A 111,749-nucleotide genomic window follows, 5' to 3' on the forward strand; every position below is an offset into this window, starting at 1 on the left:
CGACCCGCGCAACCACGCCTCGGCCGGGGTGCTGCGGCGAATCGGCATGACGCACGAGGGACGGCACCGGCACACCCTGCTGACCCGGGACGGCTGGCGGGACTCGGACGTGTACAGCATCCTCGAAGGCGACTGGCCCGGACCGGGCGGGTCCTGACGGTCCGGCGGCAGCTCCGTTCGTCCTGGCGGCAGCTCCGTTCGCCCTGGGGGCAGCGTCGGTGACCGAGGATCCTGGCAGGCATCATGGGACTCCACCTTCGAAGGAGTCACGTCCGTGGAACTCGTTTCCGACCCCACCTGCGGTGAAGTGGATCTCAGCGCGTCGGCGGAAGAACTGAGCCGCCTGGCAAGCGCGGTGGCCAGCGGCGACGGGCTGCTCAGCTCCACGCTGCCGCCGGGCGGCAACGTCCTGGCAGGAGTCGAAGTCAGGGACACCTCCGGCCCCGGAGTCCTCCTGCACCTCGACTCCGAGCGGCACGTCCTCGTGATCAGCGGTGACCCGGCCGGCAGGGCGGTGCTCGCGCGCAACCTGCGGGCCATGGCCGCCGCGGAGAACGGCGGTCACCTCCACATCGACTACTTCCCCGGGCACTTCTACCTCGCCGAAGGATCCCTGCCGTTGGTGGTCAACAGTCCGCACGGAGGCATGCCGTCCCGGTGAGCGGCCCCCACCGCAGCCGCCGGTCACCCCACCGCCGGCGCCGGACGGGTGCTCACCGGACGGGTGGTCAGCTGACGGACCAGCACCACGGCGGCGAGCGCGGCGACCAGTGCACAGACGCCGAGCCAGCCGAACGCGCCGGAGGCCCGCGCGCCCACCCAGGAGCCGGCGCTGCCGCCGAGGAAGGCGCAGGTCATGTAGGCGCTGTTGAGGCGGCTGCGGATCTCCGGACGCAGGCCGAAGATCCGGGCCTGGTTGGCGACCTGGTTGCTCTGCACCGCGACGTCGAGCAGCAGCAGGCCCGCTCCCAGCGCGATCAGGCCCCAGGCGCCACCGGATCGGCCGCCGCAGAGCACGAGGGCCGCAAGGATCGCGCCGACCGAGCAGAGGCGGTTGACCCGGTCCGGGCCGCTCCGGTCGGCCAGGCGGCCGACCACCGGGCTGGCGAACATGCTGCCGGCGCCGACCAGCGCGAGCACGCCGACGGCGGACGGCCCGAGGTGGTAGACCGGGCCGGTGACCAGCAGCGCGAGGCTGGTCCAGGCGGCGCTGAACCCGCCGAACAGGCCGATCTGGTAGAGGCAGGAGCGGCGCAGCAGCGGCTCGGCGCGCAGCAACTGGACGCTCTGGCCGAGCATCGCGAGGTAGCGGGGAGCCGGAGCCGGGACCAGCGCCGGAGCGCTGGTGACCCCGGGCAGGACCCGGAACAGCACCGCGGCGAGGACGGCGATCAGGGCGGCGGCGACCAGGTAGGGCGCGCGCCAGCCGAACCACTGGCCGAGCACGCCGCTGAACGTGCGGGCGAGCAGGATGCCGCCGAGCAGTCCGCTGAGCAGGGTGCCGGTGACGGCGCCGCGCCGCTCGGGGGCGGTGCGGCCCGCGGCGAGCGGAATGATGATCTGCGGGCTGACGGTGGTCAGGCCGACCATGGCGCTGGCCGCGAGGAGCGGAGCGACCGAAGGCGCGAGGCCTGCGGCCAGCAGACCGACGCAGCTGATCGCGAGCAGCGTGGTGATCAGCGGGCGGGGCGGGAGCCGGTCACCGAGCGGCACGAAGAGGAAGACGCCGGCCGCGTAACCGAGTTGGGCGGCCGTGACAACCAGGGTGGCGGCCCCCGGGGTGAGGCCGAGGTCGTGGGCGATCAGCGGGCTGACGGCCTGCGGGAAGTAGATCGTGGAGACGGCGACGCCGCAGGTGAGGGCGAGTAAGAGGATCAGTGGACGGCTCAGGCCGGGGGCGGCAGCACCTGAGTCGGCGTCCGGCGTCGTGGCGTGGAGCCGGGTTGACGACATGTCGGGACCTCGCGTTCAGCTCTTCGTATTCACGGAACCTGTTTAACCGGTTCCCGACGGTACCAGTCAAACCGGTTCCCGGGGTACGGGTGCTTGGTACGGTGCTGGCATGACCGGCATCACCCAGGTGTTCCGCGAGGGCGCGGGGCGGCTCTCGCTCGACTTCATCCGCACACTGCGCCGCCGCGGCACCCCCGCAGCCGAGGAGGAACTGCCCACACCTGCGGCACTCGCCGCCTGGGTACACCAGTTGGGACCGTGCCGGACGCCGACCACCGAGCCCCCCTCACCCCGGACACTGGCCCGGGCCCACGAGCTGCGCGAGGCGGTGACGGTGCTGCTGCACGCCGCCTGCTCGGCGCAGGGGGTGACGGGGTGTCCGGCCGACGTCCGGGAGGCGGTCAACCTGGCGGCCGCCGAGGGAGCGGCGCCCGTGCCGGTGCTGGACGCCGCGGGCCTGCTCTCCTGGCAGGCGGCCGACCCGGTCGCCGCCACGCTCACCCTGATCGCCCGGGACGCCCTGGAACTGGCAGCCTCCCCCCTGGCGCACCGCCTGCGCGAATGCCGGGGCGACGAGTGCGCCTGCCTCTTCCTCGACAACTCCCGCCCGGGCAGCCGCCGCTGGTGCTCCATGTCCTCCTGCGGCAACCAGGCGAAGAAGGCCGCCTTCCGAGAGCGCGAACGCACGGGAGGCGGGGCGTAGCCTCAGGGCCGGGGCCGCCCCGGGCGGCGCCCCGGCCCCAGGCCGTCTCAGCAGCCGACCGGCCTCAGGAGCCGGCGCCGGTGGGGCACAGGGCGCGACCCATCAGGCCGAAGACCGTCGGGTTGAGCTCGGCGGACTTGGCCGGATCGTACGGAGTGACCGAAATGGCGACCTGGCGGGTGCCGCTGCGGTCACCGAAGACGTAGGTCGTGTAGTTGTAGATGCCGCCCGGGTGGCCCCAGAAGTCGCCGCACGGCAGCGAGATGCGCATCAGGCCCAGGCCGTACCGGGTGGGCGGGTCGACGTCGGCGGCGACCGTGGTCGTCATCTCGGCGAGCTGGGCGGGCGCGAGCAGCCGACCGCCGAGCAGGGCCGCGTTGAACCTGGCCAGGTCGTCGGTGGTGGAGATGAGCTCGCCCGCGGGACCGGCCTGCGAGGCGTTGAGGTCGGTGACGTCGGCCGGGCCCGCCGTCAGCGGCAGGTAGGCGTGGGCGTGCGGGCCGGGGATCGTGGTCGCGGTGCCCGGCAGCGAGGTGTGGCGCAGGCCGAGCGGGCGCAGGATCCGGTCACGCACCTCGGTGCGCCAGGAGTGGCCGGTGACCTTGTCGATCACCTCGGCGATCAGCTGGTAGTCGGTGTTGGAGTAGTGCCAGCCCTGTCCCGGCGCGAAGTAGGGCGGGTGGCTGGTGGCGATGGCGACCAACTGCTGCGGGGTGTAGGTCTTCCACCGGTCGGTGGCGACGAACTGCTCCTGCTCGGCCTCGGTGTCCCCGGCGAACTGCGGGTCCTCCAGGTAGTCGAAGATGCCGGCCGTGTGGTTCAGCACCTCGCGCACGGTGATCGCCCCGCCATTCGGGACGGCCCCGGGCAGGTAGTGCTCGATCGGGTCGTCCAGGCCGATCCTGCCCTCCGCGGAGAGCTGGAGGGCCACGGTGGCCACGAAGGTCTTGGTCACGCTGCCGGCCCGGAACCGCCCGTCGACCGGCGCCGGCGCCTTGGTCGCGAGGTCCCCCACACCGGTACTGCCGCGCCACGTGACCTTGCCGTTCTCGCGCACCTCGGCGATGGCGCTCAGTGCGCCCGCCTGACTGGTGATGGCATCCAGCGCCTGCTGGAGACCGGCACTGTCGGTACGGCCCGCACCGGCGGGTCCCTGACCTGACGGTGCGGCGGCTCCGGCCCCCGGTGCGAACGCGAGCACGGTGGCGCCCGCAAGCAGCCCAGCGGCCAGGGATCGCCCGAGTCGCGGCGTGGTTCTGCTGTTCATCGTGTCTCTCTCCCTTGACGGTTACCGGAGTAACGGGGCGCTCCGGCCGCACGGTTCGATCACCGTGTGCACATCAAGCGGTGACGGGAGGTACGAGGGGGAACCGGGCCTGGCTTGTTGACTTGACGTTCCGTCAATTTCGCTCGCCGGGACGCGACAAGCCGGATCAGACACCGTAGAACTGGGGCTCTTTGCAGTAGTGGAAGGTGATCGAGAGGACCACGACCAGCAGCCAGATCAGGGCCAACGCGAACTGCCAGCAAGGCCCGGGCTCAATCGAGGCCAAGAGCACCAGGATGCCCAGGATGACCAGATCCACCGCGGCCTCCCGGACGCTGAACACTGCGGCCACGTCCTCGCGGAGCTCCACTTCCTTCCCTCTCCGCCAATCGGCCCGCTGCGCTCGCATAGGGCTCCGCAACTTCCACGGGCTGCCCCACAGTGGCTCGCTCCGCCGGCGAGCGGCCAACGCGGGAAACACCAGGCTCCAGCCGAGGTAGGCGAGCGAGGCAGTGAGGAAGGCAGTCGTCCCGCGCGTCACGGCCGCACCGAGGACCGCCAGGATGACCACCATCAGAATGCCGCCCCAATAGGTCCGCGCTGCCGTCCCGTAAAGGTCCGTATCCTGGCGGGTGTCGGTCCGCTCGATCGAGACCGCCAGGTCGTGCAACCAGACCGCCGCCTGCACCAGCACGGTGATCGTGAGCAGGCGGTGCATCCAGTCCACGAAGCCGCAGCCCTGCGGCGCGCGGGCGACGTGCTTTGCGAAGTCCGTCAGCGGAGGGGTCAGCGCCAGCGCGGTCAGCACCCCGTAGAAGACCAGCGCGGTGTCATAGAGGGTGCGGTGCCGCGCCATCTGCACGAATTGTCTGCCGTCAGTCGGCAGACCCTCCACAGCAGGAGGTCGGTGAGGCGTCACGGGCACTCCGCATCCGGGGCGGGCGGCAGGACTGGCGGATGTGACACAGTGTCACTACTCCAGGCAACCCCGGCAACCCGCCGCGCCGGAGGCAGTGCCTTGTGGGCGCGCGAATCGGCTTGCCTCGTTCCGGGCCCGCCGCCAGGCCAGGGCAGCGAGTGGTGAGCTCGCGTATTCAGGTGGCGCGCCTTCATCCCCGAGGTTTGATGGGTGTCGCGCTCGGTAGTCAGGCGAGCCTGGTCGGAGCCGCGCGGTGGGATTACTGCTGCACGGTTTCTGCGTCGTGCGAAGGGACCCAGACCGGTGCGGTCGAGGTCGCGAGGCCGAGATCGTCCAGGGCCGCGTCCTCACCTGACAACGCTAGGAGGAGGAACCTGGCCATACCCATGTCGTAGCGGTGCCAGCCGTCAGGGAACTCGCCTCGCAGCCACACCACGACGGGCCAGCGGTCCGGGTCGGCCCCTTCGGTGAGCCAGAAGCAGTAGTCCCCGTTGTAGTTGCCCGCCCAGTACAGAAGGCCGCCCGGCTCGGGGTAGACGGGGTACGGGCACAGGTCGGGCAAGTCCTCCCGCATCTGCTTGAACGCGGCCCCGATGTCGTTGATCAGCTCGTTGACCTTGCGGGAGAGGGCACCGGCGCCGATGGGTTGGCCGGGCAGCGGCCGTGGGGTCACGATGCCGAGTTCCCCGCGAAGCTCGCCGGGGCCGAAGAGATCGACGAAGGCTCGGTAGTCGGCAGGGAGCTGGATTCCGGCGACGTCCTGGGCCAGGTCCCACGGAAGCAGCGGCTCAACAGTCGCCGGGGCCAGGCCGGCGAGGTGCGCGAGCCCGGCGACGTCCGGCCGCGGCGCGGTACGGCGCCCTGCCCGTCCTCGGAAGTCACGTCGGGCGATCCACAGGACGAGGTCTCGCGCGATCTTCTCTACGCTGGTCTCCGTGGTCACGGCGTGTTCCCGACACGACGGATCACGCAGGACGATCTCGTAGCCGCCGCCGTCCTCCGAGGCGACCGAGGCGTACCAGGACGACTCGTCCTCGCCTGCTTGAAAGATGACGAACGTGTTCTCCGTGTTGTCGAGACCACTGAGTAGCGTGCGTATGGCGGCTTCAGACGGGTCGTCGACACGTGCGCCGTTCTCGTTCTCGGCGTGATAGAAGTCGGCGGCCACGCGCCCCTCCCCGGCTGGTGTTTCGGCGGATCTGTCGGACGCAGCCTGACATGGCCAGCCGACAGTGCCGCCGTCGAGGCCCTGGTTCATTTGGTCGTCCAGGTTGTCAGTCGGGGAAGAGCCAGGCCGTACTGCGACTGCTGGCGCGGGCGAGACGGGGCTGTTCCGCCAGGTAGGCGAGCACGAGATCGGCGACGGGTGCGGGCAGCGGCGACGGACGGTCGCCAAGCCTGACTGAGCCGCGTTCCAGTCCCCGCATGCATGCGTAGCCGCTGCTCGGTTACTCAATTCTGAAGCGGCCATTGCGAGGTTGTCTGGCATACGAACACCCTTGACAAATGTTCAGGACCACGCCGAATGAACCAACCGTTCCGAGGCTGCCCTGCACGACGTGTCCGACTTCCAGCGACAGCATTGGCTACTCCCGCTGCTGCGCGCCTTCACCGAATCGGACCAGCCTCTCGATGGATCGGCCCCACCGGCGCCTCAGCTCCGGTCGGCGGTACGGGCCACGGCCCTCGATGGCGACAGCACCATCCCCGCATGTCAACGGACCTGATCACCAGGTACGTTGCCGATCTCCGGGCGCAGTGCGCCCGTGGCCGGGTCCGCGGCCAACCCACCGTCAGCTCGCTCGGCAACATCCGGGCCGCTCGCAAGGTGCTCCCCAAGCCCAAGAAATCGATCACCTCGATCGCCGAGGACCTCGGTGTCAGCCCCCGGCACCCTCAACAAACACGATCCCAAGCCCTGCTCCCAGGTGGGGCTGCCATGGGGTCACGGCCGCTCCATCTGCCCGCTCTCCCAGGCCCAGGCGGCGATCTCGACCCGGTTGCGGACCTGGAGCTTGGCCTGGATGGTCGCCAGGTGGCTCTTCACCGTGCTGAGCGAGATGAACAGGCTTGCCGCCAACTCCTGGTTGGTGCGGCCACGGGCGATGGCGCGGACCACCTCCAGTTCACGGTCGGTGAGCGGCTGGACCGGCGGGCTCGGGGCACGGTGGCGGGTCGGAGCGAGCTGGCGCAGTAGGCGCAGGGTGATCGAGGGGGAGATCAGTGCATCACCCACTCGGGCTGCCCGCACCGCCTCGGCGAGCAGCGCGGGCCCGGCGTCCTTGAGGACGAACCCGACCGCGCCGGCGTGCAGCGCCCCGTGCACGTACTCGTCGAGGTCGAAGGTGGTGACGATGACCACCTTCAGCGGATCGGCCACCCCGGGGCCGGCCAGCGCGCGGGTCACCTCGATCCCGTCCATGCCCGGCATCCGGACGTCCACCAGGCAGACGTCCGGTCGCAGGCGCCGGGCGAGCTCGACCGCGGTGGTCCCGTCAGCCGCCTCGGCGACCACGGTGATGTCGTCGTGGGACTCCAGGATCATTCGCAGCCCGCCGCGGACCATCGCCTGGTCATCGGCGAGGAGGACTCGGATCGGCTCCGAGGCCGTCTCGATCGCCGCCGTCGGTACATCGTGCGTCGTCTGCGGAAGGTGCGGGATCTGCGTCGTCATCGACGCACCTCCTCCGCCGCGACCGGCATCGTGGCCCGGACCGACCAGCCCTCGCCGGTCTGCGGGCCGGCGGCGAAGGTACCGCCCAGGGCCTCGACCCGTTCCCGCATGCCGACGAGGCCGAACCCGCCGGGGTGCGGACGGGACGGGGTGGATGAGGCGTCGTTGGTGACCGTGACGCTCACCTCGTCGAAGGTGTCGATCACCGCGACCACGGCCTCGCGGGCGTGCGGGGCGTGGCGGGCGATGTTGGTCAGCGACTCCTGGACCACCCGGAAGACGGTGCCCGCGACCTCGGGCGGCCAGGGGCGGCTCGGCTCCGGGAGGGCGAGGCGGACCTCGGGGTGGCCGTGACCGGTGAAGCCGGCGACCAGCTCGACGAGTTGCTCGGGGCCGGCGGCCGGCGGCGCGGTACTGACCACGTCTTCGGTGTCCCGGAGCAGGCCGACCACCTGACGCATCGCCGTCAGGGCCTGGCCGCTGGCCTTCTCGATGCCCGCGAGGCTCTCGTCGAGCAGCTCGGGTTTACGGCGGCCGACGAGCCGGGTGGCTTGGGCCTGGACCAGGATGCCGGTGATGTGATGCGCCACGACGTCGTGCAACTCCCGGGCGAGCGCCAGCCGTTCCTCGCGCCGCACCGCCTCGGTGGCGGCCCGCAGCCACTGGTCGCGCAGCCGCAGGGCGAGCCCCGCACCGAGCGCGAGCAACCAGGCCTGACCGCCGACCCGGAAGGGCGTGCTCATCGGACCCGCGATCAGCAGGCCCGCCAGCATCATGACCAGCCCGGCCGCCGCGACCAACCCCGCCTGCCCGGGCGGCAGCCGCCGGACCGCGGAGCCGCCGAGCACCAGCAGACCGAGCACCGCCGCACCACCCGGCTCGCCCGGCAACGCGGCCAGCCCAGCGACGAGCGCGCCGACCGCGGCCAGCGCCAGCCCCGCGGCCGCCGCGAGCCCCGGACGCCGACCGCGAAGCAGCGCCGCTCCGCAGACCGCCGCGCCGACGGCCACGTCCAGCACCCACGGCCGGCCCTGCTGCGCGTACAGCAGAGCAGCGGCGGCCAGCGCGGCGGCGAAGAGCAGCCCCAGCACGCCGTTGACCACGTGTGGCCGGATACCGGCCGTTCGATACTGCCTGATCATGCGTCATACGCTACGCGCCACCGGACCGCCCCGGACCAGCCGAAAGTATGACGCCTCGTCCGGCTTTTCGGCCGATGCCCGGACCGTGCCGCTCGCCGCAGGCTTGAGCCATGTCCGAACAACTGCCGCTGGCCCGGGAGCTGGCCGAGAAGACCGTCCGCAGTCCCCTGCTCTACGCCTGGCTGACCTTCCAGGTGCTGGTCCTGCTGGGCCTGCTCTACGCGGTCTTCGCCGGAGTCAGGTACTGGCGCCGTGGAAGAGCGCGGGCCCGCCCGCGCCGCTGACACAGCCCGCGTCCACCCGTCCCACCACGAGGAACCGACCGAGGAAGCACCATGACCCCACCCGTCCTGGAAGCCGTCCGGCTGACCCACCGGTACGGCCGCCACACCGCCCTGGCCGACTGCGAGCTGAGCCTGCCGCCCGGCCGGATCGTCGGACTGGTCGGCCCCAACGGCGCCGGCAAGTCCACCTTGCTGAACCTCGCCTGCGGGCTGGCCCGGCCCACCTCCGGCACCATCCGGGTGCTCGGCGCGGTGCCCGCCGCCGACCCGGCCCACCTGGCCCGGGTCGGGTTCGTCGCCCAGGACACCCCGGTCTACCGGGAGTTGTCGGTCGCCGAGCACCTGCACCTGGGCGAGCGGCTCAACCCGCGCTGGGACGGCGACCTGGCCCGCCGGCGGGTCGACCGGGCCGGGCTGGATCCGCGGCAGCGGGCCGGCCGCCTCTCCGGCGGCCAGCGGGCTCAGCTGGCCCTCGCGCTGGCCGCCGGGAAGCGGCCCGAGCTGCTGATCCTGGACGAGCCGGCTGCCGCGCTCGATCCCGTGGCCCGGGCCACCTTCCTGGAGCACCTGGTGGAGTCGGTCGAAGAGCTGGGCGCCACCGCGCTGCTCTCCTCCCACGCGCTAGCCGATGTCGAGCAGGTCTGCGACCACCTGGTGGTGCTGGCCGACGGCCAGGTCCAGCTCGCCGGGGACACGGCCGAACTGCTGGCCCGTCACCGCCGGATCCTGCTGCCCGTCCCAGCGCTCGCCCAACTGCCGGACGGGGTCCGGGTGATCCACTCCGACGCTGACGAGGCGATCGTGCGCGCCGACCCCTCGCTGCTCGTCGATGGGCCCTGGCAGCCGGTCGCCGCCGACCTCCCCGAGGTGGTGCTCGCCTACCTCACAGCAGCCGCGTCTGACGACGGGACAGCTGCCGGGTCCGCCTACGGGCGGGCCACGACAGCCGCCGCCATCACCACCACCGCCACCGGGGCCACGGCCCGGACCACTACCTCGAAGGGGGCCACCCGATGATCTGGCTGACGTGGCGTCAGTTCCGCGCACAGGCACTGATCGGCCTGGCCGCCCTGCTGCTGGTCGCCGGCTACCTGGCTTGGCTGGGGATCCAGGTGCACGACGACTACCGGGACACCTTGGCCCACTGCGCCGACCGGGCCTCCTGCGCCGGCCCACTCGGCGCCCTCGCCAACCGCTACGGCACGGCGGTGGACCTGCTCGGCTACCTGCTGCTGCTCGTGCCGGGCCTGTTGGGGGTGTTCTGGGGCGCACCGCTGGTACCCCGCGAACTGGAGGCCGGGACCCAGCGGCTGGTCTGGAACCAGAGCGTCACCCGGCGGCGCTGGCTGGCCGTCAAGCTCGCCGTGCCGGGTGCCCTGGCGGTGGCCGTCACCGGCGCCTACAGCCTGCTGCTGAGCTGGGCCACCGGGCCGGTCACCGGGATCCTCAGCGACCGTTTCGAACCGGTGCTGTTCGCCTCCCGGAACCTCGCACCACTGGGCTACGCGGCGTTCGCCTTCGTCCTCGGGACTGCCTGCGGTCTCCTGCTGCGGCGCACCGTGCCGGCGATGGCGGCCACCCTGGTGGCCTTCGCGGTGCTCCAGGTGCTGGTTCCGACCGTGCTGCGCCCGCACTACCAGGCCCCGGTGCGCGCCTCGGTGCCGCTGACCGCACCGCTGATCGGTGGCCTGTCGATGATCGGCACCTACGGCGACATCGCCGGCCTGCGGGTGCCCGGCGGCCCCTGGGTGGTGAGCACCAGCGCGATCCTCGGACCGGACGGCCACGAGGTGGGCCACACCAGCTGGTTCCAGAACTGCATGAACAACAGCTCGATGGCTGACCTGCCCGCCTGCCTGGCCCAGGGCAACGTGCACGTGGACATCACCGAGCAGCCCGCCGACCGCTACTGGGGCTTCCAATGGACCGAGACATCGATCTTCACCGCGCTCGCCGCGCTGCTGGCGCTGGCCTCGTTCCGGTTGATCGGGAGGAGGAGCATCTGACGCGGCGCCGCCGATGCCACACGCCGCACGTCGCACGTCGCACGGCCACCCAGGCCGCTGGCGGAGGGAGTTCGGGGACAGCCTGCCGACCAGCCCGGCCACCAGCCTGGCGACCAGCTACCGGATCGCTCGGCGAGCAGTCCGATAGCCGGCCGTGCCGTCACGGGGCAGAGCAGGAGCCACCGACCGAACCTCCGCCAGCGATAGTGCTCCACCCGCTGTCGCCTACTGAAGGGACTCAGAACGTGATGTGCCAGCTGATCTGGGTCTTCTGGGCAGTCTCGCCCTGCTCCAGCTTGCGGATGAGCACCTTGCCGGTCGCCTTGTCCATGCCTGTCACCTCCCTCCCCTCCGGTTTGCCGCACCGTGCGCGGGCCCGGGTGGCCGTCGCGCCGGCGAGTCCGAAGCTCGTAGCACTGCGCCGTGCCGTACCGCGCCGCGCCGTGTCGGCGAACGGCCGGCCCATGGCCAGCCCCCAGCCAACTCCCCGCCGCGTCAGGCCCGGGCGCCGCACAGCGGGCAGTCAGGGTGCCGCTCCCCGGCCAGGTACAGCTGCTGCTCGGGCGCCATGAGATTGATGCCGAACTGGAAGCCGTGGGCGCCGAAGTCCGGTGCCCCGGTGAGGTGGGCCAGCACCGCGTGGGCGACCATCAGGCCTCCCAACCCGGCCGACACCGCGGTGCTCGCGGCCACCTCGTCGTTCCCGAGCAGCGGCGGTTCGCCCTCGCCGGCGACCACGGCGGGTGCGTCGCCCGACAGTTCACCGTTGCGCCGGTGGAGGCACTCGACGCAGGCGCCGTCACCCCGACCAAAGCTCTGGGCCACGGTCACCGGCCCGACGTACCCGCCCGTCACCCACGGGACACCCGCCTCGCGGCAGGCGGCGTCGGCCCAGTGCCTGATCCGCTGCGGCCGGTCGGCGCACAGCGCGAGCACGTCGCAGCGGGCCGCGAGCCGCCGCAGGTCCGCGACCGACTCGATCTTCGTCTCCTCGCCGGTGATGTCGATCGTCGAGTTGACCGCCCTCAGTCGCGCCATGGCCGCTTCCACCTTGGTGCGCCCGATGTCGGCCTCGGCGTAGAGGAACTGCCGCGTGAGATTCGAGAGTTCAACTCGGTCATGGTCGACCAGATGCAGGTTGCCCACGCCCGACGCGGCCAGGGCCAGGGCCACGCTGGAGCCGCCCCCGCCGAGACCGACCACCACGACCGTCGCGGCCTTGATCCGCTCCTGCACGGTCCACGCCGAAGACCGCGGTGTCAGGTCGATCCAGCGGTAGAACGCCTGGTTTCGCGAATACCGCTCCCGCTCCGCCGCGCTGAGCACCGCGGAGTCCTGGGCCGCCGCATCCTCCAGGAACCCGCCGCCGTGGAGCGCTTCGAGCACCGCCGCCACGGTCTCCCCCGGCTGCCCGGACTCGGCGTGCAGCTGCGGGACCGACCGGGTGCCGTCGATCAGCCGGACGATCCGCCAGAGCGAGCCGTCCGGGTCGTCGATCGCGGAGGCGATGCCGTAGATGTCACCACCGATCTGGATCGTCCCGTCCTCCCGGTGGATCGCCTGGTGCTCGCGCTTGATCCGGGGAAGGCGGTACGGCGGCTGCGATGGTTCGGCCGGTGCCATGGGGGCTCCACTCGTGCGCTGATGACGAATCACATGCGAACTGCGAGCGGGCTGGTCCCGAATCTCCGGTCCCTGGTCAGAGCCCCGCCGCACGGGCCTTGAAGGCATGAACTGATATGAACGACCTTGCCAAGAACGGTACATAGCAGTTTGTTCGCCAGTCAACGCTTCCGCCGCACCCGGAACGGCAGTTGAAAGGTGCGATCCAACCGAACCCGGGCCGCTCATGCGAAACGGCTGTTGGAGCCCCTCTGCGCGAGGGGCTCCAACAGCCGTAAGGACGGGCCATAGGGCCGCGAGGGGTTGCAGGCGTCAGCCGCCGGTGCCGTTCCACTCGGCCGACTGGACTGCGGAACCGGTCGAGCTCCACTCGGCGGGCGCCACGTCCGAGGTGGTGCTGTTCCAGCCCTCCGGCCCGACGGCCGCACCCGTGTTGTTCCACCCGGACGGCGAGACGCCCGCGCCCGTGTTGTTCCACTCCGACGGCGTCGGGTTCGCGATGGACTGGGCCGAGGCGGTGCCCGTCGCCACCGCGCCCGCGGCGGCGGCCAGCAGGGCCACCAGGCCCAACTTGGCTGCCGTCGAACGCAGCTGTCCGGCGCGGTCCCGGTGCGCGGCCTTGGTCACTCGTGCGCTGTTCATGATGTCGATCCCCCGGTTTCTCGCTCACGCGCCCGGCGTGAGCCCCAAGCTCGGCCGACCATCGACCGTGCGAACACGATTCTTCCAGTCCAAGATCATGAACGGCCAGCCATTAATCGGCCCGCCAACCTCGCCAACCCCGCCGACCTGGTGCAGCGTCAATCCGCGCACGAGCAGGGAGAAGAACGAGCAGAAACGGAATGCGACCCTTGTCCGCACGTCGCCGTCACGACCAGAATCCAATTCACACCGAGGCTCCACAGATCCTCGACGTCGACGCTCCTCGGGACGAGGAGCTGCCATCCCCAGAAGGGCCTCACTATGACCGTGCTCAAGCGCGTACTCGGAACCACCATTGCCGCCGGTGCGCTCCTGCTGACCGTCGGCGCCCTGCCGGCCAGCGCCCAGACCGTCGCCCCCGCCCAGGCTGCCGCCGCGCGGCCCGCCGTGACCGGGCAGGCCGTCTTCACCGGCATCTCCTTCAGCTCCAACCCCGTCGTCGCCAACATCGGCGCCTACAACAGCGCCTTCGTCCGGGGCGAGGCCGCGGGCTACACCGCGGCCCAGTGCAAGCTGACCCGGGTTCCGATCGCCTTCCGGATCAACCTGAGCCTCTACGAGTCCACCGCGCAGGTCACCTGCAACGCCTGACGCTTCGACGAAGGGGTGGCCGCGATCCGGCCACCCCTTCGTCGCGCTCACCCGCCCCGCCCTCAGCTCAGCAGCCCCGCCAGCGCCCGCGCCGTCTCCGGGTGCCGCGCCAGCAGCGCCACTCCGCCCGGCGCCACCCCACCCGGCACCGCGGCGCCCGGTTGCCGCCACTCCCCCTGGTACCCGAGGAGCGCCGCCAACGCATCGGTGGTGGCCGGGTGGGCCGCCAGCAAGGGCAGGCCACCGGCGGCCGACTGCTGCCCGGCGGCCGAGCCGGCGAACGGAGTCACCGGCTGCTGCTGCCACGGCGGGACCCAGCTGTCCAGGGCGGGCAGCCGGCCGGGGAAGATCCGGCCTGCCTCGCGGATCAGCAGCGGCGCGAGCTCGGCGCCGCCCGAGCGCAGGGTGCTGATCAGGGTGGGCAGCCAGGGCAGCAGCACCGGGTCGGGCAGCCGGCCGAAGGCGTTGGAGACCGCCTCCACCACGAAGTCGGTGAGCGCAGGCACCGGCTCCAGGGCGTGCAGCAGACCGCTGAGGTAGCGCGGGTAGGCGGGCAGCGCCAGCGGGTTGGCCAGCAGCGCGTCGCAGCGCTCCCGCAGCTCGGCCCGGCTCATCGTGCCGAGCTGCACCCGGGCCGCCCAGTGCAGGGCGGTCTTCGCCGGGTCCTGCGGGTGCGACTGGGCGACGGCCAGCTCCAGTTGCGTGCGGTCGCTGCCGAGGGAGAGCGCCAGGTTCTCCATCGAGAAGAGGAAGCCCAGGGTCGCGCCGACCTGACGGACCGTCGCCTCCTCGTCGGCGAAGGCGGTCGGCAGCAGGGTGCAGTAGTGCGCGTAGCCGGTCTTGGCGAAGGCCTCGATCCAGGCCGGCAGCACCGGCTCGCTGGTGCGGTAGTGCGCGAGCAGTCGGCGCACCCGGCGCAGCACCTCGGGCGCGCCGTCCACGCTGCGCTCGCCGGCGAGCAACTCCAGGGCGCGCGCGCCCAGTTCCTCGGCAAGGCGGCGGCTGCGCAGGAAGCGGTGGGCGTCCTCGACCGCGGCCAGCGCCTGGGCGGTGGTGGCCTGCGGCGCGTACGCCGTCCGGCGCAGCCGCTGCTCCATCACCTGCTCGATGCTGACGCCCTCGTAGCCGAGCTCGATCAGCGCCCGCTGGTGGGTGCCGATCGCCAGGTCCCAGGACTCCTGCAGGGAGGTCTCGCCGAGGGTGCGCTCGCCCATGATCGGGCGGGCGGCGCCGTCCGGCAGGAGCTGGCGCAGCATCCACAACACGTCGGAGCAGCGCTGGAGTTCGGGTTGGCCGACGATGTCCAGCAGGGCGCGTTTGACGCCGCGCTGGTCGAGCTTGAGCCCGAGCGGGGCGAGCCGGTCGTGCACGTCGCGGGCCAGCGGCGGCAGCGCGTCGTAGCCGACCTGCCCGGTCCGGTCCCCGCCCATCATGGTCTCGACCAGCCGGCGCACGTCCCGCCGCCCCGGCACGCGGTCCTTCTCGATGCAGGTGACGGCCGCGTCCTGGAAGTCGTACGGGGTGGGCTTGGCCCGGTCGCGCATCCCGGCGAGCAGGATCGAGGTCTCGAAGACGGCGATCGCGTCGGCGGTGGAGGCCAGGTAGCCGTTGCGACGGGCGGCGCGCACGATGTCGACCGACCAGCCGAGCAGTTCGGCCTCGTCCAGCCGGTCGATCGCCGGCGGCCGCTGCAGGAAGCCGGAGAGCTTGTCCGCCGGAGCCGTCGCGGCCGGCGCCGCGGAGGCGGTCGCCTTGGCCTTACGTCCCCCCTTCCTCCCGCTCCCCCCGGTCTGCCCGGCCAGCTGGTACGGCTCCACCCTGGTGCGCTTCAGGTTCTTCGCCCACTGGGCGCCCGCGATCGACACCGACCCGGCCGCCAGGCCGAACTGCGCCTCCACCGCGGCGTGGCTGGACGGGATCAGGCCGTACTGCCAGGCCGTCCCGGTGCGCGGGGAGATTCGGTAGTCCGCCGTCCCGTCGACCCCGAACTCCGCGACCCGGCTGGCGGCGTGGAAGGCGCCGCAGACGTAGAGGCAGTCGGCCGGGTCGGCGCCGGTGGCGGCCAGGTGCTCGCGCATCCTGGTCCACATGTACCGCTCGCGCTCCTCGTCCACCCGCACCCGGCCCGGGTCACCCGGGGCCAGTCGGCGGAACAGGCTGCCGATCAGCAGCATCACCTGCCGGTAGGTGTCGTGGTCGCTGTCGCCGAGCGGCAGTTCGACGTACTGGTGCCACCACTCGGACCAGTGCCGCACCTTGCCGTGCCGCAGCAGGTGTTCCTCCAACTCGGCGAAGCGCGGGCGCAGGTCGCCGATCTCCACGCCGACCGCGTCACCGTGCAGCGCGGCCTCCTCCTCGCCGTCCGCAGCTCGGGGTGACGGGCCGTCAGTTCGCGGCTCCCACTGGAAGACATGGTCGGCCGAGCGGTCCACCAGGACGAGTTCGACGCCCGGGGTGTCCAACGCGTAGGCGATCGCCTGGTACTCGGCGGAGGCCTCGGTGATCGGCGCGACCACCGACAGCGGCGCCCATTCGGCGGGGAACCCGTCGGTCTCCCCCGCGAACGCCTGAACCGCCACCGGGAGTCGGCAGTTGCGCAGTTCGGTGAGGAGCGGGGCGAGGTCCTCGCAGAGCTCCAGGTAGACCACCTTGGGCTGCTTCTCGCGCAGCCGGCGGGCCATCGCGACGGCGGAGGCGGGCGAGTGGTGGCAGACCGGGAAGATCTCCAACGGCTCGCGCACCGCCCGGTCCACGTCGTCCACCAGGCCGAGCAGGATGGACTGCAGGGCGTCCGGCCCGTCGGCGAACGCGGCTGCCGCCTCCTGGAGTTGGGCGCGCAGCGGGTCGAAGGTCGGCTCGGTGCTCATGGGTGGGGCCTCCTCGGGCGCGGGGCTGCGGCTGCTCAGGACAGGGTGGCGATCGCGTCCCGACCGCCCTCCAGGAACTCCGGCCAGGCGCCGCCCTCCTCCTTGCCGCGCGGCTCGACCACGCCGTGCAGGTACTTGTTGAGGATCGCCAGGTCCTCCGGCTCGCGCCGGGCCAGCGAGCCGACCAGCGAGGAGGCCAGGGTGCGCGCGGTGAGCGCCTTCTCGCCGAAGAACTCGCTGTGCAGGATGGCGTCCTCCAGCACGCCGATCTGCTCGGCGGTGGAGAGCGCCGACTCCAGCTTCTCGTCCTCGCTGCCGGCCGCCGCGGCGGAGGCGCGCAGGTCGGCGAAGCTCTGCAGCAGGACGTCGAGCAGGGTGGGCGGCACGTCCAGGTCGATCTGGTGGCGGCGCAGCAGCTCCTCGGTGCGGAACCGGACGATCTCGGCCTCGCTGCGCTTGTTGGTCACCACCGGGATCCGGACGAAGTTGAACCGCCGCTTGAGCGCGGAGGAGAGGTCGTTGACGCCGCGGTCGCGGCTGTTCGCGGTGGCGATGATGGAGAAGCCGGGCTTGGCGAAGACGATGTTCTCGCCGCCGTCGCTGTCCAACTCCGGTACGGAGATGTACTTCTCGGAGAGGATCGAGATCAGCGCGTCCTGCACGTCGCTGGTGGAGCGGGTCAGCTCCTCGAAGCGGCCGATCGCGCCGGCCTCCATCGCGGTCATGATCGGCGAGGGGATCATCGACTCCCGCGACTGGCCCTTGGCGATCACCATCGACACGTTCCAGGAGTACTTGATGTGGTCCTCGGTGGTGCCGGCCGTGCCCTGCACCACCAGGGTGGAGTTGCGGGAGATCGCGGCGGAGAGCAGCTCGGCCAGCCAGCTCTTGCCGGTGCCTGGGTCGCCGATCAGCAGCAGGCCGCGGTCCGAGGCGAGCGTGACGATCGCCCGCTCGACGAAGCTGCGGTCGCCGAACCACTTCTGCGCGATCTGGCGGTCCAGGCCGTCGGCGCGCTCGGAGCCGAGGATGAAGAGCCGGACCATCTTCGGCGAGAGCCGCCAGGCGAACGGCTTGGGGCCGTCGTCGACCGACTCCAGCCAGTCCAGCTCCTCGGCATACTTGATCTCGGCGGGGGCGCGCAGCAAGTCGGACATCGGAGTGCCTTTCATGTCGTCAAATCAATTCGATGGAACGGTGGCTGACTGACCGTCAGACCAGGAAGTTCTTGAGCTCGTGCACCAGCTTGCGGATGTGACCGGAGATCACCGGGGTGCCGAGGTCCTTGAAGCGCTCGCGGAACCAGGGGTTCACCACGCCGCGGCCGGAACTGGTCACCGAGCCGACGGGGATGAACTTGGCGCCGGAGCGGTGGACGGCGGCCATCTGCTCGAAGAGCTGCTCGCCGCGCCACTCGTAGAAGTCGGAGATCCAGACCACCACGGTGTTGCGCGGCTCGGCGACCTTCGGCGCCGCCAGCGCCATCGCCACCGTGCCGTCGGTGCCGCCGCCCAGGTTGGTGCGCAGCAGCGTCTCGAACGGGTCGTGCACCCAGGGGGTGAGGTCGATCGCCTGGGTGTCGTAGGCGATCAGGTGGACGTCCACCTTGGGCAGGCCGGCGAAGATCGAGGCCAGGATGGTGCAGTTGACCATCGAGTCGACCATCGAGCCGGACTGGTCCACCACCACGATCAGCCGGGCCGGCGTGGTGCGGCGCGCGGTGTGCCGGTAGTAGAGGCGGTCGACGTACAACCGCTCCTCCTCCGGGCTCCAGTTGGTGAGGTTCTTCCAGACCGTCCGGTCGAGGTCCAGGTTGCGGAAGACGCGCTTGGGCGGCACCGAGCGGTCCAGCGTGCCGGCGGTGGCCTTGGCGACCTGGGTGCGCAGCACCTCGGCGACCTCGTCCACGAAGCGGCGGATCAGCGCCTTGGCGTTGGCCAGCGCGATGCCGGACAGGTTGTCCTTGTCGCGCAGCAGTTGCTCGATCAGCGACATGCTCGGGGTGAGTCCGGCGGCCAGCTTGGGGTCGGCCAGCACCTCGCGCAGCCGCATCCGGCTGACCAGCTCGGCCTCGATGGCGGCCAGGTCCGGCCCGATCTGCGGGATCAGGGTGGACAGGTCGGGGGTGGGGCGCGGCCCGCCCGTCCCGGTGCCGGCGCTGGGCGGCGAGCCGGGTGTGCGGCCCGCCCGCACCTCGCCGGGCCGACAGCCGAGGGCGCGCTCCAGCCAGCCCGCGTCGGACTGCCAGCGGGAGAGCTGCCCGGCGCTGACCGCTCCGCTGCCGGTGGCGAAGACGTTGAGCAGCACCTTCGAGACCAGTGCGGCCCGGCGGACCTCGGCGGCGCGGTCCCGCTCGTCGTCCGGCGACTCCTCGGCCTGCTGAGGGACCATCAGATCCTGGAACTCGTCGGCCAGTTCCGGGTGGCGCTGGACGACGGAGTCGACCGAGGCGCCGGGGTCGAGGAGCGCGGCCGGCAGGCCGACGTCCTCCAGCACGGCCAGGCTCGCGGTCTCCAGCGCGGGCTGCTCCTCGGGGTCGAAGAGGCGGGCGAGCAGGCGCCAGTAGAGCACCTGACGGCGGCTCTCCTCAGCGCTCTGCGGGGTCGGAGCGGCCACCGGCGGGGTCGTCGGCGAAGTCACCGGCGAGGCGGTGGGCAAAGTCACCGGCGGGGCAGTCGGCGAAGTCACCGGCGGGGTCGTCGAATCGGTCACTTCCGCAGCAGCCTTCCCGCTCGCTCGCGCAGCACCGCGACCGCCTCGGTGGCCGCCTTCTCCGCCCTGGCGCCCGCCTTGTCGGTGGTGCCGCCCGCCCAGGCGCCCGCGTGCAGCGCGACCGGCTTGCGCCGCACCAGCGCCTCGACCGCGAGCGGCTGCACGCCGAACTCCTCGGCGTCCCACCGCAGCAGGGCGATGCAGGCGGCGGAGCCGGCCACCGCCTCGGGCGTGACCGGGCCGGCGGTCGGCAGTCGGTCGGCGAGCAGCCTCAACTGGCCACCAGCGGTCGTGAGTTCGCCGTCCTTGACCGCGTAGTCCGCGAGCAGCACCGGCACCGCGATCCGGGCCGGGTGGCGGTCGAGCGGCGCGACGGCCGGCGCGGTGGCGGCGGCCAGCGCGACCCGGGCGGTGGCGAGGGCGTCGGCGGGCTCGCCGGGGCGGGCCAGCGCGTCGTCCCAGAGCAGGTCGCCCTCGGCGGTGATCGGCATGCCGGTCAGCTCCATCGCCCGCCCCTCGCCGACGGCGGCGAGCAGCCCGAAGCCGGGGCGGAGCAGCTGCCAGACGCCCGCGCCGACCACGGTGTCCGGCTTGGGCGCGGCGGCGCTCGCCCGGACCAGCCGGGGCGCCGAGCCGTCGGACGGCTCGAAGACGGCGTGCACCTGGGCCTGGGCGGCGGTCGCGTGCTCGTGCAGGTCCACGCCGAGCGGGAGCAGGCGGCCGGTCGCGGTGCCGGTGGGCACGGCGGTGTCGGCGCCGGGCACGGTCAGCAGCAGCGCCCTGGACCACAGGTCGGCCCAGCGGCGCAGCGGTATCCGCTCCAGGGTGGCGCCGGGGCAGCTGGCGGCCAGCTCGGCGGCGAAGCCGTCCAGCAGCAGTGCCAGGCGGCGCAGCGCCGGATCGGGCAGCATCGCGGAGACCACCGGGCCGGCACCGGCGACCAGTTCGTGGTCCAGGCCCTGCCAGCCGGCCCGGGCCAGGTCGCAGAGCCAGGAGCGGGCGGCGCTCAGCAGGTTGGCCGGGCGCGGCGCGCCGGGCACCGACTCCGGCGCGGGCTCGCGGGTGCGGCCGGTGGCCTCGTCCACCCGGGCCAGCACCGCGTCGTGCACGGCGCCGAGCAGCGCGGTGCGGGCGGCGGCCAGCGCGGTGAACTCGTCGTCCGCCGCGGTGCCGGCGGCGGCCTTCTCGGCAGCCGCGGCCACCGCCTCGGCCAGCGGCGATCCCCCTACTGCGGTGGTGAGTTCGGCGAGCCCGGCCGCCTGGGCGGGCCCGGGGCGCACCAGTCCGGCGGCCAGCACCCGGTCGAAGGCCGTGACGGCGGCGAGCGCCTCGGCCACGCCGTCGATCGGCTCGGTCAGCAGGTCGGTGCGCATCACGCCATCCCGTCGTTCGGCTCGGTCAACAGGTCGGTGCGCATCACGCCACCGCCCGGGTCGGCGGGAACCAGTGCAGCTCGGGCAGCGGAGCGTTGCTCGGGGCCAGCTCCAGGTAGGCCAGGTGGCGCAGGAAGCGGCTGAACACCTGCGGCCGCACCGCCTTGCCGTCCGCCGCCGGCGGGCGGGCGGCGCGCATCGCGGCGCCCAACTGCTGGGCAGTCGGCTCCTGTTCCCCGGTGTCCACGCGCAGGTAGCGGGCCACCCGCTCGCCGCCGTACTGCAGCACCGCCTCGCCCAGCAGGGCGAGGATGTGGTTGCAGAACGAGCCGCGGGCGCCGCCGCACGGACGGTTGTTGTTGGTGCCGCAGGCGAACGCGTAGTCGCCGGCGGCGATCGCGGAGACGTACACGCGCTCCACGTCCGAGCCGCTCGACACGACGCCCTGCAGTCGCCCGTCCGCCAACTCGACGAACGGCACCTTGGCGAGCTTCCGGGGCCGGGCCGGCGGCAACACCCGCGCCGTGCTCGACTCCTCCCACTGCGTCAACACACCATCTCCTCCACGCCAGGGCCCTGATCCGGTGAACCAGCGACGCCACGAAGAACCGGCGGACCGGGGCCACCCCGGGCCCGCCGCACCCCGCCTGAACGGCGGCTACGTGGAAGAAGGTAGGGGCCGGCACTGACAGCGCGAGGCCGGACGGCGGCGGTTGAGGGAGCGTCACGAGGCATGGAACTGCCGAGCCCCGACCGTCGTCCTACAGCGGGGTGAGGACGTCCTCGTGCGCCGCGTCGAGCACGAAGCCGTTGTCCCACCGCACCCGGACGGTCACCCGGCCGCCCCGCTCGTGGTGCGCGGCCCACTCCGGCTCCAGCTCGGCGAGCTCCGCCTCCAGCCGCTCCCGGCTCGCCGCCGGCATGGTGTGCCCGTAGTCCTCGTGCAGCGCCTTGAGCCGCCGGTACTCGCGGACCTCCTGGCTCTCCGGGAGCTCCCCGTCCACCCGCTCGACGGTGCCCTCGATGCCGGCCCCCAGCGCGAGGAGCCCGACGACGGCCCCGGGCTCCCCGGTGACCGCCTCGCCGATCACCAGGTCCTGCGCCAACCGGACGCGCCGGCCTTCCTCCAGGGTCATCCGTCCGCTACCTTTCGTCGACGGGTGCCCGCAGACCCGGGCTGGCCTGCGGCAACGCCCATTATCGACCAAGCCCGCAGGGCCCTGGGGACGTGCGCGGCTGCGCAGCGGTGGCGCCCGCCCCGGCGACGGCGCGAACCGGTCGCGAGGATCCCGGCCAGCAGCACCGCCACCAACCCAGCCCGACGTACCGTCAGGCCGCCGCCGCGTACAGCACGTCGCGCAGCCCCGGCACCGACTCGCGGTCCGGGCGCCAGACCAGCCGCAGCCGGAGTACCGGTGGTGCGGCGACCGCGAGCGGCAACCGGACCAGCGTTCCGGCGGCCAGCTCGTCGCGCACGGCGAACTCCGGGAGCAGCGCCAGCCCCAGGCCTTGGGCGGCGCAGGCGCGGGTGACGGCGATCCCGCCGGTGCGGACCCGCCGCACGCTGTCCCCGAGCAGCCGCTGTCCGGCCAGGTGGAAGGAGCACGCGGGCGTGTTCACCAGGAGCCGTTCCCCGTGGAGAAGTTCGGGCGGCACGGAGTCGAGCGCGGCGAGCGAGTGCCCGGGCGCGGCGACCAGTGCGAGCGGTACGTCCTCCAGGTCCAGGTGCTCCAGTCGCGCGGGCGGCAGGGCGAACCCCAGCTCACCGAGCGGCCCTTCGGTGTCCAGCACCATCGCCGCCTCCAACTCCCCTGCCGCGACGGCGCCCAGCAGCACGTCGCGGGCGCCCTCGGTGTGCAGTGAGACGCCCAGTTCGGGCCGCCGCTCGGCGAGCCGGGCGAGGATGGCCGGCGCGTGGCTGGCGGCGATCGTCTCCAGCGCGCCGAGCCGCAGTTCGGGGTGGGCCTCGCGGACCTCGCGCCGCGCCTGCTCGGCCTGGTCGAGCAGGCGCCGGGCCCAGGGCAGCAGCCGCTGACCGGCCGGGGTGAGGGTCATGCCGCGCGGGGCCCGGTCGAAGAGCGTGACGTCGAGGTCGCGTTCCAGGGCGCGGACCTGCTCGGAGACCGAGGAGGGCGCGAGTCCGAGGGCGACGGCCGCGTCGGTCACCGTACGGTGGGTCACCACCGCCTCGAAGGTGCGCAGCTGACGCAGTTCCATCGGCCATCCCCCAGAGCGTTCGGTTTTTCCGAATGCTACCTCCGGCGCAGGCGGTGGAGACGCGGCGGCGGTCCGGCGAAGGTGAGGGAGTCACTTCGAAACCTCGAAATCCCGCTCCCCGTAGGAGTTGCCCCGATGTCCACCGCCGTACGCCCCGACCCCTCCCCCGCCACCGCCCGCCCCGCGCCCCCACCACCCGCCGGCCGAACCCGCGCGCTCATCGGCATCGCGCTCGGCTACTTCATGGTGCTGCTCGACACCACCGTGCTCGCCGTCGCCGAACCCGACCTGGCCCGCTCGCTCGGCGCCTCCACCGCCGGCCTCCAGTGGGCCGTCACCGGCTACAGCGTGGCCTTCGGCGCGCTGCTGCTCTCCGCCGGCGCGGTCGCCGACCGGTACGGCGCGCACCGCTCCTTCCGTTACGGGGTCGCGCTGTTCGGCCTCGGCTCGGCGCTCAGCGCGCTGGCCCCGGACCTGACCGTCCTGGTGGTGCTGCGCGCGCTGCTCGGGGTGGCCGCCGCGGCCTGCGTGCCGGCCAGCATGGCGCTGATCAGCCACCTCTACCCGGTGCCGGCCGAGCGGGCCCGGGCGATCGCGGTCTGGGCCGCCGTCAGCGGCTGCGCGATGGCGTTCGGGCCGGCGGTGGGCGGCGTGCTGGTCGGGCTGGCCGGCTGGCGCTCGGTGTTCTGGGTGAACGTGCCGCTGGCCGTGCTGGTGCTGGCCCTGGTGGCCGGTCCGGCGGTGCGGGTGCCCGCCGGCCGGCGGCGGATCGACTGGTGGGGCCAGCTGGCCGCCTGCGCGGTGCTGGCCCTGGTGACCGACGTGCTGATCGCACTCGGCTCGGGCGACTGGACGCACGCGGGGTACTCGGCCGCCGCCGCGGCCGTGGTCGCCCTGCTCTTCGCCGCCCGCGAACGCCGCAGCCCCGCACCGGTGTTGGCCGGCCCGGTGCTGCGCGCGCCGGGGATGCGGCCGGTGCTGCTGGCCGGTGCTGCGGTCAACTTCACCATGCTGGGCGTGCTCTTCGTGCTGCCGCTGCTGCTGCAGCGCACCCTGCACCTGTCCCCCGCGCTGGCCGGCGCCGCCTTCCTCCCGATGACCCTGCCACCCGGCTTCAACCCGCTGCTGACGGGCCGTCTGGTGGCCAAGGTGGGCCCCTGGCGCCCGGCCCTCGCCGGGCTCGCCCTGCTCACCCTGGGCTGCCTGGTCTTCGCCCTGGCCGTGCTGGTCGGCACCCCCTATCCGCTGCTGGCCGTGGGCCTGCTGGCCGCCGGCTTCGGGGTCTCGTTCGCCCTGCCCGCGCTGATCACCGCCGTGATGAGCACGGCCCCCACCGGCACGGCCGGCGCGGCGGGCGGCCTGCTGAACGCCGCCCGCCAGGTCGGCGCGACACTCGGCGTCGCGGTGATGGGCGCCTTCGCGGGCAGCACGGGCGGCACGGCCGTCGCGCTCCTGCTCCCGGCGCTCGCCTGCGCGGCGGCGGGAGCGGTACTGCTGCCGCGCCTGACGCTCCGTCAGGACGGCTGAGGCGAAGGGATGCCAGGCTGGACGGTGATCGTGCAGAGCCGCTTGGTGGCCCGGGTCAGGGCCACGTACAAGTCCCTCTCCCCACCGGGGCGGGCTGCAATGATCCCCTCCGGGTCCAGTACGAGGACCCCGTCGAACTCCAGGCCGCGCGCTTCGGACGCCGGCACGATGCGTGCGTGGTCGGCGACGCCCTGGGCCGTCAGCTCGCTCACCCGGCTGTCCGCGCAGACCACGCCCAGCAACTCGCCCGGGTGCGCGGTGGTCTGGGCGCGCAGCTCCTGGAGGACGGCGGCGACCAAGTCGTCCGCGGCCGTGCTCAGGGTGCGCGGGCTCTCACCGCTGCGCAGTGACCGGGTGGGCTGCTGGTCCGGGGCGATCCGCGCGAGCAGGTCCCGGACACTCTCCAGGATCTCCTGCGTGGTGCGGTAACTGACGGTCAGCTCGTGCAGTTTGAACCGGGGTCCGACGTGGGGGCTCAGCGCCTCCTTCCAGTCGCGTGCCGTCGCGACCGGGCCGGCCTGGGCGAAGTCGCCCACCAGCGTCATCGCCCGTCCCGGGCAGCGGCGGACGATCATCCGCCACTGCATGGCCGTCAGTTCCTGCGCCTCGTCGACGACGACGTGCCCGTACGTCCGCTCGGGAGGCCCGTCGACCAGGCTCGCCGCCTCGTCCAGCAACGGCACGTCGGCACCGGTCCACGGGTCGCCCGGGCCGCGCAGCAGGAGGGCCCGCTCCTGCGCGGTCAGGCCGGGCAGGTGCTCGGCGAGCGCGTCGGCGTCCGTCAGCAGCGCCGTCACGAGGTCACCGGGCACCAGCCGCGGCCACAACACCTCGACCGCCCGGTCGAAGCCGGCGTCTTCGAGGAGGTCGGCCCGGATGGCGTCCAGATCCAACTCGTGGACCGCACCCGGGTCGGCCGCACCCTCGGTACGGCGGTGGGCGGCTCCCGTGAACCGGTCGAGGTCCAGGCCCGTCATCCTGACGGTATCGGCGTCGATCTGCTCCAGGACGTCGCCCATGTCCCGTTGCATCGCATCGGTGACGGCGTCGACCAGGAGCTCCCTGAACACCTGGCGCGCGGGGTTGTGCCCCGGAGCGGCTGCCACGGCGGCGTCGCGTGCCGCGGCGACCTCCTCGCCGGGCAGGTGGACCAGTTCCTGGCCGACCCGCACGGTGAAGTCACCGGCGGGGGCTTGGTGGACGCGCAGCAGACCGGCCAGCGCGTCGGCGAGGTCCGAACCGCCCTTGAGGCGCGCCGTGTCGAACGGGTCCATCGCGTCCGTGGACACGCCGGCCAGTTCCGGGCAGGTCGCCAGCACGACGTCGTTCTCGCCGAGCGAGGGCAGGACCTGGGAGATGTAGTCGAGGAACCGGGCGTTCGGACCCACCACCAGGACCCCCTCCTCAGCGGCGCGCGGGAACGCGTACAGCACGTACGCCGCCCGGTGCAGGGCCACCACCGTCTTCCCGGTGCCGGGCCCGCCCTGAACCACCGTCACCCCGCGGTGCGCGGAGCGGACGACCGCGTCCTGCTCCGCCTGCAGCGTCGCGACGGCCGCGTGCATCCTGCCCGTACGCCGTGCCGACAGCGCCTCCGTCAACGGGCCGTCGCCCACGACGTCCTCGTCGGTCGGGGCCGTCCCGTCCAACAGCTCGTCGCTCACCGAAACGACCGTGCGCTCCTCCAGCCCCAGGTGCCGGCGCCGCCGCAGACCCATCGGGTGCACCGGAGTCGCCTCGTAGAACGGCCGCGCCGCGTTCGCCCGCCAGTCCACCAGCAGCGGCAGCTCGTCCTCCTCCCGGTGCAGCCCGATCCGTCCGATCCGCAGGGCCATGCCGTCCGCCCAGTCGATCCGCCCGAAGACCAGCCCCTTCTCGGCCCCCTCCAGCCGCCCGATCTCCCTGGCCAGCCGCTCGACGGCGATTTCCCTCTCGTGCGCCTCACCGGCACTTCCCGCCGGGGCCTTCAGCACACTCGCCCGATTCACTCGCGCCTCGGAAAGGCGCTCGGCGAGCAACTCGTACAAGGAGGACACATAATCCCGCTCGGAGTCAACCTGACGCACGGCGGGGTCATTCAGCTTCGACAAGAGCGCTCCTTCGATTCGATCCACACCATACGGTCGGAGTTCCCCGAAAGGTAAGTCTTGACTTACTTGATGAAATGCGGCCTCGTGTCGGGCTCCTGACGATGCGCCTGGCAGGAGCGCGGCAGCGGCAAGGCCGCGGGCGGGGTGACGGCCCCACGGCCCTGCGACTGAATTCCGCGACGGCGGACTTCACGACGCCTCAGGAATTCCGCCTTCCGCAAATCGCCGGGGAACGAATAGCGATACTCCGCAGCGGCTCGTTTTCCGTCGTGCCAATGAACTTGAATGGGTGATGTCGGGGTCGCGGCCTGGAGACCCATCGCGAACTGCCACGCCCCGCCGACCTCACCAAACAGGTCGCTGGTGAAGCCTGCGTCCTGCAGTGGCGCGCCCTCGAACCTCCACAGCGACACGGTGACGATCGCGAGCGCCCTGTCGATGGAGCAGTCGCTCGGGATCACCAGCAGATCGTCGAAGCGAACCTCCCTTCGCGTCGCCTCGACCGATCACAGTGATCCAGATCACTCGTTCCGTTGTCACGTTCGCTGCCGCTCGCCTGTCCCATGAGCGACTCCGAAACACGGAGCCGAACACGACTACGGGGAAGCGAGAGTGTCATGAAGGTTCTGCTGGCGGGGGCGAGCGGTCTGCTGGGTCAGAAGATCACCCGGGAGCTGCGTGCGGAGGGGCACGAGGTCGCCGGGCTCGGCCGCGGGGCGGGCAACGCCGTCCGGGCGGACCTGCTGGACCGTCAGGCCGTGCTGCGTGCGGTGGACGGGCTCGGCTTCGACGTGGTCGTGCACGCGGCGACCGCCCTGCAGGGCAAGTCGATGATGCGTCACCAGGACATGGCCGCCACCAACCTGCTGCGCACCGACGGGACCGCGAACCTGATCGCCGCCGCCCGGGAGACCGGGGCCCGCCGCATCGTCGTGGAGTCGATGATGTTCGGGTACGGCTACGGCGACCACGGCACCCGCCCGCTCACCGAGGACCGGGACGCCTTCGGCCCCGCCCAGCTGAACCCGTGGCTGGAGCGGCACGTCGGTGCGATGAGCGCCAAGGAGGAGCTGGCGTTCACCGCCGACGGCCTGGAGGCGGTCAGCCTGCGCTTCGGCCTGTTCTACGGCGCGGGCGTCACCGAGACCACGGTGCTGCCGATGCTGCGCAAGCGGGCCCTGCCCGTCGTCGCGGACCAGGGCCGCGCCCTGTCCTGGGTGGACGCGGACGATGCCGCCCGCGCCGTGGCCGCCGCGGTCGGGGCCGGCCGGGCCGGCCAGGCGTACAACATCGCCGACGACACCCCGCTCGGCTTCGGCGCCCACGTGCGCGCGGTCGCTGACGCCTTCGGCGCCCCCGCCCCGATGACCATCCCGCTGTGGCTGCTGCGCCCGGCGCCGCTGGCACACACCATCATGTCGACCCACCTGCGGCTGGCCAACGCCAAGGCCAGGGCCGAGCTCGGCTGGGCGCCGACCCACCCGAGCAGCGTGGACGGGCTCAAGGCTCTTGCCGCGACCGGCCAGGAGGTGGCAGCCTGACCCTCCATGATCAACACGCCCGCGCCCGTCGAGCTCCTGGACGACTTCACCGAGCACCGCCGGCTCCTGTTCGCCACCGCCTACCGGCTGCTCGGCAGCGTCGCCGACGCCGAGGACGTCCTGCAGGACGCCTGGCTCAAGTGGTCCCAGACCGAGCGGGAGAGCGTGGCCAACCCCCGCGCCTACCTGGTGCGCACGGTCTCCAACCTCTCGCTCAACCGCCTCACCTCGGCCCGGGCCACCCGCGAGTCCTACGTCGGGCCGTGGCTGCCCGAGCCCCTGATCACCAGCCCCGACGTCGCCGAGGAGGCGGAGTTGGCCGACACCGTCTCCACCGCGATGCTCGTCGTGCTGGAGAGCCTCAGCCCCGTCGAGCGGGCCGTCTTCGTCCTGCGCGAGGCCTTCGGGTACTCGTACGCCGAGATCGCCACGATCCTCGACCGCACCGAGACGACGGTCCGTCAGACCGCGCACCGCGCCCGCGGGCACGTCCAGGCCCGGCGCCCGCGCTTCGACGCCGACCCGGTGCAGCGCCGCGACATCACCGACCGGTTCCTCGCCGCCTGCACCGGCGGCGACCTGAACTCGATGATGGAACTGCTCGCCCCGGACGTGACCGCCTGGTCCGACGGCGGCGGCAAGGTCACCGCGGCCCGCCGCCCCCTGCACGGCACCGACCCCGTCGCCCGCTGGATGCTCGGCGTCCTCGCCAAGCCCGAACTTCAGGGCATGGCATGGCAACCGGCCACCATCAACGGCGAGCAGGGCGTGCTGTTCACCATGGGCGGCCACCCGGTCGGCGCGCTCACCTACGACATCGCCGACGGCCGCATCCAGAACCTGCGTTTCCAGGTCAACCCGGACAAGCTCCGCGGCCTGGCCTGACCGGCAGCCCGGGAGCGGTCCGCGGGCGGGGCCGTCAGCTCTGCCCGGGAGCAGCCTTGTCCGGGCAGTCCGCCTCCACCCACACGGCCGTCAGGTCGCGGCAGGTCACGGTGAGCGTGCCCGGGCGGAAGGCGATCTCGTGGGTGCAGCCGTGGGCGTGGGGCAGGAGTTCGTCGAGGATCACGGTGTCGAGGTGGGTCCAGTCCGGGCCGGCCGGGGTGTCCACGTCGAAGGCGGAGACGCCCAGGTAGTGGATGACCAGGTCCTCCTCGTGCTTCCAGCAGTTGTGCCGGAACCGGGCCACGATCTCGTCGCCGTCGCCGTCCGGCTCGGTGAACTGGACGAGTTCGAGGGTCAGGTCCTTGACGCACCGGCCACTGTAGAAGTCGTAGTGGGCCTTGTCGGTCGCGAACGAGCGGGCGCCGGGCGGGAGGGCGTCGGCGAAGGAGGGGAGCTGGTGCAGGTAGTCGGTCGGGCTGATGATTCCGGTCAGCGCGCCTGACGTCGCGTTGAGGTTGACGTAGCGCATCTCTCGTTCCTTCTCGGTGGACGGAGCCGGCCGGGGCGACGGTTCCCCCGGCTGCCGGACCGTCAGGCAGCAGCCCCGCTCGTGGCACCTCACCGTAGCGTTCGACGAGAAGGGCCAGGCCGACCGGGGCCTCGGCGCCTACTGGGACGAGGCCGCGAAGCTCTTGCCCGGGCCCGTCGCTATCGTGCTGCGGTGACCGGCTCCGCGCAGTGCCCGCTGCTCTTCCTCGATGTCGACGGACCACTCATCCCGTTCGGCGCGCCGCCGGACCAGTACCCGACCCACCCGGTGGCTCCCGAACTGGCCGGTGCCGATGCCAACCCGCTGCTGGCCAGGGTCGATCCCGCGCACGGGGCCCGGCTGGCCGCGCTGCGTTGCGAGCTGGTCTGGGCCACCACGTGGATGGCCGAGGCGAACGAGTGCATCGCTCCGCTGATCGGCCTGCCGCAACTGGCCGTGGTGGACTGGCCGGAGCCGTCCGATGACAACCAAGCCCAGGACGAACGCGACGGACTGCACTGGAAGACCCGCGCACTCGTCGCGCGGGCCGCCGGGCGCCCGTTCGCCTGGGTCGACGACGAGATCAGCGAGGCCGACCGGGCCTGGGTCGCCACCCACCACCGGGGGCGGGCGCTGCTCCACCGGGTCGACCCGCGTGTCGGGCTGACCGACGGCGACTACGCGGTCCTCGACTCGTGGCTGCGGCAGGCGGGTTCTGGTGCCGGGGGCGACGCCACGGGATGATCACCGCATGGTGGATGTGATCTTCTTCGATCTGGACGGCACCCTGGTCGATCACCGCGGCGCGGTCTTCGAGGCGATCGACCGGATCGTCCGGGCCGCGCCGAACGCGACGGCGCCGCCCGAGGAGTTGGCCGAGTCGTGGTGGAGCCTGGAGGCGCGCCACATGCGGGAGTACCTGGCGGGCCGGTGCGACTTCGCCGAGCACCACCGGCGCAGGGTGCGCGGCTTCCTGCCGCTGCTCGGCGAGCCGGTCCCGGCCGACTCCGGCGTGCTGGACGCCTGGATCGACGAGCGCTACCTCCCCGCGTTCGCGGACGCCTGGCGGTGCTACCCCGATGTCCGGCCGTGCCTGGAGGCGCTGAAGCGGCTTCCCCGCGCGCCCCGGCTGGCCGTCCTCACCAACGGCGATCCCGGGCAGCAGCGCGCCAAGCTCGCCCGCTTCGACCTCCCGGAGTACTTCGAGGCCGTCCTGACGCCGACCGAGCTCGGCGCGGCCAAGCCCGACGCCTACCCGGCCGCCTGCCGGTGGATGCGGACGGAACCGGCGCGGGCGGTGAACGTGGGCGACATGCTGGGCAGCGACGTCACCGCGGCCGCCGCGGCCGGGCTGACCGGCGTCTGGCTCGACCGCGGCGTCGACTTCGTCACCGGCGCACCCTCGCCGACGGTGGACGGGACGGCGGACGGAACGGTGCTGCGGATCGAGCGGCTCACCGACCCGTGGTTGCCCGCGCGGTGACTGACGGACCGCCACCGTCCGGACGACGTCGGTACCGGGCGCCCATCGCGTGGAAGACCGCCTTCGGCTCCCACCGCACCTCGTCGAGCAGGCGCACGACGCCGTAGGAGGCGATGTCGCGGTCGCGCGGCTTGTCGTAGTTGGCGAAGGAGAACCACAGCGCGGTGTCCACGCCTTCGTCCTCGAAGACGTCGAGCAGTTCTTCGAGGTAGCGCACCTGCTCCTGCTCGTCCGGGACTGCTCCCGGCGGCGGCTGCCAGGCCATGCCGCCCAGGTCGCCCGCGCCCCGGTAGGCGCACGTGCCGTACTCGGTGACGGCGACCGGCTTGCCGGTGGAACGGGCCTCGCGCAGCTGGGTGCGGAAGTCGTCGGCGTTCTGCGCGGACCGGTAGGCGTCGATGCCCACCAAGTCGAACGGCGCCCAGTCGACGGGCTCCCAGGGCCCGGAGGCGTAGGTGATCCGGCCGTCGAAGTGGGCGCGCACGGTCGTCGCGGCCTGGGCGAGGAAGGCGTTGAGGAGGTCGGGCACCGGCCCGAGCGAGGTCCACCAGCTCAGGTCTGCGGTGGCCATGGCGGTGAGGCGGTCGCGGTGGGTGTCGCCGGGCAGGAACCCGTGGGCGAAGGCGCTGAGTTCGCAGCCCGCGACGAACACCACCCGCGCGCCGCCCTCGTGCAGGGCCTGTGCGCGCTTCGCGCAGTCGGCGAAGAACGCCAGGATGTCGTCCGCCGGGAGGTCGACGGGGAACGGTGAGAACCACACTTCGAGGCCCGCCTCGGCCGCGAACCGGGCTGCGGTGCCGAGCCGTTCGGCGTCGCGGCCCGAGATGCGCACGGCGTCGCAGTGCAGCTCGCCGGCGATCACCGCCATCTCGCGGCGGACCTGCTCGGGGTCGAAGGCCTTGCGGGTGAACAGGTCACCGGGGAAGGTCCCGGTGTCGTAGGTGATGCCTCGTGCGCGCACGTCAGTGCCCCTCCGCATGCTTGAGCAGTCCGTGTTCCAGCAGGTCGAAGGCCAGCTCGACGTCCCGGGCCAGTTCCTGCCCGGCCTCCTCGGCGCCGGCGCCGCCCGACAGGCGCTGGAAGTACGCCTCCTGGAGCGTGAGCAACGACGCCGCGACCTGGGCCGCCATCAGCGCGGCCGCCGTGGGCCCGTACTGGTCGGCCAGCACCTGCGCCAACGCCTGGCGCTGCTGGTAGAGCAGCGCGTTCGCGGAGTCCCGCAGCGCGGGGCTGTCCTGGATCACCCGCACCCGGACGAGCACCGCGTCGAGGTCGGCCGCCGACAGCCGGCCGGCCGCGAAGGCGCGGAAGTGCGCGCGCAGGGCCGCCAGGAACGTCTGGCCGGCCGCCTGTCCCGTGACCACGACCCCGGCCAGGTCGTCGTCGCCCGCACCGTGCAGGACGAGCGATTCCTTGGTCGGGAAGTAGGCGAACAGCGTCGCCTTGGCCACCTCGGCCGCCTCGGCGATCTCGTTGACCGTCACCGCGTCGAACCCGCGCTCGGCGAACAGCCGCAACGCCACGGCGGCGATGCGCTGCCTGGTCTGTTCCTTCTTGCGCTGCCGAAGACCTGTCATACGAGCACGATAGCCGTACCGGGTTCAAAACTGAACCCAGTCTGGCTAGTGGCTCGACAGGTCGGGGCTGACGGCCGGTCAGGCTCGGGTTCCACGCGCGGGGTGTCGCGACCGGATCAGGCTGACGCTGGATTACATTTCCGCAGGAGTTCCGCGAGAGTTCCGCGAACGATCTTTCTGCGACGGCGCCTTGCCCGAGTCGGCGAAGGGTTTGTGTGATGACCATCATTTCATCGTCGGCACGCTGTCTCGGAGCAGCCGCACTGGCGCTGGGACTGACCACACCGGCCGCAGCAGCACCGCCCGCACCGCTCACACCGGAGCGAGCGAGCGAACTCGGCCACTCGGGCCGCTGGCTGACCGACGATCAGGGCCGGGTGGTCACGCTGCACGGCGTGAACCTGGTCTACAAGTACCCGCCGTTCTTCCCCGCGGCGGGCGGCTTCGGCGAGCAGGACGCGCAGTACCTGGCGGACCACGGCTTCAACGCGGTGCGGCTCGGCTTCGCCTGGAGCGCGGTCGAGCCGCAGCCCGGCGTGTACGACGACAGCTACGTCGAGCAGATCGCGCAGACCCAGCGGCTGCTCGCCAAGTACCACATCTACAGCCTCGTCGACTCCCACCAGGACGCGTTCAACGAGTCGGTGGGCGCGAGCTGGAACGCGTTCCCCGACTGGGCGACGTTCACCGACGGGTTCCCGCTGAAGCCGGACCCCGGATTTCCGCAGGTCTACTTCACCAGCCCCGCGCAGAACCAGACCTGGACCAATTTCTGGCACGACCACGCCGCCTCCGACGGCGTCGGGCTGCAGGAGCACTACGCGGCCATGTGGCAGCACGTCGCGCAGCACTTCGCGGGCCGGCCGTACGTGCTGGGCTACGACCTGATCAACGAGCCGTGGCCGGGCTGGGCGTACCCGAGCTGCCTCCCGAAGGGCTGCGAGCAGTTCGAGACCGGCGTGCTCGCCCCGTTCCAGGGGAAGCCGATGAAGGCCATCCGCCAGGTCGACCCGACGCACCTGCTGTTCTTCGAGCCGCCCATGCTCAACGACTTCGGCATCCCGAACTGGATGCCGAACCCGACCGGTGATCCCAACGCCGGGATGAGCTTCCACGACTACTGCTTCGGCAAGGTGGACACCTGCCTGAGCAACGGACTGGACCGCGCCACCGCCGACTCCGTCGCCGGGGTGGTCACGGAGTTCGGCGCGACCACGAACGCGACGAAGCTGACCACCCTCACCGACCGGTTCGACGCCGACATGGCCTCCTGGATGTTCTGGTCCCGACCGCAGGACCAGACGCCCAAGCACCCCCAGGAGCCGCCGACCGGCCCCAACCTGATGGACCCGGCGATCGTCCGGCCGTACCCGCGCGCGGTCGCGGGCACCCCGCAGCAGTGGGGCTTCGACGGCACGACCGGGACGTTCACCCTCCGCTACGGCACCGGCCGGATCGGCTCCGGCCAACCGTTCGCCGCCGGGGCCCGCACGGAGGTGGAGCTGCCGCCGAGCACCTACCCCAACGGCTACCGGGTCGTCAGCCAGGGCGCCACCGTCGTGTCGCCGCCCGGGGCCCGGGTGCTCCAACTCGTCGCCTGCCCCGGGCAGGACACCGTGCAGGTGACCGTGACGCCCGGCTGAGGCCCGGCTGAGGCCGGCACCTCGTCAGGGCGACGACAGTTCCGACAGCTCCGACAGCACCCAGTGGACGTCCGCCAGGTACTTCCGGTCGTCCCCGCGCGCCAGGTGCGCCGCGAAGGCGGGGTGCCCGGCGGCGGCCTGCTCGCGCATGAAGGCGACCAGGGCGTGCAGCCGCTCGGCCACCGCCTCCGGGAGCCGCGCCGCCTCCTGCTCCGACAGGCCGTACGCCTCGGCGAAGAGCGCGAGCCGGCGCCGGGCCTGCGCCACCGGTACTCCCCCGGACTCGTACAGCGGGACGAACCGGTAGGCGGTGTAGGCGGCGTCCCACAGGCGCGGGCCCGGGTGGGCCGTGTCGAAGTCGATGAACGCGACCGGGAGGCCGTCGCGGAACACGGTGTTGTAGGTGGCCGCGTCGCCGTGGCAGATCACCTCGGCGGGTTCGCGCGGCGGCAGCAGCCACACGTCCTGCTCACTGCGGACGAAGGAGGCGCCGGCGTCGTGCAGTCCGCGCAGCAGGCGGGCGGCGGCGACCAGCACCTCGTCCTCGTATAGCCACGGTGCGGCCAGGTCGGTGCCGGCCTCGCCGGGCAGGTACTCGACCAGCTCCTGATCGCCTGTCAGCCCGCGCGGCCCTGGTGCGCCGGTGAACCCCGCCTCGGCGAGGTGGCCGAGCAGCCGCTGCACGGTGGCGCTCCACGGGCCGGCCGGTCGGTGCACCACGTCGCCCCTGCGCACGACCTGGTTGACGCCGCCCTGGAACTCCTCGTCCGGGATCTCTTTGTTCAGCGGATCCTCGCTCAGCGGATCCTCCCGACCGCGCCGTACACCGAGACGTGCGCCGGGTCCGGCAGCTCGCCCGCCGACCCCTCCGGGCGCCAGCGGGAAACCAGCTCGATGCCGGGCTGGACCAGGTCCGTCCCCTCGAAGAACTCGGCGAACTCCGCGCGGCTGCGGGCCGTGAGCGGCACGCCCGAGTCGCGGTAGCTCTGCACCAGGCGACCGGTCTCGACCGGGTCCAGATCGCCCGTCAGGTGGGTCATCGCCAGGTAGCTGCCGGAGGGCAGCGCCTGGGTCAGCTTGCGGACGATGCCGTACGGATCGTCCGAGTCCGGGACGAAGTGCAGGATGGCGACCAGCATCAGCGCGATCGGCTGCCCGAGGTCGAACACCTCGGCGAGGGCCGGGGCGCCGAGAATGGCGTCCGGGTCGCGCAGGTCCGCGTCGATGTAGCGGGTGCGACCCTCGGCGGAGCTGACCAGCAGGGCGCGGGCGTGGGCCAGCACGATCGGGTCGTTGTCCACGTAGACCACCCGGGCCTGCGGGTCTACCGACTGGGCGACCTCATGGGTGTTGCCGGCGGTCGGGATGCCGGTCCCGACGTCCAGGAACTGACGCACCCCCAGCTCCTCGACCAGCGTGCGCACCGCCCGACCGAGGAACCGGCGGTTCTCCCGGGTTGCGGTCCGCACGGTGGGCCACCCCTGCTCCGCCCGGTCGGCGGCGGCCCGGTCGGCCGGGAAGTGGTCCTTGCCACCCAGGAAGTCCCCCAATTCGCACAGTCGTGCGAGATAGGTGGGCATCATGTCTGATGTGATCACAACCGAGTATGACGGATGTGGGATGTGCTTCGTTGCGTCGCGCAGGTTGAGCCGTTCGACGGACAGCACGAGCAGCCCGGAACGGCAAGCAAATCAGATCATCGACGCCGTCAGCCGGGTGGGCGGGCACATCATCGCGTGGGCCGACGACTGGGAGGTGTCGGGCGCGACCGACCCCATGACCCGCAAGGGGCTTGGCCCCTGGTTGCAGGGGAAGATGGGCCCCTATGACGGGCTTGCCGCAGCGTCCGTGGACCGCGCAGGGCGCAACGTGCGGGATGTGCTCAACACACAGGACATGCTGACCAAGCAGGGCCGGAAGATCGTCACCGCCGACCACGAAGGCGTGTGGGACTTCAGCAACGTCAACGACGAGAACGAGTGGATGTTGAAGGCGTGGGGCTCACAGTTGGAGCTGAGGGCGATTCAGAAGCGGAATCGTGACGAGACGCTGCGTGCCCGTGAAGCGGGACAGCCCAAGCAGCGTCCCTCCTACGGCTACATGTACGTGCGGTTGTTCGCCGGCTCAAAGGTTGATCACGTGGAGATCGACCCGGTTGGTGCGGAGATCATCCGCACGGTGGCCGAACGCATCCTCGCCGACGAGACCGGGAAGATCACGTGCGCCACCGAAGCCGCCCGACTCAACCGTGAGGGCGTGCCCAGCCCGGGAGACCGCCGCGCCCAGCTCTACGGCCGTGAGCAGAAGGGCTCCCTGTGGACGCTGAAGACGGTCAAGCTGATCTTGACCAGTGAGGCCGCGCTCGGCTACCTCATGCACGACGGAGCCCCGGTAGTCGGCCAGGAAGGGCAGCCCGTACGAATCGCAGACCCCCTGTGGGATCACGCGACCAGGGAGGCGCTGATCAAGGCGACCGCCATCAAGCGCGTTCCCAGCCGAGCCCCCAAGGGCACGAGGTTGCTGTCCGGCATCGCATTCTGCGGAACGTGCGGGATGCGCCTTTACGTCGCGGGCCGCAAGGGGCCGGTCATGGCCTACGGCTGCACAGCCCGAGTGCGCGGGATCGCCACCTCGCAGCACTGCAAGCCAGCCCCGGGCATGTACATCAACGTGCTCGACGAAGCCGTCACACAATGGTTCCTGGGTCGATTCGGTCAGGCCGAAGTCATGCGCAAGGTCTACGACCCCGGTACCGGCTATGCCGCCCGCATTGCCGAGCTTGGGAAGAACCGCACGCGTCTGCGCGCCGACCGACAGGCCGGACTCTACGACTCGCCGGCCGACACCGAGTGGTACCAGGCGAGTTACACCCGCCTCGGCCAGGAGATCACCGAGCTTCAGGCCCTGCCCGAGCGCGCGCCGGGGATGCGGATGATGCCCACTGGGATCACGGTCACCCAGCAGTGGGAGCAGGCCGCAGACCACGCGGCCCGGCGCGAGATCCTCAACCAGTACGACGTGCGCGTGGTTCTGCACCCCCGGCGCAGGGGCGAGGGGGCATCCCGCTACGAGATCACCGGGATCAACAGCGAGGAATGGTTCCCGGTCGAGCCGTGACCGCGTGCAGCCAGCAGCCGCACGGGCAACTGTCCGTGCGGCTGCTGCCGTTCAGGCCTGAACTGATCTCAGGTTGGACAGCGCGGGGGCCAGGTGTCGCACGAACCCGCCGCCCCGATGCTTGACGATCACCACTCGCGCCCCCAGCCAGCCGAGCGACCAGTCCACCAACCTCGCCGCAGCGTCCGGGCCGAAGACCTCTGCCACTGTCCACGGAGCCAGGTCGAGCCCGATTACACCTCCGGGAGCCTCCAGCAGCCGAAAGCCCAGTGCCGACCCCGATGCCCACGTGATCCACACCCGCAACGCCGACGCACTGGTGGTGACGGCCCAGCCACCAGAACCGTCGTGCGCCACCGAGCCGCCCAGTAGACGGGCCCACCGTCCCGCCCGCTCCTGACTGACCGTTAGCAGTCGCCACACCGCGACCATGTCCCCGCCGGGCACCCGTACACCATGCACCATCGCCCAGCCCACCACGTCAGCCCCCACGACGCCCACCCCCCTGATCATCCGTACGTGCCCACCTGTCGTCAGCCCGCCCTGGTCCCCGCCGTGCCCCACCCACCCACCCACCCAAGGACTCGGTAATCCCGGGCAAGCTCGCGGGCCCGCTGACCCTCCCACGCGATCTGCGCTGCCACCTGAGCCTCACCCGGCGAGTGACCCGCCCTGACGAACCGCCACTCACCGATGATCAGCTCACCCGGGCCCAACCTCCGGGTACCGCCGTACGCGGCCCGATCCGCCCTCAGCCGCTTGAACGTCACCGAGTAGGCCCTCGTCTTGGTCAGGCAGTGCCCCCGGAAGCCGAGCGCGTGTGCCCACAACCGCAGCCGCAGGTGCGCCAGCTCCGCCAGGCCGCCGAGCCGCCATGCCATCCCGACCAGCGCCCGCACATGCCCCGATACCGGCAGGAACTGCACCTGACGCCCGCTCGTGATCCGGTGATCCAGCGCTCCGGACCCGTCGGTGCTCTTGGTGGTGTACTTCGCCAGGTAGGCGGCCACCCGCTCATCGGTCGCCACACCGGCACCGGCGATCGGGTGCACCTCCACCTGGTCCCCGAACTTCAGGGCCGGCACCGCGTACGCGTCCGAGGACACCACCCGCACCCGAGCCGCGACCGCCGCCGACCGCACCGCCGCAAGCAGAACACCTATGGACGCCCATTCGGGCGGCTCATTTTCCAAGGACGCCGGGCCGGTCGTGCCACCGTCCGCAGCAGCCGGGCCAACCGCCTCGGGGCCCTGCGGCCCGTCGAGGCGCACGACCGCGTGGAAGTGCACCGCCCCGCGCTTTTGGAACTCGGCCACCTTCACCGCCGAGACCCGAAGCGCCCGCCGCACCGCCGACTTACCCAACCCGCCGGCCACGCCGAGCCGGTAGTAGAGGGCATCCACGAACAGGGACCACAGCCGTCCGGCGTGCGCGTGCCACAGCACGTGACCCGTGTAGTCGTAGCACCCGGCACAGAGCGGCTGACCCACCAGGCCCGAGTCCTCCCGGTGACGCCGGCCGCAGCCCAACGGCGCCCCGTGCTCGCATGATCCTTCGCGGACTCGCACGCACCGGCCCGCCCGGTGCACCTCACCGAAGCTCGGGGCCGTCAGCGTCAGGAAGACCGCCGGATGCTCCCGCACCGAGGGGGCCACACCCTTACCGCCGACCAGGCCCGCCTTTACGACCTGCCAGGCGTCGCCCTGATACAGCCGCGAGCACGGCTCACACACCGTCGCCCTGCGGTTGCGGCACCGAAGCGCCAGCCGGCCCCCCGGCTCCACAGCGGTCGAGTACTCCCGCACCACCTCACCCGTGGCACCGTCGACCACCGTCGAGCGGCCCGCCACATACACCGGACGCGCACACCCACCCGTCGCGGCAACCTGCTCCAACCACCTCGCCAGGTCCGGCATCTGCCCCAGCCGAACAAGGTCCCGATCCACCACCGACAGCTGACGTAGCCGCTCCTCCTGTGCAAGGAAGCGCCGCCGAGCCTCAACACTTTCGAACGGATTGATCCCGATCATGGGGGATGACTCCAAGGAAAACCGGGCCGCCCCGGCCACACCGGGCACGAGCACCCGATGCGACCGGAGACGACGAAGGACAGGACTCGGGGCGGGGCGGTTGGTCGACCACTCATCTCGCACTCCAGTTCGATTAGAAGAAGATCAGGGGCCGGTCTGGACGCCGCCGAACATGGCGTCGACCACCTGTCCCAACAGGTCGGAGAGCCCGTGGCCCAGCTGGGTGGAGGCCAGCAGCAGGAACCACGCGCCGATCAGAAGGATCTGCCACACCCGGATCTGTCCGGTCCAGGTCATGACCAGGGCGAAGAACCCCAGGAACAGCAGCAGGACGATGATCATTCGCCGCCCACCCCTCCCACCGAAGCCGCGTACAGGGCCTCCAACTCCGGTGTCAGCGCCGCGTGTTCGGTCGACACCGCCCGCGCCTCATCCACCGTCACCAGGTGGGTGCGGGCCCGCATCCAACTCCCGCTGCTGCCAGGGGCGTTGAAGGCGACCGCCAGCCCGGGGAAGACCTCCGGGATCCGCATCGCCGACTCCACCGCAGCATCGTCCAGGTCACCGAGAGCCATCTCCGCCGTCCCCGCGTCCGAGACCCGAAAGCACGCCCGGCCGGCCAACTGGGCCCGAAGCGCCGTCGCACCCTGCCCCAGATCCGAGCCGAAACGCTGACCGGCGACCACCAGATGCACCCCAAGAGCCGCACCCAACTGCGCCACCCGCAGCAGCGCGGTCGTCACCTGCGCCACCTCCGCCTTCTCCGACGAGTTCGCCGTCAGGAACAGCTCGGCGACCTCGTCCACCAGGACCACGATCGGCACCGGCCGTTCGCTGTCGGGCAGTTCCCAGACACTGCGCACTCCGGCCATCCGGCACAGCGCCATCCGCCCCGTCAACCCCTCCAGCAGCTGATCCAGCAGCACCGCCGCTGACTTTCGGTCAGTGGCTAGAGCCGTGAACCGAGGCTCGAACGCGGCTAGTTCAAGGCCCCCCTTTAGGTCCAGGCCGACCAGAGCCACCCGCTGTGGTGCCAGCGCACGCACCAAGGCAGAGATGAAGGTCGACTTGCCCGAGCGGGTGGCACCCACGATCAGCCAGTGCGGCACCGTCCGGAAGGACACCCGCCACGGCGTCCCGTCCTCCCAGAACCCCACCACGGCTTCCAGCAGACCCACCGCACCCACGTACGGGCGAAGCGGCACCGCCAGCGGATCCCACGCCAGCGCCACCAACACCACCCGGCCCCGCTCACGCGAGAGGGCCCGCACCGAGTGCACGCGCCACGCGTGAGCCATCGACTCGGCCGCCGCCGCGTACAGGTCCGGCGTCTGCCCCGGGTGCAACTTCACCTCGACCTCAAGCCCACCGAGCCGCCAGCGCGGCAGGCCCAGCTTGGGCTTGATCATCCGCAAGGCCCGCCCCCGCACCACGACACCCCGACCCACCAAGGCCATCGGGGGCCGCTTGGACACCGACAGGCCCTGCACATCCGACAGGCGTCGCCACGTCCACACCAGCCGGACCACCGCCACCGGGAACCCGACCAGCGCCCACCACGCGTGCGGCCGGCGCACCCGCAGCCACGGACCCGCCATCGCCACCGCCAGCCACAAGGCCAGCACCCCCAACACCACCCACACCACCACCGGCAGCTGAGCACCCGCCGGTGCGCCGTCCATCCCGCGCATGTTCGTCACGACGTCCCCTCCTTCGCGATTGCGATCTGGTTGATCACCGACACGTCCACCACCAGCGAGCGGGACAGCTGATCGGCGAAGGTTTGCTTCCGGTAGTGCGCGAGCGGCCACAGGAAACCGAAGAACAGCGGCGCGATGTCGACCAGGTGCAGCACGCTGCGCATCACGGAGCGGGCCGGGCCGATCGGCGCCCCGGTGTCCTCATCCACCGTCACGATCCGCATCAGCCGCTGACCCAGCGACTGCCCGGTCCGGCCCCGCTCCGCCGCTTGCCACACCAGGAAGAGGACCGGCAGCGCCCAGTAGAAGAACCTGAACATCGGGCTCATCTGGTAGCCCGTCAGCAGCGCCACCGCCTGGACCAGCGCGAAGACCGGCCGGGCCCAGTACAGGGCCACCTCATAGATGCTCATGATGCTGGCCGCGATCGACAGCTCCAGTAGCGTCGCCATCGCCCGCGTCGACCAGGCCGCCAGCCCCGGCACCGCCGGCGGCCGCACCACGCCCCGCCGAGGCGCGCGCCGCTCACCCACCAGCGAGCGCCACTGATCAGCGGTGGCCATCAGCTCCCACCGCCCAGGTCCAGCGGCGGCAGCGGAACACCGTTCTCCGCCGCCAGGTTCAGCAGCTCCGTCTCAAGATCCCGGGCCAGCTGACAGGCATCCGCCGCCATCGTCGCCGTGATCGCGAACAGCAGCCGGGCCTGACCCCACTCCATGTCGGCGTGCATCTCATCGCCCAGGTCGGACAGGTCGTGTAGTCGCTCGCGCAGGTCCTGCCACGTCCGGCCGCTCACTTCGCACCACCCCGAGCCCCGCGCGACTCGGCCGCAGCGCCACCAGCTGCTTCGGTCTCGCCCGCAGGCGCCACCGCCACCGACTCAGCCCGGTACGCCAACCCCGCCCGACCCTCGATCTCCCACAGCGAGGCCTCAAGCCCGGTGAAGACCAGGATCTGACCAATCTCCACCTGCGGCTCAGCACCCGGGATCGTCACCTCGATCATCGACGTCCGAGCCCCCGCCGGCCGCACCGCCACGGACACCGTCCACAGCGGCTCACCGGACCTATTCGCCCGCTGTGCTCCCGTGTCCCGGTCGGTCTTCGGCTCCTTCGCCACACAGAGGACCAGACCAACCTTTCGCATGTCCACCGGGACATTGCGCATCTCAACTCCCCCTTCCAGCAGCCACCATGGATCCGCCAGTCATCAGTCATCCGGATGAATTGGCGGAAGACCGATGATGCGCCCGCTTGACGCCGAGCGCAAGGGCATTCATCCTGACGACTGCTGGCTTAAGCTCAGCTGAAGCCCCGTGACCAGGGCTTAGAGCGACCTCGAACCAACTTCTGATCGCAGCAACCCCCGTAGACCTAAGGGGCACAAGATGCCAGTGGGACGCCAGCCGCTTCACGGCCAGGTCGCCGCCGAGATGCGCAAGGCCATCGCGCGTGGCAAGTGGAAGCCGGGAGCCAAGATCCCCACGGAGCCCGAGCTCACCGAGCGGTACGGCGTCTCACGTGCCACCGTCCGCCAAGCCGTCGCCGCCCTGCGCGCCGAAGGACTATTGGACGTCCGACAGGGATCCGGCACCTACGTGCGCGAGCCCCAGGCCACGGTCGACGCGGTTTTCATCAGCCGCACCGTCCACCTCGCCAGCGATGGCACGTTCACATGCCCAAGCGGCTGGGAGGCCAAGGAGAAGGCCACCGCCTACGCAGTGCGCCTGGAACCCTGCCCGGCCGCCCTCCTGCGACTCGACGAGGGCGAAGCCGCGCTCCTGGTCGACCGGCTGATCATCCATCAGCCCACCGGTAACTTGGCCAGGCACAGCATGCTGCTGCCCATGGAGCGGATCACCACAACCAGCCTGGCCGCCGAGCCCGACGTCTGCGCCACCGAGGCCTACCGCCAACTCGCTGCAGCACACGGCCCGTTGATGTGGGACGACGGCGTCACAGCCCGCATGCCCAACCCCGACGAATCCGCCACGCTACGCGTACCCGCAGGCAGCCCCCTGCTGATCACCGAACGACTCACCCAGAGCCAGAGCGGCGAGCGGCTCATGCTGGAAACCCTCACCACCGGCGCCACCGGAATCCACATGGTCTACACCCACCACCCCCAACCGGCTGACTGACCACGGGGGCCGACCGTGGAAGGTCTCTCGGCGCAACCTGCCGGCTTCTGCCCACCTTGGGGTAGTCGCCGAGGCTAGACTTCCCGCAGTCGCTCACAGCCAAGGGGGTGAAGATGAACAACGAGGCACCAAGCATGAAGCCTCACGGCAACGCGCGCTCCGATCTACTGCGCCATCTCGAAATCGAGTTGGCTGGACACATCTTTGGCCCCGAAGAGGCCACACGGGTTCTTTCGTACCTTGCGGAGTTCGCCAGACACGCAGGGGTCGACCCCTCAAGCCTCCTCGCCAGGGCGCCCAGGAGGATGCAGCTCCGCTGCAGCCATGCCGGCCTTGAGGTCATCTACTCCGATCTTGTAATCATCGATGAGCATGACTCTGCGAAGGCTCGGCTAAGCACCGTAGCCGCGAAGCTGCGCGACGCGAAGACAGGGCTGGAACGACGCGCCGCTGCTCGGGAGTTCTTGGCCGCGCTCGCAGCGCTGATCATCTGCTTGTTGCGGTTCCTGGTCCGCGCCCTGCTGCGGCTACTGTCTGGCTCGCTGACCCGAACGCGTACCGCCGATATCCCGGCGTGGCAGCCCGAGCCGATCGACGTATCACCACAGATCACCCCAAGGGGTCCGAACCCCGCCCTCCCCGTGACCACCCACCGGGGCGGGCACAACCGCAGCGCGCTGGGGCGCCTCGAACTAGCTGCCTAAGTGACCCGCCTTCCCTTCACCGGAAGGCTCTTTGTCATGCTCAACTTGACCCACAAGGCCGTACGACCCACCAATGCGCCCGAGGGCACGGGCATCAGCGAGCCGCCGCCAGCATTCGAACTACGCTGCGGCGGACTCTATGTGAGCATCCAGCGGTTTCCCAAGGGATGGCTGGTCAGCACTGGTACGGCTCTGCTCAGTCTCGCCCTGGGCTACCTCGCGCGGCACTGACCGAACGCTCACCGTTCGGCAGATGGCGGCCTCTGCCGAACGGCGGCGCTCGTCGCGCGCATAAGCGCCACGGCACGGGAGCACCTCAGATGGCCACTATTCAGGGTGGATGACCAAGAATTCCCGGCTACTTGGCCTGGCGGGTCAGAGTTGGAGAGGGATGAGCTTGCTCATTGTGTACGTGATGTTGCTTTCTGTGCTCAGGACGGTGAAGCTGACCGCTACCACAGGCACGAACCCCGTGGACTTGGTACACGTGACCGATTTGACAGTGTAGAGGGGGCGCCTGGACGTGTCTCCATCGATCATTAGGACGAGGAATCCGGTCCGGGTAACGAGAAAGCGTCCGGGGCCGCCTTTGCCCGCCGAGTCGGATATGGTCGCGTGTCCGTCGCGCCCTTCCGGCACCGGCTTCAACCAGATTAGGATTTTGTCGGACCCGCTTTTGCCCCGCCAGTCGCCCCCATAGCTGTAGTTAGTTGCCCCCATGCACGACGTGTCAGCCTGATCGACACGGAGGCTGGGCGTTGCTGCGACGGACGGGCCCGCACTTGCCATCAAGGCCAGGGCTGCGGCGAGGGCCGGGCGTGTAATCGCGAACATGTCGAAGTTCCATTCATCGGGGCAAGGGTGACAGGGGCCACCTCAGGCAGGGGCGAATTTGGGCCCGGCATCATTACAGAAGGCAACGTCCGCCCGGGCTGCGGTGTGGGCCGTCCAACGGGAGCCAGCGCTGCCGTGAGACGTCGGGCGACATCAGCTTTAGCCGCCCACGCACCGGCGGCAAATCGGAGGCGAGAAGACAGGGCCGTCCGGCCCACTGTCGTCACGCCCGGACAACGCGTGGAAGGCACGGGGTGGGGCAGGTCGCGACGCGCGTGAGGTCGTCGACCCACAGCAACTGCGCCGCAGCGGTGCACAGGTGGCGCTAGTGTTCGGCCGCCCACAAGCCCAAGACGGCGGCGCGTTCCCGGTCCGCGTCAGCGGTCTTGATGCGTCGGCTTCGTGGGCGAGTTCCGCGCCAGGCACCGGCCCGGGCCAGGTACGGCGACAAGATGGTCCCGAGCCGCGTCCGATCTTGAGCCGCTGGTGCCGTCGTGATTCCGGAAAACCTCATATACGTACTCAAGGCGGCGGCGCGTTCGCGCCGCCGGCGACCCTTGCGCGCTGGCCGGGCTGCGGCCTGGCGGCCGGTCCCGGCCGCGCGCCGGGCCGCCCAGCTCGAACACCCACCCAGGCCAGTACGACGATCACCCGGAAGCGGCAGACCTCCCCGACGGGCCAAGATCATCCGGACCGACACCGCGGGACACCATCTGATCCAGCACCGCGGCAAGGGTTCGCGCACCCTCCACCGTGCCACGCAGGTGCACCAGCCCCGACCCGTCGTCCGCCCATCCGGCCTGCGCCCGCACCACCCCACCCAGGCCGAAGCAGGCGAACACCCGGTTCAACTCACCCGCCGCCGCCCGGGCTTCACGCCACGCTCTGTTGTAGTCCACCCCTGGCAGCATCGGCCCCCCGCCCAGGAAACTGCCCACCGGCTCCGCCGGCTCCGGTTCGTCGTCGTCCCGTCCGAGCTCATCCACAGTTCGTCGCCCCCAGCCCTGTCCGTTAGCACCCGGACCACCCCCGCACCACGGGGGCGCACGCCCGGCGCATAGCCTTGCACTGTAGTCCTCTCAGCACACAGTGCAACCATCAAGCCGCACGAACGGCCGTCCGCGACGAAGTCTGTTGAAACTATTACAAACGCCGAGGGCCCGGTCGCCATGACGGCGGCCAGGCCCTCGGCACCCTGTCGGCTAGTTGTATCCCACTGGGTTAGTCCCATACCAGGTAGTGCCGTTGGGGCTGAACTCCGAAACGAGCGCGTCGTTCGGAGCGTCGATGATGAACGAATCACACGTGCCAGCGGCGAGCGTCAACAGCCCACCGTAGTAGTTCAGTCCCGTCCAGTCGTTGTACAGCCGTACGGTTGCACCCCACTTGTTGTCAACCACACGGAAATAAAAGTCATTCGTGCTCGACTGGTAGTTGCAGATGTCCGCCATCCGCGTGCTGGAGTTGTTGTCCAGGATCAATTCGACATGGTCAGCGGTGTAGGAATCCGATGCCGCGTTCGCAATTCCGGACATACCCACCGTGCTGGCCGTCGCAAGGATGCCAGCAATAGCTGCACACCGTGCGACCTTCCTAATAGCTGCCTTCACGTCCAGTCCCCTCTCCCCGACGATGCCTGATGCAACGTCACGAGCCTTGGACGAAGCTCCGCCTCAGTGCCCCTTCAACTTGGGAGCACCACGAAGAGCCTTGATGTCCACTGGTACAGCGGGCCGACATGCCACTTGGCATGTGCGGGCCGAGGCCATACTCCTGCCCCCAAGCCACGGAGGCAAGAGGCTCGTTGCCTCCCGAACGATCCGCCGCTCGGGAGGCAATACGGGCGCGGCTTGGTTCGTGGTGCCTGTGTGGGGTCAGTCGAAAGCGCTCTGGCAGACCAGGACGGTCACCTCGCCCACTGGTGTCACCGGACCGCCTCCCCGCCCTTCCCGGTGCCCTCCAGTCCGTCCCGCGCCTCGCCCGCCCCGTCCTGCCCCTCCTCGTCCCACAGGGCCGCGTACGCGGCAGCCCGCTCCTGCGGACTCAACGGCGTCCAGCTCAACTCCGCCTCCGGGTCGTAGGACACCATGAGGTCACCGAAGCCATCCGGGTGCACGAACACCCACCGATGCTCCAACTCGCAGACCGGACGGGCGTAGTGGATCAACGCCGCCGCCACCTCGCCCGCCCGCCGACCCATCCCCGGTCCCAAACCCGGCCCGCTCGACATCACGCCACCTGGCCCTGCATCAGGAACCGCCCCAGCGTCGGCCCCACTTCGGCCACCGCCACCGCCCTCGTGATCCGGCGCACGTGATACGGCAGGCACACGGTCTCCAACTCGGCCACCCTCACCCAGTCGTAGCCCAGCAGATCCGGCCCCGCCGCCTCCTGCGGACGCGCCAACCCCGCCTGCTCCACGTCCAACCGGCGCACGAACACGAAGTTGTACCCCTCGCGCGCCTCCGGCTCCGGGTTGGCCGGCGAGTAGTCCACCACCGCCAGATCCGCGCCACCGAACGGCACCACGACGCCCAGCTGCAACCGCACGATCCGCTCCACCGCCACCATCGCCGACTCGTTCGGCGCGCAGTGCCCACCCGGCAACCAACCGCACCGCCGATCCCGCATCCGAAGGACCATCACCTGATCCCGCTCCGGGTGCAGCAGCACCGCCTGCGCCCCGATCCGACGCGGCGGCGGACTGACGTAGTTCGACCTGTCCATGAAGATCGTTCCCTTTCACTCATCACATTTGATGGTTCGAGAAGATGGCGGCCCCGGACCGGACCGAAGCCCGTCGCGACACCGGGGCCCCCAACCCGCCAAGAGAGAGGTGGACCCGACGGGAGATCAGGAGGAGTCACCACTCCGGCGGAGGCTCGTCCCAGCCCTCCGGGGGCAGCACCATGGCACCGGGCACAAATCCCCACGCCCAAGCCCACTGCCGCAGAGCCCAGTTCAGCGTGCTCCGGTCCGGCAGCCGCACCGCCCGCAGCCAGCCACGCAGCACCCGGCGAGCCCGCACTCCGCCCGTCACAGCTCGTCCTCCCCCTGGCCCGCACTGCTCGGGTCCCCGGTCGCGCCGGCCGCGTCCTCCTGCGCCACCAACCGGGCAGCAACCCGAGCGGCCACCCCCGCGTACGGACGCTGCGCCTGGTCGAAGGCCGCCAACACCCGCGACCCGTAGCCGGGCCGCCCGCTGGACACCGTGGAACTGGACATACCTCTCCTCACGAGGACGTCATGACGATGAAGGAGGCGGCCCCGGCCCGGGGAACGGCACCCGTGCGCAGAAAGCCGAGACCGCCCGCCCACCCAGGCACACCAAGCGAAACCCAGGGGGGCGATCAAGAGGAGGGCTCACCTATGCAGGTACGCCCCGCCGCGCGCCGACCCGACCACGCACAGGCCAGCGGACGAACCGTCAACGGTCCGGCAGCTCCGGATCCGTATCGGCAGCCCCGGCCTCGAACGGGTCGAGCACCCTGCCGTACCGCTGCACCGTGTTCGTGTGGGCCACGATGCTGGCCCGCACCGCCAGCCGATAGCCCTCGTCGTGCATGAGCAACAGCAGATGCTCATCCGGGAATTGACGCTGATTCCGGTGATAGTCGACGTCCGCCCACAAGAACGCCAGCACCTCGGGGTCGATGTCGTCGAGAGGAGACCAGTCCCAGCTCACGGCACGTTCCGATCCGGCCGAACGATCGCCCACACCCGCTTGCTCAGCCCGACGTCGGAACCCTCGCTTCCCCACGCCGCGCCCAGCAACTCCACCAGGTGCAGCCCTCGGCCGCCCTCGTCGTCCAAGCTCGCCGACTGCACCGTCGGCAGCGCCCGGCTGGAGTCGTGCACCTCGATCCGAAGCTGCTCGACGGACCCCTCGAACCGCACGAAGATCAGCCCGCCCGAACGTCCGGACCCGTGGATCACCGCATTGGTTACCAGCTCACTGGCCACCAACTCGGCGTTGCACCAGTCAAGTTCAGGGGATTCGAGCTGCGCCAGCAACGTCCGCAGCAGCACGCGAGCTTGGGATGCCGAAGCCTCACGGCACGGCAGCCACACCGAGCCCTCAAGCGCCACCGCGGGCGAACGCCCGGGCAGGACAATCGCTTGCAGATACGGAGCGGTAAAGTTTTGCACGTCGACCTGCCTTCGTCAGGTTGGCCACGCCCCCGGACCGGTCGCACGGTCGCGGGGGTTTCGGTTGCGCCTCGATGCCACGAGCGCAGTGATCGGCCGGCCGCCACTCCTCTCCGTAGCGATCCGCTTACAAGGATCGGGTAGCACGGCTAGCATCGGAAGGATTCCAACTCTGGAATTACGGCTACCTCTAATTGGGGGCGATCTTGAATCGGCGAACACTTGATCCAACGTCATCACCGTTGGCAGCTCTCGCAGTTCAACTTCGCAGGTCGCGGGAGGCGCTGGGCTTGACCCAGCTGGGGCTCGGCCTACTTGTCGGCTACTCCAACACCTACATCTCGAACGTAGAGACGACAAAAGAGGCGCCGAGTTTGACCTTTATCCAGCGCGCCGATCTTCACCTGAAGACGGGCGGGACGCTTGAGCTGCTGTGGTGGAGCTGGAAGAACGGTTCGCTGATCCAGGGCTTCCCCGAGTACACAGCTCAAGAGGCCAACGCGACGGCGCTTAGGATCTTCCAGCCACGCGTGATCCCAGGGCTGTTGCAGACGGCGGAGTACGCCGCAGCCATGGAATCGGGCAACGTCCTTCGCGGTAAGATCAGTCAGGCTCAGGCCGACTCGCGCGTGAAGTTCCTGCTGGACCGGCAACGCATCTTCACCAAAACGCCCCGTCCATCACTGCGCGTCGTCATGGATGAGACGTGTCTAGTCCGACCCATCGGTGGTCCGAGTGTGATGGCGAGGCAACTCCGGCACTTGGAGGTCCTGGCCCGAGAGCCGAGGACCACGATCCAGGTCGCGCTGAACGCGGTGGCGGAGCTGCACCCGTTGAGCCACCCACTGACGTTGCTGACGATGGCAGGTCGGACGATGCTCGGTTACACGGAGGGTCTTCAACGCGGCTACCTGGAGAGGGATAGTGAGACCGTGGCCGAATGGGCCGACGACTACGATCTTCTCCAGGCCGAGGCACTGTCGCCGACTGAGTCACTGGCCAAGACCCGCAGGCTACGAGAGGACTTTGAACATGCTTCCTGACCTGACCGGCGCCAGCTGGCGCAAGAGCACGCACTCGGGCAACGGTGGCGACTGCGTCGAGGTTGCCGATGGCATCCCCGGAGTCGTCCCCGTACGCGACTCGAAGAACCCCAACGGGGGCTCGCTCATCTTCTCGACCGCATCGTTCGCGGCGTTCGTCGAGTCCGTGCGCGCGGGAGAGTTCGGCGAGGCCTGACAGCCCACACAACGCCACAGCAAAGCTGAGGCCCCGGTCGGCCGATGAGCTGGCAACCGGGGCTTCACTTGCGCGCTGTGGCTGGGGACGGTGGGGGGAAGCTTTACGCACCTTGCCGGGCCGGGGCCCGAGTCGGGCAAGACCGGGGGGCCACTCGGCCACATTGCGGTCAGGCCCAAAAGCCCTGACCGAGTCCGCAGCAGCTTACGGCCCCCCGGCCATGCCCGACCCCAGCCCCGCAAGGACACCGCCCAAAGCTTCCCCCCACCTCGGTGTGCCGGCTGCCCGGTCGACCTTCTACACCATCAAAAAGACCCACTGACCTGGGCATCCGGGTAGTGGACAGGTTTGATCAAGGCTTCAGAGGGCAGACTCTGTATAGCGGGACTACCTGCCCAGGTAGTAGTCGTACATCCGGGCGGGGTGCGGTCGGTCGGTCTGCAGGGTGGTGCGCTGCTCCTCGACCGACCGGAACGTGCCCATCCAGTCGTTCTCGTTCCCGCTCAAGCGGAACCCCTCCCTACGGACGTGACCGATGGTCCGTCAGCATACCCAGCATGATCATCATGCCGTGCGTCCCGAGGGAGGTCCAGACCTGACGGCGCTTCGGGTCAACCGGGTGCGGACAGGGGCCCTGGGCGGTCGGCATCAGGCCACCAGCCCCTGCGCCAGGAACCGGCCCACCGGCGCGCCCGCCTCGTGGGCCTCCACAGCCCGGGCGATCCGTCGCACGTGGTACGGCAGGCACACGGTCTCCAACGCGGCCACGTTCACCCAGTCGTAGCCCAGCAGGTCCGGCCCCGCCGCCTCCTGGGGACGCGCCAGGCCGGCCTGCTCCACGCTCAACCGGCGAACGAACACGAAGTTGTACCCCTCCCGCGCCTCCGGTTCCCGGTTGGCCGGCGAGTAGTCCACCACCGCCAGATCCGTGCCGCTGAACGGCACCGCGACGCCCAGCTGCAACCGCACGATCCGCTCCACCGCCACGAGCGCCGACTCGTTCGGCGCGCAGTGCCCACCCGGCAACCAGCCGCAACGGCGCTCCCGCATCCGAAGGACCATCACCTGGTCCTGTTGCGGGTGCAGCAGGACCGCCTGCGCGCCGATTCGGCGGGGCGGGGGGCTGATGTAGTTCGACCTGTCCACGGGGATCGTTCCTTTCACTCATCACGTTTCACGGCAGCCTCGGGTCGGGCGAAGCCCGTTGGTTGGCCGAGGCCGTTGAACTGAACGGTCAGGCGGGGAAGTCATCGCCCTCCGCCCCCTGTTCCTCCCCCTCCCCGCCCCTGGGCGCGCCGGCGCTGCACTGCTCGGCGATGAGCCGGGCGGCCACCCGCGCGGCCACCCCGGCGTACGGCTTCCCCGCCTGGTCGAAAGCCGCCAGGACCCGCGACCCGCAGCGCAGGCCGCCGTTCATCGAACTCCCGGCGCTGGACATGGCTCTTCTCCTCAACTCGGACTTCCAGGAATGTGATTGGGCCAGCGCCACTCGGGGACACCGCGCCCGAGCAGCGAGCAGAGACGCTCCCGCCCACCGTGGTGGCGGAGCCCTCGAATCGTCAGCTGAACCAGCCGCTCAGCCCGTCGTCCTCGCCATCGTCAAGGCCGGCGGGAAGGCCGTGCCGAGCGACCAACTGAGCGGTCCTCACCACGCTCTCCCGGACGGCCTGCCGGTACTCCTCACTGACCATCGCCAGGGCGAGGTGCTCACGGGGGAAAGTCAGGTGATTGCGCGTGTGATCCGGCTCGGCCCACAAGAACGCCCACACCTCCGGCGCGATGTCATCAAGCGAGAAGCCGTCCCTCACCGCCGCCGCCCCGGACACGGACAGCGAGGAGCGTGAACCACCCGCGCCCGCCGGATCGCCGAAGCAACCGCCGGATCAGAACGGCCGTCCGACGCAGCGAGCGCGGCCAGCCCCTCACAGGTCCGACACACATCAGGCAGGCGCTCAACTCCCAGCCCCACACGATTCCTCATCCCGCGTCACGCCTCAATCTGCACTGGACACACCGGCACTCCGGCCAACCCGACACGACCGGCAGGTAAGGCTCGCCAGATCGCACACTCGCGGATTGGAGTACAGCCCGTCTGCCGCCCTTGGTAAGCCTGTAGACCTTCAAGGTCAGCAAACTCGTGCTGCGACTTCCCAATGCACTCTCACCTCCCAGAACACAGAAGCGCCATGCGGACAGCGCGGCAGCACAGTTGCCTCCGTCACGCACTGCATCCACTTGGTGACTCGTTTGCGGGCTTCATGCTGCCGGGTCTTCGAGGACGAAACCTTGACCAAACGGCGGACAACTTGGCCGAAGCGACCTAGGATCCAAGAAGGTCCAAACGTCCCTGGGGGATGCCTTGAATGTGTCTCTGCGGTCTGCTATGGCCGAGGCCGGGCTGTCACCCCGGCAGCTTGCTGTGAGATGTGGTGTCACAGGGAAGACGGTGGAACGCTGGCTGGCGGATGCGGATCGCGTACCGCACGCGCGGAACCGTGAAGACGCTTGCAGGGCACTGGGAGTGGACGAAGAGATGATCTGGCCGTCGGCGATGAAGGACAGGATCAAGACCGGTCATGACCGCGAGCTCGTGCGCTCGTACCCGTACCGCTCCGCCTGCCCGTCCACCGTGTGGGGAGAGTTGATCGACCGAACCACCGCAGACCTCTACCTCGCGGGCTACACCAACTACTTCGTGTGGCTGGAGCAGCCGGCGTTCGCGGAGACGATCCGGCGCAAGGTCGCGTCGGGCTGCCGGGTGCGGTTGCTCCTCGGCGACCCGGAGGGGGAGGTGACGCGGCAGCGGGAGGCCATCGAGGACACCGCGCTGAGCGTGTCGACGCGCATCCGGATCACGTTGGAGAGCCTTCGCGCGCTCAAGAACCTCGCGGGCCTCGAAGCCCGCTTCAGCTCGCCCGAGGACGCCGTGAACCATGTGAGCCTGTCGGTGTTCCGGTTCGACGAGCAGCTTCTCGTGACACCGCACCTGGCCCGCCTGGTCGGCCACGACTCGCCGTTGTTGCACCTGCGGAGGTACGAGAGCGGCGGCATGTTCGACAGGTTCGCCGAGCATGCCGAGGAGCTGTGGACGCGGGGCCAGCCAGTCACCCGCTGACGTCACGGCCGAACCTCCCCGACGCCCCGTCAGCACCCCCACCGTGATCAGGTGTCACCAGAACCGCCGGCCACCCCCGAAGCGCCCCCTGGCATCCCGTCACCGCGCGACCTAGCGTTCAGGGGCGACCGCACACGTCACCGACCCTGCGAGGGAGCCGTCATGTCCACCGAGCCCACTGCCTCCGACCCCGCCACCCCCGGCGGGGCCGCCCGCACCGAGCCCGGCGCCGGGTTCCACCCGCACCTCGGCGAGGCCGGGCCCGCGCAGGACGACGCCCCGCTGCGTGCCCGCCTGCATCACATCCGGGCCGGCGAACTGGACGGCGGCACCGCGCAGAGCGGCGGCATGCGGCGCTTCGCCGCGATCAGCGGCCGGACGGTCGGTTCCGCCAAGCTCTGGATGGGCGAGACCCACGTCGCGCCCGCCACCGCCTCCTCCGACCACCACCACGGCGAGTCCGAGACCGCGATCCACGTGGTCAGCGGCCACCCCGAGTTCGTCTTCCTGGACGACTCCGGCGACCAGCCCGTCGAGGTCCGCCTGAAGACCGGCCCCGGCGACTACGTCTTCGTCCCGCCCTTCGTCCCCCACCGCGAGGAGAACCCGGACCCCGACGAGCCGGCCGTCGTGGTGATCGCCCGCAGCACCCAGGAGGCGATCGTGGTCAACCTGCCGAGCCTTCACCCGCAGCCCGGCGGCAGGGCCTGACCGACCGTCACGGAGTGAGCTGCTGAACAGACTTACGCGGTCCGACGCTGGACGCTCGGGTACCGCTCATCGGCCGCGTGCGCGGCCACTCGAACCGGCGACTCCAGGGTGTCGCTGCCTCCGCTCCGCCGCTCACCGTCTGAGCATCGGCCCCATCTGCCCGATCGGCGCATGGGCCGGTGAGCGGGCGTCGAGCGGGGCCGGATGGGAGATGGTGACGGATGCGCAGGCTGAGACTGGGTCAGGCCGCCCTGGCGGCAGGATTGCTGGCGGCGGGTTCGGTGGTGGCGGTGCCGGGCGGTGCGTCGGCGGCTGACGGGGTGTTCGCGCCGAAGACCGACTACCCGGTGGGGCACAACCCGCGCGGGATCGCGGTGGGTGACTTCACCGGCCGGCACCGGACCGACCTGGTGGTGGCGAACGCCGGGGACGGGACGGTGTCGGTCCTGCTGAACCACGGCGACGGCAAGTTCGCCGCGCAGCGGACCTTCCCGGCCGGTGCGGGGCCGAGTGCCGTCGCGGTGGGGGACTTCCGGGGGAACGGCGTGCAGGACCTGGTGGTCACCGACCAGGACGACGACGGGGTCTCGGTGCTGCTCGGCAACGGGGACGGCACCTTCCAGCCGCCCACCCACTTCGCCACCGGTCCGCACCCGGACGCGGTCGCCGTCGGCGACTTCCGGGGCACGGGGACGCTGGACCTGGCCGTCGGCAACCTGGGCAACACCGGGGACGGCAGCATCTCGCTGCTGCTGGGCAACGGGGACGGCACCTTCCAGGCACCGGTCGGCTACTCGACCGGGGCCAACTCCAACCCGGCCTCGATCGGGCTGGCCGACCTCGGCGGCACCGGTCACCTGGACCTGGCGGTCGCCCTGGACGGTGTCGGCCAGGTGGCGGTGTTCCGCGGCAACGGCGACGGCACGCTGGCCGCGCCGACGGACTACCCGGTCGGGGGCGTCCCGGTCTCGCTGGCCGTCGCCGACCTGCGCGGCACGGGCACGGACGACCTGGTGCTCGCCGACGCCGACAACTCCGCCCGGGTGCTGCTGGGCAACGGGGACGGCACCTTCCAGCCGGAGCACGCCTACGCTGCGGGGACCAGCCCGCTCTCGGTCACGGCGGGCGACTTCACCGGCCACGGCAGGCGCGACCTGGCACTGGCCACGGGTGGCAACTCGCTGGCGCTGCTGCGCGGGAACGGCGACGGCAGCTTCCAGGCCCCGGAGTTCTACCCCACCGGCTCCGGCGACTTCTCGACCCCGGAGTACATCGCGGCCGGCCGCTTCACCCGCCACGGCGGGCTCGACGTGGCCGTGACGAACGCTCAGGACAACACCGTCTCGGTGCTGCTGAACACTGACGACTGCCACGGGCACCGCCCGTAGTCGAGGCGGGAGGTCCGCTCAGCTCGCGGGGTGTGGTCCGGTGCACCGGGGGACCACACCCCGGCGGGTGCTGCGGGGTGACCTGACCGCTCCTCACCCCCGCTTACCCCGTGCCCATCCAGCCCGTCCCCGGGATCCCCACACCTTCGGCCACTGTTCTCCCGCAGGTCGCACGCGGTCCTCCGGCACTTCGCCGCACGCCGAGAAGACTGTCCCCGCATAGCCGGTGCTTCCCCTGGAGAACAAGACTGTCATGAACAATCTCAATCGCCGTCGTTTCATCCAGCTGGCCGGCGGGACCGCCGCCTTCTCCGCCCTCTCCGGGAGCATCGCGCGGGCCGCGTCGATCCCCGCCAACCGGCGCACCGGCAGCCTGAAGGACATCGAGCACATCGTCGTGCTGATGCAGGAGAACCGTTCCTTCGACCACTACTTCGGCACCCTGCGCGGCGTGCGCGGGTTCGGCGACCCGCACCCGGTCACGCTGCCCAGCGGGAAGCCGGTCTGGTACCAGTCGGACGGCAAGAAGGACGTGCTGCCCTTCCACCCGACCGCCGAGAACATGGGGCTGCAGTTCCTGGAGGACCTGCCGCACGACTGGAACAGCGGGCACCACGCGTTCAACAACGGCAAGTACGACCAGTGGGTGCCCGCCAAGTCGGCCACCACGATGGCCTACCTGACCCGCGATGACATCCCGTTCCACTACGCGCTGGCCGACGCCTTCACCATCTGCGACGCCTACCACTGCTCGCTGGTCGGCCCGACCGACCCGAACCGGTACTACATGTGGACCGGCTACGTCGGCAACGACGGCAAGGGCGGCGGCCCGGTCATCACCAACGCCGAGGCCGGGTACTCCTGGACCACCTACCCGGAGCGGCTGGAGCAGGCCGGCGTCTCCTGGAAGATCTACCAGGACATCGGCGACGGCCTGGACGGCCCGGGCGGCTGGGGCTGGATCAACGACGCCTACCGGGGCAACTACGGCGACAACTCGCTGCTCTACTTCGACCAGTACCGCAACGCCAAGCCGGGCGACCCGCTCTACGACAAGGCCCGCACCGGCACCAACGCCAAGGCCGGCGAGGGCTTCTTCGACCAGCTGAAGGCCGACGTGACCGGCGGCAAGCTCCCGCAGGTCTCCTGGGTGGTCGCACCCGAGGCGTTCACCGAGCACCCGAACTGGCCGGTCAACTACGGCGCCTGGTACATCTCCCAGGTGCTGGACGCACTCACCGCCGACCCGGAGGTGTGGAGCAAGACCGCGCTGCTGATCACCTACGACGAGAACGACGGCTTCTTCGACCACGTGCTCCCGGCGTTCCCGGCCGCCTCGGCCGCGCAGGGCGGCTCGACCGTGGACACCACCGGCGAGCAGTTCACCCCGAAGGCCGGCGACTCCTCGGTGGCGGGCCAGTACGGGCTCGGGCAGCGGGTGCCGATGTTCGTGGTCTCGCCGTGGAGCAAGGGCGGCTCGGTCTGCTCGCAGACCTTCGACCACACCTCGATCATCCAGTTCATCGAGCAGCGGTTCGGCGTGCGCGAGCCCAACATCTCGCCGTGGCGCCGGGCCATCTGCGGTGACCTGACCGCCGCCTTCGACTTCCGCCACCCGGACGCCGAGGTGCCGGGCCTGCCGGACACCAGCGGCTACCTCCCGCCGGACCAGAACCGGCACGCCAGCTACGTGCCGGTGCCGCCGGCCAACCCGGAGCTGCCCAAGCAGGAGCCCGGTCTGCGCGCGGCCCGCCCGCTGCCCTACGACCTGGCCGCCGACGGCACCGCCGGGGCCGACGGCCGGCTGCGGATCGGCTTCGCCAGCCACGGCCGGGTCGGCGCGCAGTTCCTGGTCACCTCCACCACCCAGCCGAACGGCCCGTGGAGCTACACCGTCGAGGCCGGCCGCGCGCTGACCGGCGAGTGGCAGCTGGCCACCGGCGCGTACGCCTTCACCGTGCACGGCCCGAACGGGTTCCTGCGCGAGTTCCACGGCACCGCCGGCGCCGCCGGGGTCGAGCTGACGGCCGGTCACGACGGCCACTCGGAGCAGCTCAAGCTGGAGCTGCACAACGGCGGCAGCACCCCGGTGGAGCTCACCGTCACCGACGGCTACGGTGCCCCGGCGCGGCACTACCACCTGCGCCCGGGCGGCAAGGCGGTGCACACCGTGCACGCGCAGTGCAACCACGGCTGGTACGACGTCACGGTGACGGCGGACGACGACGCCAGCTGGCAGCGCCGCCTGGCCGGGCACGTGGAGACCGGCAAGGCCAGCTTCAGCGACCCGGCCCTTGGCTGACGGATGGTCAGGGTCCGCACCCCGGCGATCGTGATCGGGGTGCGGGCCCTTCGGCGTCGCGCGGGCCTACGGTCCGTTCTGCCGGAGCCAGGCGTCCAGTAGCAGGGCTTGTTCCAGGGCGGCCTGGTACTCCCCTGGGTCCGCCAGTACCAGCGTGCGGTAGTGCTGGACGGCCTCCGCGAGAGCGGCCCGGCCCTCGGCCCAGCGGCCGGACTCGACCAGGTCGATGGTGGAGTTGAAGAGGGCGTTGGCGAGCTTGGGCAGGTGGGCGGCGGGGTCCTCCCGAGCGACCACGCGGAAGTGCTGCACGGCTTCCTCGATCGCCACCAGGCCCTCCGCCCGGCGGTCCGCCTCCCCCAGGTGCACGGAGAGGTCGTTCAGCGCGTCGGCGAGCCGGGAGAGGTAGGCGTCGGGGTTGACCGGCAGCAGACGCCGGTAGCAGTCCACGGCCTCCCCGATCGCGGCCAGCCCCGTCGGCCCCCGACCGGCCTCGCGCGCCTTGATGGCGAGGTTGTTCAGGCAGCCGGCCAGCAGGGGCAGATGGGCGTCCGGGCTCTGCCGGGCCAGGGTCCGGTAGAGGTCCACGGCCTCCTCGATCGCGGCCAGGCCGTCCACCGGCCGGCCCACCTCGTCCAGCCGGTTGGCGAGATTGCTCAGGGCGAGGGCCAGGTCCGGCAGGTAGGCGTCGGGGCTCGCCCGGGCCAGCGTGCGGCGAATGGCCACGGCCTCCTCGATCGCCGCCAGCCCCTCCCCGACCCGGCCCGCCTCCGCCAGCCGGACGGACAGGTTGTTCAGCGAGTTGCACAGGTTCGACAGGTGCGCGTCGGTGCCCGCCTCGGCCAGCACGCGGCGAATGGCCACGGCCTCCTCGATCGCCGCCAGCCCCTCCCCGACCCGGCCCGCCGCGCTCAGCCGGTTGGAGAGGTTGTTGAGGGACATGGCCAGGCCGGGCAGGTAGGCCGCGGGGGTCGCCTGCGCCAAGGCTCGGTAGTGACCGGTGGCCTGCTCCGCGACGGCCAGGCCCTCCGCCCACCGACCCACTGTGGCGAGCTGCGCCGAGAGGTTGTTGAGGGACATGGCGAGGTCGGGCAGTTGCTCGCCGGAACTCGGCTGTGCCAGGTGGATGGCGACGGCTCCCTCGGCCCTGGCCCGGGCCTCCGCCCACCGACCGGCCTCGGTCAGCCGGACGGCGAGGTTGTTGAGGGAGGTCGCGAGCTCGGGCAGGTGGGTGCCGGGCTCCGCCCCGGCGAGTGCGAGGTGGCGGCGGACCAGCGCCTCGCCGAGCCGGAGCGCGGTGTCGGCGAGGCGCCGACTGCGGCGCGGGATCAGATCGCTGAGCTCGCCGAGGTGTTCGACGCTGGTGTCGGGGGCCTCGACGAGCCGGTCGAGGGCGGTGATCAGTGGCTCCGGGTGACCGGTGTGCGTGGCGGTGGCGATGATCTGGGCGGCCAGCCGCTCGTGGTGGCGCAGGCAGAGCTCGGTGAGCCGGGCGTCGAGGCGTCCGGCGAACACGGGGTGGGCGGCCGCGCGGCTGTAGCCGGTGAGCAGCTGGGCCTGCTGCCGGGCGTCGGCGCCGCCGAGCAGCTGGTCGGCGAGGCCGGGGTCGGTCTCCAGGGCGCGGCCGATGTGACGCTCCGCCAGGCGGTCGGGCTGCAGCGCGCCCCAGGGAGCCCCCGTCGCGTTCGGGTAGAGGGCGGCCAGCCAGGCGGTGACCTGGTCGCGGCGGTCGCGGGGCTGGTCGGCGAGGGCGGGCAGGCGCTGCCAGAGCCGGTCGGCCTGTTCCCGGTCGGCGGCGCCGGCGAGCTGGGCGGCGGCGACGGCGGTCGCCAGGGTTGCCGTGCTCAGGGCGGGGCGCAGGCCGCGCGCCTCGGCGTCGGCGTCGGCGCGCCAGTAGCGGTGCTCGTGGCCGAGCAGGCGGTCCTCGACCCCCTCGGCCTCCTGACCCGCTGTCACCCGGCCACCGGCGACGGTGTCGAGCAGGTCGGCGAGCGCCGTCATCTGCAGGGTGAGCGCGTTGCCGTAGGCGTCGTCGTCCAGCTGACGCGGCGCCAGGGCGTCGACGGCCGAGCCCCAGTCATGGACGCCGAGGCCGTCGACCAGCGGCAGCCGGCCGGCCAGCGCACGGACCGCCGCTCGGTAGTGGCCGGCCCGCAGGGCGGGGTCTGGCTCCAAGGGGGTCAGGCGGTGGGTGCGGGCGCCGGCGAACAGGTCCTCGGCGAGGCGGGTCGCGGTCCGCGCTTCTGCCCACCAGTCACCGTCGGTGCGGGCCAGCAGCAGGAGCTTGAGCGGCGCGCTGCCGGGGTGCTCGGCGGCGGCCTCGACCAGCGCGGTGAGCTGGTCGGCGCGGGTCTCGGCGTAGTCGAGCACGACCAGCAGCGGCCGGGCCGCGTGCCGCAGCTCGGCGAGCTGCCGCGCGGTGGCGGTGGCGCGCGGCCACAGCACGGCCCAGCCGTCCTCGGCCAGCACGTCGGCGAGCTGGTGGGCGGTGCGGGTCTTGCCCTGTCCGCCGGGCCCGTGCAGCAGCCAGGCGCCGAAGCCGCCCGCCCGGCACCAGTCGGCCAGTTCGGCGACCAGCTCGTCCCGGCCGTGGAACGGGACGGCCCGTCGGCCGGCCTCCAGCAGCGCCGCCGGGGTGGCCGGCGCACGGGAGCCGGCCAGTGCCTGGGCCGGGTCGGCGAGGTCCTGGAACTCCACCGCCTCCAGGCCGCCGCCCGCCGCGGCGCCGTGTTCGGCCAGCGCGGCGCGGAAGCCCGGGTCGTGGTGGAGCACGTAGGCGGGCAGCACGTTGAGCCGGCCGTGGCCGGAGCGGGCCCGGTCGGCGGCGACCACGCCGATCAGCAGACGGTCGGCGCAGACCGCGCCGCCCGACAGACCGCCCCAGGGTGAGGCACCGTCAGCGGCGGGCGGGTGCTGGGCCAGGTCCATGACGTACTGGTTGCCGACGAAGCCGCTGCCCGGGTTCACCTCCCCGCGCAGCTGGGCCGCCTCGACCGCCCGGCCCGGGCGCTGGGCCTCGTCCGGCAGGCCCCAGGTGTCGCAAGGCGTGCCGGTGCGGTCGGTGACCAGCCGGCCCCAGCGCACCGGCGCGGTCGGCGCCCGCCACTGCTCGGACTCGCCGACCAGCACGAGGGCGGCGTCATCCCGCCCGCCCGGCGCGCCGCACCACACCACTGTCGCGTCCGCGCTCCCCGTGCCGCCCGGGTGGAAGGCCTCCACCCGGCTGCCGACCGGCCCGGTCACGTGAGCCGACGTCAGCACCAGCCGCCCGCCCACTGCGTACCCCGCGCCGGATCCGCCCGGCCCGGTCACTCCCGCGAGTCGATCCCGCTCCACTCCCGTCCCCTCCCCACCGCTCCCCCGCGCCGCTCAGTCCGCGATACGGCCGGCGGTGTCCCCGGGCCCGGCGTGGCGCTCCTGTCCCGAACCCACCAGCAGGTCGGTGCCGTCGGCGCGCTGCGGGGTGAGCGTGAACGACACCCGGTGGCTGCGCGCCCGGGAGGCGCCGGCCTCGGCCTCGCCGCTGACCGCCCAGAGCTTGAAGCCGGCCTTGGCCTTCGCGTCCGCGCGCACCTCGACCTCGAACTCCATCTCCACCGGGCCGACGGTGAAGACCACCTCCGGGTTCGTCCCCGCCCGCGCCGCGGCCTCCAGCAACTCGTCCCGCACCGCAGCCACCGCATCCGCCAGAGGAACATCCACCAGACCCACCCCCACCTTCTGACACTCAGTCAACCGATGCGGACACCGTAGAGCCCGGCGCCCACAGTCGGAAGCCCCGTCCAGCGGTGCCGTGGGCGCGCGGCACCTCCCCCGTCACGCCGCGCGCTCGCGGCGGGGCCACATCATCGCCAGGTAGAGGCCCGCGCCGAGCAGCGTGCCCACCGGGAGCGAGAGGTCGATGCCGTCCAGGGCGCGGGCCAGCGGGCCGGTGTAGAACGGGTTGTCGGTGCAGAGCGCGGCGGCGCCGGCTGCCACCAGCAGGGCGGTGACGCCGGCCGGGTTGAAGCCCGCCGAGTACCAGAACGGACCGCTCGGGGTCTCGTCGCCGAGCTGCCGGCCGTCGTAGCGGTTGCGGCGCAGCAGCACGTCGGCGGCGTAGACGGCCAGCGTCGGGCCCATCAGGACGACCATCAGCTCCAGCATGCTGTTGACCGTGTCCAGGAAGTTGGAGACCAGCAGTGCGTAGAGGGTGAGCGCGACGCCGAGGGTGCCGTCCAACGCGACGCTGCGCGAGCGGCGGATCCGCACACCGACGGCCTGCAGGGCCAGACCGGAGCTGTAGGCGGTCATCGCGTTGTTGGTGACGGCGGAGAGCACCACGGCGAGCAGGAAGGCGGGCCGGAACCAGCCGGGGAGGATGCCTTCCAGCGCGCCCTGGGGGTCCGTCATGTCCAGCGTGGTGCCGGCCACGCAGCCCAGGAAGGTGAACAGGACGCTCGGCAGGTAGCCGCCCAGGGCGGTCCAGCCGGCGATCGCGACGGGGCTGGTGGTGCGCGGCAGGTAGCGGGAGAAGTCGGCGCTGTTGTTGTAGGAGAGCGGGGCGGAGGCGACCAGGGTGAGTCCGGCGGCGATCGCGGCGGCCAGCGCGGAGCCGTGCAGGGTCTGCTGCGGGTGGTAGTGCCAGTCGGCCCGGGTCAGCACGCGGCCCGCGAGGACGGCGAACACGGCGGTCAGCAGCAGGGTGAACGGCAGGTAGAGGCGCACGATGGTGGCGTGACCGTAGACGCTGATCGCCAGGGTCGCGGCGGCGACCGCGACGATCAGCACCACCTTGACCGGGGTGCTAGGGCGCAGCCCGGCCTCGTCCGCCAGCGCGAAGGCGGCCAGCGAGCCGGCCGCCCAGTTCAGCGCCAGGTAGCAGACCGAGACGAACCAGCCGGTGAGCATGATGCTGGCGCGGTTGCCGCGGATGCCGAAGACGGCTCTGGTGATCACCTCGCTGGGGGTGCCGGAGGCCGGGCCGCTGATCGCGACCAGGCCGACCGGCAGCCAGAACAGGTTGCCGACCACGATCACCACCAGCGACTGCCAGAGGGTGAGTCCGAGCAGCATCAGCGCGCCGCCGACCACCAGGCTCAGGTAGCTGACATTGGGCGCGGCCCAGACGCCGAACAGCTCCCGGGCCCGGCCGCGGCGCTCCTCGTCGGGGATGACGTCGATGCCGTGCGTCTCCACCCCGCCGACCTGCCCGGCGGGGGCGGGGGCCGCGGGGTCCGAGGTGCGGGGGCCTGGGATCGTGGATGGCATGGAGTCCTCCGAATCAGCAAGAACTGGGGCAACAGGAACTGGGGCAACGAGCGCTGGGGGCGGCTTGCCTATTGGTCGCACATCCAATAGCGTGCGGGACATGTCGTCAAGCGCCCCGTCGAAGCGGATCCGGAAAACCCCGGAAGCCCGCCGGGCCGAGATCGTGGCCGCCGCCTCGGCGATCGCCCTCACCGAAGGCCTGGAGTGCCTGACGGTCCGTCGGGTGGCCGACGAGCTCGCCGTCCGCCCCGGACTGATCAGCCATTACTTCCCGGTCGTCGAAGACCTGGTCGCCGAGGCCTTCGGGGTCGCGGCCGGCGGCGAACTCGACGAGCTGCTGCCCACCGACGGCGGCGCACCGCCGCTCGACCGGCTCGCCCGGTTCCTCTCGCTCACCCGCGGCGAGCGGTACGACGGGATGAGCCGGCTCTGGCTCAACGCCCGCCACCTGAGCCGCTACCGGCCCGCACTGCGGGACCGGGTCGGCCACCAGGAGAAGCTCTGGCGCGGCCGACTCACCGGCCTGGTCGAGCAGGGCGTCGCCGCCGGAGCCTTCCGCACCGCCGACCCGGCGGGCGCCGCCGTGCAACTGCTCGTGGTGCTCGACGGCCTCGGCGCGCACGCCAACACCGAGCGCGGCGACCGGCCCGCGGTGGTCGACACCCTGGCCGCCGCCACCGCCGAGCGCGTGCTCGACCTGCCCGCCGGCACCCTGACGGACTCCGTCGCGGTGCCATGACGCGGGCACCACACCCCCCTCAGTGAAGGAGCCGCCCGTGTCCCCCGATCTCGTCCTGCTCTCCGCCCGGCTGCTCGACCCCGGCACCGGCCGGCTGCTGCCGCAGACCGCGCTGGCCGCCGCCGGCGGCCGGATCGCCGCACTCGGCGACGACCGGGGGATCCGGGCCCTGGCCGGCCCCGGCACCGAAGTGATCGACCTCAAGGGCGCGGTGGTCACCGCCGGCTTCACCGACGGCCACCTGCACCCGGTCTCCGGTGCCGAGCGCACCACGGGGGTCGACCTCTCCGGCTGCCACGACCTCGCGGCGGTGCGGACCGCCCTGGCGGCGGCCGTCGCCGACCTGGCCCCCGGCGACTGGCTGCGCGGCTGGGGCCTGGACCCGAACGCCTTCGGCGACCAGCCCGTCGCGGCCGCCTCGCTCGGCCCCGTGCTCGACGGCGTGCCGGCCCTGCTCGACCTCTTCGACGCGCACTCGCTGCTGGCCAGCGCCCGCGCCCTCGAACTGGCCGGGATCGACGGGCCGCGCAGCTTCGAGCAGCGCTCCGAGATCGTCTGCGACGCCGACGGGCGGCCCACCGGCCTGCTGCTGGAGGACGCCGCCTGCGAGCTGGTCGAGGCCGCCGCGCCCAAGCCCACCGAGGCCGAACTGCTGGAGCGGGCCGGGCGGGTGCTCGACCGGATGGCCGCCGCCGGCCTGACCGGCGGCCACGCGATGGACGCCAACGGCAGCAGCCTGGCCGTCTACGCCGCCCTGGAGCAGCGCGGCGACCTGCCGCTGCGGCTGCGGGTCGCCCCCTGGTACCAGCCGGACGCCACCGCCGAGGCCCTGGCCGAGCTGATCCGGCAGCAGGGCACCGGCGGGCGCCGCTGGCAGGTGACCGGGGTGAAGATGTTCATGGACGGCACGATCGACAACGGCACCGCCTGGCTGGAACTGCCGGACTGCCACGGCGAGTCCACCCACTCCTTCTGGCCCGACCCGGCCCGCTACACCGAGGTGGTCGCCGAGCTGCACCGGGCCGGCGTGCCGACCGCCACCCACGCGATCGGCGACGCGGCCGTGCGGCACGTGCTGGACGCGGTGGAGAAGGCGCATGCCCAGGGCGGCCCGACGGTGCGTCACCGGATCGAGCACATCGAGACCGTGCCCGACGACACCCTCGCCCGGTTCGCCCGACTCGGCGTCACCGCCTCGATGCAGCCCACCCACTGCTGCGAGTACACCAAGGCCGACCACAGCGACAACTGGTCCCGCCGGCTCGGCGAGCCGCGCGCCTCCCGGGCCTGGCGCTGCCGCGACCTGTGGGACTCCGGTGCCCGGGTGGTGCTCGGCTCGGACTGGCCGATCGCCCCCTTCCCGCCGCTGGCCGTGATGGCCGGCGCCCGCCACCGCCGCCCCAGCGACCTCTCCGCTCCCCCGCACGGCCCCGAGCAGGCGCTCACCCCGCTCCAGGCCCTCCAGGGCATCACCGTCAACCCGGCCTGGGCGGCGGGTGAGGACACCGAGCGCGGCAGCCTCGCCGAGGGCCACCGCGCCGACCTCACCGTCCTCGCCGACAACCCGCTGGACGTCGGCGACACCGACCTCCCGGACGTCCCGGTCCTGCTGACGGTGGTCGACGGCCGCTCGGCCTTCCGGCACACCGGGCTCTGATCTCCCAGTGCCCGATGAGGCGTTCGAGGGTCCAGGTCCACTGGGCCGGGCTCGGGCTCGGGCGAAACCCTGGTGCCCACCCGCGCCGTGGTGCCGAATACTCGCACCATGGACGCCTTTCCCGTGAACCCCGATCGGCTCGAAGCACCCGTGCGGCTGCTGGACGACACCGGCACCGCATGGCTGCTCCGGAAGCGGCGGATCGAGCTGCGCGTCATCCGTCGCCTGATCAAGGAGCGTGCGACGACCGTCGTGCTCGGCGAGAGCGGCGGGACCCGCCCCCGGCCGGTCGCCGACGACGAGCGGCCGGTGCTCTGGGAAAGGATCAAGGACGGCCACCCGGGAACGGGCGGGAACCGGGCCGCTGGGGGCTACCTGGCGCACGAGTTCCGCACGGAAACCGACCGCCGGATGCTCTATGTCGAGGAGCACTGCTGACGGCGGGTCAGTGCGGGGCAGCGCGGAGCTTCACACGCGCACCCACCAGCACCAGCCTGCTAACCCGCCTCACGTGGTGGCAGGCGGCGGGTGATCCGGTCGAAGAGTTCGGCCAGGGGCTCGTCGATCTCCCGGCCGAACTCCGTGAGGCCGTAGGTGACCTGAGGCGGTGTGGTCGGTTCGACGGTGCGCCAGACCAGGCCGTCCTGGACCAGGGCGCGCAGGGTCTGGGCGAGCATCTTCTCGCTGATGCCCTGGATGCTCTCGCGCAGTTCGTAGAAGCGCAGGGCGTTGCTCCGCAGGGAGATCAGCACCCAGATGCCCCATCTGCTGGTCACCCGGTCGACGACTCCGCGGGCGGGGCAGTCGGTGTGAAACACCTCATACCGCTGCCCCGCCACGGTCTGCCTGAACTGCGCGCCTTCCGTCATGGAATGAGCTTACTCAAAGGTATGTCCTTACGAAATATTAGCCCTGCTCCTAGCGTGATCGTCACCGAACGCGGCAAGAACGAGGAGCAGATCATGATCATCGTGACCGGAGCCACCGGGAACATCGGCCGACCGCTGGTGCGGGCGCTGGCGCAGGCGGGCCGGCCGGTGACGGCGGTGTCCCGGCGCGCCGCCGAAGTGCCGGACGGCGTGCGGCACTTCGCGGCCGACCTGGCCGACCCCGCCGCCCTGGAGCCCGCCCTCGCCGGGGCGCAGGCGCTGTTCCTGCTGCTCTCCGGCGACCTGCACGCCGCCGGGGCCGACCCGGCCGGCATCATCGGGCGGGCCGCGGCGAACGGCGTGCGGCGGGTCGTCCTGCTCTCCTCGCAGGGCGTGGCGACCAGGCCGTTCGGGCCCACCCGGGTCGCGATGCGCGAACTGGAGGACGGGCTGCGGACGTCCGGGCTGGAGTGGGCCGTGCTGCGGCCGGGCGGGTTCGCCTCCAACGCGCTGTGGTGGGCCGGGTCCGTCCGGGCGGAGCGGACCGTCGCCGCGCCGTTCGGCGACGTCGGCGTGCCGCTCATCGACCCGGCGGACATCGCCGGGGTCGCGGCCGCCTGCCTGCTGGACGACCGGCACACCGGCGCCGTCCACGACCTGACCGGCCCCGAACTGATCACGCCGCGTCAGCAGGCGGCCGCCATCGCCGACGCGCTGGGCTCGCCGGTGCGGTTCCACGAGCTGACCCGGGCGCAGGCCAAGGCCGCCATGGTCCAGGGCATGCCGGCCGAGCTCGCGGACGACACCCTGGACATCCTCGGCGCGCCGAACCCGGCCGAACTGCGCGTCAGCCCGGACGTCGAGCGGGTGCTCGGCCGCGCCCCGCGGCGGTTCGCCGACTGGGCCGCGCGCAACGTCGCCGCGTTCCGCTGAACCGGGGTCAGGAGACCGCGGCAGGGAGCTCGACGAGCCGGTTCAGCGCCTCGGTGAACTCGCCGTCCACCACGATCCGCAGGCCGCCGTCCCGCGCGTGACTGCTGAGCTGGACCAGGGCGCCGCGGCGCCACCAGTAGACGCAGGGGCTCAGCGCGCCCGCCGCCCCCTCGCGGCTGCGGGCCGCGAAGCCCGCCATGCCTGGAAGGTGGGGACCACCGCCGCGTCGGGTTATTGCAGTTCGGGCGGTCGGTACCGACTGGCATGATGTGCGAGCCACGAACGGGGAAACGAGCGGGGGACCATGAAGCTGGGTGCGGCGACCGCCCACGGGGTGCGCTGTCTGCTGGCGCTGCTGGACGAGTCGGACGCGGCGCGGGTCGGCGAGCGGTTGCAGCTGGCGCCGGCGGAGGGCACCCCGTCGCACGGGGGCTGGCAGGCGTTGCGGCACCAGGGCGGATCGGTGCTGGGGTGGCTGTTGGAGAGCGACCTGCCGGAGGTCAACCGGCAGTTGCTCGCCGGCGGCCACCTGCCGCCGGGGCTGCGGCGCGACGTGCTGGAGGGCGTCCGGTTCGGCCCGGGCGGTGCCGGCTCCGGTCCGCTGCCGCCGCCGGTCGTCGAGCAGCGGGCCGGCCAGGCCGACGCGCCGGAGGCTGAGCTGCCCGAACTGCCCGCACTGATCGACCAGCTGCGGACCGCCGCCCACCCCGGCTCGCTGACCCGGGCCCGGGCGGCCGCCGCCGGGCTGCGCCACGCGCACTGGCCGGAGCTCGCGCGGGCGGACCGGGAACGGCCGCTGCCCGGGTACGCGCGCTGGGCGCTGGTCGAGCACCTGGACTGCCCGGACGAGCTGCGGCGGGCCTTCGGCGAGAGCCCGCGCTACCGGCACCGGCTGCGGCAGGCCGGGATCCACCCGGATCCGCGCGAGCTGTTCTGGTGCCAGGCCCCGGCGGTGCGGGTGGCGGCACTGCTCGAACTGGGCCGCTGGGGCTTCCCGGAGCGGCTCGCGCCGGTCGAGCGGGAGCTGCGCGCGCTGGTGCGGGACGAGGTGGGCGGCAACCCGGAGGCGTGGGCGGTGCTGGCGCAGCTGCTGCCGGACTTCGTCGGCACCCTGCCGGAGCTGATCACCACCGCGGGCGTGATCGCCGGCGGCCCCGGCGGCTGAGCGCAGGACCTGAGCGGCTGGGACCGGCCGGATTCGAGCCGACGTGAGTCCCGACGAGCAGACGAGCAGATGAGCAGACGAGCGGACGAGCAGTGGGTGGGGCCGGCCGGATTCGAACCGGCGTGAGTCCTGATTCGCAGTCAGGGTGCGCCTGCCTCTGCGCTACGAGCCCCCGGGAACCCGCGCGCCCACTACCGCGGCACGCCGGTCGGCACGGTCGGGGCCGGCCGGATTCGAACCGGCGTGTCCCGGTTCTGGAGACCAGTGCGCCTGCCGCTGCGCTACGAACCCCGACCGCGCCGCCCACCCTATCCAATCGCCCCCGGAAGGAGCCCCCGGTGCCGCACGGCGCCCCGCGCACCCACGTCGTCGACCTGACCGACCGCCAGGCGCTGCTCCGCTTCCGCCCGGCCGCCCCCGAGGTGCGGGCCGAGGCCGAGCGGCTCAAGGAGGCCGCGCTGCTCGACTTCGGCCTGACCGAGTCGGCCGTCGCCTCCTGGCTGTACGCCAAGTGCCACCACCAGCTCGGCACCACCGCCGTGGACACCGCCGCCGTGCTGGCCTCCGGCGACGGCAGCTGCCTGCTGCTCTACAACCCGGACTTCTTCGTCGGGCTCGGCCTGGACGGGGTCAAGTTCGTGCTCTTCCACGAGGCCCGGCACCTGATCCAGCGTCACCTGTACGCCGATCCCGAGCTGCGCGCCGACCCGGTCTTCCGGCTCGCCACCGAGGTGACCATCAACCACGTCGCGCTGCTGCGCCTGGGCCGCGAGGAGCTGCCCTCGCTCGCGGGCGAGCCGGTCGGCGTCGATCCCCGCGTGGTCCACCGCGCCTACCTGGCCGACCTGGCCGCGCAGCGGCTGGACGCGGTCGACTACGAGGCCTTCGTCGAGACCGACCAGAGCGTGTACCGCGAGCTGGGGCGGATGACCGACCCGCCGGTGCCGCTGGTGCGCTGCCAGCACCTGCACGGCGACGGCACCGCCGGGGAGCTGCCCGCCGACCCGCTGACCGTGGCCGAGGTGGGCTCCTCGGTGCTGCTCAACGCGCTGCTCGCGGCCCGGCGCGGCCACCGCCCGGCCGAGGAGGAGCTGCGCGACCTGCTGGGCCGCACGATGGCCGAGTCCGCGGAGGCCCGCAAGCTCTGGGGCACGCTCGGCGCCGGTCGGGTGCGCGGGCGCACCGACGCGAACCGGCGGGTCGAGTGGTGGCAGCGCTGGCTGGTGGACGTCCTGGCGAGCCGGCTGGCCGAGGGCGAGCGGCTGGTCTACCCGAAGAAACGCGGCGCGCTGCTGGCCGCGCTCGGGCAGCAGCCGATGCTCGCCCGGCGCGGGCCGGTGCGGGAGCGGGTGCTGGTGATCGCCTACGACACCTCGGGCTCGATGCCGCAGCGCGTCGTCGACTGGCTGACCGAACTGGTCGGCCGGATCGACGGGGTGCACGCGCACTGGCTGGCCTTCGACGGCGTGGTGGAGCCGTTCCAGCCGGGCGCGGTGGTGCGCGGCGGGGGCGGCACCAGCTTCCAGGCGGTCGCCGACCACGTGGAGGGCCGCACCGCGCCGGACCGGGGCGTCCCGTTCACCGAGCAGGTGGACGCCGTGCTGGTGCTCACCGACGGCTACGCCCCGCACATCACCCCGGCCGAGCCGGAGAAGTGGATCTGGCTGATCACCGAGGGCGGCGACGACTGGCCCGACCACCACCAGCCCCCGATGGCCTGTCACCGCGTCAGCACAGGAGAGCTCCGTTGACCGACACCGCACCCGCCGCCGCACCCGACACCGCACCCGCCGCCGAGCGCGCCTGGCGGGCCACCGCCAGCTACCCGCAGCAGCCCACCGGGCACCGCGGCCTCTCCCGGCTGGAGGCGTTCATCGACGCGATGATCGACCTCGGCCAGACCGGCCAGGTCTTCGGCGAGCACGGCATCGGCAAGACCGCCACCTTCCGCGCCCACCTCGCCGCGCACCACCCGGACACCGCCCTGGTGGTGGTCCCGGCGGCCAACCTGACCCCGGACGACCTGCTCGCCAACGCGCCGGTGCGCGACCCGCGGACCGGCGAACTGGTGCTGCGTCAGCTGTTGATGAGCCAGCTGATGCCCGGGCAGCCGTTCGTGCTGCTGATCGACGACTCGCTGCAGGCCGGCGAGACCATCCAGGCGCAGCTGATGCAGGTCGCCTGCAACTGGACGCTCGGCGAGCACGACCTGCGGGCGCTGGGCTGCGTCGGCGTCTTCCTGACCGACAACGAGTCGCTGGCCGAGACCAGCGCCCGGCGCAGCGACCTGGCCGTGCTGGACCGGATGGTGACCCTGCGGGTCACCGCCGAGGACACCTCCTGGCCGTTCGCCCTGGCGGCCCGGTTCCCCGAGTGGGACCTCAAGCCGGTGTTCCGGATCCGGGCCTCGCTCGACCCGGCGATCCGCGAGCTGCTCTCGCCGCGCACCCTGGAGCACGTGCTGGCCAACGCCCGCGAGGGCTTCCCGCTGGTCTGGGGCCTGCCGCTGCTGGGCGGCGAGCGGCTGCGGCTGACCGAGCCGGGCCCCGACGGCCGGCCCGGGCGGGACCGCACCCACGAGGTGCTGGACCGGATCGCCGGCGCGCTCGGCGTGCCCAACCCGGCCCGGATCGCCGACCCGGTGCGCCGGGTGCTGCGGGCCGCGCTGCGCCGGCGCTGGGCGGTGCTGCTCCAGGGTCCGCCCGGCTGCGGCAAGACCGAGCTGGTGCGCGAGCTGACCCGGGAACAGCTGGGCCGCGACCCGCTCTACTTCTCGCTGCCGGTCACCAACGTCGAGGACCTGTGCGCCCCGGTCCCGACCACCGAGGGGGCGCTGCACAACCTGCTGGCGGCGGGCTTCGCCGGCTCGGAGCCGAAGGCGATCGTCTGGGACGAGTACAACCGGCCCAAGGACAAGGCGGCCTTCGCCAAGCTGATGGAGATCACCCAGGAGTGGTCGCTCGCCGGGGCCCGGATCGAGGGCCTGCGCGCCCAGATCGCGCTCCAGAACCCGCCCTACCACCTGGGCCGCAAGCTGCTGGTCGCCCGCAACAACATCGCCCAGGCCAGCCGCTTCACCGTCTCGCTGGACCTCGACCCGGCCGACGTCCCGGCCAACGAGTGGCTGATCGCCCACTACGGCCAGGACGCCGAGACGGTGCTCGACTGGTGGAAGTACGACCTGGACGAGGAGGGCCGGGCCTGGATCAGCAAGCGCACCATGGAGCGGCTGATCAAGCTGCACCGGCGCGGCCTGCCGCTCAAGCTCGGCACCGTCTACCTGGGCGACGGCGAGTACGCGCCGGTCCCGCTGGACGGGTTGGAGGACCGGCTGGCCGGGCGGCGGCGCGCCGGGCTGCGGGAGATCGCCGCCGAGCTCGGCCGCTGGGTGCGGCGGCTGGAGCTGGCCGCCGCGGACTGCGCCGAGGGCGGCAACGACACCGACCTGGTGCACCAGGCGATCGCCAACGCCGAGCTGTCCCAACTGCGCAAGCACCGCAAGGCGGTGGCGGCGCTGGTGCGGCTGCTGCCGCCGAAGCTGCGGGCCAGCTACCTGGCCGGGGCCGGGCCGGAGCACCAGCGGTTCTGGATCGAGCTGTTCGCCGCGCTGCCCCGGTGAGGCCGGTGCTGCCGGTGCCGCCGGTGCTGCTGGCCCGCCGGTCTCACCAGGCCGCCTCCCGGTAGTCCTTGAGGAAGACGCCGGCCACCGGGTCGCCGGCCTCGCCGCGGACGATCGGGTCGTAGACCCGGGCCGCGCCGTCGACGATGTCCAGCGGGGTGCGGAAGCCGTGCTCGGCGATCCGCGCCTTCTTCGGCGCCGGGTTCTCGTCGGTGATCCACCCGGTGTCCACGGCGCACATGTGCACGCCCTGCTCGGCCAGCTCGGCCGCACTGGTGCGGGTGAGCATGTTCAGCGCGGCCTTGGCCATGTTGGTGTGCGGGTGGCCGGAGGTCTTGTTGCGCACCTCGAACCGGCCCTCCACCGCGGTCACGTTCACGATGTAGCGGCGCGGGTGCGGGGAGGCCAGCAGCAGCGGCAGCAGCCGGTCGCAGAGCAGCGCCGGCGCCAGCGCGTTCACCAGCTGCGTCTCCAACACCTCCGCCGGATCCAACTCACCGAGCCGCGCCGACCAGGAGTTCGCCACCGCCGGATCCGGCAGCAGCCCCGCCTCGTCCACCGGCAGCGCCAGGCCACCGGCCGGGTCCGGGCCGTCGGCCGTCGCGTGCGCCAACTCCGCGGCCGGCCAGGCGCCGCGCAGCGCGGGCAGTGGCCGGAAGCCCGGCGCCCACTGGACCGCCACGCCCGGCGGCAGCTCGCTCCGCTCCCCCTCGGCGAGCAGCGCGTAGGCCTGCGGCGGGCGGCGCAGGGTCTGCGCGGCGTTGTTCACCAGCGCGTCCAACGGCCGCCCCTCGGCGCGCAGTTGCTCGCACAGCCCGAGCACCTGGCGCGGGTCCCGCAGGTCGATGCCGACCACGGTCAGCCGCCCCAACCACTCGGCGCTGCCCTCGGCGGCCGCGAACCGGCGCACCGTGTCGCGCGGGAAACGACTGGTGACGACCAGTTCGGCCCCGTCGCGCAGCATCATCAGCGCCAACTGGAAACCGATCTTCACCCGACCACCGGTCAGCAGTACCCGACGACCCGTCAGGTCGGTGCGCAGACCGCGCCGCCGGCGGTTGTCGTCGGCGCAGGCGGCGCAGAGCGCGTGGTAGAAGCCGTCGACCCGGTGGTAGAGCGACTTGCAGACGTAGCAGCGGCGCGGGCGCAGCAGGCCGGCCACCGGGCCCGGGCGGGCGGGCAGGGCGAGCGGCGCGTCCTCGCGGCGGCCCGGAGCGCCGGTGGCGGTGCCGGCCAGCGCGGCCGCGTCGGCCGCGGACACCTCGGCGCGGCGAGCCTTGCGGCGGGCGTGCCGCCCCTCGCGCACGAAGCTCTCGGCCTCGCGCTCGGTGCGCAGCCGCACGGGGTGGTCGAGGGGCAGTCGGCGCAGCCGGCGGAGCAGCCCGGAGTAGGCGTCGAGCTCGGCCCGGGTGGGCAGTTCGGCGCCGAGGCCGCCCAGACCGCCCCGGTCACCCAGGTCACCCTGGTCATCCCGGTCGTCCAGGCCATCCAGGCCGTCCCCGTCGTCCAGCAGCAGTTCGTCCTCGTGCACCGTGCCCCCGTTCTTCGCCCGTGCCCGGGCAGCCAGTGCCCCCGGCCGGATTCGAACCGGCGTACTCCACCTTGCGAAGGTGGCGCGACTGCCTCTGCGCTACGGGGTCAACGGCGCACGGCGCCGGACAGCGGGGCCATGGTAGTGCCTGGTGGGAGGGGGTCCGCCGCCCGGGTCAGTCGGCGGCGCGGGGCGGGTCGAGCTCCGTCCAGTAGAGCTGCTTGTGCCCGCGCGCCTCCAGCTCGGCGGCGAACCGCTCGGCCTCGTCCTTCGGGAGCTCACGGGCCACCAGGTACCGGTTGCCGTTGTCGTCCTGACGCATCACCCGCCAGGTGGGCGGGTTCGATTCGGAAGCGGTCATGGCCGCCAGCCTAAGCGGCTCGCCTTCGGGCGGGTCTGCCACCACCCGATTCTCGTCCTATTGACGATAAAGGGTCGCCCTTGTTATCGTCAGAGAGACGAGAACAAGCCCCCACGAAGGACGCACTCCCATGGCTGACATCACCCGACGCTTCGGCCTGTCGCACCTGCGCGCCGCACCCACCTCACACATCCGGCACCTGCGCGGCGGCAAACTCGCCCACGACGGCGCGGGGTTGGCCTTCTGGTTCCACCCGCTCAAGGCGGCGATCTCCGAAGTGCCGTCGGACGACCAGGAGCTGTCGATGCTCTTCCACGCCCGCACGGCCGAGTTCCAGGACCTGGCCGTGCAGGCCACGGTGACCTACCGGATCACCGACCCGGCCACCGCCGCCAGCCGACTCGACTTCAGCATCGCTCCGGACACCGGGAGTTGGCGCTCCGACCCGCTGGACCGGCTCGGCACCCTGCTCACCGAGACCGCCCAGCAGCACGCCCTCGAACTGATCGCCCGCACCCCGCTGGCGCAGGCCCTCACCGACGGTGCGGCCGCCGTGCGGCAGCGGGTCACCGAGGCGCTGACCGCCGAGCCGCGGCTGACCGAGATCGGGCTGTCGGTGCTCGCGGTGCGGGTCACCGCGCTGCGGCCCGAGCCCGAGATGGAGCGCGCGCTGCGCACCCCCGCCCGCGAGCAGGTGCAGCAGGAGGCGGACCGGGCGACCTACGAGCGACGGGCCGTCGCGGTCGAACGCGAGCGTGCGATCGCCGAGAACGAGCTCGCCAGTCGGATCGAACTGGCCCGCCGTGAAGAGCAGTTGGTCACCCAGCAGGGCGCCAACGCGCGCCAGGAGGCCGAGCAGCACGCCGCCGCCGACGCGGTGCGGGCCGAGACCGAGGCGGTGCGGCGCACCCGGCTGGCGAGCGCCGAGGCCGAGGCGACCCGGATCCTGGCCGAGGCACAGGCCGACGCCGAGCGGGCCCACGGCGCGGCCGCCGCGGCCGCCAAGCAGGCCTGGCTGGACGCGCACCAGCAGGCCGGCCCCGAGGTGCTGCAGGCGCTGGCGCTGACCCGGCTGGCCGAGAACCTGCCCCGGATCGACAGCATCACCCTCACCCCCGACGCGCTCACCGGCCTGCTGGCCAAGCTGGGCCGCACCCCGGCCGCCGACGGCCCGGCGCGATGACGCTCGCGCCGCGCGCGGTGCTCGTGCACCGCCGCACCGACTACCAGGACCTGCTGGCCAGGCACGGCTCGCGCGGCCAGGCCGCGTTCTTCCTGGCCGGCCGCGACCGCTCCCTGGACGAGTTGGAGGACCGCCACCACCGCACCCTCGCCGCCCTGGCCCGGGCCGCCGGCGCCGTCCCGGCCGGCTGGCGGCACAGCCGGGTCGAGCGCGACGACCTGGACCGCTTCCTGTTCGGGCCGCAGGACGTGGTGGTCGTGGTCGGGCAGGACGGCCTGGTCGCGAACGTCGCCAAGTACCTGTCCGGGCAGCCGGTGATCGGCATCGACCCCGACCCGGGCCGCAACGCCGGCGTGCTGGTCCGTCACCGGCCGGGCGACGCGGCCGAGTTGCTGCACGCGGCGACCGCCGCCCGGGCAGGCGCCGCCGGCACCGTCCCGCTGACCGAGCACACCATGGTGGAGGCCGTCGCCGACGACACCCAGCGCCTGCTCGCCCTGAACGAGATCTACATCGGCCAGCGCACCCACCAGACCGCCCGCTACCGGCTGGCCGCCCCCGGCGGCTCCGCCGAGGACCAGGCCTCCTCCGGCGTCCTGGTCTGCACCGGCACCGGAGCCACCGGCTGGTGCCGCTCGACCTGGCTGGAGCGCCGCAGCACCCTGCGCCTGCCCGAGCCGACCGCGCCCGCCCTGGGCTGGTTCGTCCGCGAGGCCTGGCCCTCCCCCGTCACCGGGACCAGCCAGGTGCAGGGCGTGCTCGACACCGCCGAGCAGCTGAGCCTGACCGTCGAGTCGGACCAGCTGGTCGCGTTCGGCGACGGCATGGAGTCCGACGCCCTCCAGCTGAGCCGGGGCCAGACGGTCCGGCTGCGGGTGGCCGGGGAGCGACTGCGCCTGCTCGCCTGACAGTGCCGGTGTCCGTGGTGCTGCTGCCGTCCCCCGCAGCCCGGAAAATGAATCCGGTCGGGGTTGTCGGATCGGGGCGCCCCCGTTCGTAGCAAGGGTGAGCAGGCGCCCACCAGGGGCGTCCCCGGAGTCCAGGAGATGGTCCGAGATGCAGTACCTGCTTTCCGTGATCCACGACAGCGGCGACCTCGCCACCGACGAGGAGATGGCCGCGATCGACGTGTTCAACGAGCGCCTCCAGACCGAGGGCCACTGGGTCTTCGCCGGCGGCCTCGGGGTGACCGACGCGGCCACCGTGATCGACAACCGCGGCCCGGAGCCGGTGTTCACCGACGGGCCGTTCGTGGAGTCGAAGGAGTACCTGGTCGGCTTCTGGATCATCGAGGCCGCCGACCTCGACGTGGCGCTCAAGCTGGGGGCCGAGGGGTCGAAGGCGTGCAACCGCAAGGTCGAGGTGCGGCCGTTCCTGTGAGCACCGTGGACGTCGGGGAGGCGATCACCCGGGCCCACCGCGCGGAGTGGGCGCGGGTGGTCGCCTCGCTGACCCGCCGCTTCGGCGACCTCGACGTCGCCGAGGAGGCGGCCGCCGAGGCCTTCGCCACCGCCGTCGAGCGCTGGCCGGCCGACGGCGTGCCGCCCAACCCCGGCGGGTGGCTGACCACCACCGCCAACCGCCGGGCCATCGACCGGCTCCGGCGCGAGGCCAAGCGCGACGCCAAGCAGCAGGAGGCCCGGATGTCGTACGCCGATCCGCCCGACCCGTTCCTGTCCCTGCCCCTGTCCCCGTCCGCGTCCCCAATCGAGGACGAGCGGCTGCGGCTGGTCTTCACCTGCTGCCACCCGGCGCTCGCGATGGACAGCCGGGTGGCGCTGACCCTGCGCATGGTCGGCGGACTGACGGTGGCCGAGATCGCCCGCGCCTTCCTGGTGGGGGAGGCCACCATGGGGCAGCGGCTGACCCGGGCGAAGGCCAAGATCAAGGCCGCGCGGATCCCGTACCGGGTGCCCTCCGAGCAGGACCTCCCGGAGCGGCTGGCCGGCGTGCTCGCCGTGCTCTACCTGGTCTTCAACGAGGGCTACCTGGCGACCGGCCCCGGTACCGACCCGGTGCGCCAGGACCTGACGGCCGAGGCGATCCGGCTCACCCGGCTACTGCGGGCCCTGCGACCCGACGACGGCGAGGTGGCCGGCCTGCTGGCGCTGATGCTGCTCACCGAGGCCCGCCGGACCGCCCGCGTCTCGCCGGACGGCGAGCTGGTCCCGCTCGACGAGCAGGACCGCGCCGACTGGGACCGGGAGTTGATCGCCGAGGGCCACCGGCTGGTCCGCGAGCGCCTGGCCACCGGGGCGGCGCCCGGGCGCTACCAGGTCCTGGCGGCGATCAACGCCGTGCACACCTCGGCCCGACGGGCGGGCGACACCGACTGGTCGCAGGTCATCGCCCTCTACGACCAGCTGGCCCGCCTCGACCGCTCGCCGATCGTCGCCCTCAACCGCGCCGTCGCGGTCGCCGAGCTCGACGGCCCCGGGGTGGCGCTGGCGGCGGTCGACCGGCTCGACCCCGAGCTGGCCGGCTACCACGCCTACCACGCGACCCGCGCCGACCTGCTGCGCCGGCTGAACCGCCGCCAGGAGTCGCGCGCCGCCTACGAGCGGGCCATCGAGCTGGCGGGCAACGCGGCCGAGGCGGCCGCCCTGGCCCGGCGGCGCGACCGGCTGAGCTAGGCACCAGCGCGGAAAAGCGTTCGAGGCCGGGATCACTCCCCCGCTAGCATGAGCGGCGCGGAGGCGGCTCCGCGGCGTGCTTCCTTCTCCTTCCTGCAAAGAACCCAGCGCGCCCACTCCCCGCCTCCGCTTCATCGTTTCCCGGGGAGTTGATCGGCCATCAGCAGCACCGCGCGCACCCGCGCCGCCACCGCCCGCCCCGTCGAGGACCAGGAGGCGCAGCTGCTGCGCCTGCTCGGCACCGTCTACCTGCACGCGCCGCTCGGCACTGGCGAGCTGCACCGGGTGCGCAACGCCGCCGGGCTGCGGGTGCTGGAGGCCGACCTGGCCGTGCGCGGCCACGTGCTCGCCGCCGACCTGCGCGCGGCGCTGGGCCGGCTCGACCCGCGCGACCTGGCGCTGCACGGCATCCGGCTGCTCGGCCGGGTGGAGGCGCTGCTCGGGGCCGACCAGCCGCACCAGCCGCTCTTCCGCGACTTCCCGGACAGCGTGCCGTCGTTCGCCCAGGCGCTCTACTCCGGCCGGATCCTGGCCTTCCTGCTCGCCCAGCCGCTCCAGCCCTGCCTGCTCTGCGGCACGGCCGGCCGGGTCGGCGCGCTGGCCGCCTGCGGCCACCTGCTCTGCCCGGACTGCCTGGACCGCCGCACGGCCGCCGACGCCGAGCCCGGCTGCCCGCTGTGCGGCGAGCCCTACCCGCGCGCGCAGCCGTACGCCGAGCCGACCCGGGAGGCGGCCCGGCCGTGGGTCACCCAGGTGGTGCCGGGCGGCACCCTGCGCCCGTTGCGGCTGGGCGGCGGGCCGGCCGAGCAGGCCGCCGACGCCGAGGCACTGGTGCTGCGCCTGCTGGCCCGGGCCACCCCGCTCAACCCGCAGGACCGCGCCGACCTGGCGGGGCTGCTGCCGTTCGCCCAGGGCTCGCCGGCCGACTGGTTGCCGGAGCGGATCCCGGTGCGCGAGACCAAGGCCACCGTGCTGGCCGCGCTGCTGCGCGCCGGGGCCACCCGGGCGGCCACGCTGGAGCTGTTGCCGGAGCGGCTGAGCACCGCGACGGACGTGCTGCGGCTGCTCTGGGCCTGGTCGGGCGCGGAGCCGGACCTGTTGGCGCCGCCGCGCCGGCTGGCCGCCGTGCCGCGCCCGGTGCGCCGGGCGCTGCTGGCCCGGCTGGACGCGTTCGAGCCGGCGGTGCTGCTGGAGGACCTGGGGCGGCACCGGCAGGCCTGGCTGCGGGCCGGCGAGCTGCTGCACCCGGGCGAGTTCCGGGCCCGCCACGGCGGGGTCGCGCTCGCCTTCGACGCGCTGCGCGCCGACCGGCCCGGGGACGGTCTGCCGCGCACCCTCGCCTCCCGGGTCGAGGAGGCGCTGCGGGCCGGCGACACCGCCGCCGCGACGGCGCTGCTGCTGTCCCGGCCGGGCGAGCTGGTGCGCCGGCTGCACCAGCTGCTGCGCGTTCAGACGGACCGTCAACTGCCCGGCCTGCCAGTCGGATTGGCGGAAGGGCTGCCCGGTGCGCTGCGTTCGGTCGGGCCCGGTCCGCTGCTCGGCGCCTACGGCCGGCTGCGCGCGCCGCGGACGGCCGGCGAGCGGCGGTCCTACTTCCCGCGCGCGCGGATCACCAAGGTCTTCGGGCGCAACGACTGGGGCACACCGGTGCCGGCCGCGCTGGGCGACCCCGTCTGCGCCCTGATCGAGGCCGAACTGCTGCGCCGCAGCGCGCAGTTGCCGCCGGTCGAGGTGGCCGTGATCGACCGCGGGCTGGCCGACCTGACGGTGCCGTTCGCGGAGCGGGCCCTCTCCAAGGCGCTGGTCGTGCTGCCGCGCGGCAGCGTGCAGCCGGTGCCGGCCGGCGCGCGGGTGCGGCTCTTCGTGCACTGGGTGGAGCCGGACGGGGTCCGGGTCGACCTGGACCTGTCGGTGGCCTTCTTCTCCGCCGACTGGGAGCCGGTGGGCCAGTGCGACTACACCCAGTTGACCTGGGGCGAGCGGGCGGCCGTGCACTCCGGCGACTACACCTCGGCGCCCGCCCCGGACGGCGCGACCGAGTTCGTGGACCTGGACCTGGCGGGGCTCGCCGCGGCCGGGGTGCGGTACGCGCTGCCGGTGGTGTTCAGCTACAACGACATCCCGTTCGAGGACCTGCCCAAGGCCTTCGCGGGCTTCATGGCGCTGGACGCGCTCGACGGGCCGACCCCGTCCGGCGCGCCGTACCACCCCGGCGCCGTCCGCCAGCGCTTCGACCTGGCCGGGGAGGCGCGGGCCTGCCTGCCGATGGTGGTGGACCTGGCTCAGGGCCGGGCGCACTGGACGGACGTCAACCTCTCCGCCTCCGGCGGCCTGCACAACGTGGACCGGCACGCGGACCGGCTCGGCCTGGTCGCCTCCGACCTGCTGGCCCACTTCGGCGGCGGGGGCCGGGCCTCGCTCTGGGACCTGGCGCGCTGGCGCGCGGCGGGGACGGCGCGCGAGGTGCTGGTGCGCGACCGGGACGGGGCGGTGTCCGCCTTCCGGCGAACTGACGAGGAGTCAGTCATGGACTTCGCAGAGCGACTTGACGGTACGTCAGGCCTCGCACCGGAGGAGCTGGGCGAGCGCAGCGCGTTCCTGGCGCTGGTGCACGGCGACCTGCCGGCCCGGGCGGCAACGGGCGGGGTGTACCGGCTCTACCCGGGCCCGGTCGACGAGTCGGCGGGCCTGACCCGGCTGGCCGCCGCCGACCTGCTCGCGGCGCTGGAGGCGGGCCGATGAGCACGCCCGGCGCACCCTCGCCCGACACCCGCGCGCCGGGCGCCTCCGGTGCGCCCGACTCCCCCACGCCCGACACCCGCACGCCCGACGGCTCCGTCGCGGTGGTGATCGACGTCATGCGGGCCTTCACCGTCGCCGCGCAGGCCTTCACCCAGGGCGCCGAGCGGATCGTGCTCGCCGCCTCGCTGGAGCAGGCCCTGGAGCTGAAGCGGCGTCACCCCGACTGGCTGGCCCTCAAGGACGGTGCGCCGGCCCCCGGCTTCGACCTGGTCAACTCCCCCGGCCTGCTGCGCTCGGCGCGGCTGGCCGGCCGCACGGTGGTGCAGAAGACCACGGCCGGCACGGTCGGCGCCCACGCCGCGCGGGACGCCTCGCTGCTGCTCTGCGCCGGCTTCAGCACGGCCGCCGCCACCGCGCGGTTCCTGCGCGGCCGCCCGCCCGCCCGGTACGTCGTCACCGGCGACGGCGGTACCGCCCCCGAGGACCGCGCCTGCGCCGACTACATCGCCGCCCTGGTCGCCGACCCGACCACCCCGGCCGAGCCGTTCCTGCGGACGGCGGCGGCCTCCCCGGCCGCGGCCGAGCTCCACCAGGGCCTGCGCGGCGGCTACCTGGGCGTGCACCCGGACGACGTCGCGCTCTGCCTGGAGGCCGACCGCCACCCGTTCGCGATGGTGGTCACCGAGGAGGACGGGTTGCTGGTGCTCCGGCCGGTGCACTCGGCCGGGGCAGGCGCGAACTGACGTGTGCCCGGCCCGTCCGGGCGTCCGGTCCGGGCTGCCCGTGCGGGTGAAGCCCGGCGGCGGAGCGCGGGGCGATTGGTGCGCCGGACGGCCTCCGCCGTAGCGTCGGGGCACAAGTTCCCTGGCAGCGGAGGAGAGTGACGTGCCGACAGCAGTGGTGATCGGGGCCGGACCGGGCATCGGGAAGTCCGTGGCGGAGCGGTTCGCCGCCGCGGGCTACGCCGTCGCGGTGATCGCGCGCGGCGACGCGACCGTCAAGGCGGTGGCCGGGGCCGTGGAGCGGCACGGCCACCCGGTGCTGGCCCGCACGGCCGACAGCACCGACGAGGACCAGCTGCGCGCCGTGCTCGACGAGGCCGCGGCCGAGCTCGGGCCGATCGACGTGCTGGTGTACAACGCCGCGCGGATCCGCCCGGACGCGCCCGGCGAGCTGGACGCCCGCGGGCAGCTGGAGAGTTGGGCGGTCAACGTGGTGGGCGCGCTCACCGCGGCCGCGCACCTGGCCCCGGGCATGGCGGCGCGCGGCCACGGCTCGATCCTGATCACCGGCGGCATGCCGGAGCCGGACCCGAACTACGTCAGCCTGAGCCTGGGCAAGTTCGGCGTGCGGGTGCTGGTGCGTCTACTGGATGCGCAGTACGGGCCGGCCGGGGTGCACGTCGCCTCGGTGACCGTGCCCGGCGCGGTGTCGCCCGGCTCCGACTGCGACCCGGACGAGATCGCCGAGCACTACTGGCGGCTGCACAACCAGCCGCGCGGGGCCTGGGCGAACGAAATCGTGCACGGGGCACCCGGCGGCCCGGCCGGTCAATCGGCGAACTAATCGGGTTCACCGAGCGTGATCCCGGCGTGATCCGGCCAGTGCGCGCAGCGGCGGCCGGATCACCGCCTCGTCGGCCGCCCGGGATCACCTTCCGGTCAGCCCACCGGTATTGGCCAAAATCCCCCTGTCCCAGTGTTCTACTCCAATCGCAAGATGAGGCCAACCGATTCGTACCTTCTTGCGCATTAGGAGGACAAAATTCATGCAACGGGGGGGAATAGCAAGAGCAATCCAACCTCAGCGCACCCGGGCGCCGGACTCCGCAGACACCGCGGACACCCTCGACCGCCGGCCGGCCACCGTGCTGTGCACCGAGGGCGCGAGCGCCGAGACCAGCTTCCGGCTCTGGGGCGAGCTGGTCGCCAGCGCCTGCGGTCCGCTGCGGGTGCACCGGTCCGGACAGGGCACCTTCGAGGGCGCCATCGTCACCGGGACCTTCGGCGCGGTCCAGCTCGCCAGCGTCCGGGCCGAACCGCACACCGTCGAGCTGCCCCGGCCGGCGGTCGCCGGCCCGGCCGCTGACGGCCCGCTCTGCCTGAGCTGCGTGCTGGACGGCGAGGTGACGGTCAGTCAGGGCGGCCGGACCGTGGTCGCCCAGCCCGGCAACCTGTTCAGCTACGACAGCTCGTACCCGTTCAGCCTGCGGATGAGCCGTCCCATCCACATGGCGACCGTCAAGTTCGACCACCGCCTGGTGGACCTGCGGGCCGGCCTGGCCCACCCGCTCTGGGCCGCCAGCTGGTCCGGGCGCGAGGGCGTCAGCGCCCTGCTCGCCAACCTGCTGCGCAGCACCGCCTGTCACCTGACCGAGCTGGACGGCACCGTCGCCGACCTGCTCGGCCGCAGCGTCGCCAGCCTGGTCAGCGCCGTCTGCGCGGACAAGCTCGGCGAGGCCGGCGGCGCGCCGGACGGCGCCCGGCGGGCGCTGCTGCACCGGATCCGGGTGTACGCCCGGGCCCACCTCGGCGACCCGGGCCTCACCCCGGCCCGGCTGGCCCGGGAGCACCGGATCTCGCTGCGCTACCTCCAACTGCTCTTCCAGGAGGAGGGCGTCAGCCCGGCGCTGTGGATCCGCAACGAGCGGCTGGAGCGCTGTCGCGAGGACCTCGCCGACCCGCGCACCGCGCACCTGAGCGTGGCCGAGGTGGCCGAGCGCTGGGGCCTGCTCGGCGCCTCGCACTTCAGCAAGCTCTTCCGGCAGCGCTACGGGGTGCCGCCCCGGGAATGGCGCCGGAACTGTCTGCGGGTGCCGTCTTAGGGGGTGTCTTTCGGGTCACGCCGGGCGGTCGCCGCCGGGGCACGCACCTCGACGGCTTCTCGTCAGTCGCCAATGCTCCGCATGGACTCTCCCCCAGCCTTCGGCTGGGAGGGGCCCCCATCCTCGGCGCCGCCGATGCACGCACCCGTGGGGGCACCTCCCGGCCGAAGGCTGGGGGAGACGCCCGCTATCCGACGTGACCCGAAAGACACCCCCTAACCCCGGTTTTTCCGGGTGCGCGATCGCTTCACATCCCATGCGTGATCGGATGACCGGCCGGCCCGCGCCTCCCGCAGGCTGGAGCCCGGAAAAGCACGTTCCAGGGAACCGGTGCTGCCATTTTCCGGTGCGCGACCGGAATTTCGGAAGCGGTCGCCGGTTCCCGCCGAACCGTTCGCGGGTCCTCCAGAACGAGGTTTCTTTGCATGCCCAGTCCTTCAAGAACAGGAATAGTCGGCGGCGGAGCGTCCGCGGTCTGCCTGCTCGACGCGCTGAGCCGAAGCCCCCGGGTTCCGGAAACCGTCGCGGTCTTCGACCCCTCCCCCCACCTGTGGCGCGGCCGGGCCTACCAGCCCGACTCGGCGGCACTGTGGGTGAACGCCCCGCCCGAGGACATGACGGTGCGTGAGGGCGACCCGGAGCACTTCGCCCGCTGGCTCCAGGCGCACCAGAGTGCGCTGGGCGCCCGCACCGACTTCACCGACGCGTGGTCGGGCATCCCGTTCACTCCGCGCGCCCTCTACGGCGACTACCTGGAGCAGTGCGCCCGGGCGGCGCTGCGCACCCTGGCCGCCCGGGGCAGCACGATCAGCGTGGTGCGCAGCGCGGTGGTGGAGCTCACCCGGGCCGGCCGCACCCTGCTGGTCCGCACCGCCGACGGCCGGGCGCACCCGCTCGACCACGCGGTGGTCTGCGTCGGCAGCGGCGGCCCGGCCGACCCGCACCGGCTGACCGGCCTGCCCGGCTTCATCCCGGACCCCTACCCGGTGGCCCGGCGACTGGCCGGGATCGGCGCCGACCAGCGGGTGGTGGTGCTGGGCAGCGGGCTGACCGCGATCGACGTGGTGCTCTCGCTCACCGCCGCCGGCCACCGCGGCAAGGTGGTGCTGGCCTCCCGGCGGGGCATCCTGCCGGGGGTGCGGCAGCGGCCGGTGGAGCACACCCTGCGGTACTTCACGGCGGACCGGTTCCAGGCGATGGCCGCCCGGGGCCAGACCCTGCCGCTGACCGACGCGGTGGCCGTGCTGGCCGAGGAGCTGACCGCCGCCGGCTCCTCGCTCGCCTCGGTGGCCGAGGAGATCGCGGCGGCCGGCACGGAGGAGCCGGTGGCCCGGCTGCGCCGCCAGCTGGCCGCCGTGGACTCCCCCGACCCGGGCCTGCGGGTGCTGCAACGCGCGGTGCCGGACACCGGGCCGGACGTCTGGCCGCTGCTGCCGGAGCACGACCGGGTGCTGCTGCGCGAGCGCCACTACCGCACGATCATGAGTCTGTGCTGCCCGATGCCGCCCACCACCGCGGCCACCCTGCTGGCCCAAGTGGACCGCGGCCGGCTGGAGTTCGCCAGCGGGGTGGAGCAGGTCAGCGCCGATCCCGGCGGCGGGTTCACGCTGCGCACCGCCACCGGCACGCACCGGGCGGACGTGGTGGTCGGCGCCGCCGGCCCGGCGGCCGACCGGTTCCCGGCCGGCGCGAAGGCGCTGATCGACTCGCTGACCGCGAACGGCCTGGCCGCCCCGCACCCACAGGGCGGGCTGCGGGTCACCCGGGCCACCAGCGGACTGACCGTCAACGAGGCCGTGGACCGGCAGGTCTACGTGCTGGGCGACCTCGCCTCGGGCTCGCTCTTCTTCACCTTCGGCGTGCCCTCGCTGGTGGACCGGGCCGTCGACATCGCCGAGGCCATCCACCGGGACGCGGCGCTGCGCCCCGACCCCACCATGCAGCCCGCCTGACCCGCCACGACCACCAAGGAGCCTGCCCCATGACCGACACCGCGCAGAACCACCTGGCGGACACCCGCACCGGGCTGCCGCTGCCCACCGAACCGGTCTTCGACAACGTGGACGACACCCGCCGCCACCGCAAGCAGCGACTGGCCGCCGCCCTGCGGCTGTTCGGGGCCTACGGCTTCGGCGAGGGGATCTCCGGGCACATCTCGGTGCGCGACCCGGAGCACCACGACCGCTTCTGGGTCAACCCGTTCGGCGTCTCGTTCCGCCGGGTCAAGGTCCGCGACCTGATCCTGGTGGACGAGCAGGGCCGGGTGGTGAGCGGCCACCACCGGGTCAACCCGAGTGCCTTCGTGATCCACTCCGCGATCCACCGGGCGAACCCCGGGGCGACCGCGGCGGCGCACGGACACACCGTCAACTCCCGTGCGCTCGGCGCGCTCGGACGGCTGCTGGAGCCGCTGGACCAGGAGTCGGCCGCCTTCTACCAGGACCAGGTGCTCTACGACTCCTACGAGGGCCCGTCGATCAGCATCGAGCAGGGTCTGGACATCGCCGCCTCGCTGGGCGACAAGCGGGCGATGCTGCTGCGCCACCACGGGCTGATCACCGTCGGCGGCTCGGTGGACGAGGCGGTGCACTGGTTCTTCACCTACGAGTCCGCCGCCCAGGTGCAGTTGCTGGCCGCGGCGGCCGGCGACCCGAAGCCGATGAACCACGCCCAGGCCAGTGCGGCCCGGGACGGCTTCGGCGACCGCCAGCTCGGCTGGTTCAGCTTCCAGCTGCTCTGGGACGAGATCACCCACGAGCAGCCCGACCTGCTGGAGGAGTAGGAGAACGTTGGGCACGACGGCTGGGGCCGCTCCGGATCCGGAGCGGCCCCAGCCGCGTTCGTCCCGCTCGGCCTCAACGGGCGGATTCGGCCAGGTCGTTGGCGGCGCCGGCCGGGGCGGCCCGGTTGGACCGGGCGCGGGCGGCGAGGGCCGCGGCGGTCACCGCGAGGGCGGACAGGGCCGCGATCACGATGATCACCCAGGTGCCCTGGTGGTAGCCGGAGAGCAGCTGGGCGCGGCTCGGCTTGCTGCCGGTGCCCATCCGCACGGTCACCACGGCGAGCACCACGGCCGCGCCGACCTGGTAGCCGGTCTGCAGGATGCCCGCCGCGAGCCCCTGCTCCGAGTCGTCGAGGCCGGCCGTGGCCTGCACGTTGGCGGCGGTGAAGGCGAACGGGAAGCCCGCGCCGATCAGCACCATGCTGGGCAGCAGCACCGTCCAGTAGGAGGAGTCCGCGCCGACCCGCAGGAAGAGCAGGAAGGCGACGGCGTAGGCGGCCATGCCGCCGAACATCATCCAGCGCAGCCCGATCTTCGGGATCAGCTTGCCGGCCCGGGGCGCGAGGACCAGGATCAGCAGGCCGATCGGCAGGAAGGCGAAGGCCATCTCCAGCGGCGACCAGCCCCGGTAGGTCTGCAGGTAGAGGCCGCCGACGAACTGGTAGCTCATGTAGGTGCCGAGGATCGCCGCGGCGATCAGGCTGGCGCCCAGCAGCGGCTTGTTGCGCAGCAGGCCCAGGCGCAGCAGCGGCTGCGGGGCCCGGGTCTCGATCACCGCGAAGGCGGCCAGCAGCAGCACCGCGGCGGCGAACACCCCGAGGGTCGCGCCGGAGAGCCAACCCTCCTGCGGCGCCTGGACGATCGCGTAGACCAGCAGCAGCATCCCGCCGGTCACGGTGATCGCGCCGGCCACGTCGTAGTGGCGCTCGCCGCCGTTGTTGGCCGGATCCTTGGGCACCAGCAGCAGGGCGCCGACCAGCGCGGCGATCGCCACCGGGATGGAGAGCACGAAGGTCCAGCGCCAGCTGGCCTCGGTGAGCGCGCCGCCGACCACCACGCCGATCGAGTAGCCGACCGCGCCGCAGGCGGTGTAGATGCCGAGGGCCCGATTGCGCTGCGGGCCCTCCGGGAAGTTGCCGACCACGATGGACAGCGCCGAGGGCGCGGTCAGCGCGGCGCCGATGCCCATCACCAGTCGGCCGGCGATCACCACCGCGCCGGTGGTGGCGGTGCCGCCGAGCAGCGAGCCGAGCGCCAGCACGGTCAGCCCGGTGAGGAAGACCCGCCGCCGGCCCAGCAGGTCCGAGAACCGGCCACCGAGCATCAGGAAGCCGCCGAAGCCCAGCACGTAGGCGCTGACCACCCACTGGGCGCCGGAGGTGCTCATGCTGAACTCGTTCTTGATCTGCGGGGTGGCGATGCCGATCATGATGTTGTCGAGCGCGTCCAACGAGAACGCGGCGCAGACGACCACGAGCATCAGCCACGCCCGGAGCCCCCACTTCGCCGTGTCCGCAGGGTCGTTGGTGGCGGTGTTGGTGGCGGCGGTGGTGGCGGCGGTGCCGTTCGCTCCGGCCGGAGCCTCGTCCGCGATGGCCATGGGCCAGCTCTCCTCACGGGGTCGGAAGAGTCGGTGGGATGATGTCTGATCAGGGGGAAGACGTGCAGGACGTGGTCGGGGCAGCGCACGCCGAAGGCGGAAGCGGCTGCCGCCAACTTCTGTACTAGACTCTACATAAAAGATATGGACCATGCTGACAGAGCGTCAAGTCGGATCCGGACCCAACTGCCCGACCCAACTGCCCGACAGTGGCAGCCGGACCGACCTGGCGCCCCGTCACCGAAGCACTGCCAAGGAGGCGCCGTGGCCCGGCTCGGCCGACCGCGCACATTCGACCGCGACGCGGCCCTGCACACCGCCATGCTGGTGTTCTGGGAACGCGGGTTCGAGACCACCTCGACCACCGACCTGGCCGGCGCCATGGGCATCAACCCGCCCAGCCTGTACGCCGCCTTCGCCAACAAGGAGAACCTGTTCCGGGAGGCCATCGGGCTCTACGAGCGCACCGAGGCCGACTCCGCCCGCCAGGCCATGGAGGCCGCACCGACCGCCCGGGAGGCGGTGGCGGCGCTGCTGCACGAGAGCGTCGACCGGTTCACCACCGAGGGCAAGCCGCGCGGCTGCATGATCGTGCTGGCCGCCACCAACTGCACCACCGACCACGAGTCGGTGCGCGACTTCGCGCTGCGCTGCCGGGCCCGCACCAAGACCGTGATCAAGGGCCGGCTGGACCGGGCGGTGGCCGAGGGCGAGCTGCCCGCGAGCGCCGACACCGACCGGACCGCCGCCTTCTACGCCACCTTCCTCAACGGCGCCTCGCTGCAGGCCAGGGACGGCGCCGGGCGCGCGGACCTGCACGGGCTGGTCGAGCTGGCGATGGCGGTCTGGGACACCGCACTGGTCGCGGCCTGACGGACCGTCAACGGCGGTGGGCGCGGGGATCATCCGATCCCCGCGCCCACCGCCGCTCCCGCACGCCGCCGGTCAGACCGCGCCGAGCCGCTCCAGCCAGTCGGTCGCCGCCTGCGGCGACCTGACCGCCTGCCACATCGCCTCGGGGTCGTTGAAGTTGTTCACGAAGGCGTCGGCGACCTTCTGCTCCGCCGTGGCCGCGGCGAACAGCGCGCCCAGGTGCTCCGCCGGCGGCCCGATGTTCAGGTTCGACCAGGAGACCACCGGCTCGGCGATCCGCCACAGCCGTTCCCCCGCCCGGCGGGCGAAGTCCTCGTCGAACGGCCCGCCGGCCAGGATGAGTTCGGCCAGCTCGAAGGCGCAGCGCGAGCCGAGGTTGGCGCCCTGCCCGGTCAGCGGGTCGTTCACCACCCAGGCGTCGCCGACCGCCAGCGCGGTGCGGCCCGAGGGCAGCACGGTCCAACTGCGCCGCACCGTCGGGGTGATCCCGCCCTGCACCACGTCACCCGGCCGGGCCAGGCCGAACTCGCGCTCGTCGATCCGTTCGCGCAGGTCCGGCGCGTGGTCGCCGACCAGCTTGAGCAGGGTCCGCTCGAAGCCGGCCCGGTCGCCCGCGTGGTCGTAGCCCGCCAGCTGCTCCAGCGGTCCGCCGGGCAGCGCCTCGACCACCATGCCGTGCACCGGCCCGTCGGCGGTGAGGATCCGGGTGGAGAAGATCTCGCCGACCTCGGTGACCTGGAAGTGGATCCAGCTCGGCGAGCTGGGCGCGATGCCCTGGAACAGGCCGGCGGTGACGATCCGCTGCGGCGCGGCGTAGGGCGAGCGGGCCGGGTCGCGCTCGAACAGCCCGGTGGCGCTGCGGCCGGCCGCGACCACCACGAGGTCGTGGCGGGTGGAGATCCGGTCCACCTCGGCGGGTTCGGGGCGCAGCAGCTCGACCCGGCCGCCGCGCTCCAGGTAGTCGGCGGTCAGCCGGGGCAGGTAGACCCGGAAGTCCACGCCGCTGGCCGGTTCGTCGAGCCGGCCGAAGAAGTGGATGTCCGCCTCGCCGCGGGCCACCAAGTTGACCCCGTGGGTGTGGTGCTCGGGCGCGTCCCAGTGCGCCACCCCGAGCTGCTGCTCGCGCCGGCGGGTGCGGCCGAACCGGACCGGCAGGTTGAGCGGCCGGCCGGCCGCGACCTGCTCGGCGGTGCGGTCGGCGTAGAGCGTGGTGGCGACGCCGGCCTGCTGCAGCCGCAGCGCCAGGTGCAGGCCCGAGATGCCGGCGCCGACGATGGCGATGTCCGGTGTGTCTGGCATGGTGCTCCTCCTCGCTTGGGTGCTCAGCTTTCGGGACTCAGTCGAACTGGGGGATCACGTGCTCGGCGAACAGCTCCAGCGACCTGCGCGCCCGGTCGGCGGGCAGGCCCGGCGCCCGGCCGAAGAAGATCACCCGCTCCACCTGGCCGAGCCCCTTGATCCGCTCGCGCAGCCCCTCGGCCACCTGGTCGGGCGGGCCGACCAGGAAGAACTCGCGCGGCAGGTCGTCGACGGAGGGCAGGCCGGGGTTGCCGAACCACTCCTGGAACTTGTTCAGCAGGTACCAGTAGTGCTCCCTGATCTCCTGCCAGCCCTGCTCGGCGTCCTCGCAGACGTAGACGCCCGGGGTGACCACGGCCGTCACGCCGAAGCGCTCCGGGTCGTGGCCGTGCTCGGCCAGGGTCTGCCGGTAGAGGTCGAGGATCTCCGGCGGGGTGCCCAGGTCGGGCAGGAAGCGCAGCCCGTGCCGGCCGGCCCGCAGGGCCGCCGCCTTGGAGCCGCCGCCGATCCAGACCGGCGGGTGCGGCTGCTGCTGGGGCACGGGGGTGACGGTGACGTCCTGGAAGGCGAAGTGCTTGCCCTGGTGGGAGAAGGGCTCGCCGGTCCAGGCCCGGCGCAGGATCTCCACCGTCTCCTCGGTGCGCGCGCCGCGCGCCGCGCGGGGCAGGCCGAGCGCCTCGAACTCGGCCTCCCGGTAGCCGGGGGCCAGGCCGAGCTCCAGCCGCCCGCCGCTGAGCAGGTCGGCCACGGCCGCGTCCTCGGCGAGCCGCAGCGGGTGGGTGAGGCCGGCCAGCAGCATCGCGGTGCCCAGCCGGATCCGCTCGGTGCGGGCGGCGATCGCGGTGAGGGCGGGGAAGAGCGAGGGCAGGTAGCCGTCGTCGGTCAGGTGGTGCTCGGAGAGCCAGACCGACTCGAAGCCCCAGTGCTCGGCCCCAGTGGCCAGCTCCAGGGTCTCGCGGTAGACCTCGGCCCAGGGCCGGCGCCAGCGCGCGGGGTTGCGGAAGTCCAGCCAGATGCCGAATTTCACGGGTGCCTCCTGCTCTCGGACTGCTCTGGGAAGGGTTGCGGAAGGTTGTGCCTGGGTCCTACGACTCGGTCAGCGCCCGCAGCGCGCCGTCCAGGCTGACCAGCGGGGGTCTGCGGGGTCGTCCGCCGGTCGCCAGCACCTGGCCGATGACCACCGTGTGGTCGCCGAGGTCGTGCCGGTCGTGCAGGGCGCACTCCAGCCAGCCTGGCGCATCCAGCACCAGGGCGCCGGTGCGCGGACCCGGGGTGGTGGCGCAGGTGGCGAGCACGGTGGCCCTGGTGCCCCGGTCGGCGGTGAAGGCCTCGGCGAGGTCGTCGCCCGCCACGTCGAGGATGGAGACCGCCCAGACGCCCGCCGCGAGCAGGCGGTCGAGGAACTCGCCGTCCCGCGGCAGGGCGAGCGAGACCAGCGGCGGGTCGAGCGAGACGGAGGCGAACGAACGCACCGTCAGCGCGTCGTGCGCGCGCCGCCCGTCCCGCTCGGCGAAGGTGGTCACCACGCAGATGCCGGTGGCGAAGGTGCCGAGCGCCGCGCGCAGTTGGGTGCTCATCCGGCCTCCTCCAGTTCGGCCAGCCGGTCGGCCAGCGCCCGCTTGCGCAGCTTGCCGGTGGCGGTGCGGGCGAGTTGCTGCCCGGTGAGCGCCTCGACGTGCTCGGGCACCCGCCCGTAGCGCCGCAGCAGCAACTCCCGGACCAGGCGCACGGCCTCCCCCTCGGGCGTGCCGCCCCGGAGCCGGAAGAAGACCGCGAGCCGGCCGTCCCGGTAGCTCCGGGCGACGGTGGACGCCGGTGCGACGAACGGCAGTTCCTCGACGGCGTGCTCGATCTCGTGACCGTGGTAGCGGGTTCCGGCCAGCTCGATCAGGTCGTCGGCGCGGCCGGTCACGGTGAGCAGCCCGCCGTCCACGAAGGCCAGGTCGTCGGTGACCAGCCAACCGTCATCGGTGAACTGCACGCTCTCACCGTCCGTTTGATGCTCCGTCACCGATGGACCGGTGACCTGGAGTCGACCGAGCACCCGCTCGGGCAGCACGGCGCCCCGCTCGTCCACCACCCGCAGCGAGAACCCCGGGTGCGGGCGGCCCACCGGGACGTAGCGCCGCGCGGCCGGGCCCGGCGGGGCGTAGACCCAGTCGACCACGCCCGCCGAGGTCTCCGGCATGCCCCAGCCGGGGTGCAGGGCCGTGGCCGGCAGCCCGTAGGGCGCGAGGGCGGCCAGGAAACGGCGGGCCGTGCGGTCCCGGACCGGCTCGCCGCCGCTCATCACGTACCGCAGGCCGGTCAAGTCCCAGCTGCGGCCCGCCGGTTCGGCGAGCCGGTCGGCGAGCAGGCCGAGCGCGTGGTCGGGCGCCCAGGTGGTGTCGATCCGCTCGGCGGCGGCCAGGTCGAGCCAGCGCAGCGGCTCGACCCGCACCCAGGAGGTGTCGGCGTGCACCTGGTGGCAGCCGAGCAGCACGTCCCGCAGGTGGCACATGACGATCCCGCTGACGTGGTCCAGCGGCAGCCAGTTGAGGGTCCGGGTGTGCTCGTCCAGCCCGCGGGCCAGGGCCGAGGCGTGCGCCCGGCTGAGCACGTTGCGGTGGGTCAGGACGACCGCCTTGGGCCGCCCGGAGCTGCCGGAGGTCAGGGTGAGCAGCGCCGGGTCCCCGGGGGCGGCCCGGTGCTCCTCGGGGTCGCCGGCCGGCGCCCGCAGGCCGGCCACCGGACCGAGCCGGCGCAGCGCCGGCCCGGATTCCGGCGGCGCCTCGCCGATCAGCCAGGCCCCGCCCAACTCTTCGTCCAGCTCATCCAGTTCACTGTCGGGGGCGAGCGGCACCGGCAGCAGGCCGCCCAGCACGCAGGCCCAGAAGGCGGTCAACAGGTCGGCCGGGCGGGCCGGGCGCAGCAGCACGGTGTCGCCCGGTGCCGCGCCGGCCCGGCGGATCCCGGCGAGCACCCGGGCGGCGTCCGCGCGCAGCCGGGCGTAGGAGCGCCGGGTGCGGGTGCCGGTGCCGTCGACCAGCGTGACGCCCCGACCGGTGCCCGCGGCGCGCCGCAGCGCCTCGCCGAGGGTGGGCACCGGTGGGTCGGGCAGCGGGTCGCCGTGCACCAGCGCGAGCGGGGTGCTCATGCCACGATGCCCAGGCTGAACGGGTTGGACGGGGTGCCGCCGAGCAGGTGGGCGCCGGCCGACTGGAGCACCTGGTCCTGGGCGATCACGTGCTGACGCATCGTCGTCAGGTCGCGCAGCCAGCGGTCCATCGGCGAGGGGCGGTAGATCGCGGTGGTGGCGACCAGGTCGTAGAGCCGGGTGACGATGGTGCGGGCGGCGCGGAAGGCGTTGACCCGGGCGAGCACGGTGTCCACCCGCTCGTCGGGGGTGAGTTCGCCGCCGGCCTCCAGGATCCGCTGCTGCCGGCGCAGGCTGCCGTAGACCGCGTGGCGGGCCGCGCCGAGCTCCATCTCGGATTCGGCGACGGCCAGTTGCACCCGGTAGGTGTCGGGCCACGGGGTCGCGGCGGCGCCGTCCACCCGGCCGGCGGCCAGCTCGCGCACGTAGTCCAGCGCCGCCCGGGCGACGCCCAGCGGCACCCCCGGCATGTTCCGCAGGATGGTCTCCGGCGTGCAGTCCGGGCCCTGGGTGCGCGGCTCGCCGAGGCTGAACGAGTGCTCCTCGGGGACGAACAGGTCGTTCGCCCGGTAGTCGCGGCTGCCGCTGCCGGCCAGGCCGGTGGTGTGCCAGGTGTCGATCACCTCGTACTGCTCGCGGGGCGCGATCATGATCCGCCAGCGGCGCGGCTCCCCGCCGTTGCCGGGCTCCGGCTCACCGTCGCGGTAGACGAAGCAGCCGCCGACCACCCAGTCCGCGTGGGTGATGCCGCTGGCGAACCGCCACTGCCCGGTGACCCGGTAGCCGCCCGGCACCCGGTCGGCGCGGCCGAGCGGCAGGATCAGGCCGGCGGTGACGGCGTCCGGGTCGCTCAACTCCTCGCGGGCGACCGACTCCGGCAGGAACTCCGCGTACAGCGGGGTGTCCATGCCGATCATCGCGCACCAGGCGGCCGAGGCGTCGCCGCGGGCCAGGATCTCCACCGCCTCGGTCTGCTGCACCGAGTCGAGGCCGGGGCCGCCGCGGGCGACCGGCACGCCCATCCGGAACATGCCGGCGTCGCGCAGCTCCTCCACCAGTTCGGGGGGCAGGTGGCGGGTGCGCTCGATCTGTTCCGAGGCGGCCCGCAGGACGGGGACCAGTTCCCCGGCCCGGCGCAGCACCTCGTCCGCCGAGGTGGGCCTGGTCCGGTCGGTGCGCGGAGCGCGTGCAACGGGTGAGGTGACCATCTGTGCTCTCCCTTCAGTCAGGTCCGTCGTGCAGTCAGCGGTAGCGCGGTAGTGATGGCGGTCAGTGGTGGCGGTCAGTGGTAGCGGCCCGGCGCGATGGCCTGCCGCGGGTCGAGGACGGCCTTCAGCCGCCTCGTCAGGGCCAGCGCGCCGGGGTCGCCGGCGAAGGCGTCGCGCCAGCCGGTGTGCTCGATGTCGAGTCGGTAGGGCGCGAACCCGGCAGCGGCGAACGACTCGTGGAGCAGGTCGAGCAGGCGGTGGGCCCGCTCGGCGGCGGCCTGCTCGCGCGGGAACTTGATCGCCACCACGCAGTCGACCAGGTCCGGTCCGAGCAGGTGCGAGGTGGCGGCGGCGCGGGCCCCGGTGGTCTCGACGGCCTGCCGGATCAGCCGGTCGGCCTCGGTGAGGGCCTCGCCGGTGAGCGGCAGCAGCGGCAGGAAGAAGACGAACCCGGCGCGAGTGTCCAACTGGTCGGCGGGCACGCCCATCTTGGCCTCGAAGAGCCGGTCCGCCAGGTCGGGGTCGCCGGCGTAGCCGCGCTCGATCAGGTCCACCAGCTCGGCCGGTTCGGCGCCCGCCGAGGTGTCGTCGGCGCCGCTGGAGACCCGGGTGAACAGGCCGCTGCGGCGCGCCTCGGCGACCAGCAGGCCGGTCAGGGCCTCGACCGCCTCGGCCGTGCCGTCCACCGGCAGGTGCGCCAGGAACTCGTCCTGGCCGCCGCCGTAGGCCCCGCCGGCCAGCGGGTCGAAGATCCGCGGCACGCCCCGGGTCAGGCCCTGGGCCACCCAGCGGCGGATCGCGGTCACCGCCTCGCCCAGCGCGGGGCGGGCGAAGGCGAGCCGCACCACCCGCAGCGCCTCGGGCCGCACCGGCAGCCTGATCACGGCGGCGGTGACCACCCCGAGGTTGGACTGGGTGAACAGCGGCAGCAGCGAGGGGCCGAGCCCGTGCGGGTAGACCGGCGCGCTGCGGTGCTCGTCCGGCCACCAGCCGACCCGCACCGACTCACCGTCGGGGAGCACCACTTCGAGGCCGGCCAGGTCCTCGGTGCGCTGGCCGCGCAGGCCGACACCGCGATCCAGGGCGTTGCCGAGCACGCTGGTGGCGGCGGCCGAGACGGTCACGTTGAGCATCCGGGGTGTGTCGGCGAGCAGTTGGGACAGTTCGCCCTGGGTGACGCCCGGCTCGATCACGGCCCAGCCGGCCGCCAGGTCGAAGGAGCGCACTCGGTCGAGGCCGCCGAGGTCCAGCACCACGCTGTCGTCCTGGGCGGGTTGGAAGGAGCCGAGGCCCCAGTTCCGGCCGGTGCTGATGGCGTGCAGGCCGGCGGAGTCGGCGTCCCGGTCGAAGAGCGCGACCAGCGGGCCGACCTGCTCCGCCCGCTCGGGGCGCAGCACGGCGGCGAGCCGGCGGGAGCGGAACATCGAGGTGTTGGGGCCGAGCAGCTCGCTCGACCGTGCGTCGGCGCGCACCACCCGTTCCGGGCCGAGCAGCCGCTCGGCCTCGGCGAGCGCCTTCTCCAGTGCGCTGGAGGGTCGTGGGTTCATGGCGGGTGGCCTCCGGGGTCGGGGGACTGCGGGGCGGGGACTACCGGGCGGGGACTACCGGGCGGCGAGCGCGGGGCGCAGCGCGCCGTTGAGGAAGACCAGGGCGTCGCGCGCCTCGGTCACCCCGCAGGCGAGCACCTCGCCGATCACCATCAAGTGGTCGCCCGCGACGAAGGATTCACTGAGCGCGCACTCCAGCCAGCCGAGGCCGGAGAGGATGAGCGCGCCGGTCTGCCCGCCCGTCGTGGCGGGCAGCGAGTCGATGACGGGGCCGCGGTGCTCGCGGCCGCGGGCCAGTGCCCCGGCGGTCTCGGCGCCGTCCGCGCCGAGGATCGAGACGGCCCACACCTTGGCGGCCAACAGGTCGGCCAGGAAGGCGGATTCGCGCCGCAGGCAGAGCGAGACCAGCGGCGGGTCGTAGGAGGCCAGGGCGAGCGAGTTGACGGTGATCGCGTCGTGGCGGCGGGCACCGGGGGCGTCGGGCGCCGCGGTGTGGGTGCTCACCACACCGACTCCGGTGGCGAAGTGCCGCATCACCCCGCGCAGGTCGAGTTCCATGGTCAAGGACGCTAATCGCTGCCCCGATCACGCTCTGCCGCCCGCGCGCACCCGCTCTGTCGGGATCGCGCAGCCGCGCACGGGAGTTCCGTGCGCGGCTGCGCGGTGGTGGTGCGGTGGCGGTGGGTCAGGACGGCATGCCGTAGGCGTCGGCGATCAAGTCGTAGGAGCGCACCCGCAGATCGGGGTCGTGCGAGTTCATGGCCAGCATCAGCTCGTCCGCGCCGGTGCGCTTCTGCAGCTCGTCCAGACCGGCCCGGACCTCCTCCCCGGTGCCGTACAGCGCGTTGTCCAGCCAGCCGCCGAGGATCGCGGACTCCTGGGCGGAGAAGGTGTGCGCGGCAGCCTCCTCGGCCGTCGGCACCAGGGTGGGCCGGCCGCTGCGCAGCCGGATGGTCACCAGGGCGCCGGTGAGGGCCTGCAGCCGGGCCTGCTCGGTCGTGTCCGCGGCGAAGGCGAAGACGCCGACCACGGCGTAGGGCTCGGCGAGCACGGCGGAGGGGCGGAAGCTGCTGCGGTAGAGGTCGAGCGCGGGCAGCGTGTTCTGCGCCGCGAAGTGGTGGGCGAAGGCGAACGGGAGCCCCAACTCCCCGGCCAGCTGGGCGGAGAAGCCGGAGGAGCCGAGCAGCCAGACCGCCGGCCGGCTGACCAGCCCCTGCACCGGCCCGGGCACCGCGTGCACGCCCCGGTAGGGGTGGCCGTCGGGGAAGTCGTCGTTCAGGAACCGGATCAGCTCCTGCACCTCGGCCGGAAAGGTGTCCCCCGCGCCGTGCGGGGAGGCGGCCCGGCGCAGCGCGCCGGCGGTCGCGCCGTCCGTGCCGGGCGCCCGGCCCAGGCCCAGGTCGACCCGGCCTGGGGCCAGCGCCTCCAGGGTGCCGAACTGCTCGGCGACGGCGAGCGGTGCGTGGTTGGGCAGCATCACGCCGCCCGATCCCAGTCGGAGGGTCTCGGTGTGGGCCGCGAGGTGGGAGAGGATCACGGCGGGGCTGCTGCTGGAGATGCCCGGGATGGAGTGGTGCTCGGCCACCCAGTAGCGCTGGAAGCCGCGCCGCTGCGCCAGTCGGGCCACCCGCACGGAGGTCTGCAGGGCCTCCCGGGCGGTGTAGCCGTCTCCGACGGCGGCCAGGTCCAGCACCGACAGCGGCACCGGCGCCGCACCCACGGCCGTACCCCGGACGGGGTCGTTGTTCTGCTCAGTCATGACCACCGGAACCCGGGGCGCTGCGCTCGGTATTCCGGTTATTCCCGGCGAACTGACGGTCCGTCAATCATTTTCGGACGAACGCGAGCTGATGCATAAGTATACTTGAGTCCAATTATGTACTTGAGTACTACATGGTGCCAAGTACACTTCCGGGCATGGGATCCACCGCGTCGCAGCGCACCGACGAGCCGCAGGACCGCCGCGAACGGCGCCGCACCGCGACCCGGGAGCGGGTGCTCGCCGCCGCGCTGGAGCTCTTCGCCAACCAGGGCTACGCGGCCACCACCTACGACCACATCGCCGACCACGCCGACGTGGGCCGGCAGACCGCGTTCAACCACTTCCGGCACAAGGAGGACTTCGTCCACGCCTGGATCCAGCGCCGGCACGACCAGCTGGACCGGCAGGACGAGCTGGACGCGGCGATAGCGGGCAAGACCGCCCTCCAGGCGCTGACCGACGGACTGCGCTCCCTCGCCGAACTCAACGAGAAGGACTACCTGCTGGCCAAGGAGCTGTTCGACGGCGGGGTGCTGCAGTCCGCCTTCGGCCTCGGCTCCGAGACGCCCAACTCCTTCGTCGCCGCGATCACCCGGGGCCAGCAGCGCGGCGAGATCCGGCCGGATCTCGATCCCGCCGAGCTGGCCGACACCGTCTACGACTGCTACCTGGCCGCGCTGGGCCGCTGGCTGCGCCACGACCGCGCCTTCGGCCTGGGCGAACTGCTGCTGGACCGGCTCTCCGTGCTGTCCGACGGCTTCCGGGCCTGACCCGCCCGCAGGCGCGCACCACTGGCTGCCAGGAGCGGACCAGTGGCGCCCCGGCCCGCCCCTGACTCATCGTCAGAGCTCCACCGGGACCTCGATGTCGGCGAACTTGTGGCAGGTGTCGGCCCACTCGCCGGCGGGGGTGGAGTCGCGGGTCACGGTGGCGCCGGCGAAGGCGTAGGTCTGGCCGGACTCCTGGAAGACGGTGCGCACCACCTTGGAGAGCGAGAGCCGACCGGGCTGGAACCGGCCGACGATGCCGTGGTAAGCGCCGCGCGGGAACGGCAGGTCGGCGGGCGGGGTCGCGGGGGCCGGCAGCGCGGCGCGCAGCAGGTCGGTGAGCGAGGCGTGGTCGGCCTGGACGGTGAGCACGGTCATCAGGTGGCGCAGCCGGTGGCGGTCGAGCACCGTCGGGCCGGCGCCGACCACCGCGCCGAGCCGGCGCAGCGAGCGGCGCCAGGCGGCCAGGGTGGCGGCGTGCTCGGCGAGGATCTTGTGGTCGCGCAGGAAGGCGGCGGCGAGCTCGCGGTCGGCGCTGCCGCGCTGGCGCGGGCCGGTGCCGGCCAGCTTGTAGGAGCGGAAGGCGGCGAGGTTGCCGTGGACCAGCAGCTCGGGGCTGTTGCCGGACATCAGGAAGCCGTCGTGCCGGACGTGGAAGAGCCGGCAGGTCGGGTTCGGCGGTGGGCCGGTGAGCAGCAGTCGGGTGAGCGGGAAGTGCGGGGCGACCTCGATCCGGCGGGCCACCGTGGCCCGGCGGTCGGGGTCGCCGTCGATCCAGTCGAGGGCGCGGCGCACGGCCAGCTCGTAGGCGGGCCGGTCCTGCTCGCCGGTGCCGTCGAGCGGGGCGGCGCGCGGGGCAGCGCGGTCGGCCGGGCGGACCTCGTCCCAGTCCGGGCCGGGGCGCCCGCGCAGCACGGTCGGGCCGGTGGCGTCCACCTGGAAGAGCAGCCGGGGCAGGGTGAGCCAGCTGGCCGGGTAACCCGGCGGCGGGGTGTCGGCGTGCGGCGGCCGCAGCAGGTCGGGGGCGAGGTGGCCGAGCACCGGTGCGCCGGCCGCGTGGTCCAGGAACTCGGTGACGGCGGGCCAGGGGTTCGCCTCGCCCGGGTCGAGGGCGAGCCGGGCGCTGCTGCCGACGCCGACCAGGAAGGTGTCCGGTCCGCCGTAGACCACGAGGTCCTCGTGCGGGTCGGCGTGCTCGGCCAGGGCGTGGGCCCAGGCCCGGGCAGTGGTCACCAGGCGCGCGCGTTCGGGAAGAACGTGGAGGTCACTCATGGGTCGGTCAGCTTCCCCTTCGGGTGGCGTGGACATGGTTGCCGTTGGCCTTACCCTGGGTGACGGTCACTAACCTGACACAGAGTGAACACCCCTCGTATGCAGTAACGGCGCGGCCGGGCGCACCGCGGCGTGCGCCTCCTCGAACTCGGACTCCTCGAACCGGGCTTCCTCGCGCCGGACCTCCTCGCACCGGGCTTCCTCGCGCCGGACCTCCTCGCACCAGGCCGCCTGTTCGAGGGTGTCGGCGGCGAGGTAGTGGTCGCCGTTGTCGGCGTGCACCCGCACCGCCTCCCGCAGCACCGCGAGCTCCTCCTCGAACCGGCCGAGGTCGTGGTGGGCCAGGGCGAGGGCGTCCAGCGCCACGGCCAGCTGGTAGCGGTCGTCCCCGGCCCGGGCCAGGCCGAGCGACTCGACGGCCAGCGGCAGGGCCGCCGCGGGCCGCCCGGCGTCGAGCAGCGCCCAGGCCGCCCGGTGCAGGGCCCGGCCGAGCTCCTGCCGGGGCACCTCCGCGTCCCGGTGCAGCTCGACGGCCGCCCGGAACCAACCCTCGGCCTCCTCGAACCGCCCCGCGCCGTCCAACGTCTCGGCCAGCATCAGCGCGCTGAACCCGCCGTCCCACCGGTACCCGAGCCGCTCGGCGAGCTCGAACGCCTGCCGACACAGCTCGGCCGCCTCGTCGACCCGCCCGAGCCGGACGTACGGCAGGCTCGCGCAGGCCAGCATCGCCGGCAGCACGTCCAGCTCGCCGTGGGCACGCGCGGCGGCGGCCGCCAGCTCGGCCATCTCCACGACGTCCCGCCAGAGCGCCCGCAGCAGCTGGTAGTTGTAGGTGCAGCGGGGCAGCAGCCAGGTGACCGGGCCGAGGTCCAGCTCGGCGGCGAGCCGGGTGACGGCCGGCAGGTTGCGCTGCTCGGCGTCGAACCAGGCGGTGGCCTCGGCGTGGCCGGCGAAGGCGACGGCCGGCTCGGGGCGGGCGGCGGCGCCGATCTCGGCCGCGGTCCGGAAGACGTGCATCTCGGCCTGGGCCCGGTGGCAGGCGTAGAGGTACCAGGCGGCCAGCCGCCCGCCGGCCGCGCGCCGCTGCTCCTCGCTCTCCTCCTGCTGGGCGAGTTCGGCCGCGTAGCTGCGCAGCAGGTCGTGCAGGCGGTAGCGCTCGGGGCCGTCGCTCTCCACCAGGTGGGCCTCCGCGAGCACCTCCAGCAGGTCCTCGGCCCGGCGCAGCGGCACGTCGAGCAGCGCGGCGGCGGCGTGCGCGCCGAACCGGGGGCCGGGGAAGAGGCCGAGCAGCCGGAACGCCCGCGCCGTCGAGACCTCGGCCTGCCGGTCGGCCCGCTGCCCGGCGGCGGTGCGGGGGCGGGCGTCCGGCAGGGTGCGGTAGCCGGTCCGGAAGGCCGCGCGGATCGCCAGGTCCCCGACGGCGAGCTCGTCGAGCCGGGCCCGCTCGTCGTCCAGCCGGGCCGCCAGGGCCTCGATCGTCCAGCCGGCGCGCCGGGTCAGCCGTGCGGCGGCGATCCGCAGCGCGAGCGGCAGCCCCGCGCAGCCGGCCAGCACCCGCTGCACCGCCTCCGGTTCGGCGGCCACCCGCCGCTCGCCGACGGCGGCGGCGAGCAGCTCGCGGGCCTCCGCGGCGTCCAGCATCGGCAGGGCCAGGTGGTGGGCGCCGACCAGGTCGCTCAGCCGGTTGCGGGCGGTGACCAGCACCGCGCAGCCGGCCGAGCCGGGGATCAGCGGGCGCAGTTGGGCGGCCGAGGCGGCGTTGTCCAGCACCAGCAGCATCCGGCGGCCGGCCAGCAGGGTGCGGAACCGGGCCGCCGCCTCCTCCTCCCCGGCCGGGACGCCGAGTTCGCCGAGCGCCCGCAGCCAGCCGGCCAGCACCTCGGCGGCGGCCCGCGGCGCCGGTTCGCCGCCGCCCAGGTCGGCGAAGAGCTGGCCGTCGGGGAAGTGACGGGCCGCCAGGTGGCCGGCCGTCACGGCGAGCGCCGTCTTGCCCACGCCGCCGGCGCCGGTGACGGCGACCAGCACCACCTGCCCGGGCCCGGCGGCGCCGCCACCGCCCAGCAGGCCGGCCAGTTCGGCGAGCTGCGCGCGCCGGCCGGTGAAGTCCGCCACCGCCGCGGGCAGCTGGGCCGGCGCCGCGCCCGCCGGTCCGCCGGCAGGCGGCGCGGGGGCCGGTGGCTCGGGCGCCGGTGCGGCGGCCGCCCCGCGCAGCAGCTCGAACAGCCGGGCACCGTCCACCCCGAGGGCGCCCACCAGGATCCCCAGCGCCGGCTCGGTGATCGGCCGCCGGCCGTTCAGCCAGCGCTGCCAGGAGGCGGTCGAGTAGTGCGTCAGCTGGGCCAGCCGGGTCAGCGTCAGCCGGTGCTCGTCCTTGAGCGCGCGCAGCTCCTCCACCAGTTGACGGTGCGCCGGGCCGAGCCCGGCGGGCAGAGCGGACCAGTACGACACGAGCGAATCCCCCCGGATCAGGTGGTCCCGGCCGTCGGGGCGCCCGTGGCACCCCCGACGCGCAGTCACCGCGCCACTCCCCCAAGTGCGCCGTTCGAGCTTGGCACACGGACCTGAACGGATGGAAGACGCCGGTCCGTCGGCACCGGACCCGACGCACCGTCAGCTCCCGCTCACTCCCCCGCCCCTCCCGGCTCGCGGCCCCGCCGCACCGGTGTGACCCTGCCCCTATGACCACGCACGCGCAGAGTCAGCAGAGCGCCCCACCCGTCCTCGACGTGCGCCAGCGCAACATCGTCTTCGGCACCATCGTGCTCGGCATGCTGCTGGCCGCGCTCGACCAGACCATCGTCGGGACGGCGCTGCCGACCATCGTGGCCGACCTCGGCGGCGCCTCCCACATGTCCTGGGTGGTGACCTCCTACCTGCTGGCCGAGACCGTGGCCACCGCGCTGGTCGGCAAGTTCGGCGACCTCTACGGGCGCAAGCTGGTCTTCCAGGTCTCCGCGATCGTCTTCATCACCGGCTCCTTCCTCTGCGGACTGGCCACCGACATGTGGCTGCTGATCGCCTGGCGCGCGGTGCAGGGCATCGGCGCCGGCGGCCTGATGGTCACCTCGATGGCGCTGATCGCCGACGTGATCCCGCTGCGCGAGCGCGGCAAGTACCAGGGGGCGATCGGCGCGGTCTTCGGCGTCGCCACGGTGATCGGGCCGCTGCTCGGCGGGCTCTTCACCGACCACCTGTCCTGGCGCTGGGCCTTCTACGTCAACGTGCCGATCGCGATCCTGGTGGTGATCGCCGCCGCCCGGAACCTGCCCTCGGTGCGCTCGACGGTCCGCCCGGTGATCGACTACCTGGGGATCGGGCTGGTCGCGGCCGGCGCGAGCGCGCTGATCCTGGCCACCAGCCTGGGCGGCAACCAGTTCGCCTGGGGCTCGCCGGTGATCATCGCGCTGTTCGTCGGCGGCGTGCTCGCGCTGGCCGGGTTCTGCTGGGCGGAGACCAGGGCGGAGCAGCCGATGCTGCCGATGCGGCTGTTCGGCACCCCGGTGTTCGCGGTCTGCTCGGTGCTGAGCTTCATCGTCGGCTTCGCGATGCTCGGCGCGATGACCTTCCTGCCCACCTACCTGCAGTACGTGGACGGCGACTCGGCGACCGTCTCCGGCGTGCGGACGCTGCCGATGGTGCTCGGGCTGCTGATCGCCTCGATCTTCAGCGGAAACGTGGTCAGCAAGACCGGCCAGTACCGGATCTTCCCGATCGTCGGCTCGCTGGTGATGGCGGTCGGCCTCTTCCTGCTCTCGCTGCTGAAACCGAGCACCGGCGTCGGGCTCGCCTCGCTCTACATGTTCGTGCTGGGCCTGGGCATCGGGCTCTGCATGCAGGTGCTGACCATCGCGGTGCAGAACACCGTGGACTACGCCGACCTGGGCACGGCCACCTCCGGCGTCACCTTCTTCCGCACCATCGGCTCCTCCTTCGGCACCGCCGTCTTCGGCACCATCTACACCAACACCCTGAAGACGAACCTGGCCAAGGGCGTCGTCGAGTCCGCCCGGCTCACCGGCGCCGACCCGGCCCGGCTGGCGCACTCCGCCTCCAGTCCCGAGGGCCTGCACCGGCTGCCCGCGGCCCAGGCCGCGCCGATCATCTCGGCCTACTCGGACACCCTGCACACCGTCTTCCTGTGGACGGTGCCGGTGGCGGCGCTCGGCTTCGTGGTGGCGCTCTTCCTCAAGCAGGTGAAGCTGCGCGACAGCGCCCGGGCCGCCTCCACCGACATGGGCGAGGGCTTCGCCCAGCCCACCGGCAGCGACGCGGTCCAGCACCTGGAGGCCAGCGTGTGCCGGATCATCCGCTTGGTGGACCTGGACACCGTGCGCTCCATCGTGGCGGGCTCCGAGGCCCGGGTGGACATCGCCGGCGCCTGGGCGCTGATGGAGGTGGAACTGCTCACCCGGGTGGTCGGGCACGCCCGGCTGAACCTGATCGCCGCCCGCAAGCGGGTCCCGCCGGAGGTGCTGGAGCCGGTCTTCGACCGGATGGTCAGCGAGGGCTACCTGACCCGCCACCAGGACTTCCTGGACCACACGCCGGCCGGGCAGGTGGAGGCCGGGGCGCTCACCCGGGCCTGGTCGGCGTGGCTGAACGCGAAGCTGGAGGCGGACGTCGGCCGCCCGCGCAGCGCCGAGCTGCGGGCGGCGGTGGACGGCATCGCCAAGCGGCTGCTCGCGGAGGACCTGGCGAACGGCGTCCCGCAGGGCCAGCGGGCGGGCGCGGTCGAGCGGACCGGCTGACCGGTCGTCAACTCGGCTGGAATGGTGGTTAGCAGGGCGTCGACCGAACCACTACGCTCTGCTACGTGCCCGCCACCGCGTCCCCCGACTTCGCCCGCCGCGCCGCCGAGGCCGACGACCGGGCCGCCGCCTGGTGCCTGGAGCGCGGCCTGCTGCCCGACCGGGAGACCGAGGAGTGCTTCCGGCTGGCCCGGTTCGGCGCCCTGGCCGCCCACACCTGCCCGTCCGCCGACGACGCCGCGCTCGCCGTGCTCGGCACCTGGCTGGGCTGGTTCTTCCTGCTGGACGACCACCTGGACGGCCACCTGGACAGCCAGGCCCCCGAGGACGGCGCCGGGCTGCTCACCGCCATAGGGGACGCGCTGCGCACCGGGCGCACCGACCACGGCTCGCCGTTCGTCGCCGCCTTCCTCGACCTCTGGTCCGCGCCCGGACCGGGGTCGGGCCCGGCCGAGCCGTTCCGCCCCCGGTTCGCCCGGCACCTGGACGAGTACCTGGCCGCGCTGGTGCGGGAGAACGCCGAGCGGCGCAGCGGCCGGCCGCCCGGCGAGGCCGAGTACATCGCGCTGCGCCGGATCACCGGGGCGATCCGGGAGAGCCTGGACGGCGCCGACCACCTGGCCGGGTGCTCACTGCCGGACGAGCTCTACGACCACCCCTGGCACCAGAGCCTGCTGGACGCCGCCTCCGACGTGATCAACTGGACCAACGACCTGGCCTCCTGGCGCAAGGAGCTGGACGGCGGCGAGGTGCACAACCTGGTCCTGGTGGTCGCCCGCACGCGCGGCCTCGACCACCGGGCGGCCGAGGCCGAGGTGGCCCGGCGGATAGCGGTCCGGGCCGAGGAGTTCGAGGCACTGGCCGCCGTGCCGCCGGACCCCCGGCTGGCCCGCCGGGCGGTCGCGCTGCGCGACTGGATGACCGGCTTCCGGGCCTGGCTGGCCGAGACCGCCCGCTACCTGACGGACCCGCAGCAGCCGGCGCTCAGCTGACCCCGGCGTCCGGGCCCGGCCAGCCCGCGACGCCGACGCAGACCTCGTTGCCCTCCGGGTCGGCCAGCACCCAGTGGCCGGGCGCGTGCGCGTCGCTCACCAGGGTGCCGCCGGCGGCCAGGGCGGCGGCGATCCGGGCCCCGGCCCCGTCGTGCGGCACCCAGACGTCCACGTGCAGCCGGTTGCGCTGCGGGCGCGGCTCGGCCATCGCCTGGAAGTAGAACGGGGCGCCGCGCCGACGCGGGTCCAGCAGGTCCTCCTCGCTGTCGCCGCGGTCCCGGTAGTCGAGCACGGCCCGCCAGAACGGCAGGCACTCGGCGGTGACCAGCGCGTCGACCGTGACCTGGACGGTCTGCACCACCGCCGGATCCGCCGTCAGGCCCATGCGGCCGGCCAGCGCCGAGATCTCCCGGGCCAGCTCGACGTCGCGCTCGGTCAGGCCGTAGTAGCCGTCGCCGACCGTGATCAGACGGACCGTCACACCGTCGGCCCGCAGGTCCAGGTCGGGCCGGCCGGGCGAGCCGCCGGGCAGCTCGGCGACGGCCTGGGCGAACCGGGCGGCGGCGGCGAGCGAGTCTGTGCGGAAGCAGGTGCAGGCGCCCTCGCCCACCACCCGCCAGTCCTCGGTGCCGCCCGCCAGGTGGAAGGTGCGGGCCTTGATCCGGTCGGTGATCGCGTTCATGCGCAGCACGGTAGCGCTCCCTCCGGACAGCTGTCCCGGCCCCCGGGAGGCCTGCTGATCAGCTCCGGTCATCGACCGTATGGAATCCGTTACGACCCGACCGTATGGATGTCGTTAAAGGTGCACGCGGTACACCAGGACCGATGGTCCGAGCGCTGCGGAGCCTGCGTATCATCGTCGCTCATTATGCGTATAGAACTCGCCAAGGGTGCGCCCGCCGCCCCTGACTCCCCCGCACTCGGCGGCGCGCCCCACGGCAGCAAACCCCGAAGCCTCCGTCCCGGCATGGCGGCCCTGACCCTGGGCGCGCTGGGCGTCGTCTTCGGCGACATCGGCACCAGCCCGCTGTACTCGATCCAGACCGTCTTCACCGCCGACAACAACGCGGTCGGGACGTCGCCGGACCAGGTGTACGGCGTCATCTCGCTGGTCTTCTGGGCGATCACCCTGATCGTCTCGGTCAAGTACGTGTCGTTCATCCTGCGCGCCGACAACGGCGGCGAGGGCGGCATCATGGCGCTGACCGCCCTGGTCCAGAAGCTGAACTTCAAGTCGGTGCGCAGCAAGGTGATCCTCGTTGCGCTCGGGATCTTCGGCGCCTCGCTGTTCTACGGCGACGGCATGATCACGCCCGCGATCTCGGTGCTGTCGGCGGTCGAGGGGCTGAAGGTCTCGGCGCCGGGCCTGAGCGACTTCGTGATCCCGGTCACCATCGCGGTGCTCATGGTGCTCTTCGCGCTGCAGCGCTACGGCACCAACCTGGTCGGCAACCTGTTCGGCCCGGTCATGACCGTCTGGTTCCTCGTCATCGGCGCCACCGGCGCGGTCGAACTGGCGGGCCACCCGGCGATCTTCAAGGCGCTGTCGCCGACGTACGGCGTCGAGTTCATGGTGAACCACGGCATGATCGCGTTCATCGCGCTCGCCTCGGTGGTGCTGGCCGTGACCGGCGCCGAGGCGCTCTACGCCGACATGGGCCACTTCGGCCGGGCGCCGATCCACCGCGCCTGGTTCTTCCTGGTCTTCCCGGCGCTGACGCTCAACTACCTCGGCCAGGGCTCGCTGATCCTGCGCTCGCCCTCCTCGATCTCCAACCCGTTCTTCCTGCTGATGCCGGGCTGGGCGCAGTTCCCGATGGTGATCCTGGCCACCGTGGCCACCGTGATCGCCTCGCAGTCGGTCATATCCGGCGCGTTCAGCGTCACCCGCCAGGCCGTCCAGCTCGGCGTGCTGCCGCACATGACGATCAAGCACACCTCGGAGCACGAGGTCGGCCAGGTCTACGCGCCGATGATCAACTGGGGCCTGTTCGCCGCGGTCGTCGCCCTGGTGCTGGGCTTCGGCTCCTCCGCCGCGCTCGCCTCCGCGTACGGCGTGGCGGTCACCGCCACCTTCGTGCTGAACACGGTGCTCTTCCTGGCCGTCGCCCGGGTGATGATGCGCAAGCCGCGCTGGCTGATCGCGGTCGGCGCCGTCGTCTTCCTGACCACCGAGATCGCGTTCTTCGCGGCCAACCTCACCAAGGTCGTGCACGGCGGCTGGCTGCCGCTGCTGGTCGCCTTCACGGTCTTCACCGTCCTGATCACCTGGCAGCGCGGCCGGCAGATCGTCACCCCGAACCGGACGGCGCTGGAGGGCCCGCTGCGCGCGTTCGTCGACGAGGTCGACGCGATGGACCCGCCGGTGCACCGGGTCGACGGCACGGCGGTCTTCCTGAACGCCAACCTGGAGACCACGCCGCTGGCGCTGCGCGCCAACGTCGAGCACAACCACACGCTGCACCAGAACGTGATCATCGTGTCGGCGATGACCGAGAAGGTCCCGCACGTCGACGAGTCCGAGCGCTGCACCTTCGACGACCTCGGCCACAGCGACGACGGCATCACCCACCTCACCCTGCGCTTCGGCTTCATGGACGACCCGAACATCCCGCAGGCGCTGCGGCTGGCCGCCCAGCACCCGGATGCGGGCCAGATCCACGGCCTCGACGTGGACGAGGTGTCCTACTTCCTGTCCCGGATGACCATCGTCCGGACCGATGCGCCGGGCATGCGGCGCTGGCGCAAGAAGCTCTTCATGACCCTCGCCAACAACACCAGCAGCCCCGTGGCGTACTTCGGTCTGCCCAGCGACCGGTGCGTGATCATGGGCGCCCAGGTCTCGGTCTGACCAGGTAGCAGCGCAACACCCGCAGCGCGGCCCGTTCCCACCGGAACGGGCCGCGCCGCGGTCGTCTCAGCAGGGCGGTCGTGTCAGCAGGGCTGGCGCCAGGCGTCCAGGTTCTGGTGCTTGACCATCGAGCTGAAGCCCAGCCTGGCGCTCTCGGGGCAGAAGGCGGCGGGCGCGACGGTGTACTCCACGTGCAGCACCGCCTTGCCGGCCCGGACGAACGGGGTCAGCGCGTCGCACTCCTGGTACTCGGCGCACTGCTCGTCGATCGAGAAGTCGAAGTCGCCCACCAGGTCGGGCACCTGGTCGACGTCGTTCTTCAGCGCGACCGACATGCCGCGCTGGTGCACCAGGTCGGCGACCATCCGGTTGAAGGCCAGTTGGTCGGCGGCGGTGACCGGGAAGCCGCTGTCGTTCTCGTAGGCCTCCAGCAGGTCGGGTTCGACGGCGTCGAAGCCCTTCGCCCGGCACATGTCGAACCGGGCCGCCAGCAGCGGCCGCAGCACGTCCAGCCGGCGGATGTCGACCCAGCGTTCGCCGGACCAGCCGTCGCTCGCGCCGAGCACCGAGGGCGGGTAGGCGCCCGCGTCCGGGCGGAAGTCCTCCCAGCCGCCGGCGTTGACGTAGCAGATCACCTTGCGGCCCTTGGCGTGCAGGGCGGCCACCACGCCCGCGTCGTTCTCGAAGCCGTCGATGTCGTAGACCGGGACGTCGACCGACTGGTCCACGGTGCCGCTCAACTGCCACTGCCACGCCGTGCCGGGGGTCGGGCGCCACAGCGCACCGGTGGGGTGCGCCGAGGGGGTCGCGGAGGGGGTCGGTGTCGGTGTGGGCGTGGGCGTAGGTGTGGGCGTGGGCTTCGGGGAGGCCGAAGGCGTGGGCACCGGCGCGGGAGCGGACGGCGCGGGCGCAGTGGTGCTGGGCGACAGCGACGGCGACGGGGCACCGCCGCCACCACCACTGCTGCTGCTGCTGGTGCAGGCCGTGGCGGCGGCGGCCAGCACCAGCAGCACGGCGCACGCCCGGGCGGGACGGATCACCGGCGCAGCCCCAGCGGTTCGGTGTCCCACGGGTTCGGGCCCGGCCCGCTCACCGCGCAGGCCAGGCCCGCGCGGTGACCGCCCGCCAGTTTGGCGAACTGCTCGGCCCGGTCCGCGGGCACCTCGTACACCAGGTGGCAGAACCGGGCCGGCGCGTGGCGGCCGGTCCACACCGGCGGCACCAGGTCCTGGTACGCGTCCCAGGTGCCCTCGAAGGTGACCAGGAGGTCGGCCAGGCCGACCTCCGCGTACCCGGGGTCCGGGTGCGTCCCGTGCCCCAGCACCACCGTGCCGCAGCCGGCCGCCCGGGCCGCCGTGGCGAGCCGGCGGTAGTGGCCCAGCGCGCCGGGGTGCGCGCTCGCCTGGTCGAAGTAGACGCCCTCGACCCCGTACCACTCGCGGTACCGCAGCAGGTCGTCAACCACGGCGGCGTGCGGCCGGCGGCCGTAGTCGGTGTCGCTGTAGCCCAGCACCCGTACGCCCGCCGCCCGCAGCCGCCCGCCGGCCTCGGCGAACGCGGGGTCGGGCGCGGCGCCCGGCCCGTCGGCGACGTTCAGCACCACGGCGCCCACCCGGGCGGGGCCGGCCTCGGCCACCGCCCGCCAGGCGTCCGGTGCGACGCCCGGGTGCACGTAGAGCGGGACCAGCAGGAGCGGAACGGTCACCGGGCGACCGCCGGCCGCTCGGCCCCGTCCCGCGCGCCCTCGGCCGCGGTGCTCTCCCACAGGTCGGCGAGCGAGCGCTCCAGCGGCGTCACCGGCCGCCAGCCCAGGTGCTCGGCCGCGGCGCCGACGTCGGCGCGCTGCCAGGGCACGACCGCCGACCGCTCGGAGCCGGCCGCGGCCTCCTCCACCAGCTCGCCCCGGAAGCCGGCCGCCCCGGTCAGCGCCCGGACCAGCTCGCGGACCGGGCGGGCCGAGCCGCTGCCGAGGTTGAGCACCCGTGGCAGCGGCCGGGGGGCGGTGACGGCCAGCGCGACGGCCTCGGCGAGGTCGCGGACGTCGACGAAGTCGCGGTACGCCGACAGGTCGCCCACCCGGATCCGGCCCTGCGGCCCGACCCGGCGCAGCTCGCCCGCCAGCCGCCCGGGCAGCGACTGGGCGGGTGCGCCCGGCCCGACCGGGTTGAACACCCGCAGCACCACGGCCTCCTCCAGCCGGCTGCCCGCCACGGCGAGCGAACCGGCCAGCTTGGTCGCGCCGTAGACCCCGACCGGCGCCACCGGGGAGCGCTCGGTCAGCGCCACCCCCATCTCGGTCGCGCCGTACTCCGCGGCGGAGCCGAGGTGGACCAGCCTCGCCTGCGGGGCGGCGGCCAGCATCGCGTCGCTGAGCAGCGCCGGCCCGCGCGCGTTGGCCTCGGCCAGGTTCAGCGCGCTGCCGCTCACCGCGCCCGCGCAGTTGACCACCGCGTCGGGGGCCAGCGCGGCCAGGTCGGCCATCAGCGCCGGCATCTGACCGGCCGCCAGGTCCAGCGTGAGGTCGTGCGGGGGGCGCCGCCCGGCGGTGTACAGCTCGGCGCCGGGCAGCGCCCGCAGGGCCCGGGCGGCGTGCCGGCCCAGGTAGCCGTTGGCGCCCAGCAGCAGGATCTTCATGCGGCGCGCCCGTCGCTGTCGGCCGGCTGCTCCTCGGGCGCGGCGGGCTCGGCCGGCGGGGCGAAGCGGGGCAGTGCGGCGGCCGGCGGCTGGTCGTGGCGCGGACGCAGCAGCAGCGGCTTGATCTGCTCGAACTCCTCGTTGGCCCGGTCGTAGTCGTCCGGGCGGCCGATGTCCAGCCAGTAGCCCTCGAACTCGTGGGCGACCGGTGGGGTCTGAGCGGCCAACAGGTCGAGCACCAGCTCGTCGAAGCCCAGCGGCTGGCCGGGGGTGTAGTCGGCGAGGGTCTTGCGGGAGAGGCCGTATATGCCCATCGAGACGCGGTAGTCGATGGTGGGCTTCTCCTGGAAGCCGGTGATGCTGCCGGACTCGGCGGTCAGCACGCCGAAGTCGATCCGCACCTGGCGGCCGTAGGTGGCGACGGTCAGCGGGGCTCCGCTGACCTCGTGGCCGCGCAGCAGGGTGGCGTAGTCGAGGTCGGTGAGGACGTCGCCGTTCATCACCAGGAAGTGCTCGGGCAAACGGTCCTGAATGGTCAGCAGTGGACCGAGGGTGCCCAGCGGGACGTCCTCGACGGCGTAGCCGACCCGCAGCCCCCACTGCGAGCCGTTGCCGACGTAGGCGCGGATGATGTGGCCCAGGTGGCCGATCGCCAGCGTGACCGACTCGAAGCCGGCCGCGGACAGTTGGCGCAGCACGATGTCGAGGATCGCGTGCTGGTCGCCGATCGGCACCAGCGGCTTGGGCAGGGCGGTGGTGTACGGGCGCAGCCGGATGCCCTTGCCGCCGGCCAGGATCACTGCGTGCACGGGTGATTCCCCCCACGAGGGTGTGACGGCAGGTGAGTGCCGTGGGACGGTGGACCGACCGGTGGTGGTCAGACGGTGCGGTGGTCAGACGTTGTAGCGGTCGGTCTTGTAGCGGGACAGGTTGGCCGGGTCGCGGAAGAACGCGATGGTCCGCTCCAGGCCCTGCTCCAGGCTGTGCGCGGGCGCCCAACCGGTGGCGGTGCGCAGCCGGGTGGCGTCGGCGACCAGG

Annotated in this window: 108 protein-coding genes, 3 tRNA genes and 1 pseudogene (2 of these 112 only partly in view); 45 read left to right on the top strand and 67 right to left on the bottom strand. The window is 72.8% G+C overall.

Features of this window, described 5'->3' with window-relative positions; all coding sequences use genetic code 11:
• Positions 1-157 carry the 3' end of a GNAT family N-acetyltransferase gene (locus tag FHX73_RS32595; RefSeq protein ID WP_145909545.1) on the top strand. It extends 380 nt beyond the left edge of the window, so only the last 157 of its 537 coding nucleotides appear in the window; its start codon lies off the left edge, out of view; it ends in the stop codon at positions 155-157.
• A 117-nt stretch (positions 158-274) separates the two neighbouring features.
• Positions 275-661, top strand: a complete 387-nt coding sequence (locus FHX73_RS32600) for an Imm32 family immunity protein (RefSeq protein WP_145909546.1) — start codon at positions 275-277, stop codon at positions 659-661.
• A gap of 23 nt (positions 662-684) precedes the next feature.
• Here FHX73_RS32600 and FHX73_RS32605 read toward each other — a convergent pair whose 3' ends face one another.
• Positions 685-1,953: an MFS transporter gene (locus FHX73_RS32605; protein ID WP_145909547.1), complete on the bottom strand. Its 1,269-nt coding sequence runs from the start codon at positions 1,951-1,953 to the stop codon at positions 685-687.
• Between the two features lie 109 nt (positions 1,954-2,062).
• Here FHX73_RS32605 and FHX73_RS32610 point away from each other — a divergent pair, with 109 nt between their 5' ends.
• Positions 2,063-2,656, top strand: a complete 594-nt coding sequence (locus FHX73_RS32610; protein ID WP_145909548.1) for a CGNR zinc finger domain-containing protein — start codon at positions 2,063-2,065, stop codon at positions 2,654-2,656.
• 64 nt (positions 2,657-2,720) lie between these two features.
• On the opposite strand, the gene FHX73_RS32615 is transcribed toward FHX73_RS32610, so the two are convergent.
• The 5 genes from FHX73_RS32615 to FHX73_RS32635 form a co-directional block, all read right to left on the bottom strand.
• Positions 2,721-3,923 carry a serine hydrolase domain-containing protein gene (locus FHX73_RS32615; protein WP_145909549.1) on the bottom strand — a complete coding sequence of 401 codons (1,203 nt, stop codon included), beginning with the start codon at positions 3,921-3,923 and terminating at the stop codon, positions 2,721-2,723.
• Positions 3,924-4,089: 166 nt separating this feature from the next.
• Complete coding sequence (locus tag FHX73_RS32620) at positions 4,090-4,779, bottom strand: hypothetical protein (RefSeq protein ID WP_145909550.1); 690 nt, start codon at positions 4,777-4,779, stop codon at positions 4,090-4,092.
• 322 nt (positions 4,780-5,101) lie between these two features.
• Positions 5,102-6,010, bottom strand: a complete 909-nt coding sequence (locus tag FHX73_RS47565; protein WP_342795340.1) for an SMI1/KNR4 family protein — start codon at positions 6,008-6,010, stop codon at positions 5,102-5,104.
• A 777-nt stretch (positions 6,011-6,787) separates the two neighbouring features.
• Positions 6,788-7,516, bottom strand: a complete 729-nt coding sequence (locus tag FHX73_RS32630; RefSeq protein WP_145909551.1) for a response regulator — start codon at positions 7,514-7,516, stop codon at positions 6,788-6,790.
• Positions 7,513-8,658, bottom strand: a complete 1,146-nt coding sequence (locus tag FHX73_RS32635; protein ID WP_145909552.1) for a sensor histidine kinase — start codon at positions 8,656-8,658, stop codon at positions 7,513-7,515. Before FHX73_RS32635 ends, FHX73_RS32630 begins: the two co-directional genes overlap by 4 nt.
• Positions 8,659-8,768: 110 nt before the next feature.
• Here FHX73_RS32635 and FHX73_RS45100 point away from each other — a divergent pair, with 110 nt between their 5' ends.
• From FHX73_RS45100 to FHX73_RS32645, 3 genes are read left to right on the top strand one after another with little or no spacing between them, the layout of a single operon-like run.
• Positions 8,769-8,942: a hypothetical protein gene (locus FHX73_RS45100; RefSeq protein ID WP_170305179.1), complete on the top strand. Its 174-nt coding sequence runs from the start codon at positions 8,769-8,771 to the stop codon at positions 8,940-8,942.
• A gap of 51 nt (positions 8,943-8,993) precedes the next feature.
• Entirely contained in the window at positions 8,994-9,959 is a 966-nt protein-coding gene (locus FHX73_RS32640; RefSeq protein ID WP_145909553.1) for an ABC transporter ATP-binding protein, read from the top strand.
• Positions 9,956-10,948 (top strand): ABC transporter permease subunit, encoded by a 993-nt coding sequence (locus FHX73_RS32645; protein ID WP_145909554.1) that lies wholly within the window; start codon positions 9,956-9,958, stop codon positions 10,946-10,948. Before FHX73_RS32640 ends, FHX73_RS32645 begins: the two co-directional genes overlap by 4 nt.
• 495 nt (positions 10,949-11,443) lie before the next feature.
• On the opposite strand, the gene FHX73_RS32650 is transcribed toward FHX73_RS32645, so the two are convergent.
• Entirely contained in the window at positions 11,444-12,571 is a 1,128-nt protein-coding gene (locus FHX73_RS32650) for a HesA/MoeB/ThiF family protein (protein WP_170305180.1), read from the bottom strand.
• A 312-nt stretch (positions 12,572-12,883) separates the two neighbouring features.
• Positions 12,884-13,213, bottom strand: a complete 330-nt coding sequence (locus tag FHX73_RS32655; protein ID WP_145909556.1) for a hypothetical protein — start codon at positions 13,211-13,213, stop codon at positions 12,884-12,886.
• 321 nt (positions 13,214-13,534) lie between these two features.
• Here FHX73_RS32655 and FHX73_RS32660 point away from each other — a divergent pair, with 321 nt between their 5' ends.
• Complete coding sequence (locus FHX73_RS32660; RefSeq protein ID WP_145909557.1) at positions 13,535-13,864, top strand: hypothetical protein; 330 nt, start codon at positions 13,535-13,537, stop codon at positions 13,862-13,864.
• Between the two features lie 62 nt (positions 13,865-13,926).
• Here the strand turns inward: FHX73_RS32660 and FHX73_RS32665 are convergent, their stop codons facing one another.
• The 7 genes from FHX73_RS32665 to FHX73_RS32695 form a co-directional block, all read right to left on the bottom strand.
• Entirely contained in the window at positions 13,927-16,731 is a 2,805-nt protein-coding gene (locus tag FHX73_RS32665) for a DUF5682 family protein (protein ID WP_145909558.1), read from the bottom strand.
• 35 nt (positions 16,732-16,766) lie between these two features.
• Positions 16,767-17,888 carry an ATP-binding protein gene (locus FHX73_RS32670; protein WP_145909559.1) on the bottom strand — a complete coding sequence of 374 codons (1,122 nt, stop codon included), beginning with the start codon at positions 17,886-17,888 and terminating at the stop codon, positions 16,767-16,769.
• A 55-nt stretch (positions 17,889-17,943) separates the two neighbouring features.
• The gene (locus FHX73_RS32675; RefSeq protein WP_145909560.1) at positions 17,944-19,371 is read right to left on the bottom strand and encodes a vWA domain-containing protein; all 1,428 of its coding nucleotides are present in this window, start codon (positions 19,369-19,371) and stop codon (positions 17,944-17,946) included.
• A 68-nt stretch (positions 19,372-19,439) separates the two neighbouring features.
• A complete protein-coding gene (locus FHX73_RS32680) occupies positions 19,440-20,816 on the bottom strand; it encodes a hypothetical protein (protein WP_145909561.1) in 1,377 nt (458 codons plus the stop codon).
• 43 nt (positions 20,817-20,859) lie between these two features.
• Positions 20,860-21,366 carry a hypothetical protein gene (locus FHX73_RS32685; RefSeq protein WP_145909808.1) on the bottom strand — a complete coding sequence of 169 codons (507 nt, stop codon included), beginning with the start codon at positions 21,364-21,366 and terminating at the stop codon, positions 20,860-20,862.
• A 211-nt stretch (positions 21,367-21,577) separates the two neighbouring features.
• A complete protein-coding gene (locus FHX73_RS32690; RefSeq protein WP_145909562.1) occupies positions 21,578-21,952 on the bottom strand; it encodes a hypothetical protein in 375 nt (124 codons plus the stop codon).
• A 193-nt stretch (positions 21,953-22,145) separates the two neighbouring features.
• Positions 22,146-23,033: a LysR family transcriptional regulator gene (locus FHX73_RS32695; RefSeq protein ID WP_145909563.1), complete on the bottom strand. Its 888-nt coding sequence runs from the start codon at positions 23,031-23,033 to the stop codon at positions 22,146-22,148.
• A 135-nt stretch (positions 23,034-23,168) separates the two neighbouring features.
• Between FHX73_RS32695 and FHX73_RS32700 the strand changes: the two genes are divergently transcribed.
• Positions 23,169-24,560, top strand: coding sequence for an MFS transporter (locus tag FHX73_RS32700; RefSeq protein ID WP_145909564.1), 1,392 nt, complete (start codon positions 23,169-23,171; stop codon positions 24,558-24,560).
• Here FHX73_RS32700 and FHX73_RS32705 read toward each other — a convergent pair.
• Together FHX73_RS32705 and FHX73_RS32710 are read right to left on the bottom strand one after the other, a co-directional pair.
• Positions 24,548-26,596 (bottom strand): HelD family protein, encoded by a 2,049-nt coding sequence (locus FHX73_RS32705; RefSeq protein WP_145909809.1) that lies wholly within the window; start codon positions 26,594-26,596, stop codon positions 24,548-24,550. The two genes, FHX73_RS32700 and FHX73_RS32705, sit on opposite strands and share 13 nt — an antisense overlap.
• A 116-nt stretch (positions 26,597-26,712) precedes the next feature.
• A complete protein-coding gene (locus tag FHX73_RS32710) occupies positions 26,713-27,111 on the bottom strand; it encodes a hypothetical protein (RefSeq protein ID WP_145909565.1) in 399 nt (132 codons plus the stop codon).
• A 156-nt stretch (positions 27,112-27,267) separates the two neighbouring features.
• Between FHX73_RS32710 and FHX73_RS32715 the strand changes: the two genes are divergently transcribed.
• Positions 27,268-28,191: an NAD-dependent epimerase/dehydratase family protein gene (locus FHX73_RS32715; RefSeq protein ID WP_145909566.1), complete on the top strand. Its 924-nt coding sequence runs from the start codon at positions 27,268-27,270 to the stop codon at positions 28,189-28,191.
• Between the two features lie 6 nt (positions 28,192-28,197).
• Positions 28,198-29,076, top strand: coding sequence for an RNA polymerase sigma-70 factor (locus FHX73_RS32720; RefSeq protein WP_145909567.1), 879 nt, complete (start codon positions 28,198-28,200; stop codon positions 29,074-29,076).
• A 34-nt stretch (positions 29,077-29,110) separates the two neighbouring features.
• On the opposite strand, the gene FHX73_RS32725 is transcribed toward FHX73_RS32720, so the two are convergent.
• Positions 29,111-29,605, bottom strand: a complete 495-nt coding sequence (locus tag FHX73_RS32725) for a hypothetical protein (RefSeq protein ID WP_145909568.1) — start codon at positions 29,603-29,605, stop codon at positions 29,111-29,113.
• 192 nt (positions 29,606-29,797) lie between these two features.
• Between FHX73_RS32725 and FHX73_RS32730 the strand changes: the two genes are divergently transcribed.
• Positions 29,798-30,349: an HAD domain-containing protein gene (locus FHX73_RS32730; RefSeq protein ID WP_145909569.1), complete on the top strand. Its 552-nt coding sequence runs from the start codon at positions 29,798-29,800 to the stop codon at positions 30,347-30,349.
• Between the two features lie 7 nt (positions 30,350-30,356).
• Entirely contained in the window at positions 30,357-31,088 is a 732-nt protein-coding gene (locus FHX73_RS32735; RefSeq protein WP_145909570.1) for an HAD family hydrolase, read from the top strand.
• On the opposite strand, the gene FHX73_RS32740 is transcribed toward FHX73_RS32735, so the two are convergent.
• Both FHX73_RS32740 and FHX73_RS32745 read right to left on the bottom strand, forming a co-directional pair.
• Positions 31,060-32,049, bottom strand: coding sequence for a glycoside hydrolase family 113 protein (locus tag FHX73_RS32740; protein ID WP_145909571.1), 990 nt, complete (start codon positions 32,047-32,049; stop codon positions 31,060-31,062). The two genes, FHX73_RS32735 and FHX73_RS32740, sit on opposite strands and share 29 nt — an antisense overlap.
• A 1-nt stretch (position 32,050) precedes the next feature.
• On the bottom strand, positions 32,051-32,665 hold the full coding sequence (locus FHX73_RS32745) for a TetR family transcriptional regulator (protein WP_145909572.1): 615 nt from the start codon (positions 32,663-32,665) through the stop codon (positions 32,051-32,053).
• A gap of 218 nt (positions 32,666-32,883) precedes the next feature.
• Between FHX73_RS32745 and FHX73_RS32750 the strand changes: the two genes are divergently transcribed.
• Positions 32,884-34,308, top strand: coding sequence for a glycoside hydrolase family 5 protein (locus tag FHX73_RS32750; protein ID WP_145909573.1), 1,425 nt, complete (start codon positions 32,884-32,886; stop codon positions 34,306-34,308).
• A gap of 24 nt (positions 34,309-34,332) precedes the next feature.
• Here the strand turns inward: FHX73_RS32750 and FHX73_RS32755 are convergent, their stop codons facing one another.
• Together FHX73_RS32755 and FHX73_RS32760 are read right to left on the bottom strand one after the other, a co-directional pair.
• Positions 34,333-35,028, bottom strand: a complete 696-nt coding sequence (locus FHX73_RS32755; RefSeq protein ID WP_246214023.1) for a phosphotransferase — start codon at positions 35,026-35,028, stop codon at positions 34,333-34,335.
• A 77-nt stretch (positions 35,029-35,105) separates the two neighbouring features.
• Positions 35,106-35,891, bottom strand: coding sequence for an SAM-dependent methyltransferase (locus tag FHX73_RS32760; protein WP_211786400.1), 786 nt, complete (start codon positions 35,889-35,891; stop codon positions 35,106-35,108).
• On the opposite strand from FHX73_RS32760, the gene FHX73_RS32765 reads away from it, so the two are divergent.
• Positions 35,890-37,425: a recombinase family protein gene (locus tag FHX73_RS32765; protein ID WP_246214024.1), complete on the top strand. Its 1,536-nt coding sequence runs from the start codon at positions 35,890-35,892 to the stop codon at positions 37,423-37,425. The two genes, FHX73_RS32760 and FHX73_RS32765, sit on opposite strands and share 2 nt — an antisense overlap.
• Before the next feature lie 51 nt (positions 37,426-37,476).
• Here the strand turns inward: FHX73_RS32765 and FHX73_RS32770 are convergent, their stop codons facing one another.
• The 7 genes from FHX73_RS32770 to FHX73_RS32800 form a co-directional block, all read right to left on the bottom strand.
• A complete protein-coding gene (locus FHX73_RS32770; RefSeq protein WP_145909574.1) occupies positions 37,477-37,926 on the bottom strand; it encodes a hypothetical protein in 450 nt (149 codons plus the stop codon).
• A 32-nt stretch (positions 37,927-37,958) separates the two neighbouring features.
• Complete coding sequence (locus tag FHX73_RS32775; RefSeq protein ID WP_246214025.1) at positions 37,959-39,455, bottom strand: replication initiator; 1,497 nt, start codon at positions 39,453-39,455, stop codon at positions 37,959-37,961.
• 144 nt (positions 39,456-39,599) lie between these two features.
• Positions 39,600-39,797 carry a hypothetical protein gene (locus FHX73_RS32780; protein ID WP_145909575.1) on the bottom strand — a complete coding sequence of 66 codons (198 nt, stop codon included), beginning with the start codon at positions 39,795-39,797 and terminating at the stop codon, positions 39,600-39,602.
• Positions 39,794-41,146 carry an FtsK/SpoIIIE domain-containing protein gene (locus FHX73_RS32785; RefSeq protein ID WP_246214053.1) on the bottom strand — a complete coding sequence of 451 codons (1,353 nt, stop codon included), beginning with the start codon at positions 41,144-41,146 and terminating at the stop codon, positions 39,794-39,796. Before FHX73_RS32785 ends, FHX73_RS32780 begins: the two co-directional genes overlap by 4 nt.
• A gap of 5 nt (positions 41,147-41,151) precedes the next feature.
• On the bottom strand, positions 41,152-41,718 hold the full coding sequence (locus tag FHX73_RS32790) for an RDD family protein (protein ID WP_145909576.1): 567 nt from the start codon (positions 41,716-41,718) through the stop codon (positions 41,152-41,154).
• Positions 41,718-41,951 carry a hypothetical protein gene (locus tag FHX73_RS32795; protein WP_145909577.1) on the bottom strand — a complete coding sequence of 78 codons (234 nt, stop codon included), beginning with the start codon at positions 41,949-41,951 and terminating at the stop codon, positions 41,718-41,720. Before FHX73_RS32795 ends, FHX73_RS32790 begins: the two co-directional genes overlap by 1 nt.
• On the bottom strand, positions 41,948-42,322 hold the full coding sequence (locus FHX73_RS32800) for a hypothetical protein (RefSeq protein WP_145909578.1): 375 nt from the start codon (positions 42,320-42,322) through the stop codon (positions 41,948-41,950). The genes FHX73_RS32795 and FHX73_RS32800 overlap by 4 nt, the downstream gene beginning before the upstream one ends.
• 220 nt (positions 42,323-42,542) lie before the next feature.
• Between FHX73_RS32800 and FHX73_RS32805 the strand changes: the two genes are divergently transcribed.
• The 3 genes from FHX73_RS32805 (at position 42,543) to FHX73_RS32815 (ending at position 44,230) form a co-directional block, all read left to right on the top strand.
• On the top strand, positions 42,543-43,295 hold the full coding sequence (locus FHX73_RS32805) for a GntR family transcriptional regulator (RefSeq protein ID WP_145909579.1): 753 nt from the start codon (positions 42,543-42,545) through the stop codon (positions 43,293-43,295).
• Between the two features lie 113 nt (positions 43,296-43,408).
• Complete coding sequence (locus tag FHX73_RS32810) at positions 43,409-43,999, top strand: hypothetical protein (protein ID WP_145909580.1); 591 nt, start codon at positions 43,409-43,411, stop codon at positions 43,997-43,999.
• Positions 44,000-44,035: 36 nt separating this feature from the next.
• Positions 44,036-44,230, top strand: a complete 195-nt coding sequence (locus tag FHX73_RS32815) for a hypothetical protein (RefSeq protein ID WP_145909581.1) — start codon at positions 44,036-44,038, stop codon at positions 44,228-44,230.
• A 1,250-nt stretch (positions 44,231-45,480) separates the two neighbouring features.
• Here the strand turns inward: FHX73_RS32815 and FHX73_RS32820 are convergent.
• The 7 genes from FHX73_RS32820 to FHX73_RS32850 all read right to left on the bottom strand — a co-directional run bounded on the left by FHX73_RS32820 (position 45,481) and on the right by FHX73_RS32850 (position 48,982).
• Entirely contained in the window at positions 45,481-45,819 is a 339-nt protein-coding gene (locus tag FHX73_RS32820) for a hypothetical protein (RefSeq protein ID WP_145909582.1), read from the bottom strand.
• Positions 45,820-46,035: 216 nt separating this feature from the next.
• Complete coding sequence (locus tag FHX73_RS32825) at positions 46,036-46,443, bottom strand: hypothetical protein (protein ID WP_145909583.1); 408 nt, start codon at positions 46,441-46,443, stop codon at positions 46,036-46,038.
• A gap of 314 nt (positions 46,444-46,757) precedes the next feature.
• Complete coding sequence (locus FHX73_RS32830; RefSeq protein ID WP_145909584.1) at positions 46,758-47,033, bottom strand: hypothetical protein; 276 nt, start codon at positions 47,031-47,033, stop codon at positions 46,758-46,760.
• A gap of 29 nt (positions 47,034-47,062) precedes the next feature.
• A complete protein-coding gene (locus FHX73_RS32835; protein WP_145909585.1) occupies positions 47,063-47,560 on the bottom strand; it encodes an NUDIX domain-containing protein in 498 nt (165 codons plus the stop codon).
• Positions 47,561-47,869: 309 nt separating this feature from the next.
• Positions 47,870-48,058 carry a hypothetical protein gene (locus FHX73_RS32840; RefSeq protein ID WP_145909586.1) on the bottom strand — a complete coding sequence of 63 codons (189 nt, stop codon included), beginning with the start codon at positions 48,056-48,058 and terminating at the stop codon, positions 47,870-47,872.
• 202 nt (positions 48,059-48,260) lie between these two features.
• A complete protein-coding gene (locus FHX73_RS32845) occupies positions 48,261-48,518 on the bottom strand; it encodes a hypothetical protein (RefSeq protein ID WP_145909587.1) in 258 nt (85 codons plus the stop codon).
• Complete coding sequence (locus FHX73_RS32850) at positions 48,515-48,982, bottom strand: ATP-binding protein (RefSeq protein ID WP_145909588.1); 468 nt, start codon at positions 48,980-48,982, stop codon at positions 48,515-48,517. Before FHX73_RS32850 ends, FHX73_RS32845 begins: the two co-directional genes overlap by 4 nt.
• 242 nt (positions 48,983-49,224) lie before the next feature.
• Between FHX73_RS32850 and FHX73_RS32855 the strand changes: the two genes are divergently transcribed.
• Both FHX73_RS32855 and FHX73_RS32860 read left to right on the top strand, forming a co-directional pair.
• Entirely contained in the window at positions 49,225-50,025 is an 801-nt protein-coding gene (locus FHX73_RS32855; protein WP_170305181.1) for a DUF5753 domain-containing protein, read from the top strand.
• The gene (locus FHX73_RS32860; RefSeq protein ID WP_145909590.1) at positions 50,015-50,221 is read left to right on the top strand and encodes a DUF397 domain-containing protein; all 207 of its coding nucleotides are present in this window, start codon (positions 50,015-50,017) and stop codon (positions 50,219-50,221) included. The genes FHX73_RS32855 and FHX73_RS32860 overlap by 11 nt, the downstream gene beginning before the upstream one ends.
• Before the next feature lie 387 nt (positions 50,222-50,608).
• On the opposite strand, the gene FHX73_RS32865 is transcribed toward FHX73_RS32860, so the two are convergent.
• The 4 genes from FHX73_RS32865 to FHX73_RS32880 all read right to left on the bottom strand — a co-directional run bounded on the left by FHX73_RS32865 (position 50,609) and on the right by FHX73_RS32880 (position 52,029).
• The gene (locus tag FHX73_RS32865) at positions 50,609-50,728 is read right to left on the bottom strand and encodes an SAM-dependent methyltransferase (protein WP_145909591.1); all 120 of its coding nucleotides are present in this window, start codon (positions 50,726-50,728) and stop codon (positions 50,609-50,611) included.
• Positions 50,729-50,869: 141 nt separating this feature from the next.
• Positions 50,870-51,367 carry an NUDIX domain-containing protein gene (locus FHX73_RS32870; RefSeq protein ID WP_170305182.1) on the bottom strand — a complete coding sequence of 166 codons (498 nt, stop codon included), beginning with the start codon at positions 51,365-51,367 and terminating at the stop codon, positions 50,870-50,872.
• Positions 51,368-51,455: 88 nt separating this feature from the next.
• Positions 51,456-51,659, bottom strand: coding sequence for a hypothetical protein (locus FHX73_RS32875; protein WP_145909593.1), 204 nt, complete (start codon positions 51,657-51,659; stop codon positions 51,456-51,458).
• 121 nt (positions 51,660-51,780) lie between these two features.
• Complete coding sequence (locus tag FHX73_RS32880; RefSeq protein WP_145909594.1) at positions 51,781-52,029, bottom strand: hypothetical protein; 249 nt, start codon at positions 52,027-52,029, stop codon at positions 51,781-51,783.
• Positions 52,030-52,604: 575 nt separating this feature from the next.
• Here FHX73_RS32880 and FHX73_RS32885 point away from each other — a divergent pair.
• The 4 genes from FHX73_RS32885 to FHX73_RS32900 all read left to right on the top strand — a co-directional run bounded on the left by FHX73_RS32885 (position 52,605) and on the right by FHX73_RS32900 (position 57,737).
• On the top strand, positions 52,605-53,336 hold the full coding sequence (locus FHX73_RS32885) for a helix-turn-helix domain-containing protein (protein ID WP_145909595.1): 732 nt from the start codon (positions 52,605-52,607) through the stop codon (positions 53,334-53,336).
• Between the two features lie 162 nt (positions 53,337-53,498).
• On the top strand, positions 53,499-54,047 hold the full coding sequence (locus tag FHX73_RS32890; protein ID WP_145909596.1) for a cupin domain-containing protein: 549 nt from the start codon (positions 53,499-53,501) through the stop codon (positions 54,045-54,047).
• A gap of 221 nt (positions 54,048-54,268) precedes the next feature.
• On the top strand, positions 54,269-55,435 hold the full coding sequence (locus FHX73_RS32895; protein ID WP_145909597.1) for an FG-GAP repeat domain-containing protein: 1,167 nt from the start codon (positions 54,269-54,271) through the stop codon (positions 55,433-55,435).
• A gap of 253 nt (positions 55,436-55,688) precedes the next feature.
• Entirely contained in the window at positions 55,689-57,737 is a 2,049-nt protein-coding gene (locus FHX73_RS32900) for a phosphocholine-specific phospholipase C (protein ID WP_145909598.1), read from the top strand.
• Positions 57,738-57,803: 66 nt separating this feature from the next.
• Here FHX73_RS32900 and FHX73_RS47395 read toward each other — a convergent pair whose 3' ends face one another.
• The 3 genes from FHX73_RS47395 to FHX73_RS32915 form a co-directional block, all read right to left on the bottom strand.
• The gene (locus FHX73_RS47395; protein ID WP_170305183.1) at positions 57,804-60,995 is read right to left on the bottom strand and encodes a tetratricopeptide repeat protein; all 3,192 of its coding nucleotides are present in this window, start codon (positions 60,993-60,995) and stop codon (positions 57,804-57,806) included.
• A gap of 108 nt (positions 60,996-61,103) precedes the next feature.
• The gene (locus tag FHX73_RS32910; protein ID WP_145909600.1) at positions 61,104-61,436 is read right to left on the bottom strand and encodes a trypco2 family protein; all 333 of its coding nucleotides are present in this window, start codon (positions 61,434-61,436) and stop codon (positions 61,104-61,106) included.
• Between the two features lie 114 nt (positions 61,437-61,550).
• A complete protein-coding gene (locus FHX73_RS32915; RefSeq protein WP_211786401.1) occupies positions 61,551-62,984 on the bottom strand; it encodes a purine-cytosine permease family protein in 1,434 nt (477 codons plus the stop codon).
• A 100-nt stretch (positions 62,985-63,084) separates the two neighbouring features.
• Between FHX73_RS32915 and FHX73_RS32920 the strand changes: the two genes are divergently transcribed.
• The 3 genes from FHX73_RS32920 (at position 63,085) to FHX73_RS32930 (ending at position 65,818) form a co-directional block, all read left to right on the top strand.
• Complete coding sequence (locus FHX73_RS32920; RefSeq protein WP_145909602.1) at positions 63,085-63,723, top strand: TetR/AcrR family transcriptional regulator; 639 nt, start codon at positions 63,085-63,087, stop codon at positions 63,721-63,723.
• A 37-nt stretch (positions 63,724-63,760) separates the two neighbouring features.
• Positions 63,761-65,380 (top strand): amidohydrolase, encoded by a 1,620-nt coding sequence (locus tag FHX73_RS32925; protein ID WP_145909603.1) that lies wholly within the window; start codon positions 63,761-63,763, stop codon positions 65,378-65,380.
• Positions 65,381-65,488: 108 nt separating this feature from the next.
• On the top strand, positions 65,489-65,818 hold the full coding sequence (locus FHX73_RS32930; protein ID WP_145909604.1) for a hypothetical protein: 330 nt from the start codon (positions 65,489-65,491) through the stop codon (positions 65,816-65,818).
• Positions 65,819-65,877: 59 nt separating this feature from the next.
• Here the strand turns inward: FHX73_RS32930 and FHX73_RS32935 are convergent, their stop codons facing one another.
• On the bottom strand, positions 65,878-66,249 hold the full coding sequence (locus FHX73_RS32935; protein WP_145909605.1) for a winged helix-turn-helix transcriptional regulator: 372 nt from the start codon (positions 66,247-66,249) through the stop codon (positions 65,878-65,880).
• Positions 66,250-66,342: 93 nt separating this feature from the next.
• Between FHX73_RS32935 and FHX73_RS32940 the strand changes: the two genes are divergently transcribed.
• The gene (locus FHX73_RS32940; protein WP_145909815.1) at positions 66,343-67,182 is read left to right on the top strand and encodes an NAD(P)H-binding protein; all 840 of its coding nucleotides are present in this window, start codon (positions 66,343-66,345) and stop codon (positions 67,180-67,182) included.
• Between the two features lie 7 nt (positions 67,183-67,189).
• Here the strand turns inward: FHX73_RS32940 and FHX73_RS32945 are convergent, their stop codons facing one another.
• A complete protein-coding gene (locus FHX73_RS32945; protein WP_145909606.1) occupies positions 67,190-67,381 on the bottom strand; it encodes a hypothetical protein in 192 nt (63 codons plus the stop codon).
• A 105-nt stretch (positions 67,382-67,486) separates the two neighbouring features.
• On the opposite strand from FHX73_RS32945, the gene FHX73_RS32950 reads away from it, so the two are divergent.
• A complete protein-coding gene (locus FHX73_RS32950) occupies positions 67,487-68,347 on the top strand; it encodes a hypothetical protein (RefSeq protein WP_145909607.1) in 861 nt (286 codons plus the stop codon).
• Between the two features lie 97 nt (positions 68,348-68,444).
• Here FHX73_RS32950 and FHX73_RS32955 read toward each other — a convergent pair.
• Positions 68,445-68,520, bottom strand: a tRNA-Arg gene (locus FHX73_RS32955).
• 45 nt (positions 68,521-68,565) lie between these two features.
• Positions 68,566-68,638: transfer RNA gene (locus FHX73_RS32960), tRNA-Trp, on the bottom strand.
• A gap of 47 nt (positions 68,639-68,685) precedes the next feature.
• Here FHX73_RS32960 and FHX73_RS32965 point away from each other — a divergent pair.
• Positions 68,686-70,098, top strand: a complete 1,413-nt coding sequence (locus FHX73_RS32965; protein ID WP_145909608.1) for a DUF2201 family putative metallopeptidase — start codon at positions 68,686-68,688, stop codon at positions 70,096-70,098.
• A 131-nt stretch (positions 70,099-70,229) separates the two neighbouring features.
• The gene (locus tag FHX73_RS32970) at positions 70,230-71,966 is read left to right on the top strand and encodes an AAA family ATPase (RefSeq protein ID WP_211786417.1); all 1,737 of its coding nucleotides are present in this window, start codon (positions 70,230-70,232) and stop codon (positions 71,964-71,966) included.
• A 43-nt stretch (positions 71,967-72,009) separates the two neighbouring features.
• Here FHX73_RS32970 and FHX73_RS32975 read toward each other — a convergent pair whose 3' ends face one another.
• The 3 genes from FHX73_RS32975 to FHX73_RS32985 form a co-directional block, all read right to left on the bottom strand.
• A complete protein-coding gene (locus tag FHX73_RS32975; protein WP_425461463.1) occupies positions 72,010-73,422 on the bottom strand; it encodes an SDR family oxidoreductase in 1,413 nt (470 codons plus the stop codon).
• A 111-nt stretch (positions 73,423-73,533) separates the two neighbouring features.
• Positions 73,534-73,604: transfer RNA gene (locus FHX73_RS32980), tRNA-Ala, on the bottom strand.
• A 68-nt stretch (positions 73,605-73,672) separates the two neighbouring features.
• Complete coding sequence (locus FHX73_RS32985) at positions 73,673-73,858, bottom strand: SPOR domain-containing protein (RefSeq protein WP_145909610.1); 186 nt, start codon at positions 73,856-73,858, stop codon at positions 73,673-73,675.
• A gap of 130 nt (positions 73,859-73,988) precedes the next feature.
• Here FHX73_RS32985 and FHX73_RS32990 point away from each other — a divergent pair, with 130 nt between their 5' ends.
• The 10 genes from FHX73_RS32990 (at position 73,989) to FHX73_RS33035 (ending at position 86,022) form a co-directional block, all read left to right on the top strand.
• Positions 73,989-75,041 carry an SPFH domain-containing protein gene (locus FHX73_RS32990; RefSeq protein ID WP_145909611.1) on the top strand — a complete coding sequence of 351 codons (1,053 nt, stop codon included), beginning with the start codon at positions 73,989-73,991 and terminating at the stop codon, positions 75,039-75,041.
• Positions 75,038-75,949 (top strand): NAD(+)/NADH kinase, encoded by a 912-nt coding sequence (locus FHX73_RS32995; protein WP_145909612.1) that lies wholly within the window; start codon positions 75,038-75,040, stop codon positions 75,947-75,949. Before FHX73_RS32990 ends, FHX73_RS32995 begins: the two co-directional genes overlap by 4 nt.
• A gap of 148 nt (positions 75,950-76,097) precedes the next feature.
• Positions 76,098-76,421, top strand: a complete 324-nt coding sequence (locus tag FHX73_RS33000) for a YciI family protein (protein WP_145909613.1) — start codon at positions 76,098-76,100, stop codon at positions 76,419-76,421.
• Positions 76,418-77,674 carry an RNA polymerase sigma factor gene (locus FHX73_RS33005; RefSeq protein ID WP_145909614.1) on the top strand — a complete coding sequence of 419 codons (1,257 nt, stop codon included), beginning with the start codon at positions 76,418-76,420 and terminating at the stop codon, positions 77,672-77,674. The genes FHX73_RS33000 and FHX73_RS33005 overlap by 4 nt, the downstream gene beginning before the upstream one ends.
• A gap of 225 nt (positions 77,675-77,899) precedes the next feature.
• Positions 77,900-80,416 carry an MXAN_6230/SCO0854 family RING domain-containing protein gene (locus tag FHX73_RS33010; protein WP_342795341.1) on the top strand — a complete coding sequence of 839 codons (2,517 nt, stop codon included), beginning with the start codon at positions 77,900-77,902 and terminating at the stop codon, positions 80,414-80,416.
• A complete protein-coding gene (locus FHX73_RS33015) occupies positions 80,413-81,159 on the top strand; it encodes a 2-phosphosulfolactate phosphatase (RefSeq protein ID WP_145909616.1) in 747 nt (248 codons plus the stop codon). Before FHX73_RS33010 ends, FHX73_RS33015 begins: the two co-directional genes overlap by 4 nt.
• 142 nt (positions 81,160-81,301) lie before the next feature.
• Positions 81,302-81,982, top strand: a complete 681-nt coding sequence (locus FHX73_RS33020) for an SDR family NAD(P)-dependent oxidoreductase (protein ID WP_145909617.1) — start codon at positions 81,302-81,304, stop codon at positions 81,980-81,982.
• 301 nt (positions 81,983-82,283) lie between these two features.
• Positions 82,284-83,240 carry an AraC-like ligand-binding domain-containing protein gene (locus FHX73_RS33025; protein WP_170305184.1) on the top strand — a complete coding sequence of 319 codons (957 nt, stop codon included), beginning with the start codon at positions 82,284-82,286 and terminating at the stop codon, positions 83,238-83,240.
• A gap of 425 nt (positions 83,241-83,665) precedes the next feature.
• Positions 83,666-85,192, top strand: a complete 1,527-nt coding sequence (locus FHX73_RS33030) for an FAD/NAD(P)-binding protein (protein ID WP_145909619.1) — start codon at positions 83,666-83,668, stop codon at positions 85,190-85,192.
• A gap of 29 nt (positions 85,193-85,221) precedes the next feature.
• Entirely contained in the window at positions 85,222-86,022 is an 801-nt protein-coding gene (locus FHX73_RS33035) for a class II aldolase/adducin family protein (protein WP_145909620.1), read from the top strand.
• 73 nt (positions 86,023-86,095) lie between these two features.
• Here FHX73_RS33035 and FHX73_RS33040 read toward each other — a convergent pair whose 3' ends face one another.
• Positions 86,096-87,622, bottom strand: a complete 1,527-nt coding sequence (locus tag FHX73_RS33040; RefSeq protein WP_170305185.1) for an MFS transporter — start codon at positions 87,620-87,622, stop codon at positions 86,096-86,098.
• A gap of 264 nt (positions 87,623-87,886) precedes the next feature.
• Here FHX73_RS33040 and FHX73_RS33045 point away from each other — a divergent pair, with 264 nt between their 5' ends.
• Positions 87,887-88,495 (top strand): TetR/AcrR family transcriptional regulator, encoded by a 609-nt coding sequence (locus FHX73_RS33045; RefSeq protein ID WP_145909622.1) that lies wholly within the window; start codon positions 87,887-87,889, stop codon positions 88,493-88,495.
• A gap of 72 nt (positions 88,496-88,567) precedes the next feature.
• Here FHX73_RS33045 and FHX73_RS33050 read toward each other — a convergent pair whose 3' ends face one another.
• The 8 genes from FHX73_RS33050 to FHX73_RS33085 all read right to left on the bottom strand — a co-directional run bounded on the left by FHX73_RS33050 (position 88,568) and on the right by FHX73_RS33085 (position 97,444).
• Positions 88,568-89,794: a styrene monooxygenase/indole monooxygenase family protein gene (locus tag FHX73_RS33050; RefSeq protein WP_145909623.1), complete on the bottom strand. Its 1,227-nt coding sequence runs from the start codon at positions 89,792-89,794 to the stop codon at positions 88,568-88,570.
• Between the two features lie 37 nt (positions 89,795-89,831).
• The gene (locus FHX73_RS33055; protein ID WP_145909624.1) at positions 89,832-90,821 is read right to left on the bottom strand and encodes an LLM class flavin-dependent oxidoreductase; all 990 of its coding nucleotides are present in this window, start codon (positions 90,819-90,821) and stop codon (positions 89,832-89,834) included.
• 58 nt (positions 90,822-90,879) lie between these two features.
• On the bottom strand, positions 90,880-91,371 hold the full coding sequence (locus FHX73_RS33060) for a flavin reductase family protein (RefSeq protein ID WP_145909625.1): 492 nt from the start codon (positions 91,369-91,371) through the stop codon (positions 90,880-90,882).
• Positions 91,368-92,930, bottom strand: a complete 1,563-nt coding sequence (locus tag FHX73_RS33065; RefSeq protein WP_145909626.1) for an AMP-binding protein — start codon at positions 92,928-92,930, stop codon at positions 91,368-91,370. Before FHX73_RS33065 ends, FHX73_RS33060 begins: the two co-directional genes overlap by 4 nt.
• Positions 92,927-94,138 carry an acyl-CoA dehydrogenase family protein gene (locus FHX73_RS33070; RefSeq protein ID WP_145909627.1) on the bottom strand — a complete coding sequence of 404 codons (1,212 nt, stop codon included), beginning with the start codon at positions 94,136-94,138 and terminating at the stop codon, positions 92,927-92,929. Before FHX73_RS33070 ends, FHX73_RS33065 begins: the two co-directional genes overlap by 4 nt.
• 74 nt (positions 94,139-94,212) lie before the next feature.
• The gene (locus tag FHX73_RS33075; protein ID WP_145909628.1) at positions 94,213-95,685 is read right to left on the bottom strand and encodes an FAD-binding oxidoreductase; all 1,473 of its coding nucleotides are present in this window, start codon (positions 95,683-95,685) and stop codon (positions 94,213-94,215) included.
• A gap of 54 nt (positions 95,686-95,739) precedes the next feature.
• Positions 95,740-96,243: a flavin reductase family protein gene (locus FHX73_RS33080; protein WP_145909629.1), complete on the bottom strand. Its 504-nt coding sequence runs from the start codon at positions 96,241-96,243 to the stop codon at positions 95,740-95,742.
• Between the two features lie 127 nt (positions 96,244-96,370).
• A complete protein-coding gene (locus FHX73_RS33085; RefSeq protein ID WP_145909630.1) occupies positions 96,371-97,444 on the bottom strand; it encodes an LLM class flavin-dependent oxidoreductase in 1,074 nt (357 codons plus the stop codon).
• Between the two features lie 158 nt (positions 97,445-97,602).
• On the opposite strand from FHX73_RS33085, the gene FHX73_RS33090 reads away from it, so the two are divergent.
• The gene (locus FHX73_RS33090) at positions 97,603-98,217 is read left to right on the top strand and encodes a TetR/AcrR family transcriptional regulator (RefSeq protein WP_170305186.1); all 615 of its coding nucleotides are present in this window, start codon (positions 97,603-97,605) and stop codon (positions 98,215-98,217) included.
• A gap of 72 nt (positions 98,218-98,289) precedes the next feature.
• Here FHX73_RS33090 and FHX73_RS33095 read toward each other — a convergent pair whose 3' ends face one another.
• Positions 98,290-99,486 carry a chorismate-binding protein gene (locus FHX73_RS33095; RefSeq protein WP_170305187.1) on the bottom strand — a complete coding sequence of 399 codons (1,197 nt, stop codon included), beginning with the start codon at positions 99,484-99,486 and terminating at the stop codon, positions 98,290-98,292.
• Between the two features lie 69 nt (positions 99,487-99,555).
• Positions 99,556-101,934 carry an ATP-binding protein gene (locus FHX73_RS33100; RefSeq protein ID WP_145909633.1) on the bottom strand — a complete coding sequence of 793 codons (2,379 nt, stop codon included), beginning with the start codon at positions 101,932-101,934 and terminating at the stop codon, positions 99,556-99,558.
• Positions 101,935-102,164: 230 nt separating this feature from the next.
• Here FHX73_RS33100 and FHX73_RS33105 point away from each other — a divergent pair, with 230 nt between their 5' ends.
• Both FHX73_RS33105 and FHX73_RS33110 read left to right on the top strand, forming a co-directional pair.
• Complete coding sequence (locus tag FHX73_RS33105; RefSeq protein ID WP_145909634.1) at positions 102,165-104,234, top strand: MDR family MFS transporter; 2,070 nt, start codon at positions 102,165-102,167, stop codon at positions 104,232-104,234.
• A 65-nt stretch (positions 104,235-104,299) separates the two neighbouring features.
• Positions 104,300-105,226, top strand: coding sequence for a terpene synthase family protein (locus FHX73_RS33110; RefSeq protein WP_145909635.1), 927 nt, complete (start codon positions 104,300-104,302; stop codon positions 105,224-105,226).
• Here FHX73_RS33110 and FHX73_RS33115 read toward each other — a convergent pair.
• The gene (locus tag FHX73_RS33115; protein ID WP_145909636.1) at positions 105,219-105,908 is read right to left on the bottom strand and encodes a VOC family protein; all 690 of its coding nucleotides are present in this window, start codon (positions 105,906-105,908) and stop codon (positions 105,219-105,221) included. The genes FHX73_RS33110 and FHX73_RS33115 overlap by 8 nt on opposite strands.
• A gap of 285 nt (positions 105,909-106,193) precedes the next feature.
• Between FHX73_RS33115 and FHX73_RS33120 the strand changes: the two genes are divergently transcribed.
• Positions 106,194-108,077 (top strand): potassium transporter Kup, encoded by a 1,884-nt coding sequence (locus FHX73_RS33120; protein ID WP_211786403.1) that lies wholly within the window; start codon positions 106,194-106,196, stop codon positions 108,075-108,077.
• 83 nt (positions 108,078-108,160) lie between these two features.
• Here FHX73_RS33120 and FHX73_RS33125 read toward each other — a convergent pair whose 3' ends face one another.
• From FHX73_RS33125 to FHX73_RS33145, 5 genes and pseudogenes are all read right to left on the bottom strand, one after another.
• Complete coding sequence (locus FHX73_RS33125; protein WP_246214029.1) at positions 108,161-109,117, bottom strand: endo alpha-1,4 polygalactosaminidase; 957 nt, start codon at positions 109,115-109,117, stop codon at positions 108,161-108,163.
• Positions 109,114-109,782 (bottom strand): spherulation-specific family 4 protein, encoded by a 669-nt coding sequence (locus FHX73_RS33130; protein WP_145909638.1) that lies wholly within the window; start codon positions 109,780-109,782, stop codon positions 109,114-109,116. The genes FHX73_RS33125 and FHX73_RS33130 overlap by 4 nt, the downstream gene beginning before the upstream one ends.
• Positions 109,779-110,711: an NAD-dependent epimerase/dehydratase family protein gene (locus tag FHX73_RS33135; protein ID WP_145909639.1), complete on the bottom strand. Its 933-nt coding sequence runs from the start codon at positions 110,709-110,711 to the stop codon at positions 109,779-109,781. The genes FHX73_RS33130 and FHX73_RS33135 overlap by 4 nt, the downstream gene beginning before the upstream one ends.
• A 104-nt stretch (positions 110,712-110,815) precedes the next feature.
• Positions 110,816-111,520, bottom strand: a pseudogene (locus tag FHX73_RS33140) (nucleotidyltransferase family protein); the annotation flags it as partial.
• Between the two features lie 84 nt (positions 111,521-111,604).
• Positions 111,605-111,749 carry the final stretch of an SDR family NAD(P)-dependent oxidoreductase gene (locus tag FHX73_RS33145; protein ID WP_145909641.1) on the bottom strand. The gene runs 857 nt beyond the window's last position, so only the last 145 of its 1,002 coding nucleotides appear in the window; its start codon lies beyond the right edge, outside the window; it ends in the stop codon at positions 111,605-111,607.

Source organism: Kitasatospora viridis, assembly GCF_007829815.1.
Taxonomy (GTDB): domain Bacteria; phylum Actinomycetota; class Actinomycetes; order Streptomycetales; family Streptomycetaceae; genus Kitasatospora; species Kitasatospora viridis.

Excerpts from the sequence above, each read along its gene's own strand:
- FHX73_RS32605 (WP_145909547.1), bottom strand. The coding sequence starts at position 1,953 with ATGTCGTCAACCCGGCTCCACGCCACGACGCCGGACGCCGACTCAGGT.
- FHX73_RS32610 (WP_145909548.1), top strand. The coding sequence starts at position 2,063 with ATGACCGGCATCACCCAGGTGTTCCGCGAGGGCGCGGGGCGGCTCTCG.
- FHX73_RS32615 (WP_145909549.1), bottom strand. The coding sequence starts at position 3,923 with ATGAACAGCAGAACCACGCCGCGACTCGGGCGATCCCTGGCCGCTGGG.
- FHX73_RS32620 (WP_145909550.1), bottom strand. The coding sequence starts at position 4,779 with ATGGCGCGGCACCGCACCCTCTATGACACCGCGCTGGTCTTCTACGGG.
- FHX73_RS32630 (WP_145909551.1), bottom strand. The coding sequence starts at position 7,516 with ATGACGACGCAGATCCCGCACCTTCCGCAGACGACGCACGATGTACCG.
- FHX73_RS32635 (WP_145909552.1), bottom strand. The coding sequence starts at position 8,658 with ATGATCAGGCAGTATCGAACGGCCGGTATCCGGCCACACGTGGTCAAC.
- FHX73_RS45100 (WP_170305179.1), top strand. The coding sequence starts at position 8,769 with ATGTCCGAACAACTGCCGCTGGCCCGGGAGCTGGCCGAGAAGACCGTC.
- FHX73_RS32640 (WP_145909553.1), top strand. The coding sequence starts at position 8,994 with ATGACCCCACCCGTCCTGGAAGCCGTCCGGCTGACCCACCGGTACGGC.
- FHX73_RS32645 (WP_145909554.1), top strand. The coding sequence starts at position 9,956 with ATGATCTGGCTGACGTGGCGTCAGTTCCGCGCACAGGCACTGATCGGC.
- FHX73_RS32650 (WP_170305180.1), bottom strand. The coding sequence starts at position 12,571 with ATGGCACCGGCCGAACCATCGCAGCCGCCGTACCGCCTTCCCCGGATC.
- FHX73_RS32655 (WP_145909556.1), bottom strand. The coding sequence starts at position 13,213 with ATGAACAGCGCACGAGTGACCAAGGCCGCGCACCGGGACCGCGCCGGA.
- FHX73_RS32660 (WP_145909557.1), top strand. The coding sequence starts at position 13,535 with ATGACCGTGCTCAAGCGCGTACTCGGAACCACCATTGCCGCCGGTGCG.
- FHX73_RS32665 (WP_145909558.1), bottom strand. The coding sequence starts at position 16,731 with ATGAGCACCGAGCCGACCTTCGACCCGCTGCGCGCCCAACTCCAGGAG.
- FHX73_RS32670 (WP_145909559.1), bottom strand. The coding sequence starts at position 17,888 with ATGTCCGACTTGCTGCGCGCCCCCGCCGAGATCAAGTATGCCGAGGAG.
- FHX73_RS32680 (WP_145909561.1), bottom strand. The coding sequence starts at position 20,816 with ATGCGCACCGACCTGCTGACCGAGCCGATCGACGGCGTGGCCGAGGCG.
- FHX73_RS32690 (WP_145909562.1), bottom strand. The coding sequence starts at position 21,952 with ATGACCCTGGAGGAAGGCCGGCGCGTCCGGTTGGCGCAGGACCTGGTG.
- FHX73_RS32695 (WP_145909563.1), bottom strand. The coding sequence starts at position 23,033 with ATGGAACTGCGTCAGCTGCGCACCTTCGAGGCGGTGGTGACCCACCGT.
- FHX73_RS32700 (WP_145909564.1), top strand. The coding sequence starts at position 23,169 with ATGTCCACCGCCGTACGCCCCGACCCCTCCCCCGCCACCGCCCGCCCC.
- FHX73_RS32715 (WP_145909566.1), top strand. The coding sequence starts at position 27,268 with ATGAAGGTTCTGCTGGCGGGGGCGAGCGGTCTGCTGGGTCAGAAGATC.
- FHX73_RS32720 (WP_145909567.1), top strand. The coding sequence starts at position 28,198 with ATGATCAACACGCCCGCGCCCGTCGAGCTCCTGGACGACTTCACCGAG.
- FHX73_RS32725 (WP_145909568.1), bottom strand. The coding sequence starts at position 29,605 with ATGCGCTACGTCAACCTCAACGCGACGTCAGGCGCGCTGACCGGAATC.
- FHX73_RS32735 (WP_145909570.1), top strand. The coding sequence starts at position 30,357 with ATGGTGGATGTGATCTTCTTCGATCTGGACGGCACCCTGGTCGATCAC.
- FHX73_RS32745 (WP_145909572.1), bottom strand. The coding sequence starts at position 32,665 with ATGACAGGTCTTCGGCAGCGCAAGAAGGAACAGACCAGGCAGCGCATC.
- FHX73_RS32750 (WP_145909573.1), top strand. The coding sequence starts at position 32,884 with ATGACCATCATTTCATCGTCGGCACGCTGTCTCGGAGCAGCCGCACTG.
- FHX73_RS32765 (WP_246214024.1), top strand. The coding sequence starts at position 35,890 with ATGTCTGATGTGATCACAACCGAGTATGACGGATGTGGGATGTGCTTC.
- FHX73_RS32760 (WP_211786400.1), bottom strand. The coding sequence starts at position 35,891 with ATGATGCCCACCTATCTCGCACGACTGTGCGAATTGGGGGACTTCCTG.
- FHX73_RS32775 (WP_246214025.1), bottom strand. The coding sequence starts at position 39,455 with ATGATCGGGATCAATCCGTTCGAAAGTGTTGAGGCTCGGCGGCGCTTC.
- FHX73_RS32780 (WP_145909575.1), bottom strand. The coding sequence starts at position 39,797 with ATGATCATCGTCCTGCTGCTGTTCCTGGGGTTCTTCGCCCTGGTCATG.
- FHX73_RS32785 (WP_246214053.1), bottom strand. The coding sequence starts at position 41,146 with ATGCGCGGGATGGACGGCGCACCGGCGGGTGCTCAGCTGCCGGTGGTG.
- FHX73_RS32790 (WP_145909576.1), bottom strand. The coding sequence starts at position 41,718 with ATGGCCACCGCTGATCAGTGGCGCTCGCTGGTGGGTGAGCGGCGCGCG.
- FHX73_RS32800 (WP_145909578.1), bottom strand. The coding sequence starts at position 42,322 with ATGCGCAATGTCCCGGTGGACATGCGAAAGGTTGGTCTGGTCCTCTGT.
- FHX73_RS32805 (WP_145909579.1), top strand. The coding sequence starts at position 42,543 with ATGCCAGTGGGACGCCAGCCGCTTCACGGCCAGGTCGCCGCCGAGATG.
- FHX73_RS32810 (WP_145909580.1), top strand. The coding sequence starts at position 43,409 with ATGAACAACGAGGCACCAAGCATGAAGCCTCACGGCAACGCGCGCTCC.
- FHX73_RS32815 (WP_145909581.1), top strand. The coding sequence starts at position 44,036 with ATGCTCAACTTGACCCACAAGGCCGTACGACCCACCAATGCGCCCGAG.
- FHX73_RS32830 (WP_145909584.1), bottom strand. The coding sequence starts at position 47,033 with ATGGGTCGGCGGGCGGGCGAGGTGGCGGCGGCGTTGATCCACTACGCC.
- FHX73_RS32835 (WP_145909585.1), bottom strand. The coding sequence starts at position 47,560 with ATGGACAGGTCGAACTACGTCAGTCCGCCGCCGCGTCGGATCGGGGCG.
- FHX73_RS32840 (WP_145909586.1), bottom strand. The coding sequence starts at position 48,058 with ATGTCCAGTTCCACGGTGTCCAGCGGGCGGCCCGGCTACGGGTCGCGG.
- FHX73_RS32860 (WP_145909590.1), top strand. The coding sequence starts at position 50,015 with ATGCTTCCTGACCTGACCGGCGCCAGCTGGCGCAAGAGCACGCACTCG.
- FHX73_RS32875 (WP_145909593.1), bottom strand. The coding sequence starts at position 51,659 with ATGTCCAGCGCCGGGAGTTCGATGAACGGCGGCCTGCGCTGCGGGTCG.
- FHX73_RS32885 (WP_145909595.1), top strand. The coding sequence starts at position 52,605 with ATGGCCGAGGCCGGGCTGTCACCCCGGCAGCTTGCTGTGAGATGTGGT.
- FHX73_RS32890 (WP_145909596.1), top strand. The coding sequence starts at position 53,499 with ATGTCCACCGAGCCCACTGCCTCCGACCCCGCCACCCCCGGCGGGGCC.
- FHX73_RS32895 (WP_145909597.1), top strand. The coding sequence starts at position 54,269 with ATGCGCAGGCTGAGACTGGGTCAGGCCGCCCTGGCGGCAGGATTGCTG.
- FHX73_RS32900 (WP_145909598.1), top strand. The coding sequence starts at position 55,689 with ATGAACAATCTCAATCGCCGTCGTTTCATCCAGCTGGCCGGCGGGACC.
- FHX73_RS32915 (WP_211786401.1), bottom strand. The coding sequence starts at position 62,984 with ATGCCATCCACGATCCCAGGCCCCCGCACCTCGGACCCCGCGGCCCCC.
- FHX73_RS32920 (WP_145909602.1), top strand. The coding sequence starts at position 63,085 with ATGTCGTCAAGCGCCCCGTCGAAGCGGATCCGGAAAACCCCGGAAGCC.
- FHX73_RS32930 (WP_145909604.1), top strand. The coding sequence starts at position 65,489 with ATGGACGCCTTTCCCGTGAACCCCGATCGGCTCGAAGCACCCGTGCGG.
- FHX73_RS32935 (WP_145909605.1), bottom strand. The coding sequence starts at position 66,249 with ATGACGGAAGGCGCGCAGTTCAGGCAGACCGTGGCGGGGCAGCGGTAT.
- FHX73_RS32940 (WP_145909815.1), top strand. The coding sequence starts at position 66,343 with ATGATCATCGTGACCGGAGCCACCGGGAACATCGGCCGACCGCTGGTG.
- FHX73_RS32945 (WP_145909606.1), bottom strand. The coding sequence starts at position 67,381 with ATGGCGGGCTTCGCGGCCCGCAGCCGCGAGGGGGCGGCGGGCGCGCTG.
- FHX73_RS32950 (WP_145909607.1), top strand. The coding sequence starts at position 67,487 with ATGAAGCTGGGTGCGGCGACCGCCCACGGGGTGCGCTGTCTGCTGGCG.
- FHX73_RS32970 (WP_211786417.1), top strand. The coding sequence starts at position 70,230 with ATGATCGACCTCGGCCAGACCGGCCAGGTCTTCGGCGAGCACGGCATC.
- FHX73_RS32985 (WP_145909610.1), bottom strand. The coding sequence starts at position 73,858 with ATGACCGCTTCCGAATCGAACCCGCCCACCTGGCGGGTGATGCGTCAG.
- FHX73_RS32990 (WP_145909611.1), top strand. The coding sequence starts at position 73,989 with ATGGCTGACATCACCCGACGCTTCGGCCTGTCGCACCTGCGCGCCGCA.
- FHX73_RS32995 (WP_145909612.1), top strand. The coding sequence starts at position 75,038 with ATGACGCTCGCGCCGCGCGCGGTGCTCGTGCACCGCCGCACCGACTAC.
- FHX73_RS33000 (WP_145909613.1), top strand. The coding sequence starts at position 76,098 with ATGCAGTACCTGCTTTCCGTGATCCACGACAGCGGCGACCTCGCCACC.
- FHX73_RS33015 (WP_145909616.1), top strand. The coding sequence starts at position 80,413 with ATGAGCACGCCCGGCGCACCCTCGCCCGACACCCGCGCGCCGGGCGCC.
- FHX73_RS33030 (WP_145909619.1), top strand. The coding sequence starts at position 83,666 with ATGCCCAGTCCTTCAAGAACAGGAATAGTCGGCGGCGGAGCGTCCGCG.
- FHX73_RS33035 (WP_145909620.1), top strand. The coding sequence starts at position 85,222 with ATGACCGACACCGCGCAGAACCACCTGGCGGACACCCGCACCGGGCTG.
- FHX73_RS33040 (WP_170305185.1), bottom strand. The coding sequence starts at position 87,622 with ATGGCCATCGCGGACGAGGCTCCGGCCGGAGCGAACGGCACCGCCGCC.
- FHX73_RS33050 (WP_145909623.1), bottom strand. The coding sequence starts at position 89,794 with ATGCCAGACACACCGGACATCGCCATCGTCGGCGCCGGCATCTCGGGC.
- FHX73_RS33060 (WP_145909625.1), bottom strand. The coding sequence starts at position 91,371 with ATGAGCACCCAACTGCGCGCGGCGCTCGGCACCTTCGCCACCGGCATC.
- FHX73_RS33065 (WP_145909626.1), bottom strand. The coding sequence starts at position 92,930 with ATGAGCACCCCGCTCGCGCTGGTGCACGGCGACCCGCTGCCCGACCCA.
- FHX73_RS33070 (WP_145909627.1), bottom strand. The coding sequence starts at position 94,138 with ATGGTCACCTCACCCGTTGCACGCGCTCCGCGCACCGACCGGACCAGG.
- FHX73_RS33075 (WP_145909628.1), bottom strand. The coding sequence starts at position 95,685 with ATGAACCCACGACCCTCCAGCGCACTGGAGAAGGCGCTCGCCGAGGCC.
- FHX73_RS33080 (WP_145909629.1), bottom strand. The coding sequence starts at position 96,243 with ATGGAACTCGACCTGCGCGGGGTGATGCGGCACTTCGCCACCGGAGTC.
- FHX73_RS33085 (WP_145909630.1), bottom strand. The coding sequence starts at position 97,444 with ATGACTGAGCAGAACAACGACCCCGTCCGGGGTACGGCCGTGGGTGCG.
- FHX73_RS33090 (WP_170305186.1), top strand. The coding sequence starts at position 97,603 with ATGGGATCCACCGCGTCGCAGCGCACCGACGAGCCGCAGGACCGCCGC.
- FHX73_RS33095 (WP_170305187.1), bottom strand. The coding sequence starts at position 99,486 with ATGAGTGACCTCCACGTTCTTCCCGAACGCGCGCGCCTGGTGACCACT.
- FHX73_RS33105 (WP_145909634.1), top strand. The coding sequence starts at position 102,165 with ATGACCACGCACGCGCAGAGTCAGCAGAGCGCCCCACCCGTCCTCGAC.
- FHX73_RS33115 (WP_145909636.1), bottom strand. The coding sequence starts at position 105,908 with ATGAACGCGATCACCGACCGGATCAAGGCCCGCACCTTCCACCTGGCG.
- FHX73_RS33120 (WP_211786403.1), top strand. The coding sequence starts at position 106,194 with ATGGCGGCCCTGACCCTGGGCGCGCTGGGCGTCGTCTTCGGCGACATC.
- FHX73_RS33135 (WP_145909639.1), bottom strand. The coding sequence starts at position 110,711 with ATGAAGATCCTGCTGCTGGGCGCCAACGGCTACCTGGGCCGGCACGCC.